Source organism: Bacillus sp. SIMBA_074 (assembly GCF_046534555.1).
Classification (GTDB): Bacteria; Bacillota; Bacilli; order Bacillales; family Bacillaceae_G; genus Bacillus_A; species Bacillus_A mycoides.
This window is the reverse complement of record NZ_JAWRYM010000001.1, coordinates 345,686-444,015: the sequence shown is the minus strand read 5'-3', so window position 1 is coordinate 444,015 and position 98,330 is coordinate 345,686. Positions and strand designations below refer to the sequence as shown.

Annotated in this window: 95 protein-coding genes, 3 other RNA genes and 2 riboswitches (1 of these 100 cut by a window edge); of the genes, 88 read left to right on the top strand and 10 right to left on the bottom strand. The window is 35.6% G+C overall.

Features of this window, described 5'->3' with window-relative positions; all coding sequences use genetic code 11:
* The first annotated feature begins 471 nt into the window (after positions 1 to 471).
* The 3 genes from rpsA to SB773_RS02250 all read left to right on the top strand — a co-directional run bounded on the left by rpsA (position 472) and on the right by SB773_RS02250 (position 3,652).
* On the top strand, positions 472 to 1,620 hold the full coding sequence (gene rpsA, locus SB773_RS02260; protein WP_002030757.1) for a 30S ribosomal protein S1: 1,149 nt from the start codon (positions 472 to 474) through the stop codon (positions 1,618 to 1,620).
* 12 nt (positions 1,621 to 1,632) lie between these two features.
* Positions 1,633 to 2,682, top strand: coding sequence for a type 2 isopentenyl-diphosphate Delta-isomerase (locus tag SB773_RS02255; RefSeq protein ID WP_002011801.1), 1,050 nt, complete (start codon positions 1,633 to 1,635; stop codon positions 2,680 to 2,682).
* 250 nt (positions 2,683 to 2,932) lie between these two features.
* Positions 2,933 to 3,652 (top strand): hypothetical protein, encoded by a 720-nt coding sequence (locus tag SB773_RS02250; protein WP_410588376.1) that lies wholly within the window; start codon positions 2,933 to 2,935, stop codon positions 3,650 to 3,652.
* Positions 3,653 to 3,863: 211 nt separating this feature from the next.
* Here the strand turns inward: SB773_RS02250 and SB773_RS02245 are convergent, their stop codons facing one another.
* The gene (locus SB773_RS02245) at positions 3,864 to 3,998 is read right to left on the bottom strand and encodes a YpzI family protein (protein WP_000513901.1); all 135 of its coding nucleotides are present in this window, start codon (positions 3,996 to 3,998) and stop codon (positions 3,864 to 3,866) included.
* A gap of 117 nt (positions 3,999 to 4,115) precedes the next feature.
* Between SB773_RS02245 and SB773_RS02240 the strand changes: the two genes are divergently transcribed.
* From SB773_RS02240 to SB773_RS02095, 30 genes are all read left to right on the top strand, one after another.
* Complete coding sequence (locus tag SB773_RS02240) at positions 4,116 to 4,727, top strand: YphA family membrane protein (RefSeq protein WP_002086626.1); 612 nt, start codon at positions 4,116 to 4,118, stop codon at positions 4,725 to 4,727.
* A complete protein-coding gene (locus tag SB773_RS02235) occupies positions 4,720 to 5,613 on the top strand; it encodes a YIEGIA family protein (RefSeq protein WP_002086625.1) in 894 nt (297 codons plus the stop codon). The genes SB773_RS02240 and SB773_RS02235 overlap by 8 nt, the downstream gene beginning before the upstream one ends.
* A complete protein-coding gene (locus tag SB773_RS02230) occupies positions 5,610 to 5,795 on the top strand; it encodes a capping complex subunit for YIEGIA (RefSeq protein WP_002086624.1) in 186 nt (61 codons plus the stop codon). Before SB773_RS02235 ends, SB773_RS02230 begins: the two co-directional genes overlap by 4 nt.
* A gap of 124 nt (positions 5,796 to 5,919) precedes the next feature.
* The gene (gene der / locus SB773_RS02225) at positions 5,920 to 7,230 is read left to right on the top strand and encodes a ribosome biogenesis GTPase Der (protein ID WP_002011811.1); all 1,311 of its coding nucleotides are present in this window, start codon (positions 5,920 to 5,922) and stop codon (positions 7,228 to 7,230) included.
* Between the two features lie 18 nt (positions 7,231 to 7,248).
* Positions 7,249 to 8,271 (top strand): NAD(P)H-dependent glycerol-3-phosphate dehydrogenase, encoded by a 1,023-nt coding sequence (locus tag SB773_RS02220; protein WP_002011813.1) that lies wholly within the window; start codon positions 7,249 to 7,251, stop codon positions 8,269 to 8,271.
* A 116-nt stretch (positions 8,272 to 8,387) separates the two neighbouring features.
* A complete protein-coding gene (locus SB773_RS02215) occupies positions 8,388 to 8,639 on the top strand; it encodes a stage VI sporulation protein F (RefSeq protein WP_000369753.1) in 252 nt (83 codons plus the stop codon).
* A gap of 227 nt (positions 8,640 to 8,866) precedes the next feature.
* Positions 8,867 to 9,070 (top strand): DUF2768 domain-containing protein, encoded by a 204-nt coding sequence (locus SB773_RS02210; protein WP_002011815.1) that lies wholly within the window; start codon positions 8,867 to 8,869, stop codon positions 9,068 to 9,070.
* A 65-nt stretch (positions 9,071 to 9,135) separates the two neighbouring features.
* On the top strand, positions 9,136 to 9,849 hold the full coding sequence (locus SB773_RS02205) for a hypothetical protein (RefSeq protein WP_002126422.1): 714 nt from the start codon (positions 9,136 to 9,138) through the stop codon (positions 9,847 to 9,849).
* A 242-nt stretch (positions 9,850 to 10,091) separates the two neighbouring features.
* A complete protein-coding gene (spoIVA, locus tag SB773_RS02200; protein WP_044438024.1) occupies positions 10,092 to 11,570 on the top strand; it encodes a stage IV sporulation protein A in 1,479 nt (492 codons plus the stop codon).
* Positions 11,571 to 11,868: 298 nt separating this feature from the next.
* Entirely contained in the window at positions 11,869 to 12,141 is a 273-nt protein-coding gene (locus SB773_RS02195; protein ID WP_001043860.1) for an HU family DNA-binding protein, read from the top strand.
* Between the two features lie 121 nt (positions 12,142 to 12,262).
* On the top strand, positions 12,263 to 12,832 hold the full coding sequence (gene folE / locus SB773_RS02190; protein ID WP_002011819.1) for a GTP cyclohydrolase I FolE: 570 nt from the start codon (positions 12,263 to 12,265) through the stop codon (positions 12,830 to 12,832).
* Positions 12,833 to 13,103: 271 nt separating this feature from the next.
* On the top strand, positions 13,104 to 13,856 hold the full coding sequence (locus SB773_RS02185; protein WP_060751482.1) for a heptaprenyl diphosphate synthase component 1: 753 nt from the start codon (positions 13,104 to 13,106) through the stop codon (positions 13,854 to 13,856).
* 29 nt (positions 13,857 to 13,885) lie between these two features.
* Complete coding sequence (menG, locus tag SB773_RS02180; RefSeq protein ID WP_002086620.1) at positions 13,886 to 14,599, top strand: 2-heptaprenyl-1,4-naphthoquinone methyltransferase; 714 nt, start codon at positions 13,886 to 13,888, stop codon at positions 14,597 to 14,599.
* Positions 14,600 to 14,637: 38 nt separating this feature from the next.
* On the top strand, positions 14,638 to 15,600 hold the full coding sequence (gene hepT / locus SB773_RS02175) for a heptaprenyl diphosphate synthase component II (protein WP_002011823.1): 963 nt from the start codon (positions 14,638 to 14,640) through the stop codon (positions 15,598 to 15,600).
* A gap of 124 nt (positions 15,601 to 15,724) precedes the next feature.
* A complete protein-coding gene (gene ndk / locus SB773_RS02170) occupies positions 15,725 to 16,171 on the top strand; it encodes a nucleoside-diphosphate kinase (protein ID WP_000415879.1) in 447 nt (148 codons plus the stop codon).
* A gap of 300 nt (positions 16,172 to 16,471) precedes the next feature.
* The gene (aroC, locus tag SB773_RS02165; RefSeq protein ID WP_341023878.1) at positions 16,472 to 17,644 is read left to right on the top strand and encodes a chorismate synthase; all 1,173 of its coding nucleotides are present in this window, start codon (positions 16,472 to 16,474) and stop codon (positions 17,642 to 17,644) included.
* Positions 17,644 to 18,729 (top strand): 3-dehydroquinate synthase, encoded by a 1,086-nt coding sequence (gene aroB, locus SB773_RS02160; RefSeq protein WP_002011826.1) that lies wholly within the window; start codon positions 17,644 to 17,646, stop codon positions 18,727 to 18,729. Before aroC ends, aroB begins: the two co-directional genes overlap by 1 nt.
* Before the next feature lie 117 nt (positions 18,730 to 18,846).
* Entirely contained in the window at positions 18,847 to 19,959 is a 1,113-nt protein-coding gene (gene hisC / locus SB773_RS02155; protein ID WP_131245993.1) for a histidinol-phosphate transaminase, read from the top strand.
* A 157-nt stretch (positions 19,960 to 20,116) separates the two neighbouring features.
* Positions 20,117 to 21,391, top strand: a complete 1,275-nt coding sequence (gene aroA / locus SB773_RS02150) for a 3-phosphoshikimate 1-carboxyvinyltransferase (protein ID WP_410588367.1) — start codon at positions 20,117 to 20,119, stop codon at positions 21,389 to 21,391.
* A 107-nt stretch (positions 21,392 to 21,498) separates the two neighbouring features.
* Positions 21,499 to 22,761, top strand: coding sequence for a tetratricopeptide repeat protein (locus SB773_RS02145; protein WP_410588365.1), 1,263 nt, complete (start codon positions 21,499 to 21,501; stop codon positions 22,759 to 22,761).
* 73 nt (positions 22,762 to 22,834) lie between these two features.
* The gene (locus SB773_RS02140; RefSeq protein ID WP_002086615.1) at positions 22,835 to 23,371 is read left to right on the top strand and encodes a ReoY family proteolytic degradation factor; all 537 of its coding nucleotides are present in this window, start codon (positions 22,835 to 22,837) and stop codon (positions 23,369 to 23,371) included.
* 153 nt (positions 23,372 to 23,524) lie between these two features.
* Positions 23,525 to 23,980, top strand: coding sequence for a YpiF family protein (locus tag SB773_RS02135; protein ID WP_410588363.1), 456 nt, complete (start codon positions 23,525 to 23,527; stop codon positions 23,978 to 23,980).
* 144 nt (positions 23,981 to 24,124) lie between these two features.
* Entirely contained in the window at positions 24,125 to 24,637 is a 513-nt protein-coding gene (gene qcrA, locus SB773_RS02130; protein WP_002011835.1) for a menaquinol-cytochrome c reductase iron-sulfur subunit, read from the top strand.
* The gene (gene qcrB / locus SB773_RS02125) at positions 24,638 to 25,312 is read left to right on the top strand and encodes a menaquinol-cytochrome c reductase cytochrome b subunit (protein ID WP_000932700.1); all 675 of its coding nucleotides are present in this window, start codon (positions 24,638 to 24,640) and stop codon (positions 25,310 to 25,312) included.
* 43 nt (positions 25,313 to 25,355) lie between these two features.
* Complete coding sequence (gene qcrC, locus SB773_RS02120) at positions 25,356 to 26,123, top strand: menaquinol-cytochrome c reductase cytochrome b/c subunit (protein WP_002011836.1); 768 nt, start codon at positions 25,356 to 25,358, stop codon at positions 26,121 to 26,123.
* A 512-nt stretch (positions 26,124 to 26,635) separates the two neighbouring features.
* Complete coding sequence (gene lhaT, locus SB773_RS02115; protein WP_131245991.1) at positions 26,636 to 27,226, top strand: lipoprotein heptaprenylglyceryl N-acetyltransferase LhaT; 591 nt, start codon at positions 26,636 to 26,638, stop codon at positions 27,224 to 27,226.
* Positions 27,227 to 27,251: 25 nt separating this feature from the next.
* Entirely contained in the window at positions 27,252 to 27,938 is a 687-nt protein-coding gene (gene lit / locus SB773_RS02110; RefSeq protein WP_002064533.1) for a lipoprotein intramolecular transacylase Lit, read from the top strand.
* A gap of 107 nt (positions 27,939 to 28,045) precedes the next feature.
* Positions 28,046 to 28,831 (top strand): sporulation protein YpjB, encoded by a 786-nt coding sequence (ypjB, locus tag SB773_RS02105; RefSeq protein WP_002141040.1) that lies wholly within the window; start codon positions 28,046 to 28,048, stop codon positions 28,829 to 28,831.
* Between the two features lie 105 nt (positions 28,832 to 28,936).
* Positions 28,937 to 29,617, top strand: coding sequence for a zinc metallopeptidase (locus tag SB773_RS02100; protein ID WP_002086606.1), 681 nt, complete (start codon positions 28,937 to 28,939; stop codon positions 29,615 to 29,617).
* Positions 29,618 to 29,749: 132 nt separating this feature from the next.
* Entirely contained in the window at positions 29,750 to 30,400 is a 651-nt protein-coding gene (locus SB773_RS02095) for a uracil-DNA glycosylase (RefSeq protein WP_410588359.1), read from the top strand.
* 28 nt (positions 30,401 to 30,428) lie between these two features.
* Here the strand turns inward: SB773_RS02095 and SB773_RS02090 are convergent, their stop codons facing one another.
* Complete coding sequence (locus SB773_RS02090; RefSeq protein ID WP_410588357.1) at positions 30,429 to 31,310, bottom strand: YitT family protein; 882 nt, start codon at positions 31,308 to 31,310, stop codon at positions 30,429 to 30,431.
* Between the two features lie 509 nt (positions 31,311 to 31,819).
* Between SB773_RS02090 and SB773_RS02085 the strand changes: the two genes are divergently transcribed.
* The 17 genes from SB773_RS02085 to SB773_RS02005 all read left to right on the top strand — a co-directional run bounded on the left by SB773_RS02085 (position 31,820) and on the right by SB773_RS02005 (position 46,885).
* Entirely contained in the window at positions 31,820 to 32,164 is a 345-nt protein-coding gene (locus tag SB773_RS02085) for a nucleotide pyrophosphohydrolase (RefSeq protein WP_002011846.1), read from the top strand.
* A complete protein-coding gene (gene dapB / locus SB773_RS02080) occupies positions 32,161 to 32,961 on the top strand; it encodes a dihydrodipicolinate reductase (protein WP_002126457.1) in 801 nt (266 codons plus the stop codon). Before SB773_RS02085 ends, dapB begins: the two co-directional genes overlap by 4 nt.
* 15 nt (positions 32,962 to 32,976) lie before the next feature.
* Entirely contained in the window at positions 32,977 to 33,372 is a 396-nt protein-coding gene (mgsA, locus tag SB773_RS02075; protein WP_000684753.1) for a methylglyoxal synthase, read from the top strand.
* Between the two features lie 11 nt (positions 33,373 to 33,383).
* On the top strand, positions 33,384 to 34,088 hold the full coding sequence (bshB1, locus tag SB773_RS02070) for a bacillithiol biosynthesis deacetylase BshB1 (protein WP_002011848.1): 705 nt from the start codon (positions 33,384 to 33,386) through the stop codon (positions 34,086 to 34,088).
* On the top strand, positions 34,085 to 35,230 hold the full coding sequence (gene bshA, locus SB773_RS02065; protein WP_002086596.1) for an N-acetyl-alpha-D-glucosaminyl L-malate synthase BshA: 1,146 nt from the start codon (positions 34,085 to 34,087) through the stop codon (positions 35,228 to 35,230). The genes bshB1 and bshA overlap by 4 nt, the downstream gene beginning before the upstream one ends.
* Positions 35,217 to 36,410 (top strand): CCA tRNA nucleotidyltransferase, encoded by a 1,194-nt coding sequence (locus SB773_RS02060; protein WP_002086595.1) that lies wholly within the window; start codon positions 35,217 to 35,219, stop codon positions 36,408 to 36,410. Before bshA ends, SB773_RS02060 begins: the two co-directional genes overlap by 14 nt.
* Positions 36,395 to 37,375 carry a biotin--[acetyl-CoA-carboxylase] ligase gene (locus SB773_RS02055; RefSeq protein ID WP_002086594.1) on the top strand — a complete coding sequence of 327 codons (981 nt, stop codon included), beginning with the start codon at positions 36,395 to 36,397 and terminating at the stop codon, positions 37,373 to 37,375. Before SB773_RS02060 ends, SB773_RS02055 begins: the two co-directional genes overlap by 16 nt.
* A 342-nt stretch (positions 37,376 to 37,717) precedes the next feature.
* Entirely contained in the window at positions 37,718 to 38,554 is an 837-nt protein-coding gene (gene panB, locus SB773_RS02050) for a 3-methyl-2-oxobutanoate hydroxymethyltransferase (protein ID WP_002011854.1), read from the top strand.
* Positions 38,554 to 39,402, top strand: coding sequence for a pantoate--beta-alanine ligase (gene panC, locus SB773_RS02045; RefSeq protein WP_410588352.1), 849 nt, complete (start codon positions 38,554 to 38,556; stop codon positions 39,400 to 39,402). The genes panB and panC overlap by 1 nt, the downstream gene beginning before the upstream one ends.
* 12 nt (positions 39,403 to 39,414) lie before the next feature.
* Positions 39,415 to 39,798, top strand: coding sequence for an aspartate 1-decarboxylase (gene panD / locus SB773_RS02040; RefSeq protein ID WP_140969089.1), 384 nt, complete (start codon positions 39,415 to 39,417; stop codon positions 39,796 to 39,798).
* A 130-nt stretch (positions 39,799 to 39,928) separates the two neighbouring features.
* Entirely contained in the window at positions 39,929 to 42,733 is a 2,805-nt protein-coding gene (gene dinG, locus SB773_RS02035) for an ATP-dependent DNA helicase DinG (RefSeq protein ID WP_410588349.1), read from the top strand.
* Between the two features lie 250 nt (positions 42,734 to 42,983).
* Positions 42,984 to 43,154: a YpmA family protein gene (locus SB773_RS02030; protein ID WP_002166065.1), complete on the top strand. Its 171-nt coding sequence runs from the start codon at positions 42,984 to 42,986 to the stop codon at positions 43,152 to 43,154.
* Between the two features lie 7 nt (positions 43,155 to 43,161).
* On the top strand, positions 43,162 to 43,665 hold the full coding sequence (locus tag SB773_RS02025; RefSeq protein ID WP_002030789.1) for a cell wall elongation regulator TseB-like domain-containing protein: 504 nt from the start codon (positions 43,162 to 43,164) through the stop codon (positions 43,663 to 43,665).
* Positions 43,666 to 43,683: 18 nt separating this feature from the next.
* Complete coding sequence (aspB, locus tag SB773_RS02020; protein ID WP_410588347.1) at positions 43,684 to 44,871, top strand: aspartate transaminase AspB; 1,188 nt, start codon at positions 43,684 to 43,686, stop codon at positions 44,869 to 44,871.
* Positions 44,872 to 44,992: 121 nt separating this feature from the next.
* Entirely contained in the window at positions 44,993 to 45,700 is a 708-nt protein-coding gene (gene dnaD / locus SB773_RS02015) for a DNA replication protein DnaD (RefSeq protein WP_000728546.1), read from the top strand.
* A gap of 15 nt (positions 45,701 to 45,715) precedes the next feature.
* Positions 45,716 to 46,363: an endonuclease III gene (nth, locus tag SB773_RS02010; protein ID WP_000933020.1), complete on the top strand. Its 648-nt coding sequence runs from the start codon at positions 45,716 to 45,718 to the stop codon at positions 46,361 to 46,363.
* Between the two features lie 3 nt (positions 46,364 to 46,366).
* Positions 46,367 to 46,885, top strand: coding sequence for a YpoC family protein (locus SB773_RS02005; RefSeq protein WP_002189007.1), 519 nt, complete (start codon positions 46,367 to 46,369; stop codon positions 46,883 to 46,885).
* Between the two features lie 26 nt (positions 46,886 to 46,911).
* Here SB773_RS02005 and SB773_RS02000 read toward each other — a convergent pair whose 3' ends face one another.
* Positions 46,912 to 49,647, bottom strand: coding sequence for a PBP1A family penicillin-binding protein (locus SB773_RS02000; protein ID WP_410588343.1), 2,736 nt, complete (start codon positions 49,645 to 49,647; stop codon positions 46,912 to 46,914).
* A 66-nt stretch (positions 49,648 to 49,713) separates the two neighbouring features.
* Positions 49,714 to 50,316, bottom strand: coding sequence for a Holliday junction resolvase RecU (recU, locus tag SB773_RS01995; protein WP_410588341.1), 603 nt, complete (start codon positions 50,314 to 50,316; stop codon positions 49,714 to 49,716).
* Positions 50,317 to 50,419: 103 nt separating this feature from the next.
* On the opposite strand from recU, the gene SB773_RS01990 reads away from it, so the two are divergent.
* The gene (locus SB773_RS01990) at positions 50,420 to 51,445 is read left to right on the top strand and encodes a DUF2515 domain-containing protein (RefSeq protein WP_410588339.1); all 1,026 of its coding nucleotides are present in this window, start codon (positions 50,420 to 50,422) and stop codon (positions 51,443 to 51,445) included.
* A gap of 343 nt (positions 51,446 to 51,788) precedes the next feature.
* Here SB773_RS01990 and SB773_RS01985 read toward each other — a convergent pair whose 3' ends face one another.
* Positions 51,789 to 51,935, bottom strand: a complete 147-nt coding sequence (locus SB773_RS01985; RefSeq protein WP_307838389.1) for a phage portal protein — start codon at positions 51,933 to 51,935, stop codon at positions 51,789 to 51,791.
* A gap of 118 nt (positions 51,936 to 52,053) precedes the next feature.
* Between SB773_RS01985 and SB773_RS01980 the strand changes: the two genes are divergently transcribed.
* Positions 52,054 to 52,296: a hypothetical protein gene (locus SB773_RS01980; RefSeq protein WP_002011865.1), complete on the top strand. Its 243-nt coding sequence runs from the start codon at positions 52,054 to 52,056 to the stop codon at positions 52,294 to 52,296.
* 15 nt (positions 52,297 to 52,311) lie between these two features.
* Positions 52,312 to 52,656 (top strand): YppE family protein, encoded by a 345-nt coding sequence (locus tag SB773_RS01975; RefSeq protein WP_410588337.1) that lies wholly within the window; start codon positions 52,312 to 52,314, stop codon positions 52,654 to 52,656.
* Positions 52,657 to 52,681: 25 nt separating this feature from the next.
* Here SB773_RS01975 and SB773_RS01970 read toward each other — a convergent pair whose 3' ends face one another.
* Positions 52,682 to 52,873: a YppF family protein gene (locus tag SB773_RS01970; RefSeq protein WP_012260642.1), complete on the bottom strand. Its 192-nt coding sequence runs from the start codon at positions 52,871 to 52,873 to the stop codon at positions 52,682 to 52,684.
* A 177-nt stretch (positions 52,874 to 53,050) separates the two neighbouring features.
* Between SB773_RS01970 and SB773_RS01965 the strand changes: the two genes are divergently transcribed.
* From SB773_RS01965 to pbuX, 13 genes are all read left to right on the top strand, one after another.
* Positions 53,051 to 53,713, top strand: coding sequence for a YppG family protein (locus tag SB773_RS01965; protein ID WP_410588335.1), 663 nt, complete (start codon positions 53,051 to 53,053; stop codon positions 53,711 to 53,713).
* Positions 53,714 to 53,869: 156 nt separating this feature from the next.
* Positions 53,870 to 54,307, top strand: coding sequence for a CotD family spore coat protein (locus SB773_RS01960; protein WP_199673392.1), 438 nt, complete (start codon positions 53,870 to 53,872; stop codon positions 54,305 to 54,307).
* Positions 54,308 to 54,363: 56 nt separating this feature from the next.
* Positions 54,364 to 54,918, top strand: coding sequence for an SLOG family protein (locus tag SB773_RS01955; RefSeq protein WP_002158553.1), 555 nt, complete (start codon positions 54,364 to 54,366; stop codon positions 54,916 to 54,918).
* A 97-nt stretch (positions 54,919 to 55,015) separates the two neighbouring features.
* Positions 55,016 to 55,351, top strand: a complete 336-nt coding sequence (gene gpsB, locus SB773_RS01950) for a cell division regulator GpsB (RefSeq protein WP_000622426.1) — start codon at positions 55,016 to 55,018, stop codon at positions 55,349 to 55,351.
* An 87-nt stretch (positions 55,352 to 55,438) separates the two neighbouring features.
* An RNA gene (rnpB, locus tag SB773_RS01945) (RNase P RNA component class B) lies at positions 55,439 to 55,830 on the top strand.
* 180 nt (positions 55,831 to 56,010) lie between these two features.
* The gene (locus SB773_RS01940; RefSeq protein ID WP_002011868.1) at positions 56,011 to 57,150 is read left to right on the top strand and encodes a THUMP domain-containing class I SAM-dependent RNA methyltransferase; all 1,140 of its coding nucleotides are present in this window, start codon (positions 56,011 to 56,013) and stop codon (positions 57,148 to 57,150) included.
* 61 nt (positions 57,151 to 57,211) lie between these two features.
* On the top strand, positions 57,212 to 57,394 hold the full coding sequence (locus SB773_RS01935) for a DUF3921 domain-containing protein (protein WP_002126488.1): 183 nt from the start codon (positions 57,212 to 57,214) through the stop codon (positions 57,392 to 57,394).
* Between the two features lie 138 nt (positions 57,395 to 57,532).
* Positions 57,533 to 59,470 (top strand): ATP-dependent DNA helicase, encoded by a 1,938-nt coding sequence (locus SB773_RS01930; protein ID WP_002011942.1) that lies wholly within the window; start codon positions 57,533 to 57,535, stop codon positions 59,468 to 59,470.
* A 118-nt stretch (positions 59,471 to 59,588) separates the two neighbouring features.
* A complete protein-coding gene (gene ypwA, locus SB773_RS01925; RefSeq protein ID WP_410588330.1) occupies positions 59,589 to 61,106 on the top strand; it encodes a carboxypeptidase in 1,518 nt (505 codons plus the stop codon).
* Between the two features lie 48 nt (positions 61,107 to 61,154).
* Positions 61,155 to 61,628 carry a GNAT family N-acetyltransferase gene (locus SB773_RS01920; protein ID WP_410588328.1) on the top strand — a complete coding sequence of 158 codons (474 nt, stop codon included), beginning with the start codon at positions 61,155 to 61,157 and terminating at the stop codon, positions 61,626 to 61,628.
* Between the two features lie 154 nt (positions 61,629 to 61,782).
* Positions 61,783 to 62,541, top strand: coding sequence for a type I methionyl aminopeptidase (locus SB773_RS01915; protein ID WP_410588326.1), 759 nt, complete (start codon positions 61,783 to 61,785; stop codon positions 62,539 to 62,541).
* A gap of 104 nt (positions 62,542 to 62,645) precedes the next feature.
* A riboswitch (purine riboswitch) is annotated at positions 62,646 to 62,747 on the top strand.
* Positions 62,748 to 62,854: 107 nt separating this feature from the next.
* On the top strand, positions 62,855 to 63,448 hold the full coding sequence (locus tag SB773_RS01910) for a xanthine phosphoribosyltransferase (RefSeq protein WP_002030831.1): 594 nt from the start codon (positions 62,855 to 62,857) through the stop codon (positions 63,446 to 63,448).
* 3 nt (positions 63,449 to 63,451) lie between these two features.
* A complete protein-coding gene (pbuX, locus tag SB773_RS01905; RefSeq protein WP_289403529.1) occupies positions 63,452 to 64,774 on the top strand; it encodes a xanthine permease PbuX in 1,323 nt (440 codons plus the stop codon).
* Between the two features lie 15 nt (positions 64,775 to 64,789).
* Here pbuX and SB773_RS01900 read toward each other — a convergent pair whose 3' ends face one another.
* Positions 64,790 to 65,953: a DUF418 domain-containing protein gene (locus SB773_RS01900; protein ID WP_410588325.1), complete on the bottom strand. Its 1,164-nt coding sequence runs from the start codon at positions 65,951 to 65,953 to the stop codon at positions 64,790 to 64,792.
* Positions 65,954 to 66,053: 100 nt separating this feature from the next.
* On the opposite strand from SB773_RS01900, the gene SB773_RS01895 reads away from it, so the two are divergent.
* Entirely contained in the window at positions 66,054 to 66,311 is a 258-nt protein-coding gene (locus SB773_RS01895) for a hypothetical protein (RefSeq protein WP_001270163.1), read from the top strand.
* A gap of 218 nt (positions 66,312 to 66,529) precedes the next feature.
* On the top strand, positions 66,530 to 70,189 hold the full coding sequence (locus SB773_RS01890; RefSeq protein WP_410588324.1) for a dynamin family protein: 3,660 nt from the start codon (positions 66,530 to 66,532) through the stop codon (positions 70,187 to 70,189).
* Between the two features lie 3 nt (positions 70,190 to 70,192).
* Here the strand turns inward: SB773_RS01890 and SB773_RS01885 are convergent, their stop codons facing one another.
* Positions 70,193 to 70,447 carry a DUF3931 domain-containing protein gene (locus SB773_RS01885; RefSeq protein WP_000369740.1) on the bottom strand — a complete coding sequence of 85 codons (255 nt, stop codon included), beginning with the start codon at positions 70,445 to 70,447 and terminating at the stop codon, positions 70,193 to 70,195.
* Positions 70,448 to 70,518: 71 nt separating this feature from the next.
* On the opposite strand from SB773_RS01885, the gene SB773_RS01880 reads away from it, so the two are divergent.
* The 5 genes from SB773_RS01880 (at position 70,519) to ssrS (SB773_RS01860) (ending at position 72,620) form a co-directional block, all read left to right on the top strand.
* Positions 70,519 to 70,986, top strand: a complete 468-nt coding sequence (locus tag SB773_RS01880) for a GNAT family N-acetyltransferase (RefSeq protein ID WP_289403531.1) — start codon at positions 70,519 to 70,521, stop codon at positions 70,984 to 70,986.
* 21 nt (positions 70,987 to 71,007) lie between these two features.
* Positions 71,008 to 71,280, top strand: coding sequence for a YpbS family protein (locus SB773_RS01875; protein ID WP_000451806.1), 273 nt, complete (start codon positions 71,008 to 71,010; stop codon positions 71,278 to 71,280).
* A 2-nt stretch (positions 71,281 to 71,282) separates the two neighbouring features.
* Positions 71,283 to 72,116, top strand: a complete 834-nt coding sequence (locus SB773_RS01870) for a sulfurtransferase (protein ID WP_113733889.1) — start codon at positions 71,283 to 71,285, stop codon at positions 72,114 to 72,116.
* Between the two features lie 116 nt (positions 72,117 to 72,232).
* Positions 72,233 to 72,415: non-coding RNA, 6S RNA (ssrS, locus tag SB773_RS01865), on the top strand.
* 21 nt (positions 72,416 to 72,436) lie between these two features.
* Positions 72,437 to 72,620: non-coding RNA, 6S RNA (gene ssrS, locus SB773_RS01860), on the top strand.
* Between the two features lie 55 nt (positions 72,621 to 72,675).
* Here the strand turns inward: ssrS (SB773_RS01860) and SB773_RS01855 are convergent.
* Entirely contained in the window at positions 72,676 to 73,125 is a 450-nt protein-coding gene (locus SB773_RS01855; RefSeq protein ID WP_002030848.1) for a hypothetical protein, read from the bottom strand.
* Between the two features lie 83 nt (positions 73,126 to 73,208).
* Here SB773_RS01855 and SB773_RS01850 point away from each other — a divergent pair, with 83 nt between their 5' ends.
* From SB773_RS01850 to SB773_RS01780, 15 genes are all read left to right on the top strand, one after another.
* The gene (locus tag SB773_RS01850; RefSeq protein WP_002126505.1) at positions 73,209 to 73,520 is read left to right on the top strand and encodes a hypothetical protein; all 312 of its coding nucleotides are present in this window, start codon (positions 73,209 to 73,211) and stop codon (positions 73,518 to 73,520) included.
* 3 nt (positions 73,521 to 73,523) lie between these two features.
* Positions 73,524 to 74,759 carry a glutathionylspermidine synthase family protein gene (locus SB773_RS01845; RefSeq protein WP_410588318.1) on the top strand — a complete coding sequence of 412 codons (1,236 nt, stop codon included), beginning with the start codon at positions 73,524 to 73,526 and terminating at the stop codon, positions 74,757 to 74,759.
* Positions 74,756 to 75,142, top strand: coding sequence for a DUF350 domain-containing protein (locus tag SB773_RS01840; protein WP_002086561.1), 387 nt, complete (start codon positions 74,756 to 74,758; stop codon positions 75,140 to 75,142). The genes SB773_RS01845 and SB773_RS01840 overlap by 4 nt, the downstream gene beginning before the upstream one ends.
* A 203-nt stretch (positions 75,143 to 75,345) precedes the next feature.
* Positions 75,346 to 75,511, top strand: a riboswitch (M-box (ykoK) riboswitch).
* Between the two features lie 354 nt (positions 75,512 to 75,865).
* Positions 75,866 to 76,591, top strand: a complete 726-nt coding sequence (locus SB773_RS01835; RefSeq protein ID WP_410588316.1) for a P-type ATPase actuator domain-containing protein — start codon at positions 75,866 to 75,868, stop codon at positions 76,589 to 76,591.
* A 132-nt stretch (positions 76,592 to 76,723) separates the two neighbouring features.
* The gene (locus tag SB773_RS01830; protein ID WP_002135339.1) at positions 76,724 to 77,590 is read left to right on the top strand and encodes a 5'-3' exonuclease; all 867 of its coding nucleotides are present in this window, start codon (positions 76,724 to 76,726) and stop codon (positions 77,588 to 77,590) included.
* A gap of 337 nt (positions 77,591 to 77,927) precedes the next feature.
* Complete coding sequence (locus tag SB773_RS01825) at positions 77,928 to 78,068, top strand: FbpB family small basic protein (RefSeq protein WP_001228050.1); 141 nt, start codon at positions 77,928 to 77,930, stop codon at positions 78,066 to 78,068.
* 332 nt (positions 78,069 to 78,400) lie between these two features.
* Positions 78,401 to 79,594, top strand: a complete 1,194-nt coding sequence (locus SB773_RS01820; RefSeq protein ID WP_410588313.1) for an acyltransferase family protein — start codon at positions 78,401 to 78,403, stop codon at positions 79,592 to 79,594.
* Positions 79,595 to 80,338: a YveK family protein gene (locus SB773_RS01815; protein ID WP_410588311.1), complete on the top strand. Its 744-nt coding sequence runs from the start codon at positions 79,595 to 79,597 to the stop codon at positions 80,336 to 80,338.
* Complete coding sequence (locus tag SB773_RS01810; RefSeq protein WP_410588309.1) at positions 80,325 to 80,945, top strand: CpsD/CapB family tyrosine-protein kinase; 621 nt, start codon at positions 80,325 to 80,327, stop codon at positions 80,943 to 80,945. The genes SB773_RS01815 and SB773_RS01810 overlap by 14 nt, the downstream gene beginning before the upstream one ends.
* 18 nt (positions 80,946 to 80,963) lie before the next feature.
* Complete coding sequence (locus tag SB773_RS01805; protein WP_410588307.1) at positions 80,964 to 81,602, top strand: sugar transferase; 639 nt, start codon at positions 80,964 to 80,966, stop codon at positions 81,600 to 81,602.
* 83 nt (positions 81,603 to 81,685) lie between these two features.
* On the top strand, positions 81,686 to 83,128 hold the full coding sequence (locus SB773_RS01800) for an oligosaccharide flippase family protein (protein ID WP_410588305.1): 1,443 nt from the start codon (positions 81,686 to 81,688) through the stop codon (positions 83,126 to 83,128).
* Positions 83,129 to 83,131: 3 nt separating this feature from the next.
* Positions 83,132 to 84,346, top strand: a complete 1,215-nt coding sequence (locus tag SB773_RS01795) for an O-antigen ligase family protein (protein ID WP_410588303.1) — start codon at positions 83,132 to 83,134, stop codon at positions 84,344 to 84,346.
* A complete protein-coding gene (locus SB773_RS01790; RefSeq protein ID WP_410588301.1) occupies positions 84,321 to 85,121 on the top strand; it encodes a glycosyltransferase family 2 protein in 801 nt (266 codons plus the stop codon). Before SB773_RS01795 ends, SB773_RS01790 begins: the two co-directional genes overlap by 26 nt.
* Positions 85,118 to 86,170, top strand: coding sequence for a glycosyltransferase family 4 protein (locus SB773_RS01785; protein ID WP_107886919.1), 1,053 nt, complete (start codon positions 85,118 to 85,120; stop codon positions 86,168 to 86,170). Before SB773_RS01790 ends, SB773_RS01785 begins: the two co-directional genes overlap by 4 nt.
* A gap of 92 nt (positions 86,171 to 86,262) precedes the next feature.
* Positions 86,263 to 87,810: a glycoside hydrolase family protein gene (locus tag SB773_RS01780; RefSeq protein WP_410588299.1), complete on the top strand. Its 1,548-nt coding sequence runs from the start codon at positions 86,263 to 86,265 to the stop codon at positions 87,808 to 87,810.
* 117 nt (positions 87,811 to 87,927) lie between these two features.
* On the opposite strand, the gene SB773_RS01775 is transcribed toward SB773_RS01780, so the two are convergent.
* Positions 87,928 to 98,330: the 3' portion of a DUF7507 domain-containing protein gene (locus SB773_RS01775; RefSeq protein WP_410588297.1), read on the bottom strand. Its footprint extends 4,630 nt past the window's final position; 10,403 of the gene's 15,033 nt are visible here — the last part of the coding sequence; its start codon lies off the right edge, out of view; its stop codon occupies positions 87,928 to 87,930.

Sequence of the window (98,330 nt, the reverse complement as noted above, 5' to 3'; positions counted from 1 at the left end):
CTATTGAATTTGGAACTAAGGCTGCTTAATGAAAAGACACCTAATCTATTACTGTCTACTTGACTGGGGTAAGACCAGGATACAGAAATCATCTCCTTGATGTTGCCTAACTTTTTTCAAAATGTCCTTTACAAAGGGTACAGATTACTCTTTCTTTATTTTTTTTTTTTTTTTTGAAATGTAAAGGATAAGTGAATTTTAAGTCTCTTTTCTTGACAAATGGGCTAATTTGTAAGAAGTTAGTTACAGAGGAAAAAAACTGTCAGAATATATTCGCTATTATATTTCAAATCATACTTTCTTCAAGATGATTTTGCTGTATACTATTTATATAGATTTAATATAGTTTCTTGTGAACTGTATTGAAACAGAATATGTGATGATAAATTCTTAAACATGCAAATGAAAACATTTGTTTTCATTTCGTATATACATAAAAATGCTTTGTCAATTCTGTAGGGAGGTATTTCCATGGTAGAGAAAATGAATGAAGAAGTTATGAATTCAAAAGAATTACAAGTTGGTGACGTTGTTACAGGTTCTGTAACGAAAGTTGAAGAGAAACAAGTTCTTGTAAATGTTGGATACAAAACAGATGGCGTAATTCCGATTAGTGAATTAGCTAACGTTCATATTGAAAAAGCAAGCGATGTTGTAGAATTAGATCAAACACTTGAATTGAAAATTATTAAATTAGAAGATGATGATCTTGTTTTATCTAAGAGAGCTGTTGACGCAGAAAAAGCGTGGGTAGAATTACAAGAAAAATTTAATTCTGGTCATGTATTTGATGTTACTGTAAAAGATATCGTGAATGGTGGGTTAGTTGTGGACCTTGGTGTTCGTGGTTTTATCCCAGCTTCACTTGTAGAAGTACATTATGTAGAAGACTTTGCTGACTATAAAGGAAAAACATTAGCGGTGAAAATTGTTGAATTAGACCGTGAAAAAAATCGTGTTATTCTTTCACATAAAGCGGTAGTAGAACTAGAACTAGATTCTAAGAAAAAAGAAGCAATCTCTTCGTTAAAAGAAGGGGACATTGTTGAAGGAACAGTACAACGATTAACGGATTTTGGTGCTTTCGTTAACGTTGGTGGTGTGGACGGTTTAGTTCACATTTCACAAATTTCACACGAACGTGTAGAGCAACCTTCTGAGGTATTAGAGCAAGGTCAAAAGGTAAAGGTAAAAGTGTTATCTGTTGATGCTGATACGCAACGTATTTCTTTATCAATTAAAGCAGCTCAGCCAGGACCTTGGGAAAATGTTGCTGGCGAAATAAAAGCTGGAGATATTCGTGAGGGAGTAGTAAAACGCCTTGTTACATTCGGTGCGTTTGTTGAAATTTTACCTGGTGTTGAAGGGCTTGTACATGTATCTCAAATTGCAAATCGTCACGTGAAAAATCCAAATGAAGTATTGGAAATGGGACAAGAAGTAAAAGTGAAAGTACTTGAAGTCCATGTAGCAGAAAAACGTATTTCTTTAAGCATAAAAGAAACGCTTGAAGAAAATAATGTAACAGAAGATTATAGCCAATATGAGCCAAATGCTGATTCGGCTACTTTCCAGTTAAGTGATATTATTGGTGAACAACTGAAAAAATTAAAGAAATAAAGAGGGGTACAAGTGGTAAGGGCAAAACGTAAATTAGATCATATTGAATATGCTCTTTCTACTGGTCAGTCTCGTACGCATGGCTTTCATGATATTGATTTTGTGCATCAAAGCTTGCCAAATTCAAGTTATGACACTATAACATGTGAAACAAAAATCGGCGAACTTTCACTAAGTTCGCCGATTTTTATCAATGCGATGACTGGTGGTGGAGGAGAGCAAACATTACATATTAATGAGCAATTAGCATATGTAGCGAAACATCATAACCTTGCTATGGCTGTAGGTTCGCAAATGGCAGCTTTAAAAGATGAAAGTGAAGCGGCTTCGTATAAAGTTGTTAGGAAAGTAAATCCGAATGGGATTTTTTTCGCAAACTTAGGAAGTGAGGCAACTGTCGAACAGGCAGAGCGTGCCGTTGATATGATTGAAGCGAATGCACTGCAAATTCATTTAAATGTCATACAGGAGTTAACGATGCCAGAAGGAGACCGTGATTTTACTGGTGTACTTCAGCGGATTGAGAAAATAGTTTTAAAAAGTAAAGTACCTGTCATCGTAAAAGAAGTCGGTTTTGGAATGAGTAAGGAAACAGTACAACAGTTAGCGAATATAGGTATAACAGCAATTGATATTGGCGGACAAGGTGGTACGAATTTTGCTGCTGTTGAAAATGAAAGAAGACAGCGAATGCTTTCTTATTTTAATAACTGGGGCATACAAACAGCTACCTCGATTATTGAAGCAACCTCTACAAATAATAACCTCTCTTTTATTGCATCTGGGGGTATACAAACAGCACTTGACGTGGCGAAGGCAATCGCATTAGGGGCGAATACAACTGCGTTTGCTGGATACTTTTTACGTATTTTAATGCAAGATGGTGTTGAGAATTTAGTGGATGAAATTGATCTTTTACATACAGATTTAAAGTTTATTATGACAGCTCTTGGCGTGAAGACGATAGAAGAGTTACAATCTGTACCTCTTGTTGTAAAAGGTGAAACGTACCATTGGTTAGCGCAGCGAGGGATTGACACTGCACATTATAGTAGGCGATAAAAAATCAACCATCCGGTTGATTTTTTTGCGTTTTATTTTCGTAAAATGAAGAGGGGAGGCGAGAAGTTATCATTCTATATAATTCTATAAATGGAAAAAAGAGAGAGTTTATATTATGATAAAAGTATATATAAATATCGTACAGAAAAGCTAAAATTGAAAAAAAGGGTTATAAAAATGAAGAAATGTAGAAAATATGCCGCTGAATTATTGGAGTATTCTTACTTTTTCCGTGTTTGTGGAGAGAAACATGGAAAAAGTAAGAAAGTATTCCTCTCTATATAGCTGGTTAGCGATAAAACAAGATAAGAGATTGCTATTTAAGAGTCAAAAGAAACAAGGAAAAATTTACGATAATTTAGGGGATGAGGATGTTAATAAAAAAGGAGATAATGTATCTTCAAATAGTAAAAATACAATAGGACGCATTACATATAATAGTGAAGATTTTAACATCCATGCACGAAATATAAGAGAAGATACAGCGGTTTCTGGATATAAGAAAAAGGTTGAAATTTCATTAACTTCAAATGTAAGAGAAGGAGATTCTAGTTCAACAACAGCACAATCAGCAATTAAAACGGCGAATATTGCAATCGCAGTCGGGAATAAATTGTATAGGAATCCAACGGTGAATGCAGGAAGTGGAATAGAAGCACTAATTTTGCCAAGGGAATTAGGAGAAGACAAAAATCCATCGGAAGATTCGTATGCAATTTATTATTTTAATATATCAAATGAAGTGAGTTTAAGTAATGCTGAAGTAGTATTGCTTTCTGATCAAGGAAATACCATTGTGAGTAGGGAAATTAAAGGAGAAAAAGAAGATATTGTAGGTGCGAAAAAAGAGGTTGAGCGAAAGTTAAATGAGATAGGAGAGACGGATTATGTACGTGTAGAGGTAAAGAGTAAAAATCCTTCTCTACATACGTATATGTTATTACATATTCTAAAAAACCAACAGGTGTAGTTACGATTGATGCCTCGTTGAGTGATAGGGTTTATAATGCGAAAACAAAAGAGTTATATTACGAGTAGAAATAAATAAAATAATTGTGTAAAAAGACGGTTTCGTACAATATCGAAACCGTCTTTTTGTATTGCCTATTTGAGGGCAGCTTAATTGGTGTGGGTTAATAATCAGTGGGGATGGATACCCCCCCACTGAGGTTTCACTTTATTTAATGCTGATTCTGCTTTCGAGCTTGCTCCGGTGTATCAAGACTTGTTGCACCGGGATATTGAAGTGATTGGTCGCGATCAGATTCAACGCGGCGTGATTCTCTTAGTTTTCGTTCTTGGCGATCTTTACCCATTGTGAGTTACACCTCCTTATTAAAAGTTTTGCTGTTATGAGAAAAACTATGCACAAAGAAAAGGAGGATTAACTTTCATAAAAAGTTCCCATAATGGAAATCATAGGAGGTGAAATGATGGATGGGAGTACTTTTTATTTTGTTGCTTGGATAGGGTGGATTGTCGTGACCTTTTTTATGAAAAAGGAATCTATTCGTTGGAAGATAAGTGCTTGTATATTAATTTTTATTATTTGTTCTCCGTTAAATGTGACGATTGCTTCTTTCACAATATCGGTAAATGCCCTTTTGCTTTGTATTATTTCTTTTGTAGGTATCGCGTTATATTCTATTTGGAAAAAATTATATACCTTACTTTCGGCACTTATTATTGCAATGTTATATACAAGCTTTCATTTGTTAGAAGTATATGATCCAATTTGGATTGTGGTTGATAGGTTGTTGCTGTTAAGTGGTGCACTTGTGTATGCATCGGTTTTATTGCACGGGGATCGCATATTACGATTATGCTCCTTATATATAGGGATGTTACAAGGAGAATTATTGGTGACGCTGATTTTTCGTAAATTACATTTTCCTTATGAATACGGCAGTTTAGCTTTTTTAGATGTTGCTGCTGTTTCCACTTTATTTATGGCGATTTTACTTTGGATTACAAAGGCATCGGTATATATGGAACAATTTAAGAGGAAAACACGTAAAAGAAAGGCGAGGGTAATACATGACTGAATATACACCAGCTATTTTATGTGGCGTAATTGCAGGTACAATAACTAGGTTGTTAATGCTTCGTACCGATACGAGGCAATATCCGACGAGGCTTCACGGGAAAATTATTCATATCGCGATGGGATTAATTGCGGCTGCCTTAGGAGCAATTGCGATTCCGTCTGTTTTGAAAAAAGATTTCTCTGCAATTACATTTCTTACGTTAGCAGCGACGCAATTTCGTGATGTGCGCAATATGGAAAGAAATACACTTCAACAATTAGATGGATATGAGCTCGTACCACGTGGTAATACATACATTGAAGGAATTGCATTAGTATTTGAAAGTCGTAACTACTTGGCGATGTTAACGTCGTTTGTAACAACGTTTGCGTATATAGGATTCGATTCATGGATTGCCGGGGTAATTACTGGTATAGTAAGTTTTTTCATTGCGAAAAAATTAATGTCAGGTAAAAGACTTCATGACCTTGTAGAAATAGAGCACGTTCCACTTCGTTTTGAAGGAGCGGGACTTTATATTGATAATATTTACATTATGAATATTGGATTGCCAGCAAGGCAAGAAGAAATTATGAAATATGGAATGGGATTTATTTTAAAACCGAAATCGATAGATGCGATGGTTACAATCTCAAACTTAGGACAACGGCAAGCTATTTTACATGATGTTTCGGTTGCTTTAGGAATATATAGAGATTCTGGAACGCCGGCACTTGTACCGTTAGCGAAGCGTGATTTAGAGGATGGGAGAGTTGGGATTTTTGTTCTGCCGCAAGATCAAGATGCAGAAAAAGCGATAGGGGTAATCGGAAATGTACCAACATTAGAGAGTGCTGTTCATATGTCATCAGAAGCTCCGAAAGGAAGGGGAGATAAGAGATGATGTTAGAAAGTGTTATTCTCGCAGTCATTACAACAACGCCAGAGAAATTTGCAGGTGGTGCCCCTTTATTTATTTGCGAGTCGACAGAGGAACTGGAATTTGTTGCAAATAATTTAGAGGCTATTTTAGATGGTATTGCACATCGCTTACAAGATAATGTATATATTATTGTGAAACATTAGTAAAGTGTGGTATAATGTGAGGTGTTTTGATACGTTGAGAAATATTCTGGAATGCAAATCCCTTCTTGCACAAAGAAGGGTTTTTTACATAATAAACAGAAGCAAGTTGAAAGGATGAAAGTATATGCCGAAACCAGTAATAGCGATAGTAGGCCGCCCGAACGTAGGGAAATCTACTATTTTCAATAGAATTGTTGGAGAAAGAGTTTCAATCGTAGAAGATATACCAGGTATAACGCGAGACCGTATTTATAGTGCGGGAGAATGGTTAAATCATGAGTTTAACATTATTGATACAGGTGGAATTGATATTGGAGACGAGCCGTTCTTGACACAAATTCGTCAACAGGCGGAAGTAGCGATTGATGAAGCGGATGTTATCATTTTTATGACGAATGGTCGCGATGGTGTAACTGCAGCAGATGAAGAAGTTGCTAAAATTTTATACCGTTCTAAAAAACCAATTGTACTTGCGGTAAATAAGGTTGATAATCCAGACATGCGTAGTGATATTTATGATTTTTATGCATTAGGATTTGGCGAGCCATTCCCGATTTCAGGTACACACGGTTTAGGACTTGGTGATTTGTTAGATGAAGCTGCAAATCATTTTCCAAAGATTGAAGAAGAAGCGTATGACGATGAAACAATCCGTTTCTCTTTAATTGGACGTCCAAACGTAGGGAAATCATCACTTGTAAATGCACTTCTTGGTCAAGAACGTGTAATTGTAAGTAATATAGCGGGAACGACACGTGATGCTGTTGATACACCATATAGTAAAGATGACCAAGATTATGTAATCATCGATACAGCTGGTATGCGTAAAAAAGGGAAAGTATACGAAAGTACAGAAAAGTATAGTGTACTTCGTGCACTTAGAGCGATTGAACGTTCTGACGTTGTTTTAGTCGTTTTAGACGGAGAAGAAGGAATTATTGAGCAAGATAAAAAAATCGCTGGATATGCTCATGATTCAGGACGAGCTGTTATTATCGTTGTAAACAAATGGGATGCAGTGAAAAAAGATGAAAAAACAATGAAAGCATTTGAAGAAAACATTCGTGCTCATTTCCAATTTTTAGAGTATGCACCGATTGTATTCTTATCTGCGAAAACGAAAAAGCGTACACAAACGTTATTACCGGTTATCAATGAGGTAAATGAAAGCCATAGCATCCGTGTACAAACGAATGTATTAAATGATGTAATTATGGATGCGGTAGCGATGAATCCAACGCCGACACATAATGGTAGCCGTCTGAAAATCTTCTATGCGACACAGGTTGCGGTAAAACCACCAACATTTGTTATATTTGTAAACGATACAGAATTAATGCACTTTTCATATGAGCGCTTCTTAAAGAACCGTTTACGTGAAGCGTTCGGTTTTGTAGGAACGCCGATTCACATTATCGCTAGAGCAAGAGACTAATGGAGAGGATGTGATTTTATGACAAAAATCACAGTAATAGGAGCAGGTAGCTGGGGAACAGCGTTAGCGATGGTATTAGCTGACAATGGGCATGATGTACGTATTTGGGGAAACCGTCCTGAACTCATGAATGAAATTAATACGAAGCGTGAGAACAGTAGATATCTTCCAGGGATTACATTGCCAAGCACAATCGTAGCCTACTCTTCTTTAGAAGAAGCATTAGTAGATGTAAATACAGTACTGCTAGTAGTACCGACGAAAGCGTACCGAGACGTATTGCAAGAGATGAAAGAAATTGTTACAGAGCCAATTACTTGGATTCATGCAAGTAAAGGAATCGAACCAGGTACGTCAAAACGTATTTCGGAAGTGATTGAGGAAGAAATTCCAGAGAGCTTGATTAAGGATGTTGTTGTACTATCTGGGCCGAGTCACGCTGAAGAAGTTGGATTGCGTCAAGCGACAACTGTTACGTCTGCAGCAAAGCGTATGGAAGCGGCTGAGGGAGTACAAGATTTGTTTATGAATAGCTATTTCCGTGTATATACAAACCCAGATATCGTTGGAGTTGAACTTGGTGGTGCTTTAAAAAATATTATTGCACTAGCTGCGGGGATATCTGACGGGCTTGGATTAGGTGATAATGCGAAAGCGGCATTAATGACACGTGGTTTAACAGAGATTGCTCGTTTAGGAAGAAAAATGGGCGGAAATCCGTTAACGTTTGCTGGTCTAACTGGTATGGGAGACTTAATTGTAACTTGTACAAGTGTGCATAGCCGAAATTGGCGCGCTGGAAATATGCTTGGAAAAGGGCACTCTTTAGAAGAAGTGCTAGAAAGTATGGGTATGGTTGTAGAAGGTGTAAGAACAACGAAAGCTGCTCATGAATTGGCGGAGAAAATGGAAGTTGAAATGCCGATTACAGCTGCTTTATATGACGTGCTGTTCAATGGGAATAATGTGAAAGATGCAGTAGGCTCATTGATGGGACGTGTTCGAAAACATGAAGTTGAAGCGATACCTGATTTGTTATAAAGAAAGCGGTAGAAGTACATTTCGTACTTCTACCGTTTTTTATTTTTTATGGGTCTTTTCACCAATTTTTCATCTCTGCATAGGATGAAGAGTAACTTGAGGAGAGGGTGAAAAGAATGGATAACAACATTTTTAATAACATTGAAAAAGAAGCGAAAGTGAACAAAGAAGATATTTTTAAATTAGCGTCGTCTGTTCAAAATGCGAACTTACGTGATGAGACAGTGCTTCGCCAATTGATTCATCAAGTTGCTCTAATGGCAGGACGCGAAGTGCCGAAAGAGCAAGAGGATCAAATTGTAAAAGCGATTATTAATAATAATATGCCGGCGGATTTTGGTTCGTTAAGTAAAATGTTTAAAAAATAAATTATGAGAAACAAAGAGTTTAGAGAATGCATATGATAGTTATGAAAGAATGGGAATAGAGCTGTTAAGGGCATATTTGGTCAACCGAAGCGCATCATTTCGTGCTTCGGTTTTATTATTTTAAATAAAAATCATCAATTCACGGAAAAATGATGATTTTTATTTGTTTAAAGATTTTAATTTGTTAAAATAGTATAAAAATAGATTGAAAGTAAAGGGGTGTATATATGTCGGAAGGGCTTATGAAAATGTGGTTTGCTTTAGGGGCAATTGGATTTATGTTTCTTGCAGTAAGTTTTATTTTATTGAGTAGGCATAAAATGAAGAATAAATTTTTGAAAGGGATTACAGCTTTAGTAGCGTACACCCTCATGATTGTATCGGGAATTGTTATTTTCCTTGTTGTATTTAGTGGCCCTATTGAGCAATAAAGGATGTGTAGTCGGTAAATGTTACAAAAGCAACAGTCCATACTAGCATGAAAAGGTGATTGTCAGTGAAAAAAATCCATATTATTTTAATATTTTGTTGCATGAGCATTTTAACAGGGTGTATGTATCCAAGAGAAAATATGAAACAAAGTGCTATTCCTTATGAAGACCAGTTGCAAGTTGTACAAAAAGCCATTAATACATATAAGGAGCAAACGGATGGTTTATTACCAATTAAGACGCGTGATATGAGTACGCCGATTTATCAGAAGTATCCAATTGATTTTCAAAAAATTGCTCCAAGGTACATACAAGAGGCACCAGGGAATGCGTATGAAAGTGGTGGAGTATATCAATATGTATTAATAGATGTTGAAAAAAATCCGACAGTAAAGTTAATTGATGTGAGAATGGCGGAACAAATTCAAGAAGTGGCATTGAAGCTAAGAATGTATCGTGATGAACATCAATATCCACCTTTTAAAAAAGTGATCACAGATGGTGTTTATGAATTAGACTTCAAAAAACTGGGATATAAAGATGTACCACAAGTGACAAGTCCGTACTCAGGAAAAGGTCTCCCTCTTGTAATTAATGAAAAAGGAGAATTGTTTGTTGATTATAGAATCGACTTATATGAAGCGTTGAAAAAAAATGAAGGACAATTTAAAGAAGGTGAAGATATCCGGAGTATACTATCGAAGGATTCCCCGTTTGTTCCTGCATACTCTTTGCCGTATACAGTAAAAAATGGAGAACCAATTTTTTTGAAATCATAAGTCATGAACCTTTCTTTTAGTGAATAAGTTCTAGAAGAAAGGTTTTTTATGTTATACAACTTGCGATGCAAACAAAAGGTATTTTTAAATAGTCATATGAAATTGGACAAAATTATATGATATATTGTCCGAACTTCTAGAATACCATTATATTATATCAGATATTATAGGCAACGTTAGAGAAGGTATTAGTTGACTATAAACGTGGAATTATTCCCAAAAATATTGAGGGAGGGAATCACTTGGAAAAGGTAGATATTTTTAAAGATATTGCGGAACGCACAGGCGGTGATATTTATTTTGGAGTTGTAGGAGCTGTTCGAACAGGGAAATCAACATTTATTAAAAAGTTTATGGAACTTGTTGTTATTCCCAATATTGAAAATGAGTCAGACCGTCAAAGAGCGCAGGATGAACTGCCTCAAAGTGCTGCTGGTCGTACAATAATGACGACGGAACCGAAGTTTGTTCCAAACCAAGCGGTTTCTATCGAAGTAGATGAAGGTCTTGAAGTGAATATTCGATTAGTAGATTGTGTTGGATATACGGTTCCAGGAGCAAAAGGCTATGAAGATGAGAATGGTCCGCGCATGATTAATACTCCTTGGTATGAAGAGCCTATTCCATTCCATGAAGCTGCAGAAATCGGAACACGTAAAGTAATTCAAGAGCATTCAACAATTGGTGTCGTTATTACAACGGATGGAACAATTGGTGAAATTCCAAGAAGAGATTATATAGAGGCAGAGGAACGCGTTGTAAATGAGTTAAAAGAAGTAGGAAAGCCTTTCATTATGATTATCAATACTGTACAGCCATATCATCCAGATACGGAGCAGTTACGTCAAAGTTTATCAGAAGAATATGATATCCCAGTAATTGCGATGAGTGTAGAGAGTTTAAGAGAAACAGATGTGTATAACGTACTGCGAGAAGCATTATTCGAGTTCCCGGTTTTAGAAGTGAATGTAAACCTCCCGAGCTGGGTAATGGTGTTAAATGAAGGGCATTGGTTACGCCGAAGTTATCAGGAAGCGGTTCAAGAGACTGTAAAGGATATAAAACGTCTTCGTGATGTGGACCGTGTCGTTTGGCAGTTTAGTCAATATGAATTTATTGATCGAGCAAGTCTAGCTGGCATCGATATGGGGCAAGGTGTGGCAGAGATTGATTTATATGCGCCAGATGAATTGTATGATCAAATTTTAAAAGAAGTAGTAGGAGTAGAGATTCGAGGGAAAGATCATTTATTAAAGCTTATGCTCGATTTATCTCATGCGAAAACAGAGTATGACCAAGTGGCGGATGCCCTGCGGATGGTAAAACAAACCGGATATGGAGTAGCAGCGCCTGCATTAGCTGATATGAGCTTAGATGAACCGGAAATTATTCGTCACGGCTCAAGGTTCGGTGTTAAATTAAAAGCGGTTGCGCCGTCTATTCATATGATTAAAGTGGATGTAGAATCAACATTTGAACCAATTATCGGTACTGAAAAACAAAGTGAAGAACTAGTTCGTTACTTGATGCAAGATTTTGAAGATGACCCGCTATCAATTTGGAATTCTGATATATTTGGGCGCTCTCTTAGCTCTATTGTTAGAGAAGGAATTCAAGCGAAGTTATCTCTAATGCCAGAAAACGCTCGTTATAAATTAAAAGAAACGCTAGAAAGAATTATTAATGAAGGATCTGGCGGATTAATTGCGATTATATTATAAGAAAAAAATCCCTCTAATTGTAGAGGGATTTTTTTCTTTTTGAGTACGTAATAGAAAAATAAACAGTCATTATCTAATATTTTGTTGTAAATTGTCAAGTTTCATCAGAATTTCACATTTTTAGAGTAACAATTTCTTTAAAAATATTGAATTATAAAGGAGAATCGTATAATATAGGCGTTGATAATGATTTATCTACATCTTTGTAGTATAGAATTTGTAAAAATTGCCTACAAATGAAAGTAAGACTCATTTTATGATCATTATACAGTCTTATCTTTGGGAGGAGGTGAATGGCATGAACAAGACAGATTTAATCAATGCTGTTGCAGAAGCAAGTTCCCTTTCTAAAAAGGACGCAACAAAAGCAGTGGACGCTGTTTTTGATTCTATCTTAGAAGCTTTAAAACAAGGTGATAAAGTACAACTAATCGGATTCGGTAACTTCGAAGTTCGTGAGCGTGCGGCTCGTAAAGGTCGTAACCCACAAACAGGTGAGGAGATTGAAATCGCTGCAAGTAAAGTACCTGCATTCAAACCTGGTAAAGCGTTAAAAGATGCGGTTAAATAATCCTTACATATTAACAGGGAAGAAGAGTTTCCTTTTTGGAAACTCTTCTTTTTGCTTTTAAAAACATAAATATGCTAGAATGTGTTCGTATCACTTTTAGGTTTTTCGGGAGGGCTAGCGGATGGCAAAAGTTAATTTAGAACAAATTGAACATGCAGTACGTCTTATTTTAGAGGCGATCGGAGATGACCCAAATCGCGAGGGAGTACTTGATACACCGAAACGTGTTGCGAAAATGTACGCAGAAGTATTCTCAGGAATGCATGAGGATCCGAAAGAGCATTTACACAAAGTATTCGGAGAAGACCACGAAGAGCTTGTGCTAGTAAAAGATATACCATTCTATTCGATGTGTGAGCATCATCTTGTTCCGTTTTATGGAGTTGCTCACGTTGCATATATTCCGCAAGGTGGAAAAGTAACGGGACTAAGTAAATTAGCTCGTACTGTAGACACAATTGCGCGTCGTCCGCAACTACAAGAACGTATTACATCAACAGTAGCTAACTCTATTATGGAAGTACTAGAGCCGCATGGTGTAATGGTAGTAGTAGAAGCAGAGCATATGTGTATGACGATGCGTGGTGTGAAAAAGCCTGGTGCGAAAACAGTAACGACTGCAGTGCGCGGCGTGTTAGAAAATGATGCAGCAGCACGTAGTGAAATTTTATCGTTTATTAAGACGAATTAAAGAAGAGCGGGAAACTGCTTTTCTTTTTTTTATATACAAAAAAATGATATAGTTTTAATGTTAAAGAGCAAGAATATAAAGGTTGAAAATTACTTCTGCCTTTTGTGTAAATGAATGTTTGTAGTTGTTAGAGACGAAGATAACTTGTATGAATAAAAGTTGAGGCTTTATTCGGTGGCAGTTTGGCAGAAGTAGCCAAGTTTTGATTATAGAAAATAGAATGTATGTGTTATAATAAATTTTATGAATTAGAAAACAAGGGTGATTTTTTGTGTGTGACATCTACGGAGGGTATGCGGGTATTAAAGAGAAATTGATGGAGAAATTACGCCATCCTTATTTTATAAACTATATTGAAGAACCATTTATTGATGAAGAAAAAATAGCGCTGTTATACGGTGCATTAAAAAGTGCAAATATACATAAAGAACAAATTGATCATTATGTCGTAACGATTATGCTTGTACAAATTGCTCTTGATACACATGAAAAAGTATCAAATAAAGCAAACGAAGAGACGAGTGGATTCCATAAGCGTCGTCAATTGACAGTTCTTGCAGGGGATTATTATAGTGGTCTATACTATTACTTATTGTCAATGAATTGTGATATTATCTTAATTCGTGCACTTGCTGAAGGAATTAAGGAGATTAATGAACATAAAATTATGCTGTATCAAAAAGCACATGTGACGATTCAAGACATAATGGAAAGTGTAGTAATAATTGAATCTGCGCTTTTGCAAAAAACATGTGATCATTTTCAGTTATCTAATTGGAAACCATATATAACTTATGTGTTAGGAAAAAATCGTCTTCAAAAAGAGTGTCAATTGTATGCTGATAAACAAAATTCACCTGTTTTTCAAGCAGTCCAAAAAATCTCATTGGATGATGATAAAAATTTGGAAACAGTTATTAATGAATGGCTTATGGAAATGAGAAAGCAAGAAGAAAAAATTTTAGAGAATCATACAGAAGTTAATGAGATAATTTCTATGTTAAGAGATAAATCAAGGACATAAGCAACTTTACATTGGAAGAAGGTACGAGCATGCAACAATCAAAAGAAGAAAGAGTACATGACGTATTTGAGAAAATTTCTGATAAATACGATGTGATGAATTCTGTAATTAGTTTTCAAAGGCATAAGGCATGGCGCAAAGAAACGATGCGAATTATGGATGTGAAACCCGGGAGTAAGGCACTTGATGTATGCTGCGGGACGGCAGATTGGACAATTGCACTAGCGGGAGCTGTAGGTGAAGATGGGAAGGTTTACGGTTTAGACTTTAGCGAAAATATGCTAGCTGTCGGTAAACAAAAGGTAGAAGCTTTAGAATTAAAGCAAGTAGAACTTATGCATGGAAATGCAATGGAACTTCCTTATGAAGATAATACGTTTGATTATGTAACGATTGGTTTTGGGTTACGTAACGTTCCGGATTACATGCAAGTATTAAAAGAAATGACGCGTGTAGTAAAGCCTGGTGGAAAAGTAATTTGCCTGGAAACATCTCAACCAACGATGATAGGTTTTCGTCAAGGATATGTCTTATACTTTAAATATATCATGCCGTTATTTGGAAAGATGTTTGCGAAAAGTTATAAAGAATATTCATGGCTTCAGGAATCTGCTAGTACATTCCCAGGGATGAAAGAGTTAGCACGTATGTTTGAAGAAGCTGGGCTTAAGAATGTGCAAGTGAAACCATTTACTTTTGGTGTAGCAGCTATGCATTTAGGTATTAAACCAGAATCAAAATAGAAAATAGAAAAAAGACGTTTTAGGTTAAGGTGAACAATATGAAGTTACAACTTATGTACTCTTTTTTACGATCGGATATTAATGTTATAGAAAAAGAATTGAAGAAGACAGTTGCTTCTGAGCAGCCGTTAGTAGAAGAAGCGGCATTACAGCTTATTGAAGCAGGTGGGAAGCGGATTCGCCCTGTTTTTGTTTTGCTTGCAGGGAAATTTGGGGATTATAAGTTAGATGCAATTAAGCATGTTGCGGTTGCATTAGAACTAATTCATATGGCTTCGCTTGTTCACGATGATGTCATTGATGCTGCGTTTTTACGACGCGGTAGCGCAACAGTGAATGCGAAATGGGGAGATCGTATTGCAATGTATACAGGAGACTACTTGTTTGCGAAGTCTCTTGAATGTATAACAAATATAGAAATTCCAGATGCACATCAAGCGTTGTCTCATACAATTTTAGAAGTTTGTAAAGGTGAAATCGAACAAATTAAAGATAAGTATAACTATGATCAAAATTTAAGAACGTATTTAAGAAGGATCAAACGAAAAACAGCATTGTTAATCGCCGCAAGTTGTCAGTTGGGAGCGATTGCTGCTGGTGCTAATCGTGATACTGTAAATCGTCTATTTTGGTACGGATATTTTGTTGGTATGTCTTATCAAATTATTGATGATATTTTAGATTTCGTATCGACAGAAGAGAAGCTTGGAAAGCCTGCTGGTGGTGATTTATTACAAGGTAACATTACATTACCTGTTTTGTATGCCATGGAAGATCCAGTTCTTCGTCAAAAAATTACATCTGTGCATGAAAATACAACAGCAAGTGAAATGAAAGAAATTATTGATGATATTAAAGCGAGCGAAGCTATTGATAAAGCATTTTCGTTTAGTGAACGTTATTTACATAAAGCATTAGAAATAATAAAACCACTCCCTCGTGGACAGGCGAAGTATGCGTTGCAAAATGTCGCAAAGTATATTGGAAAACGAAAATTTTAGTGTTTTGTCTAAAAAATAAAATAATCTCTCTATTTCAAAACTATTGCGCAATTGTGATAAGGGTGTTAATATGTGTGTGGGGATATACAATTACATACATAATTCAGAAGTGGAGAGATTTTTTATGGAAAAAACATTTCTAATGGTAAAACCAGACGGTGTACAACGTGCCTTCATTGGGGAAATTGTAGCTCGTTTTGAGAAAAAGGGCTTTCAATTAGTTGGTGCAAAATTAATGCAAGTTACTCCGGAAATTGCTGAACAACACTACGGTGAGCATAAAGAAAGACCTTTCTTTGGTGAATTAGTAGACTTTATTACATCTGGTCCTGTATTCGCAATGGTATGGCAAGGTGAAGGTGTAGTAGATACAGCACGCAATATGATGGGTAAAACACGACCACATGAAGCTGCTCCTGGAACAATTCGTGGAGATTTCGGTGTAACTGTTGCGAAAAACATTATCCACGGTTCGGATTCTTTAGAAAGTGCAGAACGCGAGATTGCTATTTTCTTTAAGGAAGAAGAATTAGTAGACTACTCAAAATTAATGAATCAATGGATTTACTAATTATTTTGAAATAATTTGTAAACGCTTTAATAACTGTGATAATAGTAAAAAGTGCGAGAAGAATAGGGGTATTCTTCTTGCACTTTTTTTATTTCAATCAGTTACGAAGTTAGGACTGTTATGATATATTGGTATGTAAAGTAAAAGGTCTAATATTATGAAAATAATCGAACAATTACAAGTAGGGAAAGCAAACATTCGATTTACTATATAATTTCTTTGTATTTTAAAGAGTGATGGAAGGTAATATAGCTGCTTTATGTAGCGGGATAAATACATATGCGAAAAGAGGAATAACGTATGCGATATATTACAGCTGGTGAATCCCACGGTCCGCAACTTACGACAATTTTAGAAGGTGTTCCGGCAGGGTTATCTTTAGTAGCGAATGATATAAATGAAGAATTAGCTAGAAGACAAAAAGGATATGGACGCGGTAGACGCATGCAAATTGAGAAAGACCAAGTACAAATTGTAAGTGGTGTTAGGCATGGGAAGACGATGGGGTCACCGATTGCACTTGTTGTTGAAAATCGTGATTTTACACATTGGACAAAGGTTATGGGTGCAGAGCCGTTAACTGAGCAGGAAGAGAAAGAAATGAAAAGGCAAGTTACGAAACCTAGACCTGGACACGCAGATTTAAATGGTGCGATTAAATATGGTCATAGAGATATGAGGAATGTATTAGAGCGTTCTTCAGCACGTGAAACGACAGTTCGTGTTGCAGCTGGTGCAGTTGCAAAAAAAATATTAGCGGAATTAGGTATACAAGTAGCGGGACATGTTATCGAGATTGGTGGTGTACAGGCAGCAAATATTAAATATAACTCTATTGTGGAATTACAAAGTACTACAGAAGCATCTCCTGTACGTTGCTTAGATGAAGAGGCCGGTAAAAAGATGATGCAAGCAATTGATGATGCGAAGGCAAATGGTGATTCTATCGGTGGTATTGTTGAAGTAGTTGTAGAAGGAATGCCAATTGGAGTAGGTAGCTATGTACATTATGATAGAAAATTAGATGCAAAATTAGCAGCGGCAATTATGAGTATTAACGCTTTTAAAGGTGTTGAAATTGGAATTGGTTTTGAAGCAGCACATAGACCTGGAAGTGAAGTGCATGATGAAATCCTTTGGGATGAAGTGCAAGGGTACAGAAGAAAAACGAACAATGCAGGTGGATTAGAAGGTGGCATGACAACTGGTATGCCGGTTGTTGTGCGCGGTGTTATGAAACCGATACCGACATTATATAAACCGCTTCAAAGTGTTGATATTGATACGAAAGAACCTTTTACAGCGAGTATTGAACGTTCAGATAGTTGTGCAGTGCCAGCAGCTAGCGTTGTGGCTGAAGCTGTTGTGGCTTGGGAGCTCGCAACAGCTTTAATTGAACAATTTGGATTAGATCGTATCGATCTTATACGTGAAAATATTAAGAAACATAATGAATATGCGAGGGGATTTTAATGGAGAACATACATATTCAAACGAAATCAAAAGAATATGATGTACATGTTGGAAGGGAGGCGTTGTCACACTTAACAACGCTTATTCAAAAAATGAATCCTGCAGTATCTAACATAATGATCATTTCTGATGAAGCTGTTGCATCACTGCATTTACAGACAGTTGTTGATGCATTGCAAGTAGAGCAAAAAGTATTTTCGTTTGTTGTACCGAGTGGCGAAAAAGAGAAGTCTTTTGAAAATTTCTATGAGGCTCACACTTCGGCTCTTGAAAATAAATTAGATAGAAATTCTTTAATCATCGCACTTGGAGGCGGAATGATTGGAGATTTGGCTGGATTTGTTGCCGCGTCGTTTATGCGTGGTATTCGCTTTGTCCAAGTTCCAACGACTTTATTAGCTCACGATAGCGCAGTAGGCGGGAAAGTAGCAATTAACCATCCACTAGGAAAAAATATGATTGGAGCGTTTCATCAGCCAGAAGCTGTTGTATATCATACGCCATTTTTACATTCACTTCCTGAAAAAGAGTGGCGATCAGGTTATGCAGAAGTGATAAAGCATGCTCTTATTGGTGATGTAGAGCTATATCATTGGTTAAAAGAAGAAGTGCAAACGTTAACGGATCTTCGTGATGAAAAGTTAATTCATATATTAACGAAGGCGATTCCTGTGAAAGCGAATATTGTGTCGCAAGACGAAACAGAAAAAGGTGTACGTGCCCATTTGAATTTTGGGCATACGTTAGGACATGCTCTTGAAAAAGAGTTAGGATATGGGAATATTACTCACGGTGATGGAGTAGCGGTTGGCATGCTATTTGCTATGTTTTTAAGTGAGCAAGTGTACAAAGTTGATCTTTCTTATGAAGAAATGAAGCAGTGGTTCTTGAAATACGGTTATCCAAAAATGCCAAGTGACTTGAATGTAGAACGTCTCGTTCAGTTGATGAAACAAGATAAAAAAGCAAATGCTGGAACAATTCATATGGTGCTTATGCAGGAATATGGGGGAGTGAATGTCGTATCTATTTCAGATGAGACTGTTCATATTGCGTTAGAAGCATTTCAAAAGGATATGGTGTAAAAAAGTCATAGAACAGGTATGAAATGCATATTTAAAGGTATTCTCGTAATGGTGACGGTTATGATTAAAGATGACAGTAAGACATTATAAATCATATCAATGACTGGGGGAAGAAAAGTGAGAGTAAAAGAGCAATTGTTAACTTTGAGAGCATATGTACCTGGGAAAAATATTGAGGAAGTAAAAAGAGAATATGGATTGTCAAAAATTGTAAAACTAGCATCGAATGAAAATCCGTTTGGCTGCTCTGCGCGTGTGACAGAAGCATTAACTTCGTTAGATAATCAATATGCACTCTATCCGGACGGGGCGGCATTTGAGCTTCGTGAGAAAGTAGCAGAGCATTTAGGTGTAAAAGCGGAACAACTTTTATTTGGTAGTGGGCTAGATGAAGTCATTCAAATGATTAGTCGTGCTTTGCTACATAATGGAACAAATGTTGTAATGGCGAACCCTACGTTCTCGCAATACCATCACCATGCTGTTATTGAAGGAGCAGAAGTTCGTGAAGTACCACTTAAAGATGGCATTCACGATTTAGATGCAATGTTACAACAAGTAGATGAGAAAACGAAGATTGTATGGATTTGTAATCCGAATAATCCGACAGGTACATATGTAGAAAAACAAAAATTACTTTCATTTTTAGAATCAGTTCCAAAGTCAGCGCTCGTTATTATGGACGAAGCATATTATGAATATGCTGGGGCAGAAGATTATCCGCAAACATTACCTCTTCTTGAAAAGTACGAAAATCTTATGGTGCTACGCACATTCTCAAAAGCATATGGATTAGCTGCTTTTCGTATTGGATATGCGATTGGTGATGCAAAGCTTATTGGGCAGCTAGAGGTAGCAAGACTACCATTTAACACATCAACTATCGCCCAAGCGGTAGCATTAGCGGCAATAGAGGATCAACAGTTTTTACAAGAGTGTGTGAAGAAAAATGCCGGAGGATTAAATCAATATTATGCATTTTGTAAGGAATATAACGTATTCTACTATCCATCTCAAACGAATTTCATTTTCTTGAAACTTGGTATACCTGGTAATGAAGCTTTCGAACGATTAATGAAAAAAGGATATATCGTTCGTTCTGGTGCAGCATTTGGTATGCATGATGGTATTCGTATTACTGTTGGATTAAAAGAAGAAAATGATGAGATTATTGAATTACTTACGGAACTTGTAAAAGAACAAGTGAAGAAAGAAGAAACGTATTCTTAAGAAATGGTGGAGGCTCCTGTTACAGGAGCCTTTTTCATTTGAACTGCAATAAGGGGAGTTGTTTGCACGTTCAAGAAAGAAAACGTTACAATAGAAGTAGACGTATAAGAAGAACTATTGTACATATAACTTATTTAAAATGTGAGGAGGATACAGTTTGAAACTAGTAGGACGAAAAAATAGTTTGAATGGGAAAATTGTTGTTCCAGGTGATAAATCTATTTCGCATCGCTCTGTTATGTTTGGAGCGATAGCGGAAGGGACGACGAAAGTATCAAATTTTTTATTAGGAGAAGATTGTTTAAGTACAATTGCATGTTTTCAAAAACTAGGTGTCCAGATTGAACAGTTTGGTAACGATGTCACGATTTACGGTAAAGGATTACATAATTTACAAGAACCGAAAGAAGTATTAGATGTGGGGAATTCAGGGACGACTATTCGTCTTATGCTTGGGATTTTAGCAAATACGCCGTTCCATAGTACGATAATTGGTGATGCATCAATTGGAAAACGTCCTATGAAACGTGTTACAGACCCGCTTAGTAAGATGAATGCTCAAATTGATGGTAGAGAAAACGGACAATATACACCTTTATCTATTCGCGGTGGTAAGGTAAAAGGTATGCATTACCATACACCAGTAGCAAGCGCACAAGTGAAGTCAGCAGTTTTACTTGCGGGTTTGCAAGGGGAAGGGATTACTACGGTAACAGAGCCTATGCAATCTCGTGATCATACGGAAAGAATGTTGCGTGCATTCGGTTGTACCGTAGATGTTAATGGACGGACTGTTTCATTACAAGGTGGACAACAACTTAAAGGTGCAGACATAGAAGTTCCAGGAGATATTTCTTCGGCGGCATTTTTCTTAGTAGCTGGTGCAATTGTCCAAAATAGTAAGCTTGTATTGGAAAACGTTGGTTTAAATCCGACGAGAACAGGGGTTTTAGATGTATTAACAAAGATGGGTGCACTTATTTCTATCGATCATATTAGAAATGAAGAGTTTGAACCGTGCGGGGATATTACGATTGAAACATCTAAACTAAAAGGAATAGAAATTGGTGGAACTCTTATTCCAAGATTAATTGATGAAATTCCTGTAATTGCTTTATTAGCAACGCAGGCAGAAGGAATTACTGTTATTAAAAACGCTGAGGAGTTAAAAGTAAAAGAAACAAATCGTATCGATACGGTTGTAGATGAATTAGGCAAATTAGGTGCGAAGATTGAAGCTACACCAGATGGTATGATTATATATGGTAAACAAAGTTTAAAAGGAAATACTGTTAATAGTCACGGCGATCATCGTATTGGGATGATGCTTGCAATCGCATCGTGTATTATAGATGGAGAAGTGAAAATAGAGAATAGTGATGCGGTCGCTGTATCGTATCCGGAATTTTTCGAACAATTAGCTGCGCTATGAGAGAAAGTATAGGAAGAGGTAGCTCACTCAAAAGGTTGCGTTCTTACACCTAGTTGCTTATGATAAATGAACAGAAGAGAATATTTTTTGAATTAAAGGAGACGTTTATGCAAAAGTTTGAACAGGCTGTTTCTTATATTGAAAACGGTGAAGCAGAAAAAGGATTACAATTATTAAAAGAACAACTACGAGTTGCTAATGATGAAGAGAAGTATGATATCGCTCGTTACTATCATACACTTGGGTTTATGGATGAGGCGTTAGCAATTACTGAAGACTTACGCTTGCTATATCCGGAAGAAAGTGAATTTACGGTATTTTTAGCAGAATTATATATTGATTTAGATAAAGAAGATGAAGCGATTGAAGTGCTTCATGATATTCCAGAAAACGATGATTTATATGTTCAATCGTTATTACTTGTAGCGGATTTATTCCAAATGCAAGGTTTTGATGATGTAGCAGAACAAAAACTATTAAAGGCGAAAGAAATGATGCCAGACGAACCTGTTATTACGTTTGGGTTAGCAGAATTATATAGTAGTAAAGGTGAAGAGCAAAAGGCGATCACTTATTATGAATCGTTACTAGCAGAACATAAAGTTATGGGTGGTGTTGTCATTGCGCTTCGTCTAGCAGAAACTTTAAGTGCTATTGGAAACTGGGAAGAGGCAATCTCTTACTATGAAGCGGGGTTAGAAGAGCAAAAAGATATTCACTCATTATTTGGATATGCCTTCACATTATACCAAGGAGAAGAATATCAAAGAGCAATTGGTGCTTGGCAAGAATTAAAAGAATTAGATCCTGAATACGCATCGTTATACATGTATTTAGCGAAAAGCTATGAAAAAGAAGGCATGCTTCAAGAAAGCTATGAAACACTTCAAGAAGGAATTAAAGTAGATGAGCTGTCTGTTCCTTTCTATGTAGAATTAGCGAATATTGCGACGAAATTAGGTAAAATAGCGGAGGCAGAAGAAGTGCTTCAAAAAGCGCTGGAGCTAGATCCGGGACATTTAGGTGCGATATTAAAATATGCGTATATTTTAAAAGAACAAGAGAAATACGAAGAGCTAATTGCAGTTGTAGAGCGTGCAATTGACAGTGGAGAACCAGATACACAACTACTTTGGGATCTTGCATTTGCAAAAAAACAATTAGAAATGTATTCGGATGCATTAAAACACTATGAAAGTGCATATACTTCTTTTAAGAATCATCCAGATTTCTTGGAAGAGTACGGTTATTTCTTATTAGAAGAAGGAATGCGAAAAGAGGCGAAAGAAGTATTTACGCAGTTAATACAACTAGACCCGACACAAATTCATATTGAAGAATTGTTATATAATTTAGAGGATTTTTCATAAGTTGGAAGGAAACTGAATGCCGCTTCTTGAATCTAAAAAGAAAAGAGAAAGACAGAGGAGGGACTTAATCGCTATGAATACCCCTGTTTCTGTAAACGAGAAGAAGGATTTTGTAAAATGGTTTTTGAATAATTACCAACTGAAACAGCGTGAATGTGTATGGATTTTGAATTATTTAATGAGTCACGATCAATTAATGCATAAAGTCCACTTCGTAGAACATGCAAAATATTGTCCGCGTGGCTTAGTAATGTCAGCAAATTGTGTGAAAGACACACCGTTTCACTTTTTCAAACAAAATGTAATGACAACAGATGCAGAAAAATCGTTTCATGATATTCGTTTGAATCGAGATGAGGATATTTATATTCAGCTTAATTTTAAATCATCGTTCCAAAATGCAAACTATGTAGCTGTATTAGAAGAAAACCCATATTTGCCAAAGCATATTGAAGTGAATGAAAAAGATCGATTGCTTGCAGAACGATTTTTAGAAGAAAGTGTATTCTCATTTAGAAGAGAACGTCTTTTGAAACAAATTGATGAAGCTTTGGATAAGCAAGATAAGGAAGCATTTCATAGGTTAACAGCAGAGTTAAAAATTTTATAGAATTCATTTTGATTATGTAATCTTTACGAAATTCAGACTTTTTAAGAAAAACTACTTAATAATAGGTAGTTTTTCTTTTTTTACCTCTTTTAGTATGGTTTAATATATATAAAGTGAAAGTTCTGTTATTTCGAATGGAGGAGGGGAGAAAAGGTGAAATGGATTGTAAAAGATGTAGAACAGTTTGAGCAAGCGAGGGAGTATGTAGATACAGGGATTATACCCCTTTTGTCTATTTCGGCAGCAAAAGAAATGAAAATGGTTGTAGAGCAAGGTGAATTTATTGAGGCTTTGAGTATGGAGTTGGAAAGGGAGTATAAAGGAAGAGTGCTTTTACTGCCCGCATTTACGTATTTGGTAGAGAGCCAAAAGAATGAAAAAGACCGTTTGCAAGAATGGACAGATCATTTGCAAAGGCAAGGTTTTAAGCATATCGCCTATGTGACAAGTGACTTTTCATGGAAAGAAGATATGAGAGATGTGCGGGGTGATTTATTTTGGTTTCCATCGTTATCATTAGAGCAATTTAGTGACCAAGCGAAAAGGGAAGTTATTCGTGCACACATAAAAAATATTATGGAAATGTTGGAAGAAAGATGGATAAAATAATAATAAACAGAAAGTTCTTATTATTATGAGTAGTATGATATTGACCTATACAAGAGGGTATTATATCATGATAGTGTCCTAGTTTTTATTTTTTATATAATTTTTTCACGAGGGGACAATTTCTGATAGAGGGGGGAAATTTTCGTGAGCGAGAAAGAACATCGTGTGTCAAGAAGACAGTTTTTAAATTACACACTTACAGGGGTAGGAGGCTTTATGGCGGCGGGTATTTTAATGCCGATGACGAGGTTTGCGCTTGATCCGGTGTTAAGAAAAGAAGCGGGAACAGATATGGTTGCTGTTGGACAAGTAAAGGATATTACAACAGAGCCGAAGCGCTTCGATTTTAAGGTGAAGCAGGTTGACGGGTGGTACAAGTCTGAAGAGCCAAAATCTGCTTGGGTGCATAAAGATGAAAGTGGAGAAATTGTTGCGTTTTCGCCAGTATGTAAACATTTAGGTTGCACAGTGAACTGGAATTCGGACAAAGCACATCCTAATCAATTCTTTTGCCCGTGTCACGGGGGACGTTACACAAAAGATGGGATGAACATTAAAGGCACACCGCCTCTTGCTCCGCTTGATGTGTACGAGTCTAAAGTGAAAGATGGAACGCTGTATTTAGGAAAAGCGAAGCCAAGAGGGGGTGCAAAGTAGATGCTAAATAAAATTTATGATTGGGTGGACGAACGTTTAGATATTACACCGATATGGCGTGATATCGCTGATCATGAAGTACCTGAGCATGTTAACCCGGCACATCACTTTTCTGCATTCGTCTATTGCTTTGGAGGACTTACCTTTTTCGTTACAGTAATTCAAATTTTGTCCGGAATGTTTTTGACGATGTATTATGTGCCGGATATTAAAAATGCTTGGGAGTCGGTTTATTATTTACAAAATGAAGTAGCTTACGGGCAAATTGTTCGTGGTATGCATCACTGGGGTGCTAGTCTCGTAATTGTAATGATGTTTTTACATACACTCAGAGTTTTCTTCCAAGGTGCGTATAAAAAGCCTCGTGAGTTAAACTGGATTGTTGGTGTTCTTATTTTCTTTGTTATGTTAGGTCTTGGTTTTACCGGATATTTATTACCGTGGGATATGAAAGCGTTATTTGCTACGAAAGTAGGGATTCAAATTGCAGAGCAAACGCCGCTCATTGGTCCTTATATTAAAACATTACTCGCTGGTCATTCCGAAATCGTTGGAGCTCAAACATTAACTCGCTTCTTTGCTATTCACGTCTTCTTCTTACCAGCAGCACTTCTAGGTTTAATGGCCTTCCACTTCATCATGATTCGCAAACAAGGTATTTCCGGTCCGCTATAAGAGATTGCTAAATTAAAGGGGAAAGAACAAAAGGAGGGAGATTATGCATCGCGGCAAAGGGATGAAGTTTGTAGGAGATTCTCGGGTACCAGTAGCCCGGAAACCAAATATTCCAAAAGATTATTCTGAATATCCAGGGAAAACAGAAGCGTTTTGGCCGAATTTCTTGTTAAAAGAATGGATGGTTGGTGCAGTTTTTTTAGTCGGTTATTTATGTTTAACAGTGGCGCATCCGTCACCGCTTGAGAGAATGGCGGATCCTACAGATGCAGGATATATACCACTTCCAGATTGGTATTTCTTATTCTTGTATCAGTTATTAAAGTATTCGTATGCTTCAGGCTCATTTACTGTAATTGGTGCGTTTATTATGCCGGGGATTGCGTTTGGAGCGTTACTATTAGCTCCGTTTCTAGATCGAGGCCCAGAAAGAGCACCATTGAAGCGTCCTGTAGCAACGGGGTTTATGCTTTTAGCAATTGCATCGATTATTTTTTTAACTTGGGAATCTGTAGCACACCACGATTGGGAAGCTGCAAAAAAACAAGGAGCAATTGTAAAAACAGCACCAGTTGATAAAAATGATGACGGCTACAAGTTGATGCAAAAAAATACTTGTTTAACATGTCATGGTGACAATTTACAGGGCGGAGCGGCAGCACCGGCTTTGCAAAACTTAACTTTAAAACCAGAAGAAATCGCTAAAATTGCGAAAGATGGAAAAGGTTCAATGCCTAAAGGTGTATTTAAAGGTACAGATGAGGAACTGAAAAAGCTTTCGGAATTCGTTGCAAAGTATAATAAAAAATAATAGAAAAGCTGACTACAAAATCTGTGGTCAGCTTTTTATTTTGCGTGCCCAGCTAAGCTGGGCACTGTTTGATGGTGAAAGGTTTAAATAGAATTCTACAAGGATTCAAAAATTATTATAGCCTATCTTCAATTGGACAGGAGTGGCTCGGTAAAATAGATTGGTACTTCTTAGAAAGGCTTAACCTTTTCTGGAATAAGAAAAGAAATGTTCGAAAGAAACATGGCCGTATCAAGGGCTTGATGAAGAAAATAACATACACACTCGTGAAAGTAGGAAGCTAGAACAAACTGAAAGCTAAAGAAGGAAGAGCATCGGAGAGCCGTATGAGGGAAAACCTCACGTACGGTTTGATGTGGGGAAGCTGAAACAGAAAAGGGATAGCAAAGCCATCCCTAAAGAAAATTTAATCTGTTTCAGTTTTCTACTCTACGATGACGGAAAGTTTGCTATATAATAGAGTAGAGTTCGATGAAAGAATTACTTTGTTTGAAAGGTGTTGGACATACAGATTGGCTTACTTGTATGCAATGTTAAGGCAACGTTCGGTACTATTATTTTTATTGGTTGTTAACATATTAGGTACAATTTACGGATTCATATGGTATGGAAATCAATTAAAAGAAACCTCACCTATATTTTGGCCGTTTGTACCAGATAGCCCTATGGCGACTCTCTTTTTTGTCTTTGTTTTAATTGCTTTTTTGATGAAGAAGAACTGGGGGTTAATAGAAGCGCTAGCGATAGTTACTTTAATAAAATATGGTGTTTGGGCTGTTGTTGTAAATGCAATTATGATTTATGTAAAAGGCCCTATTGGCCTTATGGGATATATGTTAATGTTATCTCATTTTGCGATGGCAGTGCAGGGAATGTTATATGCTCCGTTTTATCGGATAAAAAAATGGCACTTCACTGTAGCTGGCATATGGACATTACATAATGATGCAATTGATTATTTATTTTGGCAAATGCCGAGATATGGGATTATGCATTTATTTGTAGAGAAAATTGGTTATTTTACGTTTTGGTTAAGTATTGCTGTACTGTGTATTACATATTATTATTGCATACGTGAGAACCGAAAACAGTTTTCTTTATGATGGTGAGGACATTTAGGGGGAGAAAATGAAGAAAAATAAGAGCGGTATAAACATATTGGATCGATTGATCACTTTAGTAGTTTCCTATAGCATAGCATTTTCTGTTTTCGCTCTCGCGACAACGGTAGTTGTATATGGAAAATGGTTGTATTATTTTGAAATTGATTTTTTAAATATTCCAGATTTAGCGGATATGACGAAAGATGAAATTAAGAGAAACTATGATGTGCTTATTACATATTTATCGCCGTTTTATGAAGGTGCATTACAATTGCCGACATTAGATATGTCCACAAATGGACGCATTCATTTTGTAGATGTTAAAAATATTTTAGTAAAGATTCAATATATAATGTATGGAACGATTGTAATTGCTGTATTAGGAGGAGCGTATTTATTAAAAAAGAAAAAAGAAAAGTTTTTACTTCACGGAGCGATTCTTACAATTATTTTTCCAATAGCTCTTACGTTACCAATTGCTATTAATTTTGAAAAGAGTTTCGTATTATTTCATAAGCTTTTATTTAGCAATGATTATTGGATGTTTGATATTGAAACAGATCCGGTTATTTTAATGTTACCGGAAGAATTCTTTATGCATGCTGCATGTATTATTTTATTATTGATTTTAGGTGGTAGCATGCTTTGTTACGGTGTGTATAAATATTTAGTGAAAAAGAAAAGGGTTTCAAAGAAAAAATTCTCTGTTTAAAGAGAATTTTTTTGTTTTCATAGAGATAATATATTTTTTGGTTTTGTTCTGTTCTATTCTTGTCCAATTCCACATATTTTGTACTAGTAGTTATAGGGGGGACCGGGATGAAGAGAACATTAATTGGACTGATAGCATTTCTAATTATAATGTTTCCAGTACGTATATATGCTGAAGAGTGGAGTGAACTAACTGGATTGCTAGATGACTCTTTGCAGTTAGTGAAGAAAAAAGAAGATGAAAAGGCAATACAAGTACTGTACCATTTCTCAGAGCAATTTCTATCAAAGGAGAATGAAAATAATTCAAAAGTAACTCCGGGACAAATTAGAGTCGTTTCTTTAGCATACGATAAGGCGAAACAATCTCTCGCGGAAGATTCAGATAGGCAAGTTAAAGTGGATAATATGTTAGCGTTACAACTTGCTGTTGATGCACAAGTATCTAAATATCAGCCACTTTGGATGGAAAGAGAAAGAAAGATAATGAATGCTTTTTCTCAAGTAGAAAAGGCGATGGAAAAAGAAGATGATGGACAGTTCCAACAGACGCTAAATACATTTTTAAATGAATTTAATATTATTTATCCTAGTTTAATGATTGCTCTGCCAGAAAACGAAGCGCAGCGTGTAAATGCACATTTATCTTATTTGGATGAATTTCGTAACGTTATGTTAAAAACGAAAGGTGGACAAATGCAACTAGGGATTATTAAAGGTGATTTGCAAAAAATATTTCATACAGTAAAAAAAGATGAGATTGCTCCCTCTCTCATTTGGTTTATGACAATTACTGGAGGACTTATTTTGTTCACTTTAACGTATGTTGGATGGAGAAAGTATAAAGGGGAGAGAGAGAAGCGGAGAAGCAACTTGCATTCTAAAGATAGATAATACGCATAAATAAAGATACGGATTGTAAGGTTTATTTATTGACAACGGTGGAAGAAAAAAATAGAATGAGAAGTACTATAATTAAAACTTCAATGGAGGTTTATGATGTTTTATTTAATTTACTTCGCGATCATTTTGATCATACCGTTGTATGCACAGTCAAAAGTACGTAGTGCCTATAGCAAGTATTCACAAGTTTATTCAACATCAGGTATGACAGGAGCGGAAGTGGCTCGAAAAATTTTAGATGAAAATGGATTGTACAATGTAGCCGTAGAAGAAACGCCAGGTCATTTGTCAGATCATTATGACCCGCGTGTAAAGACGGTTAGATTATCGACAGATAACTATTATGGTCATTCAGTTGCTGGTACAGCTGTAGCAGCACATGAAGTAGGACACGCAATTCAAGATGCGAAAGATTATAACTTTATGCGTGTACGCCATTCGTTAGTGCCAGTTGCTAATTTTGGTTCAAACATGTCATGGGTTTTTGTCCTAATTGGTGTATTTGCACAAATGTCTGGTTTGTTGTTACTAGGAATTATTTTAATGGCAGCAGGTGTTATTTTCCAACTTGTTACATTACCAGTTGAGTTTGATGCATCAAAACGCGCAATGCAACAAATTGAAGCACTTGGTATCGTATCAACAGATGAGTACGGTCAAGCTCGTAAAGTATTAAATGCGGCAGCATTAACATATGTAGCAGCAGCTGCTGTAGCAGTATTTGAATTATTACGTCTCGTATTAATTTATACTGGTATGCAGCGTAGCGACGATTAAAGACTATCAATTTTGATAGTCTTTTTTGTTTTGTGGATTGAATCTTATAATATGTTACAAATGGAAATAATAGAGAGAATATGGGGTATAGAACTAGTTAAAATAAAGATAAGTATGGAATGATGAAAGAAGGTGACGGACATAGAATATCCATATTATTTAGTTAAACAAGTGAAGGAGCGTAGTGCTACATACCAATTAGAAGGTTTTTTAAGTGGACAGGGCCCTAAAAACCCGAAATTAATGCTTGTTGGAGAAGCACCTGGTGAAACAGAAATTCATAATGGGATTCCATTTAGTGGGAGAGCGGGAAAACATTTAATGGAATTTTTAGAACGTATTCACGTTGCAAGGGAAGAAGTATATATTACGAGTGCGGTCCGGAGTAGACCTTATAAATGGAGAGAGAAAAGGGAACGAAATGGCGAAATAATACAGAAGAAGTACAATAGAACACCGAATCAAGGTGAGATACTTGCCCATGCACCTTTGCTAGATTATGAACTGGAATTTATACAGCAGCCGGTTATTGTCACACTTGGTAATATTGCATTACAGCGTTTAGTTGGTAAAAATAATAAAATTACGGATGTTCATGGAGAATTGTTAAAGCAACCTGTGCAGCGATTGAAAGATAGCAGCAGTACAGAATTTATTTGGTCAGAAAAAGAATATCATATTTTTCCGACCTTTCATCCAGCTTCTATTTTCTATAATCGGAGTTTGTTGGAGTTTATTTATGAGGATTTGGAGAAACTTAAAAGATTTATAATAAAAAACTAGAAAAGCTACAGAGCTTTTCTAGCTGAATTTAATTATGTAACGGTTTTTTATTTTCATCTAATGTAAATCCTTCACCAACAACATCGTGTACATCACTTACAGCGACAAAGGCATGTGGATCTACTGAAATAATGATATTTTTTAATTTTACGATTTCATTTTTAGCAACAACACAATATAGTACATTACGTTCTATTTTTGTATAGGATCCAACTGCTTTTAAAAAGGTTGCTCCGCGCTCCATTTCTGATAAAATTTTTGAAGCAATTTCATCGTTTTTATCAGAAATAATAGTTGCTCCTTTTGCTGCATAAGCACCTTCTTGTATGAAATCAATAACCTTAGCCCCGATAAAAACAGCAACTAACGTATACATGCCCTCGCGATATGATAAATATGTAAGAATAGAGATAATGATAACGACCGCATCAAACATAAACATCGTTTTTCCCATACTCCAGCCAACATATTTGTGAGCTAGCCTTGCGATAATATCAACACCGCCAGTAGTCCCGCCGTATTTGAATATAATTCCAAGTCCTATGCCGATAAATGCCCCAGCGAATAAAGCAGCCAGTGTCATATCATTTTGCAAGTTTAAATGTAAGTTGAGAACCTCGTAGCGCTGAAACACCCAAAGGAATAAAGAGACGCTAAATGTACCGATTAATGTGTATAAAAATGTTGTTCGGCCGAGTAATTTCCAGCCAATGAAAAATAGAGGGACGTTTAAAATTAAGTTTGTATAGGAAGGATCAAGTGAAAATTTAAAATATAATAATAGCGTAATGCCGGTAAATCCACCCTCTGCAAGATGGTTTTCAATATTGATATTCACAATACCGAAAGAAAAAATAGCGGAACCGATTAAAATAAAAATGATATTTCGAATCTTCAAATTTGATGTCATTTAGAAATCCCCCTAATTATGTAATGATTGCATTGCTCCTCTTGAACGATAGAACATAATAATAAGTTATTTCTAGTTGATAGTAAAAATAGAGAATGGTATAAGAGCTTAATTAGTTCAGCCTGATATTGTGCGGAAAAACTGCAAAAAAAAGTTTTACTTTACCCCGTCCCAACGGCTGGTAGAGGGAAAAGCGAAGAAGAAAAGGTCGAACCAGCTGCAGGGACCCGATTGGTTCAGGCTGATCTTTTGCAAAAATCACGCAAAAGAAGTTTCACTTTACCCCGCTCTAACGGCTGGTAGAGGGTAAAACAGTGAAGAAAGGTCGAACCAGCCGTAAGAGCCCGATTGGTTCAGGCTGATTTTTTTGTAAAAATCACGCAAAAGAAGTTTCACTTTATTATAGTCTATCCTAAAAAGAGTCGTAAATAGTGATATGAGGGAATAATATTTGTCAAATCGCGATGAATTGGCTAACATGAAAGAGGAAGGAATAAGAGGTGACTAGTATGGAAGCAAAAACGATGAAAGATATGCAGAAAGAAGTAGATGCATATATCGGTCAATTTAAAGAAGGTTATTTTAGTCCGCTTGCAATGATGGCTCGTTTAACTGAAGAAATGGGAGAGCTTGCAAGAGAGGTTAATCATTATTATGGTGAGAAACCAAAGAAAACGACTGAGAAAGAACGAAGTGTTGAGGAAGAGCTTGGAGATGTTTTATTTGTTATGATTTGTATGGCAAATAGTTTAAATATTGATTTAGAAACAGCGCATAACATTGTAATGAATAAATTTAATACACGTGATAAAGATCGTTGGACACGTATTGATGAGGGAGAGAAAGACGCATGAAAGAAATTAAAGTAATTATCGCTGGACCACGAGGACGCATGGGATATGAAGCAGTCCTTCTTATGGAAAGAACAGCGCATTTCAATTTAGTAGCAGCAATTGATTATAAGCATGGCGGAGAAAAAATTTCTGATTTACCGGGAATGCCAGCGCTAGATGCACCTATTTACGCGGATTTACATACTTGTTTAGATGAAGTAGAAGCAGATGTATTGTTAGATTTAACAACACCAGAAATTGGAAAGAAACATGTGACACTTGCAGTTGAACGTGGACTTCGATCAGTTATTGGTACAACTGGATTTACTGAAGAAGAACTAAAGCAATTAACAGAAAATGCAAAAGAAAAAGAAGTAGGAACAATCATTGCTCCAAACTTTGCGATTGGTGCAGTACTTATGATGAAGTTCTCTCAAATGGCAGCGAAGTACTTCCAAGATGTTGAAGTAATTGAATTACACCATGATCAAAAATTAGACGCACCATCTGGTACAGCTGTAAAAACAGTAGAATTAATCCGTCAAAATCGTGTGCCAAAAGAGCAAGGGCACCCTAATGAAACGGAACAATTAGAAGGGGCACGTGGTGCAAATGTAGACGGTATTCACATTCATAGCGTACGTCTACCAGGGCTTATTGCACACCAAGAAGTAATGTTCGGCGGAGATGGACAAATGTTAACAGTTCGTCATGATTCATTCAACCGTGCATCATTTATGTCAGGTGTAAAACTATCAATTGAAACAGTAATGAACCTTGATCATCTTGTGTACGGTTTAGAAAATATTATCGACTAAAGGGGGAGACAACGGATGAAAATTGCCTTAATCGCACATGACAAAAAGAAAGATGATATGGTTTCGTTCGCATACGCATATAAACCAATTTTTGAAAAACATGAACTTTTTGCAACAGGAACGACAGGACTTCGTATTATGGAGGCAACTGGTTTAGTTGTAACAAGATATCAATCCGGTCCTCTTGGTGGAGATCAAGAAATTGGTGCAATGATTGCAAAAAATGAGATGGATATGGTGATTTTTTTCCGGGATCCACTAACAGCCCAGCCGCATGAACCAGATGTTAATGCGTTACTTCGTTTATGTGATGTATACGCCATCCCATTAGCAACAAATATGGCAAGTGCTGAAATGCTAATGCATGCATTAGAGCGGGGAGATTTAGATTACCGAAAGTTAAGAAAATGAGGGGAACAATTATGAGTGGATTACATATATTAGCGTTTGGTGCTCATGCCGATGATGTTGAAATCGGCATGGCAGGTACCATTGCAAAGTATACGAAGCAAGGATATGAAGTAGGCATTTGCGATTTAACAGAAGCTGATCTTTCTTCAAATGGAACGGTAGAACTAAGAAAAGAAGAAGCAAAGGCTGCAGCTCGTATTATGGGAGTAAAAACGAGAATTAATTTAGCAATGCCAGACCGTGGTTTGTATATGAAAGAAGAATATATACGTGAAATTGTAAAGATTATTCGTACATATAAACCAACACTAATTTTCGCACCGTATTACGAAGATCGTCATCCAGACCATGCTAATTGCGCGAAACTTGTGGAAGAAGCTATCTTTTCAGCGGGAATTCGTAAATATATGCCTGAACTTCCGCCGCACCGTGTAGAGTCTTTTTATAATTATATGATTAATGGTTTTCATAAACCGAATTTTTGTATAGATATTAGTGAATACCTTTCTAAAAAGGTGGAAGCGTTAGAAGCGTATGAAAGTCAGTTTTCAACAGGGAGTGATGGTGTTAAGACGCCATTAACCGAAGGATACGTTGAAACTGTAATCGCTCGGGAGAAGATGTTTGGGAAAGAAGTTGGAGTGCTGTATGCCGAAGGATTTATGAGTAAGAAACCGGTTTTATTACATGCTGATTTAATAGGGGGATGTAAATGAAATTGAAAATAGGTATTACATGTTATCCTTCTGTAGGTGGTTCTGGGGTTGTTGGGACAGAGTTAGGAAAGCAATTGGCGGAACGCGGGCATGAAATTCATTTTATTACATCGGGTGTACCATTTCGGTTGAATAAAGTGTACCCGAACATTTATTTTCACGAAGTAACAGTAAATCAATATTCTGTTTTTCAATATCCACCTTACGATTTAGCATTAGCGAGTAAAATGGCAGAGGTTGCTCAAAGAGAAAACCTTGATATTTTACATGTGCATTATGCAATCCCTCATGCTATTTGTGCATATTTAGCAAAACAAATGATTGGGGAGCGTATTAAAATTGTTACGACCTTACATGGAACGGATATTACTGTGTTAGGTTCCGACCCTTCGTTAAATAATTTAATTCGCTTTGGTATTGAACAATCTGATGTTGTTACAGCTGTGTCACATTCGTTAATTGAAGAAACAAATGAACTTGTAAAACCAGATAAAGAAATTGAGACGGTATACAATTTTGTAGATGAACGTGTTTATTTCAAACGTGATATGTCTCAATTAAAAAAAGAATATGGTATACGAGAAAATGAAAAAGTGTTGATTCATATTTCAAATTTCCGAAAGGTTAAGCGTGTACAGGATGTTGTGCAGTCATTTGCCAAAATTGTAAAGGAAGTAGATGCGAAATTGCTTCTTGTTGGTGATGGACCAGAGTTCTGTACTATTTTACAATTGGTGAAAAGTTTACATATTGAGGAACGTGTCTTATTCCTAGGAAAGCAAGATAATGTTGCAGAGCTTCTTGCGATGAGTGATTTAATGCTACTTTTATCAGAAAAGGAAAGTTTTGGTCTTGTTATATTAGAAGCGATGGCGTGTGGTGTGCCTAGTATCGGAACGAGGGTTGGGGGCATTCCAGAGGTCATTCAACATGGTGAAACAGGATATATATGTGAAGTTGGAGATACAGACGGAATAGCTAAGCAAGCAATTCAGCTACTAGAAAATGAAGAACTTCACCGTAATATGGGAGAGCGAGCGATGAAATCTGTATATGAGCAGTTTCGTTCGGAAAAAATCGTTTCACAGTATGAGGCGATTTATTATGACATACTAAGGGATGACAAGAATGGAAAGATTTAAAAAAGCTAGTTCAATTATTGAGATGTTAAAACAGCACGGACATGAGGCTTACTTCGTTGGTGGAAGTGTACGCGATCTTATTATCGATAGACCGATTGGAGATATCGATATCGCAACATCTGCTTTACCAGAAGAAGTAATGGCTATTTTCCCAAGACATGTTCCGGTTGGTCTTGAGCATGGAACTGTAATTGTTGTAGAAAATGGTGAACCGTATGAGGTAACTACTTTTCGAACAGAAAGCGAATATGAAGATTTTCGAAGACCTAGTAGTGTTCAATTTGTCCGTTCATTAGAAGAGGATTTAAAACGACGTGATTTCACGATGAATGCAATTGCAATGACAGAGGAAGGCGAAATGGTTGATTTATTTGCGGGGAAAGAAGCGATTCGTCTGAAGGAAATTACAACGGTTGGAGATGCTGCAGACCGTTTTCAAGAAGATGCACTGCGAATGATGCGTGGTATTCGGTTCGTAAGTACGTTAGGTTTCTCTTTGGAAATAAAGACGAAACAAGCAATTGAAACGTATGGGCATTTGCTCGAACATATAGCGATTGAAAGAATTACAGTTGAATTTGAAAAATTGTTGACCGGTACATATTGTGTGAATGGTCTTCAAGAGTTAGTAGAAACTAAGCTATTTTCTCATCTGCCATATTTGCAAATGTCAGAAGAAAGACTCTTGAAAGCTACGCAGTATAAATGGGATTCTTTCGAAACAGACGTTGAGGCGTGGGCATTTTTCTTATATTGTATCGGAGAAGAGCATCCATCTGTCTTTTTGCGTCAATGGAAGTTCTCGAATAAAAAGATTAAAGATATCGTAGCGGTTTTATTAGCAATTCGTTCTAGAAAGGAGAAGGAGTGGGATACAATCCTTCTTTATAAAACTGGGATTCGCATCGCTGAGATGGCGGAAAGAGTATATGAAGCGATAATAGAAAGTTATAATAGTGCGTCTGTTAAGCAAGTACAATCATTATTTCATGCATTGCCGATAAAAAATCGTCAAGAAATGAATGTGACTGGTAATGATTTATTAAGCTGGACAGATAAAAAGCCAGGTCCGTGGGTTGCCGAAATGCTTCAAAATATTGAAGAAGCAATCGTACAAGGAGATTTAGTTAATAAGAAAGAGGATATAAGGGAGTGGCTACAAAGATGCAATCTACTATAAGAAAGCAGTTATTACAAGTTTTTTCTGAAGCAGATGGTGCATTTGTATCTGGTCAAATACTTAGTGACAAACTTGGTTGTTCGAGAACCGCTGTATGGAAGCATATGGAGGACCTTCGTAATGAAGGGTATGAACTAGAAGCTGTACGCCGCTTAGGGTACCGAATTGCTAGTAAACCAGATAAAGTAACTGCGAATGAGATTCAATTAGGATTACAAACAGAGCGTATCGGTAGAACGGTTTATTTTGAAGAATCGGTTGAGTCTACTCAGCATATTGCAGCGAGACTTGCTTATGAAGGCGCAGAAGAGGGAACAATTGTCGTTGCTGAAGAACAAACAGCAGGTAGAGGACGTTTAAGTAGAAAATGGTATTCCCCAAAAGGAACAGGAATTTGGATGAGTATTATTTTGCGTCCCTCGATTCCAGTTCATCATGCACCACAGCTTACTTTATTAGCAGCTGTTAGCGTAGCGCAAGCAATTGAAAAATGTACCGGTGTAAACGTAGGGATTAAATGGCCGAATGATATTTTAATTCAAGGTAAAAAAGCTGTCGGTATATTAACGGAGATGCAAGCTGATCCAGATAAAATTAATGCTGTTATTATGGGAATTGGCATTAATGCAAATCAGAAACAAGAACATTTTGATGAGGAAATTCAGCAAATTGCAACTTCATTAGCAATTGAATCGGGTAAGCCGATTGTTCGTGCGGAACTTATGCAACAAATTTTCTTGCAACTAGAGAAATTGTATGAAGAGTATTTAAAAAATGGCTTCTCTGTTATTAAAATTCTTTGGGAAAGTTACGCAGTAAGTATCGGAAAAGAAATTACAGCTCGAACGATGAAGGAAACTATTAATGGGCTAGCAAAAGGAATTACGGAGGATGGTGTATTGTTACTTGAGGATCATCAAGGACAAGTGCACCACATTCATTCTGCTGATATAGAAATTAAGTAAAAGAAGTTCCTATTTTGGAGCTTCTTTTTGTCATTTAGATACTAAAAAATTTCACATACCGTAATAGGGATAAAAAATTATTTTTTCGAAAAAATGTAGCAATTCCTTTTCAGAGTTTGCTATAATTAGTTCGAATATGGGCAGTATCAAAGCGAACTGCACCATTATTTTACGCAGTATGAAAAAATAATAATTTGGATTCTGCCTTGATCCAATAATGGACTGGGACAGAGGGATGAATAATGCCGACTAACACACAACCCTTCTGCCCTTTTATGGCCAGAGGGGTTTTTTATATGATTTCGGCCATCTCCTCTCTCCTGCATAAAGGAGGAGTAGTTTTTGAAAACAAAAACAGATTTTTTGAAAATGAAAGAGCAAGGTGAGCCGATTACAATGCTAACGGCGTATGATTATCCATCTGCTAAATTAGCAGAAGAAGCTAAAGTCGATATGATTTTAGTGGGTGATTCTCTAGGAATGGTTGTACTTGGGTATGATTCAACAGTTCCAGTAACAGTAGAGGATATGATTCATCATACGAAAGCTGTACGCCGCGGAGCGAAAGAGACGTTTATTGTAACTGATATGCCATTTATGTCTTATCATGTCTCATTGCAAGATACGATGATTAATGCACGTCGCATTGTTCAAGAGAGCGGGGCACATGCATTAAAGGTAGAAGGTGCTGGAGAAGTTATATCAACTATTCACTACTTAACGAATGCGGGAATTCCCGTTGTGGCGCATTTAGGTTTAACTCCTCAATCTGTAGGAGTGCTAGGTGGGTATAAAGTACAAGGGAAAGATGCTGAAAGTGCAAAAAAATTAATAGAAGATGCAAAGAAATGTGAGGAAGCTGGTGCGATAGCACTTGTGCTAGAATGTGTGCCAATGCAATTAGCAGAACTTATTTCAGAGCAGTTAACAATTCCTACAATTGGAATTGGAGCAGGACAAAAAGTAGATGGGCAAGTTCTTGTATACCACGATCTTATCTCGTACGGCGTAAATCGTGTTCCGAAATTTGTGAAGCAATATACGTCTGTTCAAGAGGAGATTGTGCGAGGAATTTCGCAATACGTTACTGAAGTAAAGACAGGGCAATTTCCTGAAGAAAAACATTCATTTACAATGAAAGAGGAAGAGTGCTTAGCGTTATACGGAGGAAAACAATAATGAAAATCATAACTACAGTGCAAGAGATGCAGCAAATTACAAACGAACTGCATGCAAGTGGAAAAAGTATCGGCTTTGTTCCAACGATGGGGTATTTACACGAAGGGCATGCTACGTTACTACGTAAGGCAAGGAAAGAAAATGAAATTGTAGTTTTAAGTGTATTTGTAAATCCACTACAATTTGGACCAAATGAAGATTTAGATCGATACCCACGTGATATTGATAGAGATGAAAATGTAGCAAAAGAAAATGGTGTTGATTATTTATTTTATCCGAGTGTAGAAGAGATGTATCCAGCAGAACAAACGACAACAGTAGAAGTTGTGAAGCGTACCGACGTATTATGTGGCAAACAAAGACCTGGTCATTTCGCTGGTGTTGCGACTGTACTAATGAAACTATTTAATATTACATTGCCAACGCGTGCTTATTTCGGTATGAAAGATGCACAGCAAGTAGCTGTAATTGAAGGATTCGTAACTGATTTTAATATTCCAGTTACGATCGTACCAGTTGATATTGTAAGGGAAGAAGATGGATTAGCGAAAAGTTCTCGTAATGTGTATTTATCACTAGAAGAACGTGAAGAGGCTCCTCATTTATACGGCAGTCTATGTATAGCGAAAGAACGAATTGAGGCAGGCGAACGTAATCCGGAAATCATTATGAATCTTGTGAAAGAGCATATTGAGAAGTATACGAAAGGCACTGTAGATTATGCTGATTTATATGCATATCCTTCATTAAAAGCAATAAATAAAATTGAAGGAAGAATCATTTTAGCGATTGCGGTTAAGTTTGAAAATGTACGATTAATTGACAATATAACATTAATGGGGAAATAAGGGGGAGCATCTATGTTTCGCACAATGATGAGAGCGAAGTTACATCGTGCAACTGTAACAGAAGCAAATTTAAATTATGTAGGTAGTATTACAATTGATGAAGATTTAATGGATGCGGTAAATATTGTAGAAAATGAAAAAGTACAAATTGTAAATAACAACAATGGAGCTCGCTTAGAGACATATGTTATTAAAGGAGAGCGCGGTAGCGGTGTTGTGTGTTTAAATGGTGCAGCTGCAAGGCTTGTACAACCGGGTGATAAAGTTATTATTATTTGCTATGGTTTAGTGGCAGAAGAAAATATTCATAAACAAGAGCCGAAAATTGCAGTATTAGACGATGATAATCAAATTATTGAAATGTTAGGTGCTGAAAGAGCTGGCACGATATTATAAGTAGAAAGGCTATCTCTAATTAAGGAGATAGCTTTTTTGTGCATCTTTTCATTAAGATGAGGTAAAACGTGGTATAGTAACATTATATAATTTTTATGTTTGATAGGTAAGAAATTGAGGTGTTACATATATGAGTAAGCGTTATGTCGTTGTTGATTTAGAGACGACAGGGAACTCCTGGAAGGATGGGAAGGATAAAATCACCCAAATTGCAGCTGTTGTAGTGGAAGATGGAGAGATATTAGAGATTTTTTCATCTTTTATTAATCCGAAGAGAGAGATTCCCCTATTTATTACAGAATTAACTGGGATTGATGAAGATCTTGTAAAACAAGCCCCGTTATTTCGAGATGTAGCCCCGATGATTGTTGAGCTATTACAAGGTGCGGCTTTTGTTGCACATAACGTTCACTTTGATTGGAATTTTTTAAATGAAGAATTAAGGCAAGCTGGATATACAGAAGTACATTGTCCTAAAATTGATACAGTTGAATTGGCGCAAATTCTTTTGCCGACAGCTGATAGTTATAAATTACGTGATTTAGCTAAGCAGCATGAACTAGAGCACGATCAACCACATCGTGCGGATAGTGATGCTCTTGCAACAGCGGAGTTGTTTTTACAATTTTTAAGTGAAATTGAAAAGTTACCACTTGTCACATTACAATCGCTTTATGAATTAAGTGATGTTTTCCAAAGTGATATAGCTGATGTACTTTCTGAAAATATTTTAAAGAAAATGATGCATGGTAAAGAAGAGGCAGAGGAGTGTGAGGTGTATCGAAATATTGCGCTTCGAAAGCGGAATTATTCTTTAAGCCTCAGTGAAACATACTCATCTAAATTTGATGCTTTCTTACATAAGACAATCGATAAACTTGAATTGAATATGCCAAAGTTTGAAAAAAGAGAAAGCCAACAGATTATGATGAAGGAAATATATACAGCGCTAAGAGATTCTAGGTTTTCACTGATTGAAGCAGGAACAGGTACGGGGAAGACGCTTGCATATTTACTTCCAAGTATTTATTTCGCAAAGAAAAAAGAAGAACCTGTCATTATAAGTACACAAACTGTACAATTGCAACAACAAATACTAGAAAAAGAAATTCCTTTATTAAAGAAAATAATGCCATTTTCATTTGAAGTAGCTCTTCTGAAAGGAAGAAAGCATTACCTTTGTCTACACAAATTTGAATATGCTTTGCAAGAGGAAGAGAAAAATTATGATATGGCGCTCACAAAGGCAAAAATTTTAGTGTGGTTATTGCAAACGGAAACTGGCGATCGTGATGAATTGAATATTCCTGAGGGCGGCAAGTTACTTTGGAACCGTATTTGTAGTGATGTACATAGTCCAGGCGGGATGCAAAGCAACTGGTATAGTCGTTGTTTTTATCAAAGAGCAAAGAATAAAGCATTATTTGCAGATATCGTTATTACAAATCATGCGTTATTATTTCAAGATTTTTCAAGTGAAGAACCACTATTTGCTTCATGTGAACATATTATTTTTGATGAAGCTCATCATATCGAGGAAGCGGCGAGTAGAACATTAGGTGAACAGTTCTCATGCATGTATTTTCAATTAGCTTTATCTCGTCTTGGTACGCTAGAAACAGATGATGTACTTTCTAAAGTATATAAAATGATGAAAAAATCAGAGCAAGCATCGCGTTCGACTTTCCGTATGGTGAGTCATAGTTTGAAGGAATTGAAATTTGATGCGGATGAACTATTTCAAATGTTACGGACTTTCGTATTTAAACAAACAAAGCAGGAACAAGGGATGAGCAATATGCCACTCATTTATCGATATAACACGGAAGTAGAGAAAGGTAAGTTATGGGATAGCATTACCGAGTTAACAAATCGATTTGTGTATGATGTAAGAAAGTTATTGACTACACTTGAGAAGCAAGCTGAAATATTGCAAAGTAAATTAGAATGGGAGATGCATGTCGTTACAGGTGAATTTATGCATTTAATTGAGTTGTTGAGAAAGATGGCACAATCTTTACAATTACTCATTTTAGAAAAAAATTCATACGTGACATGGATGGAGACTGAAACGAAGGGAACGATTCATTCAACAGTTCTATATGCGCAGCCTGTTCATATTGGTGAAAGATTTGCTGATGAATTTTTAACCCAGAAAAAGAGTGTTATTTTCACATCAGCGACGTTAACAGTTAATGATTCATTCGCCTATATAAAAGAGGAGCTAGGTTTACATGATTTTGCTCCCAATACATTAAAGGTTCCATCACCATTCCGTTTTGAAGAGCAAATGAAATTAATGGTTTCAACGGATGTACCTTTTATTAAGAAAGCAAGTAATGAAGAATATATTGAGTCTATATCGGCACATATTGCGAAAATAGCGAAAGCTACAAAAGGTAGAATGCTCGTTTTATTCACTTCGTATGAAATGTTGAAAGAAGCGTATACGAATTTGAAAAATGATGAGACATTAGAAGGATATTTATTATTAACGCAAAGTGTGAATAATAAGAGCCGAAGTCGTCTAATCCGCAAATTCCAGGAGTTCGACAAATCGATTTTGTTAGGAACAAGTAGTTTTTGGGAAGGGATAGATATACCTGGAGATGCTCTGAGTTGTCTTGTCATTGTCCGTCTGCCTTTTACCCCTCCTCATCAGCCGATGATGGAAGCAAAAGGAGAGTGGTTAAAAAATCAAGGAGAAGACGTATTCGATAAGTTGGCGCTCCCGCAAGCAATCTTGCGTTTCAAACAAGGTTTTGGTCGTCTTATTAGAACAAATACAGATACGGGAACTGTATTTGTATTAGATCGTCGTTTGACAAGTTCTTCCTATGGAAAACGATTTTTACAATCAATCCCAACTGTACCGCTCTATGAAGGACCGTTAGAAGAATTGTTAGTACAGTTAGAAGAATCGTCAAATGAATAAAATTGGAAGAAAAATACGCCTGAAGTACATTTAAACTTCAGGCGTAAAAAATGTGGGTAGGAGGAATTTTATTTTTCTTACTTCTTGTATACAAAATATATTGCTTTTCGATTTGAAACCTTTTTTTGCTGTACATGTCCTGCTATAATAGATGGGTGATGAAGCAGGGGTTGTAAAGAATGTACTCTTATTGTAACCGCATTGCGTTCTTCTATAATTAGAAATTTTTGTGTAACGGAGGAGTTTTTTCATGGATAAGAAAATCGAAGTCCTATCAACGACGCGTATTAAATATTCGTCTGACTTGTATAAAATTGTTGATGGTTTGAATCGTACGTTAAAAGAGCAGGACCTCATGTTCGGATTAGCATTAGACGAAAAAGATAAAGAAATAGCTGTATTTACGATTTACAGAACGTAGTGATACAATGAAAAAGTGGATCTTTACAATCATTATCGTTATCGTTGCTAGCGGAATATATGGGGCATATGTTTATAATAAAGCGATGGAAAAGAAAATTCCAAAAGAGTCAAAGTCTGTAGAAATTGCGAAAGAAAAGGCAAAGCTTACAAAGGTAAATACCGTTGATTATTATAACGGAAAATCTTCATATACAGTCGTACAAGGTACAGATGAAAAAGGAGAACAACTTATCGTTTGGGTGCCTGAGAAAAAAGGGGAAACTATAGTAAGGAAAAAGAGCGAAGGTATTTCTGAAAAAGATGCTTTACAAAGAACGATTGAACAAGTCGGAGATGAAAGTAAAGAACCCAAAAGTAAGCCGAAAGAAATTTTAAAAGCAAAATTAGGCTTTGAAAATAATATACCATTATGGGAAGTTACATATATTGATGATGACAATCGTTATAGTTACTACTATCTTGAATTTAAAGATGGGAACTTTTTAAGACGATATAGCATTGAAAAATAGATGTAGGGGGAACTACAAATGAAATTAGCAAAGCGAGTAGCTGCTTTAACACCGTCTTCAACTTTAGAAATTACAGCAAAGGCACAAGCATTAAAAGCAGAAGGTCATGATGTAATTGCATTAGGGGCAGGGGAACCTGATTTTAATACACCAGAACATATTATGGATGCTGCGCATAAAGCGATGTTAGAAGGACATACGAAATATACACCAACAGGTGGATTACAAGCGTTAAAACTAGAAATTGTGAAGAAGTTTACTCGTGATCAAGGAATTGCGTATGATCCATCTGAAATTATTGTATGTAATGGTGCCAAGCATGCATTATATACATTATTCCAAGTGTTACTTGATGAAGGAGATGAAGTTATCATCCCAACTCCTTATTGGGTAAGTTATCCTGAGCAAGTAAAGCTTGCTGGTGGTAAGCCAGTTTATGTAGAAGGTCTAGAAGGCAATGAGTACAAAATTACAGCAAAGCAGCTGCGTGAGGCAATTACAGAGAAAACGAAAGCTGTTATTATTAATTCACCGAGCAATCCAACAGGGATGATTTACAGCAAAGAAGAATTACAACAGCTTGGAGAAGTATGTTTAGAGCATGATATCTTAATCGTTTCAGATGAGATTTATGAAAAATTAATTTATGGTGACGCGGAATATACTTCAATTGCCCAGCTTTCTAATGTATTAAAAGAACAAACACTTATTATTAATGGTGTATCTAAATCACATTCTATGACAGGTTGGCGTATTGGATATGCAGCAGGAAATAAGCAGCTTATTAAAGCGATGACGAACTTAGCGAGTCATAGTACGTCAAACCCTACTTCAATTGCTCAATACGGTGCAATTGCTGCGTATGCAGGCTCACAAGAACCTGTAGAAACAATGCGTCAAGCGTTTGAAGAAAGATTGAACATTATTTATGATAAATTAATTCAAATTCCTGGTTTCACTTGCATTAAGCCACAAGGTGCTTTTTACTTATTCCCAAATGTAAAAGAAGCCGTAGCGTTAGCTGGGTATGATACAGTTGATGAGTGGGCAAAAGCATTATTAGAAGAAGAAAAGGTGGCTCTAGTTCCAGGTACAGGATTTGGTGCACCAAATAACGTTCGATTATCGTATGCGACATCTCTTGAGCAAGTTGAGAAAGCATTAGAACGAATTCATACGTTCATGAAAAGTAAAGTACAGGCTTAATCGTCTGTTTCTTGTAGTAAATGGCAAAAAACCTCCCTATATATAGGGAGGTTTTTTTGACGAATTGTGGCAAAAAGAAATGGCTAAAGGTGTGTTATACTAGAGAACGAGGTGTTTGGTGATGAAAAAGAAAATGATGTTACAATGGTTTGAACAGGGAAGCATAGCGATTCCTAAATTGCTTATGATGCATTATAAAAAGCTAGGTTTAAATGAGACGGAATTTATGGTAGTACTTCATGTACACACATTTTTAGAATCAGGTAATTCGTTCCCGACTCCTTCAGAGATTTCAGAACGGATGACGATAACAGAAATGAAATGCATGGAAGTGATTCAGACTTTAATCCAAAAAGGTTTTTTAGCACTAGAAGGTGGACGAAGATCTGAAGCGATGATGTGTGAAAGTTATTCTTTACAACCACTGTGGGAAAAAATATTGCACTTTTTAATGAATGAATCTATAGAGGAAGAGCAAAAAGAACAAAAACAAATTCAAGTAAATTTATATACAGTATTTGAAAAAGAATTCGGAAGACCACTTTCGCCATTTGAATGTGAAACATTAGGGATGTGGGAAGATCAAGATCAACACCATCCGAATTTAATTCAAGCGGCTCTTCGTGAAGCTGTTATGAGTGGTAAACTTAATTTCCGGTATATTGATCGTATTTTGTTTGAGTGGAAAAAGAACGGAATTAAAACGGTAGATCAAGCGCAAAATCAAGGCCAGAAATTTAGAGCGAATCAACAACGCACACAACAAACGACAAAACAAGAGACGAAATTTACTGGGAAAGTGCCTTTTTATAATTGGTTGGAGCAGTAGTGTAGGAGGAAAGATATGTTGAACAAAACGCAAATTCGTTATTGTTTAGATACAATGGCGGATATGTATCCAGAAGCGCATTGTGAATTAATTCATGATAATCCATTTGAACTTGTAATCGCAGTGGCATTATCTGCGCAATGTACAGATGCACTTGTGAATAAAGTGACGAAAAACTTATTTCAAAAATATAAAACACCAGAAGATTATTTAAGTGTGTCTTTAGAAGAATTACAACAAGATATACGTTCCATTGGATTGTTTAGAAATAAGGCGAAAAATATTCAAAAATTGTGCCGGATGTTACTAGATGATTATAACGGGAAAGTTCCAGAAGACCGTGATGAGCTGACGAAATTACCAGGAGTAGGGAGAAAGACAGCGAATGTAGTTGTTTCGGTAGCGTTTGGGATTCCAGCGATTGCTGTTGATACGCATGTAGAGAGAGTGAGTAAACGGTTAGCAATTTGTAGATGGAAAGATTCTGTGTTAGAAGTGGAAAAGACATTGATGAAGAAAATTCCAATGGATGAGTGGGGAGTTACACACCACCGTATGATTTTCTTCGGACGTTATTACTGTAAGGCGCAGCGACCACAATGTGAAGAGTGTCGATTACTAGAAATATGTCGCGAAGGAAAGAAACGAATGAAGGGGAAATAAAGGATGGAGCGAGTTATAGAAATACCGAAAGAGTTTCGGTGCGTACCATTTTTTAAAGAGAGTGCAAATTCGATTACGTATCACACAGACCAATCTTTTGAAGAGATAATACAAAATACTTACTTTATATTTGATATTGAAAGAAAATATGAGCCATGGAATGAAATTGAAACAAGTATTCCAGCGGTGTTAAATATATGGAAAAGCAAGCATGAAGAAATTGCTATACTATTTCGGAACAGAAAAAAACAAGAAGCTGAGGGTCCGATGATTCTTTTTGCAGCGCACTTTCTATCGGTTATATATTGGTTAAATGAGCAGCCTGTTCATAGTTTGAATGAGATGCAAGTAAATACGAATAAATTGGAAGTACAACCTGTTAATTTTATGGAGCGATATTCATTTATTATAAAGAAACCGAGTAATTACCATTCGTATATTCAATTAGTACAGTTGTATATCGAAATAGAAAAGCTATATGTAAAGAAAATGATAACAAAAAAGAAGTCGGTTTCTCATTAAGAGAAACCGACTTCTTTTTTTGTTTATTAAGACTCTGTTGTAACAACATTTCCGTCCGCGTGAGGTGTATCTTCTCCGGTATTTTGTTGGTGCTGCTCTTCTTCAGCTTTTTTTCTAGCTTCTTCGTCAGCTTTTCTCTTAGCTTCTTCGTCAGCTTTTTTCTTAGCTTCTTCGTCAGCTTTTTTCTTAGCTTCTTCGTCAGCTTTCTTCTTAGCCTCTTCGTCAGCGGCTTTCTTTTGAGCTTCTTCTTGCTGTTTACGTTGTTGTTCTTGTTGCTGCTGTTGTTCTTGTTGTTTACGTTGTTGTTCTTGTTGTTGCTGTTGCTGTTCTTGCTGTTTACGCTGATCTTCATCAGCTTTTTTCTTAGCTTCTTCTTGTTTTAGTTTATCTTCATTGGTCTTTTTCAGGGCTTCTTCGTCAGCTTTTTTCTTAGCTTCTTCGTCAGCTTTTTTCGCATCTGGAGTTCCGCCAGGGGCAGTGAAGGATGCACCAACTGCAGGGCTTGTTCCAGTACCCTTTTTCGCTACTACAGAGAAACTGTAAGTAACACCTGGTTTAATACCACCAAGAGTAGCTGTCGTACCGCTTACTGATAAGCTACCACTAGAACCGTCAGTAGCTTTATAGCTTGCTGCGTATGCATCAACATTTGATGATGGTCCAGACCAGTTCAGTGTCACTGTGCTAGCACCATCGAAAGCGACATTAAGGCCACTAGGTGGATCTACTTTAATTTGTTTAACTGCATCTTTTTTCGCACCTTTAATGTACAGTTCTCCATTTAATTCTTGTACAGAAGAAGGGCGCTCGAAACGAGATTTATCCGTAGCAAATTTGCTCATCATTGCTTGGAACATTTGTTGAGCAATTCTAGTAGAACGATCGCTAATGTAATTTTCTGGGCTATCTTTTTCATAACCAGTCCATACAGCCATTGTATATTGTGGTGTATATCCTGCGAACCAACTATCTCTGTTGGCATCTGCTGGAATACCGTATTTTTTAATAACAGATTTATCAAAGTTTTGTGTTCCTGTTTTACCAGCAACGTCGAATCCAGAAACATATGCTGTTGACCCTGTACCGCCAGAACCAGGTTTTACTACGTCACGAAGAACGTCAGTAACCATGTAAGCTGTATAGTCGTGCATTGCACGCTGTTCTTTCGGTTTAAAGCTTTTCTTTTTTCCATCTGGGAAAATAACTTCTTTAACGAAATGAGGTTTATTGTATACACCGTCATTTCCAAATGTTGCATAAGCTCCAGCGACATCTAACGGAGAGCCTTCATTACTACCGATTGCAGTAGATTCATATGCTTTCCCATCTTTAAACGTCATTCCTAAACCTTCAGCAAACTCTTGTGCCTTAGGAATACCGACTGCTTGAGCTGTTTTTAAAGCCGGGATGTTTAATGACTTCTTCAATGCTTCACGAAGTGAAACGTCACCTTTAAAATTACCTGTAGCATTTTTAATCTTTGTGCCATCAGAGTAAGTATATTCAGAGTCATTTAATTGATGATAAGTAGACCATTGAAGATTCTCAATTGCTGGACCATAGTCGAAAATTGGTTTCATTGTTGAACCAACTTGGCGTTTTAAATCAACTGCCATATTATGACCTTTGAAAGTAGACTTACTTTCTTTACGCCCAGCACCAATTGCTCGAACTTCTCCAGACTGTGTATCCATAAATACAAATGATCCTTGGAACTGATCGTTTGGATATTTAATGAGATTGCCATCCATAATTTTCTCAGCGTAATCTTGAGCATCTTGATCAAGTGTTGTATGAATCGTTAAACCATCTGAACCGATATTTACATCAGGGTATTCTTTTTCAACTTCCTTTACAGCAGCATCTATAAATGCTTGATACTTCATTTCAGTCACTTCTGAAGATGGAAGAAGTCCTTGTGTTACAGAGATTTGCATTGCGTCATTCATTTCTTGTTTCGTTATATACCCGTGTCGGTTCATTAATGTTAATACGATATTACGACGTTTCGTTGCTCTATCAACGTTATCTGGTTTTGTTGGATCATAAATGTTAGGACCTTGGGGTAAACCAGCGAGCATTGCAGCTTCGTGTAGTTGTATGTCTTTTAAATCTTTGCCGTAATATTTTTTTGCTGCTGTTGAAATACCGTAAGAGCGATTACCGAGGTTAATCTTATTTAAGTACATTTCTAAAATTTCATGTTTTGAGTACTGTTGCTCTAACTTATAAGATAAGTACCATTCCTGCACTTTTCTTTTTGCAGTTTTGTCCATCGTTAGAAAATAGTTTTTAACTACTTGCTGTGTAATCGTACTACCACCTTGTGATCCAAAACCACCAGTGACATTTTCCATGACTGCCATTCCAGTACGTCTAAAATCAATTCCATTATGATCGTAGAAACGAGCATCCTCAGTCGCAAGGAATGCACTTTCAATTACTTTTGGAATTTGATCGTATGTAACATGGGTTCGTTTTTCAGCACCGTATTCATAGAAGAAATTCCCGTTTTTATCAAGGAATTTTGTTGATAAAGGATTGACTAGCTTTGATTTGTCTAGTTTTGGAGCGTCCTTTACCATAACAAAGAAGGCCGAAACGCCAGCTACGAGACCGACGATACCAAGAAGTAGACAACCTATAAGAAATCTCTTGAAAAAGGAACCTTTTTTCTTTGGTTTTTCTTCTTTATTATTTGTTTCTTTCGTTTGATTTTTTACATGATTTCGTTCTGTACGAGAACGATAATTATCTGACATTATACTTTCTCCTACCTTTCATTCTCTCCCCCAAAAGTCGAAAAAAGAGCCTTAGTGATGACTCTATCACGAAAAATAAATCGTGTCTAGTACGCGGATATAATCAATTCGAGGGTGATAACCGCATGATAATAAAGACCCATGCTCTTCTATTTCTTGTTTTGTAATCGATTTACGTCCACCAGTATTTTGACGATTCCAAAATGCAATAATATGTTTTGCATCTAATAAATAAAATTCATCAAAAAGTGTAAATTTAATAATAACAAATGCAATTCCATTATGAGCGACTACTTGCTTCATATGTTCAATTTGATGAAGGTGGAAGTTTTGAAGTGGAAAACTGGTTTTATTTTTAGTTTCTTTCGCTTCAAAATCGATGTATTTCCCTTTGTATACACCGTTGTAATCTGTTGTAGAAGGTTGTTTGAAATACGCTTCTTTTACCACTGCAGCACTTCGAGCGGGGTAATCTACTTTTACAATTTGAAGAGGTGTAGGTTTTTTATGTACGCATGCAATATTATGGGTTAAGTAATATTGATTGGTGTCATTCAATTCCTCTTCAAGGGACATACCTCTATTACTGTAAGTATGTTTTTTTATTGGTGTTTTATGAGGTTGTGAAGCTTGATCGTACCTTTTTCCATTTGGGTAACGAATGGTCATATTTTGTCCACTCCCAACTTGATAAGATTTACTTACAAAGGTGATTATATCAAAAAATGAAAAAAGATGTGACCTTTTTCAAGAAAGGTATGGTGACTTACTCATGTTTCGATGGAATGATTACGAAAAAATTAAACAGACCCGTAATGATATTTTTTGTACAGAAGAGGAAAAAGCTATAGTTCTTAATATTAAGGAGAGCACGGATGTAGCTAACGTAGATAATATTTCACGTACACAATCTTACCAAGAATATTATTTGAGAAATAGAGAAATTAGATGGTCTTTTTTAGCAAGCATGGTTTCAAGGAATGGGGGATGGAACATGACAGATTTAGAAGGAGAATATTATTCTAATCTTTTATCTCAAACAGTTAAGAGACGATTATTTCATTTGTATGAGAAAGCCAATTGGCTCATTTTTTTAGATGCATTTCCTCAACTATTACTGTATGAGGAAAGTAAAAAGAGATGTGCGCCGCTCTTTCATTTGTTACAATTTTTCAACATATCAATTTTTATGGAAAAAGAATGGGGCGCGTTTTGGGAGAAAAAAGATATAAATAGGCTTATGACGGCACTTATTATTAATGAACAAAATAAAATTCAAAAACCAGTAATTGAGAATGCATACTTTCAAAAACATGTATTTGATACTGCACTATTCAAATTTCAAGAAATATTTCACGTTAGTGCAGTTATTTTTCCAATGGTGGAAGGGGGAATGTATGGATTTTCAGTTTATCAATTTGAAACGTTGCAAAAACGTATAGAACTGGGGAAGCAATTAGCTTGGTTATTATTTCATTCAAAGTATAAGGCTTCTTTTTATAAATTTGCAGTGCAAACTAGGCATACAGGATCAAGGATGGATTATGAATGTAATATAAGGGGAATTAGAAAATCATGTACGCCGGCTCTTCGGGATGTGTATTCTATTGTCACTCATGAAAAATTAATTGAAAAAGATTGGTTTAGTGAAGGGTTGGAAATAGATTCATTATTTTTACTTGAAAAACCTAAGGGGGAAATTAATATAACAGAATGGTATAGAAAGAAGAGGGAGCAAATACATACTCTTTCTATATTAAGTAGTTTTGTTAAAAGAATAGATGAGTTCATGATATAATAAAGAAGTCCCGCCTTCTTAAATGAAGGCGGGACTTCTTTATTAAAAGTAATATGCTCTACAACAAGTTACTTTCTAATCGGCTATTTGCCAGCAGTACGACTTTAACTTCAACACTTATCGAAAGCGAAGAGGTAAGGTAGACTAGAAAATAGTTGTTTGTAAAAGCCACTTTGGTTAAAGTGTCATTTTATCCCGCTATTTGCGGACAGTAAAACTCCCACCTCAAAATTTGGCTGGAGCAAAGAAGGTAGGTGGAAGCCCTGCTGTCCGTAAACACCCGATTGGTGCGGGCTAATAATCAGTGGGGGATGAACAAAACCCCACTGATTAAAGTTTCACTTTATGTAGCGGGGAAATTTGGACCATCAAGCTTTGGATTACCAGTCTCAGGTTTGTTTTGTTGTTTGTTTTGCTTTTTCTTTTTTTCGTTTTTATTTTTTGTCATCGTAATACACCTCCTTTTTGTATTGTTACCATTTCTAAAAATGGCATACTAAATGATTTCTTTGACGAATATCAACTAGTTTTGTCATGTGAGAAGGAGTAATTAATCAATCGGCGAAATTACATGACAAAGGAAAGGCAAAGAAGGGGGCGTTTTAAATATGGCGATGGTTCAGAAGGAAGATGTTATGAAAAAAATGGATCAAATGTTAAGTTCTCTCGATTTGCTGGAAATGAAGATTGGGATTAGAATGAATCATGCATTGAAGGATAAAGGTGAAAAAATATGCAATAAGATAGAAATAACAGAAATGCATATAGAACATATGGAAAATAAATTAGTGCATCACGAAGAAAAAGGGAGCTGGGTAAAGACATTTCAAAACGTCGTAGTGAGTGCATAATAAGGTGGGAACAAAATGGGACATGAAGCATTAATCCAGTCTTCGGAGAAGTTAATGCAGTATAATGATGAAGCGAATGTGAAAAAAAGAGAGATGGCTGAATATGATTTTTATAAGGATATGAAGACATTTGTTGATATTGTAGATGCGGAGTTAGAGATGTGGAAAGAATTAGCTTATAGGTGGATAAAGGAAGAGCGACCTAAGTATATACATGTACAACAAATTGATCAAGTGTATGATAATTTACAAACTAATGTGCTACAATGTTTTGTTAATAAGGGAAAAGGCAAACGTTTCTTTGAAACTCATCAAGCTATTTCGTATACTTTGCAAAATATCGTAGATCAATGTAAATAACAAGAGGGAAAACCCTCTTGTTTTTTTATGCCTCTGTCACTGTTGTAGGTTTTGTTGCACCGTTTATTTCTAATTCACGTATTAATGTTCGGTAATCTGAAATGCATATTTTTCCTTCAAGATAACAATGTCTTGCAAAGTCTAACAGTTCATTCGAATTTTCTGTGTAATACCCCTTTTTTTGAGAAAACGCTTGTTTTAAATCCCCTAATACCATGTTGATTCCTCCCCAATGAGAATCTTCTTCCTTATTATCATAGCATGGAAGGGTTTACTTTCTAATTTTTTTAAAAATTTAAACTTCCGACAAAAACAGACAGATACTCCTTTACACATTTTATTTTATAGGTACATATTCTATATGTAGAAACTTATGTGAAGGAGGAGAGTATGCATGTTTCAACAACCTAATGTATATCAGCAAACAGATCCATATGCACAGCAAAATATGTACCAGTATAATCCGGATACATATTTACGGTATAATATGTATCCTTTCGAACCTCATTATGGAAACCAAAATTATTATCAACCATTTGAAGTGTCATTTGGGAATCAACCGCAGCAAGCGCATATGAATCAACTGCAGGAAGCGCATATGAATCAACCGCAACAACCGCATATGAATCAACCGCAACAAGCGTATACGAATCAACCGCAGCAAGCGCATATGAATCAACCGCAACAACCGCACATGGATCAGTCGCAACAACCACATATGAATCAGTCGCAACAACCACATATGAATCAACCGCAGCAAATGTATATGAATCAACCACAGCAAGCGTATATGAATTCACAAAACTACATGTCGCCAGCTCAATATGTAAATCAACAAGCTATGTTTTATCCACCAAAACAACCATATCCAAAGATGAATAAACAAAAGCAACAGCAACAGCAACCAAGTCAGTTTTCTAGTTTTGTTTCACAATTTAAATCATCAGATGGTAACTACGATGTAAATAAAATGATGAACACGGCTGGACAAATGATGAACGCGATGAATCAAGTAACAGGGATTGTTAAGCAAGTCGGGGGCTTTTTTGGTAAATAATAGTAGGGGGTTGTCTATAATAGGTATTACGTATGAAATTGGATACTAGACAAATTTCCATGAAATAAATGGGTATATATAACAAGCGGCTTTACCCCCTCGCTCATATTGTAAAGTGTAGTCAGATTTTTTTAATGAGAGAGGAGAGAAAAAACTATGCATCATTGTCATCCTTGCTTTGGAGGGCATAAGCCTGTAGGACCTATTTGTACAACTGCTCCTGTCATTCATCCGGCAAAACAGTGCGTAACACATTCTTTTTCAACAACGGTGGTGCCACACATTTTCCCAACGCATACAACACATGTACATCATCAACAAATTAAAAATCAAAACTTCTTCCCACAAACAAACTCGAACGTAAATGTTGTAGACCCTGGTGATCCAGGATCTGTTGGTGGATTTGGCGGGGGATGTGGACCATGCGGTCATGGCCATCATCACCATGGGCATCAAATATCACCATTTGGACCAGGACCGAATGTATCACCATTTGGACCAGGACCGAACGTTTCACCATTTGGACCAGGACCGAATGTATCACCATTTGGACCAAATATCGGACCAAACGTTGGTGGAATGTTTAAAAAGTAAATGATATGTTAGAACTAGCGAAATGCTAGTTCTTTTTTTGTAATTGGAGTGTTTATATGAAAGTCGTTGCTGTAACAGGATATAAGCCGTTTGAGCTTGGAATATTTAAAAATGATCATCCAGGAGTAGAATGTATAAAAAAGGCGCTGCGTCGTAAATTAACTGCTTTTGTAGAAGATGGTTTGGAATGGGTTATTATAAGCGGTCAGTTAGGAGTAGAGCTATGGGCCGCTGAAGTTGTTTTTGAAATTCAAGTAGAATATCCAGATTTAAAATTAGCGGTATTTACTCCTTTTTTAGAACAAGAAGAAAATTGGAAGGAAGATAACCGTGAATATTACGAATTTATTCTTTCACAAGCAGATCATATTGATAGTATTACGAAACGGAAGTACGAAAGCCCAGAGCAATTTAAATTAAAGAATCAATTTTTTATTGAAAAAAGCGATGCACTTTTAGCTGTATATGATGAAGAAAAGTCTGGGAGCCCTAAATATATTGTAGAAGCAGCTAAGAAAAAAGGAGAAATAGAAAATTATCACAGTTATTTCATTCTTTTTTCTGATTTACAAGATATAATGGAAGAGGAACAGTGGAATAATGCAGAGTAATATGTAATATAGTACTCGTATATTTGATTGACAAAAGGCGTTGTTTCTGAAAAAATTTAGTTAATGAAAGCTTTGGCAAAAATTTGAGGTGAAGAAAATGATTTCGGATAAAATTAAATTAACAGCGAAAGATATTTTAGAAAAAGAATTTAAAACAGGTATGAGAGGTTATCAACAAGAAGAAGTAGATAAGTTTCTTGATATGATTATTAAAGATTATGAAGCTTTTCATAAGGAATTTGATCAATTAAAACAACAAAATGCTCGTTTGAAACGTGAATTAGAAGAACAAAAAGTAGCGGCAACACAAGTTCCGCAACAACCGGTACAAACACCAGTTGCACAACCAGTGTATAACAATACGAATACGGATATTTTAAAACGTCTATCTAATTTAGAAAAAGCTGTGTTTGGAAGTAAGTTATACGAATAAATTAAGGTAACAAAAAGGTTAAAGCATTTTACATAGAAAAAAACATTGCAAAATCTTTTTGTTTCCACTATACTAATGTTTGTCATAACGTTTGGGTAATCGCTGCAACGCCAACGTTGTAGAGGAAAGTCCATGCTCGCACGGCCTGAGATGGCTGTAGTGTTCGTGCCTAGCCAAGTCATAAGCTAGGGTATTCTGGCTGCAAGGCTGGTTTAACGGCAGGGAAAAAACCTAAGTCCTTTCGGATATGGTTTGACTACCTTTAAAGTGCCACAGTGACGAAGTCCTTGAAGAAATGATAGGAGTGGAACGAGGTAAACCCCACGAGCGAGAAACCCAAATAATGGTAGGGGAATCTTTTCCAAGGAAATGAACGACGGAAAAGGACAGGTTTTCGTAACCTGTAGATAGATGATTACCACCGGAGTACGAGGCGTGGGCCGTTTGCAGTACAAAGGAACAGAACATGGCTTACAGAACGTTATGAACCAACTATGAAATAACTCAGCTCTCCTTTGTTAGAGGAGGGCTTTTTATTTGTATGAAGTTATAAGTTGTGAGTTAAAATGGTAAGTGAGAATATTCTTCGTAATATGTGATAATTAATAGGACAACATGTTATTAATTATTGTTTGATTATACATAAGAGGTGAATGCAAATGGGAAAAGTTACTTTAATTGCAACAGCGGCAATGGGTATTGAAGCGTTAGTTGCCCGAGAAGTTCGCGATCTTGGTTATGAATGTGAAGTGGAAAACGGAAAGGTAACGTTTGAAGCGGATGAAAAAGCGATTTGTCGTACGAATTTATGGTTACGTACTGCAGACCGTGTGAAAATTAAAGTCGGCGAATTTAAAGCAACAACATTCGATGAGTTATTTGAAAAAACAAAAGCGTTAAACTGGGGAGATTATATTCCAGAGAACGGAGAATTTCCTGTTATTGGGAAATCTTTGAAATCAACATTATTTAGCGTTTCAGACTGCCAACGTATCGTTAAAAAGGCTGTTGTTGAGAAATTAAAAACAACGTATAGACGCACAACTTGGTTTGAAGAAGATGGACCGTTATTCCGTATTGAAATTGCAATGCTCAAGGATATTGCGACGTTAACAATCGATGCGAGTGGTGTAGGTCTTCATAAACGTGGATACCGTCTTGAGCAAGGTGAAGCGCCTTTAAAAGAAACATTAGCTGCGTCTTTAATTAAGTTAACAAACTGGAAGGCGGATCGTCCTTTCGTTGATCCTTTCTGTGGATCTGGTACAATTCCAATTGAAGCTGCATTAATTGGACAAAATATCGCACCAGGATTTAACCGAGGCTTTGCATCGGATGAATGGGGCTGGGTTGGTAAACAAAATTGGCGCGAAGCTCGTCAAGAAGCTGAAGATTTAGCTAATTATAATCAACCATTGCAAATCATTGGATCAGATATCGATCACCGTATGATAAGAGTTGCCCAAGATAACGCAGAAGAAGTTGGATTAGGGGATCTTATATCATTTAAACAAATGCAAGTAAAAGATTTCACGACAAAAGAGGAATATGGCTATGTTGTAACGAATCCTCCATACGGAGAACGTTTAAGTGAAAGAGCGCTTGTTGAAAAATTATATAAAGAAATGGGAGAGGTATTCCGCCCATTAGATACGTGGTCAATGTATTTATTAACAAGTTATGAAGCATTTGAGAAATGTTATGGGAAAGATGCATCGAAAAAGCGTAAACTGTTTAACGGATTTATCCGTACAGATTACTATCAATACTTCGGAAAGCGTCCACCGCGTAATTCATAGTATAAAACTCCTCCAGCACGCATATACTGGCTATTATGTAATGCGTAAAGGAGGAAGTGATATGGATAGTTTCCAATTATCGATGATTCAAAAAGCTATTCACCGTACGTATGATGAGCTCGGAAAAGAAGTGGATAGTCAAGGTGCAATTGTAGATGGAATACAAAAAGCGCAGGAAGAATATTTGTCAGCTCTTTCACATGAAACAGCGATTGATAAACGTTATTTAAGGTCATTAATATAGAAAAAAATTTTCCTTTTTCGAAAGGAAAATTTTTTTTCGTGTATTTCTATGTATTGTAACAGGGGAAAGTGGCTGCACACATGTGAGTAGCAGTTGCTATATCTTTTTATAGAAAAACTGTTTGGTTGGAGGCTAAGGATGTTTACTGAGAATAGGTTACCATTTGAAGTAGGAAAACAAGATAATTTTTATGATAAGTTGAATGAATGGATTGGAGATGTGTTTTACGACATTCTTCCGGAAAAAGGCTTTGAAGAGCGTGATGAACAGATTTTTATGGCGTTTCAGTTAGAGCGCGCTTTCCAAGAGAAGAAAGTTATGTTTGCAGAAGCAGGTGTAGGAACAGGGAAAACAATTGTATATCTTTTATATGCAATTTGTTATGCACGTTATACAGGGAAGCCGGCTATTATCGCTTGTGCAGATGAAACGTTAATTGAGCAGCTTGTGAAAGAAGAAGGAGACATTGCTAAGTTATCTGAAGCATTAGGGCTATCTGTTGATGTTAGACTTGCGAAGTCAATGGATAATTATTTATGTTTACGTAAACTTGAAGATGTTATGAGTGGACGAGCTCCAGAAGTAATTGAAGATGTATATTACGAATTGCCTCAGTTCGTATTCGATCATGGTACGATGCAGAACTTTACTCACTATGGTGATCGAAAAGAATTTCCACTGTTAAATGACGAGGAATGGTCAAAGGTAAACTGGGATTACTTCCAAGATTGCTTCACTTGTGATTCTCGTCATCGTTGTGGTCAAACTCTTTCGCGCGAGCATTATCGTAAAGCGGCAGATTTAATCATTTGTTCTCAAGATTTCTATATGGATCATATTTGGACGTACGAAGCTCGCAAACGTGAAGGACAAATTCCGTTATTACCAGAAAGTAGTTGCGTTGTATTCGATGAAGGGCATCTTGTAGAATATGCAGCTCAAAAAGCTTTAACGTACCGTTTAAAACAAACGATGATGGAGCAACTTTTAACGAGATTATTACAAAATGATATTCGTGAAGAGTTCGCACATTTAGTAGAAGAAACAATTTGGCAAACTGAACAATTCTTTGGGGTACTACAAGAGAATAAAAAGGAAATTGAAGGTTCTGATCGTTTAGAAATTACTGTGACAGAAAAGGTAACTGCAGAAGCGAAAAGACTTTATGCGAAAATCGGTGAAGTCGGTGATGCATTAGTATTTGAAAGTGAAATGCATACAGTAAACACATACGATTTAAATATTGTTGATGAGCATTTAGATGTGTTAGAGCATTCACTTCGTCTTTTCATGCACGAGAAAAATGTAATTACGTGGGGTGAAGAAGGCGATGGTGCTTTCACATTAGTTATTATGCCGCGTGCAGTTGAAGAAGTGTTACAAGAAAAAGTATTCTCGAAGAAGATTCCATATATTTTCTCTTCTGCGACATTATCTGACAATGATTCGTTCGCATTTACTGCAAATAGTCTAGGGGTAAAAGATTACTTATCATTCTCAGTTGCTTCGCCGTTTGATTATGAAGAGCAAATGACAGTAAACTTACTTCCGTATACGAAAGAAAATGAATGGGAAAGAAAGTGTCAATATACACTTGAAAATATACAAAAAACAAATGGACGTACACTCGTATTATTCCGTACAACGCAAGAACTTGCAGCGTTTAAAGAATATGTAAGTAAAGAGCAAATGTCAGTTCCGTTCCTATATGAAGGAGATCAAGAAATTAGTCAGCTCGTTTCTCGTTTCCAAAATGAAGAAGAGACTGTACTTTGTGCCGTTCATTTATGGGAAGGTTTAGACATTCCAGGTTCATCATTATCACATGTTATTATTTGGTCATTACCATTCCCTCCAAACGATCCTGTGTTTGAGGCGAAGCGTAAACATGTGAATGATCCATTCTGGGACGTAGATGTGCCTTATATGATTTTACGTCTTCGCCAAGGAATTGGACGTTTAATTCGTACAAGTGAAGATAAAGGTGCTATATCATTATTCTTATCAGATAATGAAGATGAAAAAGTGATAGAAGCAGTGAAGAAAGTACTTCCGGTAGAAGGAAAAGTACTTTAAGCGAAAAAATGTTGTAGGGAAAAGTTTGGCATTTGCCAAGCTTTTTTTCTATTAGAAAAGGAATTTATGTTTCAGTGTCGAAATAAGTTTGAGGTAGAAAAAGGAGGTTTTTTATACTATGACAGTTGCTACATATGAAGTAGAAAAACAATTTTTAACATATGTGAAGAAGATACAGAATTACGGGGAAGCATTAAGCTTAATGTTTTGGGACTTAAGAACAGGTGCGCCTAAAAAAGGTGTAGACCAGCGTTCAGAAGTAATTGGAATGCTTTCATCCGAAGTGTTTGCGATGTCGACTTCAGATGAGATGGGGAACTATTTAACTGAACTAGAATCTTTAATTGTTGAAAATAAACTTTCTGAAACGACAAAGAAAATGGTTGAAGAGTGTCGTAAAGAATATGATAGAAATAAGAAAATTCCACAAGAGGAATATGAAGCGTATGTGAAATTAGAAGCGAAAGCGGAAAGTGTATGGGAAGAAGCTCGCGAAAAATCTGACTTCGAAATGTTCCGTCCGTATTTAGAAAAAATTGTTGAATTCAAAAAGAAGTTTATTACATATTGGGGTTACGAAACGTACAAATATAACACGCTATTAGACATGTATGAGCCGGGAATCACAGTAGAAGTGTTAGATCATGTATTTAGTCAACTACGTGAACGTATCGTTCCGCTTGTGAAAGAAATTTCTGAGTCTAAAAAAGAATTAAAAACAAATGCTTTAGCTGAACATTTTTCAAAAGAAAAACAAAAGAATTTTACTTTAGAGTTATTAAAACAATTGAACTATAACTTTGAAGCGGGTCGTCTTGATGAAACGGTACATCCTTTTGAAATTAAATTAAATAGAGGTGATGTTCGTATTACGACTCGTTACGATGAGAAAGACTTCCGTATGGCTGTTTTCGGCACGATTCATGAATGTGGTCATGCTGTATATGAACAAAATATTGCAGAGGAATTTGAAGGTACACCGCTATGTAGTGGAACTTCTATGGGTATTCATGAGTCACAATCATTATTCTTTGAGAACTTTATCGGTCGTAATAAATCATTCTGGAAGAAAAATTATGATTTATTAAAAGAGTATAGCGATGGTCAATTCAATGATATATCAGTAGACGAGTTTTATGATGCGATTAACGAATCGAAGCCATCGTTTATTCGTATAGAAGCAGATGAGCTTACATATCCGCTTCACGTCATGGTTCGTTATGAACTTGAGAAAGAATTATTTGATGGTACATTACAAGTGAAGGATTTGCCAGCGGCTTGGAATGATAAGATGGAAGCATATTTAGGAATTCGTCCGGAAAACGATGCACAAGGTGTATTGCAAGATGTTCACTGGGCTGGTGGTTCATTTGGATACTTCCCATCTTATGCGCTTGGTTATATGTATGCAGCGCAATTTAAACATAGGATGCTAAAGGATATTCCAAACTTTGATGCATTATTAGAAGAAGGAAACGTGACACCAATTCGTGAATGGTTAACAGAGAATATTCACCAATATGGCAAAACGAAAAAACCACTTGAAATTTTAAAAGATGTGACAGGTGAAGGTTTAAATGCAAACTACTTAGCTGATTATTTAGAAGCTAAATATAAAGAGATTTATGAGTTATAAAACAGGAGCTGCTTAATTGCAGCTTTTTTTTATGAGGGAGTGAGAGAAATGGGCTATATGTTTACAGTAATGTCGCAAGCGGAAGCAGAAGAAATTGCATATAACTGGCATTATGAAGGGGAGTATTCCTTTTATGATATAGAGGTAGATGAAGAAGATTTAGCTGAGTTTTTAGAGGATGAGAGTAGAGGGAATCATACATTTTCTGTGAAGAAAAATGGTACTCTCATTGGTTTCTTTAGTTTTAGTAACATAAATAATCAAACGGTTGATATAGGTCTTGGAATGAGACCTGATATAACTGGGAATGGATTTGGTCTACAGTTCGTAAAAGCTGGACTAGCTTTTAGTAAAGAAAAATACGGATGCAATTATATAACACTATCAGTAGCGACATTTAATGAAAGAGCGATTAAAGTGTATAAAAGAGCAGGATTTGAAGCTGTTGGAACGTTTATACAGAAAACAAATGGTAGTTGTTTTGAGTTTTTGAAAATGAATTATATATGTAAAAATGATTAAAAAACAGAGGAGAGCTTCTGTTTTTTTATTTTGATGTAGAAATAAATGATGTTTGTTTTTGTACTTGTTGTAATTAGAAGTTTTGAAATTTTGGAAGAGGATGTGTATGATTGAAGTTTAGTAGCAAATAGCAAGTTTAGTAAGGAGAGGTAGTATGATTACAATTAAAACGAAAAATGAAATAGATTTGATGCATGAATCTGGGAAATTACTTGCTTCATGTCATAGGGAAATTGCCAAAATGATGAAACCAGGTATTACGACAAAAGAAATTGATATGTTTGTTGAAGCATATTTAGAAAAGCATGGTGCAACATCTGAACAGAAAGGTTACAACGGGTATCCATATGCGATATGTGCATCTGTAAACGATGAAATGTGTCATGGGTTTCCCGCGGATGTTCCTTTAACTGAGGGCGATATTGTAACAATTGACATGGTAGTAAACTTAAATGGTGGTCTTTCAGATTCTGCTTGGACGTATAGAATTGGAAACGTTTCTGATGAAGCAGAAATGTTATTGTTAGTAGCTGAGAATGCTTTGTATAAAGGGATTGATCAGGCGGTAATCGGTAATCATGTAGGAGACATTGGCTATGCAATTGAAAGTTATGTAGCAAATAAAGGTTTTTCTGTCGCAAGAGACTTTACGGGACACGGGATCGGTAAAGAGATTCATGAGGAACCAGCAATTTTTCATTTTGGTAAGCCAAGGCAAGGACCAGAATTACAAGAAGGAATGGTAATTACAATTGAACCTATTGTAAATGCCGGTATGCGATATTCTAAAGTAGATTTAAACGGGTGGACTGCAAGAACGATGGACGGTAAATTATCAGCTCAATATGAGCATACAATTGCGATTACAAAAGATGGTCCAATCATTTTAACGACGCTTAAATATGAAATGTAAGAGTTTGCAAAACTCGAACGAAAATAGTATTTTCATAAAATTCGTACGTGTTTTTTTAATAAATGCTTTCCAAAATTTAAAAAGTGCGTTATAATCCTTCTATAAAATAAATAGTTAGCTACACTCATATAATCGCGGGGATATGGCCTGCAAGTTTCTACCGAAGTACCGTAAATACTTTGACTATGAGTGAGGACGAATATATTTGCTTGTTTAGCATTCTTTTTTGCGAAACTCCAAAAGCGCGTCTCTCACTTGTAACGAGTGGTGGCGGCTTTTGGAGTTTTTTTATTGCATAAGAGGGGGAACAAACATGAAAGTATTACAAGAAAAGATTTTGAACGAAGGAAAGGTTTTATCTGGTGACGTATTAAAGGTAGATGCATTTTTAAATCATCAAATTGACCCAGTACTTATGCAAGAGATCGGAAAAGAATTTGCTAAACGTTTTAAAGAAGAGAACATTACAAAAATCGTGACGATTGAATCTTCAGGCATTGCACCAGCAGTTATGGCTGCATTAGAGCTTGGTGTAAAAGTAATCTTTGCAAGAAAACGTAAATCGTTAACGTTACAAGATAATATGTACGTTGCAAACGTATACTCATTTACGAAACAAGAAACGAATGAAATTTCATTATCTCGAAATCATATCGATGAAAATGATCGCGTTTTAATTATCGATGACTTTTTAGCAAACGGTCAGGCTGCTTTAGGTTTAATGAGTTTAGTAGAGCAATCTGGAGCAAGTATTGCAGGAATTGGTATTGTTATTGAAAAAGCATTTCAAGATGGAGGAAAGAAGCTTCGCGAACAAGGAGTTCGTGTTGAGTCACTAGCAGAAATTGCATCACTTGATAACGGCACAGTTACATTTGTACAGCAAGAAACTGCGGAGGTGAAATAAACGATGAAGCAGCACCCATTTAAAATCGCATCGCTTGGTATGCAGCACATGCTTGCCATGTACGCTGGCGCAATTATTGTTCCTCTTATTGTCGGCGGGGGACTTGGTTTAAATCAACAAGAGTTAACATATTTAGTCTCAATTGATTTATTAATGTGCGGCGTTGCGACAATTTTACAAGCATTATCAAATCGCTTTTTCGGTATTGGACTTCCAGTTGTACTTGGTTGTACATTTACAGCGGTTGGACCGATGATTGCAATCGGAAAACAATACGGGGTGTCTTCTATTTATGGAGCGATTATTGCTGCCGGGTTATTCGTTGTTATTTTTGCGAAATTATTTGGAAAGCTTGTAAAACTGTTTCCACCTGTTGTAACAGGATCTGTCGTTACCGTAATTGGAGTTACACTTGTTCCAGCAGCAATTAATGATATGGCTGGAGGAGTAGGAAGTAAAGATTTCGGTAGTCTTGAAAATTTAGCGTTAGCATTTGGTGTATTATTATTTATCATCATTATGTATCGTTTCTTTGACGGATTTATTCGTTCAATCTCTATATTACTTGGTCTATTGTTCGGTACAATCGTTGCAGCATTTATGGGGAAAGTAAGTTTGCAAGCGGTTGGAGAAGCGGATTGGTTCCACGGTATTCAGCCATTTTACTTCGGTACACCAACATTTGAATTAACGCCAATTATTACGATGATTCTCGTTGCTTGCGTAGGAATTGTGGAAGCAACAGGGGTATATTTTGCATTATCTGATATTTGTAATAAAAAGATCGGTGAAAAAGAATTAACAAAAGGTTATCGCGCAGAAGGATTAGCAATGGTTCTAGGTGGTATTTTTAACGCATTTCCATACACAACATATTCTCAAAACGTAGGACTTGTTCAATTAACTGGAGTAAGAAATCGCGTCATTATCTATACTTGTGGTGGTATGTTAATTGCTCTTGGGTTTATTCCTAAAATCGCAGCCATTACAACAATTATTCCGAAATCAGTACTTGGCGGTGCAATGCTAGCAATGTTCGGCATGGTTATGGCATATGGTATTAAAATGTTAAGCAGTGTTGATTTTGGAAAACAAGAAAATTTATTAATTGTTGCATGTTCTGTCGGAATCGGACTTGGAGTTACAGTCGTTCCAACGTTATTCTCACAGCTTCCGGAAAACATCCGTATTTTAACTGATAACGGAATTGTACTTGGAAGTGCATCAGCAGTACTTTTAAATATTGTATTTAATATGGTGCCGCAGCGTAAAGTGAAAGTAAAAGAAGAGCCAGTTCCGATGCAAAGTGCAGTAAGAGAAGCGTAAAAAAGCAAGGTCTCATTATGAGACCTTGCTTTTCTTTTTAAGTGGCATTATCTTACCGTATGTACCAAGGCGCCAAATGTATTCAAGTGGCCCATATTGGTAACGTGAAAGCCACCAGCGGCTAATAAAGATTTGTAACGTATAGAAACCGATGCAAAATAGAGGTCCTACCCATAATGGAGCAAGATAATTATTTTTGAACAATAGCCCGAATACAAGTAATGTAACAATTGTATGAGAGATGTAATTCGTTAACGCCATTCGTCCAACGTATTGGAATGGACGTAATAATTTTTGCCATTTTTCTTTTTGTAATAAACGCATCAGCGTGAAAATGTAGAATATGAATAACGTTTTTCCACTTATCGTCGTGATTCCGATAAGTGATAATGGTGTGTATGGTTGATTATTCATAAAGAAGTACACCATAATAAACCACATCGGCAATGTTAAAATGAACATAATGATTTGCCATTTCTTAAGCTTTGGATCTAATTCTTTTGCACGGCGGAAAATATCTTTTTTACCAGCATATAACCCGAGTAAAAATAATCCAAGTGTTTCAGGAAGCATAATAAGACTGTTATTTATTGCTTCAGAATAGAAAGAATGGAATCTGTCTGTGATTTGTAAGCCCCAGTTGTCTAACGGCATAATTGCTGTGGAAAGGCCTAATTCATCTACTGGCACTAGTAACATGAGAAGAGAACCTAATAACGTGAACAATTGCATGAAACTTAATAGAACGATTGCCCATATTAAAGTAGTTCGAGGTTCTCTCTTATAAAATAGAAATAAGAAAAACCCAGTGATTGCATAAGTATGTAAGATGTCCCCGTCCCATAAAAGAACATAATGCAAGAACCCAAATAATAATAAAATGAGCAAGCGGCGAACAAATAAAGTTTTCGGATGATCTGTTTTCGCCTCAGCACGACTCATAAAGATATAAAAACCTAATCCGAATAAAAATGAAAAAATAGTATAAAATTTTGTTTGAATAAACATGTCATAAAACAAGCGAATATAGCTGTCTAATCCATCATAAACGCCGGAAATGTCTCGAGAATCAACACCAGCGATAACTGGCCAGTTAACAAGAAAAATACCTAGTACAGCTATTCCTCTAATAATATCGATGGAATGTATCCTCTCGCCTTGTGAAATATTTTGTGTCATTATTTTCCTCCTTGTTAAGTAATTCCCTTTTATTATACAAAATGTAAAGAGGAGGGTATATAGGTAATTTCCAATTTTTAAAACTGCTAAGATGTGTATTATGAGATATAATAAGAGTGCACAGCAAGTTTTAAACTTCTTTAAAACAGGCAGTAAAGCTCCTTTTCCCGAAGGAGCTTTCTTTTTTAGAAATTTGTTGATAATGATTCTCTTTAATGATAAAATGTATTCAAAAGTGATAATCATTATCAAAAAAGGTTGGTGTGTTAATATGGTGTATGCACTTGTTGCAGGAACGATTGCTATATATGTTGGTGTTACAAAGTATGTTTTAAATGGAGTAGGAACAACAAAATGAATACTATTACATAAAATCCCTTTCATTTGTAAAAAGAATGAAAGGGATTTTTTATTTTTGATGTGAATATGCTGAAAATTTAGTATGATAATAAAGTGAAACTTTAATCAGCGGGGAGGTCTATCCCTCACTGATTACTAGCCCGCACGAAACGGGTTTTTACTGCCCACAAATAGCGGGATAAAGTATATACATCTTGGATAAAGGGGAACAAGGGGATGACAAACATAGTACAGACAAACGGTATGAAAAAACTTGTTTGTTTTTATGAAGAGTGGCAAAAAAACGGCGATGTAGAGAATAGTTTGAAGTTGTTTGAAGTGATTCAAAAATATAAACAAGAGCAGCTTATGCTAGCTTTTTGTGGTCATTTTTCTGCGGGGAAATCGACAATGATGAATCACCTATATAAAGCGCAATTATTACCGACAAGTCCGATTCCAACGAGTGCTAACGTTGTTAAAATTGAAAGAGGATCTGATCGTGTTGTTGTAACGATTAAGTCAGGAGAACAGTATGAATATGACGGCGCATATTCAGCAGAAGAATTAAAACAAATATGTAAAGACGGTGATGAAGTAATTGGTGTTCATATTTATCGAAATGATGCGCCAATTCCTGATGGGGTTATGTTAGTTGATACGCCCGGAATTGATTCTACGGATGATGCCCACCAATTAGCGACGGAATCAACACTGCATCTAGCAGATGTTATTTTCTATATGATGGATTATAACCATGTCCAATCAGAGGTTAACTTACAGTTTGTTAAAGAATTGAAACAACGTAATAAAACGGTTTATCTCGTTGTAAACCAAATAGATAAACATAAAGCAAATGAGTTATCGTTTGAAGAGTATAGAGATAGTGTAAAACAGTCTTTTTCTAACTGGGATATTGAAGTAGATGGTATTTTCTATACATCATTGCGAATGATGAATCATCCATACAATGAAATTCAAAGTTTAGAAGCATTAATCTTTTCTATCATGAAAGAAAAAGAGCAGTATGTAAGAAAGGGAATGGAGCGAGAAACAGAATATTTACTGCAAGAACATTGTTCGTTTATTCTTTCTGAAAATGAAAAACATCTCATGAAATATGAAGAAGAATTAACATCACCACTGTCACTTTCAGAGATAGTTGAAAAAAAGGAAGAGTTAACTGAAAATAAAAATCGGGTGGCTAGTAAAGAATCTGATGTGAGAAATGAATTTATAAAAGGTTTACAAGCCATATTAGATAACGCGTATTTAATGCCATTTGAAATGAGAGAATTGGCAAATAAATATTTAGAAACGAAATTAACGAAGTTTAAAGTTGGCTTGTTATTTGCGAAAGGAAAGACGGAGCAAGAAAAACAGAGACGTGTAGATGCTTTTTATTCTGCTCTTCAAAAGACTGTTGAAACGCAACTTGATTTTCATGTGAAAGAATTTATTGTAGCCTTCTTAAAAGAAGAAGGGTTATTTACAGAGGAAATAGGGAAAGACATATATGCGTTAGAAATTGCTTTCGGACCGGAAGTGTTGGCTGAAACAATTAAACAGGGGGCTGGATTTACCGGTGATTACTTACTTCTTTATACTGCTGACGTTGCAAATGAGTTAAAGAAAAGATACTTTATGAAATCTCAGCAAATCTTTGGAAAAAGTACGGGTATATTGCAGAAGAAAGTGAAGATAGAGATTGCTCGTATTGAAGAAGAAATTGAAAAATACACGATGTTACAAACAGCAAAAGAAACAAAATTACAATACATTAAGACGTATGAGGAATATGAGAGCTATTTAGGAGATATTTGGAATGAAAATGTTTCTATACCAGATGGATTGCAAATAGACGAAATATTACAAAGTAAAAAACAAGTTGTTAGTGAGAAGTTTAAACTACAAGAGCAAGAAATTGTAAATGATAACGTAGCGGCTAGTGAAGAAGAGATTAAAGGAACGAAAGCTTTAAATATTCAGCGTATATTAGAAAAAGTGAAGAAAGCTGAAACGATATTAGATCCATTGCCTACACTGAAACATCTACAGCAAGAAGTAGTTGGAAAAAGACAGCGTGTAGAAACGAAGCAATTTACAGTAGCGTTATTTGGAGCTTTTAGTGCTGGGAAATCATCATTTGCTAACGCATTGCTCGGTGAAAAGGTACTTCCTGTATCGCCAAACCCAACGACAGCAACAATAAATCAAATTTTGCCAGTGACAGAAGATAAACCACATGGAACGGTAATTGTCCAGTTTAAGTCAGAGCAAGCGCTGTTAGAAGATATGAAAGCTGTTTATAAAATGTTTCACTATGAAATTGCTACATTGGAAGAAGCGTTAACGAAAATTGATCAAATTATGAAATACCCTTCACCAAGCGGGAAGCAAAAAACAACATTTAGCTTTTTGCGAGCGGTACAAAAAGGATATGAGGCAGTTGCTAATCATTTAGGGGAACAATTACAAGTTACGTTAGAGGAGTTCTCTGATTATGTAGCTAATGAAGAAAAATCATGCTTTGTTGAGTACATGGAGCTTTATTATGATTGTGCTTTAACAAGGCAAGGAGTAGCTCTTGTAGATACACCAGGGGCGGATTCTATTAACGCGCGCCATACGGATGTTGCATTCCAGTATATTAAAAACGCAGATGCTATTTTATTCGTAACATACTATAATCATGTTTTCTCTCGTGCGGATCGTGAATTTTTAATTCAGCTCGGTCGTGTAAAGGATACATTTGCACTTGATAAAATGTTCTTCTTAATAAATGCTGCCGATTTAGCACAATCTGAAGAAGAACTTGAAATGGTAAAAGGTTATATTGCGGATCAGCTCCTGCAATACGGTATTAGAAATCCACGTTTATTTGCAATTTCAAGTTTATGTGCGCTTGAAGAAAAGCAAGGGAAAAGTATTGATAAAGAAAAGTATGGTATTTTACAAAACTCCGGGATTACTAAGTTTGAAGAATCATTTACGTCCTTTATGATGAGGGATTTAATGCTTGTATCTGTGCATGCTTTATATGGTGCATTGCAAGGAGCGAATCAGCTTCTTGTAAATATGATAAATGGCGCAAAGCAGGGAAATGATGAGAAAGAGAAGCAAACAAAAAAATATGAAGCAGAGCGTAATCAGCTACTTCATATTATTTCATCATATAGTGTACTTGCTGAAGAGCAAGCAATGCAAAATGAAGTGAAAGAATTGCTTTATTATGTACACCAACGTCTATTTTTACGCTATAACGATGTGTTTACTGAATTTATTAATCCGGCGTCGTTACGAACAGATGGGAATGTGAAAATGCAGTTGCAGCAATGTGTAATGGAATTAGTTTCATTTATTCAACATGATTTATTACAAGAAATGCGTGCGACATCATTACGTCTTGAAAAATGGATAGATGAAGCGATGAAGCGTGCAAAGGATGAAATTGTTGTGAATTGCAAAGTGGAAAATGAATCGATTTCTATGGGTGGAACAGTGGATTATGAATATAAAATTATTACACATAAAGAGCCGTTTCCTTCAATAGAAATAAAAGATTTTAAAAAGGCACTAGCACATTTTAAAAATGAGAAAAGCTTTTTTGAAAAAAATGATAAAGCTTTTATGCAAGAAGACGCTAAAGGAGTGTTAGAACCTTTCGTATCAAACTATGTAGTTGATGAAGAAGATTTATTCGTTCATCATTATAAGCAAGAGTGGGATGCAAAATGGAACCTATTCCAAAAAGTGATGCAGCAAGATGTTGAGAATTATTATGAAAGTATATTATTCGCTTTAGCTGAAACAATTGATGTATCACTATACGAACAAAGTAAAGAAGAGCTACAAAGGCAGTTAGTAGAAATTGAAAAAGAAATTTATATTAAATAGCTGTTATGAAAAAAAGATTCGTTCAATTTTCTTTTGTAGTACAGTATCTAAAGATTTTACAAACCCTGCAAACTCATCAGTAGAAATCATATGGGTAAGAACTAAGCGTCTGCCGTCTGGTGTTTCACCGCATAAGACGAATGAAGAAAACTCATACGTTTTGTTTTCTACTACTAATTTTGGATAGGAATATGTGTCGCTCTTCTTTTTCTTTCCATCAATAGAGATGACGTTGCATTTTTTCTCATTGTTGTCCATGGTGAATCCCTCCTTTCTATTATCTATGGTAGACAAGGGGGGTTTAGAACAATAGAGGAGGGGGAATTTTTATGTCTGTTGTCATAGAGCGTATTTCGAAAGAAGCTATACCGAAATCTTTATTACTTCTTGCTGATCCAAGTGAAAGCCAAATTGATGCATATGTACAGAGAGGGTTTACGTATATAGCTAAACAAGAAGAAAGAATCATCGGTATATATGTGCTTTTGGAAACAAGACCAAGGACAATGGAAATTATGAATATTGCGGTTGTAGAGCATTTGCAAGGAAAAGGGATTGGAAAGCAGCTATTAAGTCATGCCGTAGAAACTGCTAAAGGATATGGTATGTCAAAACTTGAAGTTGGTACAGGCAATTCTAGTGTTTCACAACTTGCTTTATATCAAAAATGTGGATTTCGTATTTTTTCTATTGATTTTGATTACTTTTCAAAGCATTATGAAGAAGAGATTATTGAAAATGGGATTGTATGTCGCGATATGATTCGGCTTGCAATGGAATTGAATAAGAACGTATAACTTATTTAGGGGGAAGAGAAGATGGAAGTACATAAAGCAATTACAGCACATTCTCGTAAACAAAATGAAAGTGTAAAAGCATGTTTACAATTAGATGCGCAGCGTGAAGCAGCTATTGAAGCAGCCGTATCTCTTGCGTCAAAGGGGAAAGAATTTTCGGTTGATATCATTAATGTTGTAACAAAGCAAATTAATGATCTTGCAAAAAATGGTGTTACACTGCAGCGTAAATTTGTTACAGAAGAAATGGTTATGGAGTATGTAAGTCGTTTGCAAGAGAAAGAAGGTCGTTAAAGATGATAGTTACAGTCGAATGGTTACGTGAGCATATAGAAGATGAGAATGTCCGTATAATCGATTGTCGTTTTGATTTAGCGAATCCTAATTGGGGTAGAGAAAAGTATGAGGAAGAACATATTCTTCATGCGTTATATTTTGATTTGAATTTAGATTTATCAAGTCCTGTAACAGAACATGGTGGTCGCCATCCATTGCCGAATATTGAGGAGTTTGCAGACAAGCTTTCACAAGCTGGTATTGGTGAACATACGACAGTAATTGCATATGACAGTCAAGCGGGTGCAAATGCTTCTCGTCTCTGGTGGTTATTAAACTATGTAGGACATGAGAAAGTATATATATTAGATGGCGGATTTCCAGCTTGGAAAGAGAATGGACTACCGATAACAACGGAAATTCCTGTTGCTATACGAAAAACATTCAAAGTAAATGTACAAGATCATATGCTTGTAACGATGGAAACGGTGAGAGAGAATATTCGTGCAGGTGCAAATATGACATTAATTGATTCTAGGGAACCAAAACGTTATGCTGGTGCGGAAGAGCTCGTTGATTCGAAGGCAGGGCATATTCCGACGGCAGTAAACTATTTTTGGAAAGATGGGATTTTAGAATCGGGACACTTTAAAAACGAAGAGGAACAGCAAGGGCGTTTCCAAAATCTTGATAAAGAGAAGGAAACAATCGTATATTGTGGTTCTGGTGTTACAGCGTGTCCGAACATAGTTGCATTAAAATTAGCTGGTTTTCAAAATGTTAAATTGTATACAGGTAGCTGGAGTGATTGGATTTCTTATCCAGAAAATCAAATTGCAAAAGAAGAAGATTAATCACTTGCATGCAAAAATAATTTGTATTAAAATAAGGTCACAAGCAAGAGATTGCTTCAAAAAAATTATATTTTACACATTGGAAACAATGTGATAATATAACGACAAGTAAATAATACATCCTGCGGTGTGCGTAACTTATTTATGTCTAAAACCGATGTTAGTTTTACGGAAGCTCAATATTTAGTGACCATTATCAAGCCTTCCTTGTGGAGGAAGATATACGGTAACTGTGAGGGCATCCACCTGCGAGTAGCGGGTTTTTGGACATTTACGAGAGACGGCACTTGCGGGGGTCTTATTTCAACTAATAGTATATAAAATTCCTACGGTGTACGTAGCTTGTGTATGTCTTAAACCAATAAGTATAATGCGGAAGTTCAATATTTAAATGTAGATAGCAGGCCATCTTTTTAAGAAGGAAGTTACAAACATTTGTGAGAACATCCACCTGTGAGAGCAGGTTTATGGACATCTATAGATAACGGCATATGTGGGACTATATAAAAAACCTTACGTTTTATACGTAAGGTTTTTTTGTTGAATAAATATACTCATGTTATCTAGATTTACCTGTAAAGTTCCCATAATAAATATAGCACTTGCGGTCTTCATCAATTTCTCTTGAATCGAGGGTGAATTCCAAATGTATTCCATCCCGTTGAATATATATAATATCTGAATGGAGAGAGGGTAAGATATCCTCGTAATTCCAAATATCTTTACTTTCTATCATAATTGAGCAGGTTTCCTTTAGTTCTCTAATTTCAAAACCTATGTGCGAGTATGTAGGATCTGAAGGGTCGTTGGAAAAAACTTCTTTTTGTATATATAACACTGCTGTCCCGTCTGGATCTACTGAAGTTGCAGTAACGATATATGTATTTCCATCTTTTATAAAATATTCACAAGTCATGCGCGCGACAATTTCAGAATTAGAAATATTTGCGTAGTTCCATAAAGCTGGATACCCGTTTGTTTCATCATTGAGCCGATATTCCAATCGCATTTTATCCCTCTTCTTCCTTTTTCTTCTACTTTATCATGACATCTTATATAATAGAAATATAATTTAAAAAGGGGAGTGCAAAGGTGACAAAAACGAAATGGCTAGTAGGTGGTGTCCTAACATCTTTAATGACGGGCACTTTATTTGGCTGCGCGCAAGATATTCCCCCCGAACCGAATGATAATAGTTGTTCTGATTGGGATTGGGATGATGAGCTTGGTGTTTGGCAGTGTGATGATAGTAGTTCAGGTTATCGTGGACATTACTTTTATGGTGGTACATACTATCAAAATAAATCCACCTTCAAAAATTCATCAGAGTTTAAAACTTATCAATCTTCGGCCGAATTTAAAGGTGGAATTGGAAGCGGTTCAAAAGGTGGATTTGGAGGTTAAAATATGTCGCAATACATAAAGAAAAGAAAAGAATTTTATTCGAATTATCCTCATTTCTGGTCGGATTTATATGAATGTGAGTATAGTTTGTTTCATGTTTTCCCGATAACAGAGCAAACAATGAAACAATTACAAGTAGCAACTGAACGAATGGGAAAAATATTTTTTAAGACTGCTAGAGTTCTTCGGAATTTATCTAATGAACAGCTTCTTGAACTCGGTTTTCCAACTGCAAGCTTGCCTTTTATTAGACTGAAAGGGATGTATCCTGAATCTGTTATTTCACGATTTGATTTTGCTTTAACAGAGGATAATCGTATTAAAATGCTTGAGTTTAATAGTGATACTCCAACTTTTATTGTGGAATGCTTTCAAATGAATGGAAAAGTTTGTGAAGAACTTGACTATGATGATCCAAATGCAAATCAAGAGCGCTTACTTTCTTCTGGTATTACAAAAGCCGTAATGGATTTTACAAAAGGAATGGAAGATCCAAATGTTGTTTTCACAGCTCATCTTGAACATATAGAAGATTGGAATACGACTATGTATTTGAGTGGGCTATGTCATGTTGAAAATAAAGTGATGCCAATGACAGAACTTAGAATTACAGATGATGCTTTAGTAGATAGAGATGGTTTACCAATTGATGTTTTGTATCGCCAAACATATCCAATTGAAGACTTGATTGAAGATCAAGATCCCGAAACGGGGGATTTGGTGGGAGTAGAACTTTTGCAACTTGTAAAAGAAGGAAAGCTTTTTATTATAAATCCTTTGTCGGCCTTTTTACTTCAGCCGAAATCAATTCAATGTCTTATTTGGGGATTAGCAGAAGAAGGTGCTTTTTACACAAGTGAGGAACAAAAGTGGATTAAAGAATATATGCTTCCTACATATTTAGAGCCAGATTTATTTTTTGGGAAAAGTCCTTTCGTTCAAAAACCTTCGTTCGGTAGGGAAGGTGACACGATTACGATTCGTGATAAGGATACAAATATTATGATTCGAAATGCACATGAAACGTATAAATCGTCACTGCCTATATTTCAGAAATATACAGAGCTTCCAGTTGTATTTTTGGAAACTGAAAAAGGAATTGAGAAGCTGTCGTACGTGTTTGGGGCTTTTTTAATTGCTGGAAAAGCGAGCAGCATCGGTATACGTGCCGGAGAAAAAATTACGGGAAATGAATCGTATTATTTACCGGTAGGTATTAAGAAGGAGGAAAATAAATGATTAATTTTTTACTATATTTAGCAGTATCACTTGTACTTTTATGTATCGGTCTTTTTCTTATGGAAGTGACAACGAAAGTTAAGGAATTTAAGTTAATGGCTCAAGGGAATAAAGCGGTAAGCTATGTACTTGGAGGAAGACTACTTGGTCTTGCTATCGTTTTATATTCAACGGCTGCTAATTCTATTTCAATTCTTGATATGGTTTCATGGGGAGCTGTTGGGATCTTAGCTCAAATTATTGTCTTTTATTTAGCGGAATGGCTTACACCACGTTTTAATATTAATAAAAGTCTTGAAGAAGATAATCAAGCAGTTGGTCTTTTCCTTATGTTTTTATCACTTTCCATCGGAATTGTAATTGCTGGTTGTGTAACGTATTAAAACCCTTACATTTTAACGTAAGGGTTTTATTTTTCATTTGCTAATTTTTTGCAATATGTGTTCAATTAATTTATGTAGCCGAACGCTGAGCAGGATGAGTATTAGTGTACTAAACTCGAGATAGTTATTGTAATAAGGAAAAGTTTCCATACAAAGTGTTGACATCTATTTTAAATAAGAGTAACATTTTCTATGTAATTATAATAAGTCTCTGTTAGGTGAGGCTCCTGTATAGAGAAATGCTACTGCCCAAAAATGTCGAGAGACGCCAATGGGTCAACAGGAATGATCGAATTAAGGTTTTTCTTAACGTAGCTGGTAATGAACCTATGCTATACAGTGCTAAAACTCGGCGAGGGAGAGGTCCGTAGATTTCTAATTGTATTATATTAGGAATCGCTTATTTGTGTATGCAATGACCTTTGCTCTCTTATGAGTAAGGGTCTTTTTTGTTAGCAAGCTATGAGTAATTTCATAGTATAGATTATAACTAAAAAATTAAAGAGGAGGTGAGGAGCATGTCAAATTCTGACTCGGTTCCGTTACCCATATACTTCAAATCAAAAATATATGATGTAGGCAGGAAACGACTTGTTCCTCCCTCTATATTTATCATAATGTAGCGTTTATTCGAGTATTTAAGCGCTAGACACTTTCACAGTAAAGTGGATAAATTGAGAAACAAAGCGTTTCTTCCTATGTTGTAAAGGAGGAGACGATAATATGTTATATGTAAATAAAAGTGTGGGTAACACTTCGTATAAATTAAGTAAAAAAGCAATGAAAGAACAAACAATGCTTCAAAAAAATAAAGATTTATTAATTGAAATCGCAACAAGAGATGTAAAATCTGTATTTGCGTATTTTAAAACAACAAGAGACGGACTATCTATGAAAGAGGCACAAAAGCGTATTCAAGTATACGGTCGAAATGAATTAACTTCAAAAAGAGCGCGTATTGCGGAAGTAATGATGAAGCTAAGTGGAATGATCCCAGGTCTTTCAAAACAAAATATGGGTGATGAATTACAATGTGAAACAGTTACTGTTTCTAGAGTAGCTGGCTGTAGCGTAACAGGGCTAAACAGTGAACTGAAAATGATGAAATTACCAATACAAGAGCTTGTACCTGGAGATATGATTTTTCTTTCAAAGGGCGATACAGTGCCAGCAGATGTACGTATTATTTATGCAAATGATTTATTAGTAAATGAATCTATGCTGACAGGAAATGATGCTAGTATTGAGAAATTTGAAAGTTGCTATCATCTTGAACGTAAACGATTTATTCCATTAAAACGGATGAAAGACTATAATCCACTTGAACTTGAAAATGTATGTTTCAAAGGTACGTATATTGTTGACGGAAATGCAAAGGCTGTAGTTGTTTCGACAGGTAAAAATACGTATTCAGGAATACTTCATACGTGCTGCGGTAGAATGTCTTAATGTGTTAATGATGCTAAATATACAAAAACAATGTATAATAGACAAAGTTGAACAGAAACGTAGAATGGTAATCTATATATAACCTTACGTGATAACGTGAGGTTATTATTTTTTGTTAGTAGGAGAGGAATTATGAAAAAAGTATTATTAGTTGATGGTATGGCACTATTATTTCGTGCTTTTTACGCAACAAGTGTATATGGACAATTTATGAAACGACAAGATGGTACCCCGACGAATGGGATTCATGGTTATATGAAGCATTTATTAACAGCAACACAAGCAATCGAACCAACGCACATTGTAACGTGCTGGGATATGGGAAGTACGACATTTAGAACGGAATCTTTCTCGAATTATAAAGCAAATCGTGCAGCACCGCCGGAAGAATTAATTCCGCAATTTGATTTAGTGCAAGAAATGACTGCGAAATTATCTATGCCTGTAATCGGTATGAAAGGTTATGAAGCGGATGATTGTATCGGTACGCTTGCAAAACAATATTGCAATGAAGCGGAAGTTTATATTTTGACAGGTGATACAGATTTACTTCAACTTGTTGATACGAATGTTACAGTTATGCTTCTTCGTAAAGGAATTGGAAATTACGAGTATTACACACCGGAAAAAATCATGGAAGAGAAAGGTGTAGAACCTTGGCAAATTGTTCATGCGAAAGCTTTCATGGGAGATACAAGTGATAATTATCCGGGTGTAAAAGGTATTGGTGAAAAAACAGCGTATAAGCTGATTCAAGAATACGGGACAGTATCGGCAGTGCTAGAAAATATAGCATCATTAACGAAAGCGCAGCGCACAAAAATTGAAAGTGATTTAGAGAATTTAAATATCTCTTTACAATTAGCGCAAATTCATTGTGAAGTTCCAATTTCATGCTTATTAGAAGAAGGGTTACACACAATGGACGAAGAAAAACTACGCTTTGTTTGTAACGAAATGAATTGGGGAAGACCTGAAATATTAATTAATATGCTTTAAAGAGTATGGAAAGGTTGATCAAATATATTTTTGATTAACCTTTCTTTTTTTTGTTCACAAAGTTGTCAGAAAATAAACGGAATTTTCATATGAAGTTCAAATGGAATTCACAACAATCAATTATTATAAGGACACACAGATAAATCCTTATCCCGCATTAACGGGAGATAGGATTTCTATCTCAGTATTATAGCTGAATAAAGAGTGATGATGGAAGAGTAACTCCCTGTAAAAGCCCGATTGATGTAGGCTAATAATTAGTGAGGGTAAATCCTCTCATTGATTAAAGTTTCAAGTTATCTTTTATATAAACCATCCCCCAAGGAGGAAAATAAACATGCGAAAAAAAGTGAGAAAATCCTTTAAACAATTATTAATAGAAAATAAACAATCCCTACTAACTAATAAAGAGAATATGAAAGAAATTGAAGAACGGATTGAGAAACGACATGTAGCATATAATGGTGCTAATAATTAAATAAAATAAAAAAGATAGCCTATAAATAAAGGCTATCTTTTTTATTTTATATTGAAAAAACACTAGTCCTCTCTTTAATTTTGTAAGTATGCAACATATTTTTATAGTGTTTTTCTAACAATATTACCCATTTTTTGAGGTTGAAATTGGTATATACCAATTTTTAAGATTCACTATTCATAATATTACAAAAAATGTTACAATACACTCAAATTTATACTATAAAATCATTTTAATATGAAAAATTGGAATGAAAAGAAAGGAGAGGAATATGAATAAAGATGTCGCTTTGAAATGATTATTATCATTTCATTAGGAGTTGATGTAAAACGATGGAGAGGCATGAAGAACTGGATTCTATAAGAGGAATTTCTTCATTGGTAGTAATGATTGGTCATCATTTGATGATTTTCTCAGCATTTCAAAATTACAGTTATGAAGATAATAAACCATTTGTTGTATATCTATTAAAAGAAACGCCTGCACGCCTTATTTTTAGTAGTGGTAACGAATCTGTTATTATCTTTTTTGTTTTGAGTGGATTTGTTTTGTATGAATCTATTCAAAAAACATATAGTAGCTATGGATCATACCTTTTAAAACGTATATGCAGAATATATATTCCGTATATTGTGGCAATAGTCATAGCTATTATATGCCAGACTACAATAAGTAAATATGGTATTTCTTATTTAAGCGAATGGTTTAATCGCTCATGGACGATTGAAAGTTCTTCAAGTCTAATAGCACAGCATGTTTTATTGATTGGGAAATATAATACAGATACATATAACAGTGTGATTTGGTCACTTGTACATGAAATGCGAATATCTATAATTTTTCCGTTAGTTTTGATGGTTTGTTTACGAAAAACAGTAAGGGGTTCATTACTATCATTGTTTAGTTTTAGTATATGTTCTGTCGTGATATTATTCTTATTTCGCTCGAGTTTAACATTAACAAGCTATGTATTAACGTTGCATTATACAGTGCTATTTTTACTAGGAGCACTAGTTGCGAAGTATAAAAATAATTTAATGGCTTTTTATAGTAATTGTACTAAAAACACGAAAATTACATGGTTTTTATTTGCGATTTTACTTTATATGTATGAAGGGCTTATTGGAGAAATTAAAGTGCTCAATAATTTTATATTTCGAGACTACGTAGTAGCGATAAGTGCATGTCTATTTGTCATATTAAGCTTGTCAGTATCAACTTTGTCGTTCTTGCTGCATAATAAATACTTGTTATATTTGGGGAAGATTTCTTACAGTCTTTATTTATACCATATCATATCTTTATTTTCTCTTATATACGTGCTCCATGAAATATTACCGTTACCTATTGTTTTAATTTTGTCGCTTATTCTTTCGCTTATACTAGCAACGATTTCGTATGTATTTGTAGAAAAATTTGCATGTAGAGTCGGAAAGTATGTAACAAAACGAGCGGATAGAGAGAAGAAGGAGTTATTTGTAGAAAATGACGTGCAGGATGTTATTCAGACAAAGGCGGTGAAATAATTGAAGCAAGAAATGAGTATAAAAGATTTTCAACAGTTATTGAAAAGAAGATTCGTAACGATCATTTTGACGATGTGTTGTTTAACCGTTTCTCTAGTTCTTATTTCTATGTATGTGCTAAAGCCTTCGTATCAATATTCAGCGCAAATTCTTGTTGGAAATTTAGATGAGTTTAATAAGGAAAATACAGCGAATAAAACACAAGAAAATAAGCAACTTGTAACATCGTTTGTTGACATTTTAAAAAGTCCACTTATTATTTCGACAGTAAAAAACACTTTGAAATTAGAACAATCAAGTTATGAATTAGCACAAAAAATTTCGGTGTTGAATACGGACAACTCACAAATTGTTACTGTTACAGTAAAAGATTCGGATCCTAAAATCGTGAAAGAAATTGTAAAGTCATTGGCAGAACAATCTCAAAAAAGCTTTCAACAGTATACGAATGTACAAGGGGTAAAAATATTAACTGACCGAGAGTTACAGGAAGAAGCTGAAAAACTGTTTCCGAAATTTCAACTTATCATTCCTATCTCTTTAATTGTTAGTTTTTTTGTTGGTGTAGGTTTAGCTGTATTTCGAGATTATTTTGATGAACGTATATACGTGGAACAGGATTTAGAGAAAATAACGACAGTCTCTGTTATTGGTCATATAAATATGAAACCGAAAAGAAAAAAGAAACCTAAAGAGGTTGATAAGCAATCATCTATATATCGAGGTGAACATGTCGATGTTTAAGACAAAGAAAAAGCTGCCATTCGATCCGCATGATGCTCTGATGAAAGAGCAGTTTTATACTGTATATCACGAGTTGAAAAAATCTGGAAAACAACTATTCTCAGTTATTTCAACGAAGGACAGAGGCGTTGTTGCCTCGCTTATAGTAAATATGGGGCTAGTTTTTGCGGAAATGAAAAAAAAGGTGTTACTTATCGATGTGAATTTTTCGGACCCTAAACTACACCTACTATTACAAAGCGATCATATGACAACAGTAAACGATATAATAAGCTCCCATCCATGTAATTATGAAACGTTTTCAAGTGATTTGTCTAAATACTTGTATTGTATTCCTGCAAAAAAAACAGTACACAGCGGAACGCCGTTAGTTGCTATGGATGAATTTGATAATGTAATTGATAAGTGGAAAGAAGATTTTGATTACATTTTCTTTTATTCATCTGAAGTATTTGAGCTTCCTGCGACGCACATTATTGTGGGAAAATGCGATGGAGTAATCTTGGCAGTCAAAAAACGGAAAGATTCGCTGCGCACAGTGCAAAAAGTAATAGCGGACATAAAGCGGAAAGAATGTGAATTGCTAGGTATAGTTTTATATTCTTGAATTTGGAGGTAACGATCCATGATTCGTGAAACAAATCAAGCTAAGTTGTATGCTATTCCAGCTCAAGAAAAGGATAAGATTTTGAGTCGAAGTGTAAAACGCTTGTTTGATATTATATTTTCACTCATATTGTTACTTTTAACGATACCAATTATATTGTTCTTTTGTATGATGATTGCTTTAGAAACATCAGGGGCTCCAATCTACTTTCAAGAGCGATTAGGGATTAATGGAAACAAGTTTAATTTATTTAAATTAAGATCGATGGTTAGTGATGCTGAAAAGAACGGACCACAATGGGCAAATGAAAATGATCCGAGAATTACAAAGGTTGGATTGTTTATAAGAAAAACGAGAATTGATGAATTACCACAACTTATAAATATTTTAAAAGGTGATATGTCTTTTGTTGGTCCTAGACCAGAGAGAGAGTATTTTTATGAACAATTCGAAGTTAATATTCCAGAATTCAAGCACCGTTTATTGGTGAAGCCGGGGTTAACAGGATGGGCACAAATAAATGGAGGATATAATCTTGATCCGAAAGAAAAGTTAAAATTGGATATGGAATATATGGAATTGAAAACAATTAGAATGGATATTCATATTTTATGTAAAACTGTTTTAATTGTATTGAATGGGAATGGTGCAAGATAAAAAACATAGTAAATATGTTTTTATACAAATAATAGATGAATATACAACGAATCTAAGTAGGTTACATGCAAAGGAGAACTGGTATGGGTAGATCCATTCTAAACAATATTGTACATTTATTTTATAGTACGATTTTAGCTAATCTTCTTCAAGCCATTAGCTTAATTGCTTTAGCCAACTTTTTTAATGCACAAAATTACGGGATGTTTAGTGTTGCAATCGCATTAACGTTTGTTATGTTATTTTTTACAGATTTAGGACTTAGTAATACATTTCTTCGAGAAGGAGCAAAGGAAGGAGTAGATTTAGAGGCAATTTTATCTTCGTATATAAAGATAAGGATGATTCTTCTAATTGTCATTTCGGTAATTGGTTATATAGCTATTCATTTTGTGTATGAGGATAAGGATTTAATTTATATGATGTTGAACGTAATGTTCTTAATGTTAATAGGACTAACGTGGCAAAATATAGGGATTGCTTATTTTCAGTTGATGGAACGTATGAAATATATAGCCCTTATTAAAGTTGTATCAGCATCTATTGTCATCATAATTACATTTATCTGTATTTTCGGAGAACTACCAGTGTATATAACGGCTCGTTTATATGGTTTTGGTTATATGATCGGTGGTTTATTTAGTTTTTACGTAATGAGAAGAAAAATGAATATAAATATGAATATGAAAGTAATAGTTCATAAAGGATTATTTTGGCAATTAACACCTTTTATTGTAAGTGGACTTTTAATAATGAGTACGCCACAATTAGCACCTATTTTACTCAACTATACATTGTCATTAAGTATGGTAGGTGTTTTCGCGGTTGCTTATCGGATGCCAGCAGCTTTATACCAAGTGCCGGGGGTAATTGCAGGAGCGTTTTTCCCGGTGCTCTTTAAACATTATAACCAAAATAATTTAGAAGAGCATATGAAATTAAATATGCTTCAAATGAAATCAATGGCAGTTGTGGGTATATGTATGACGATAGGCTTATATAATTTAGCGCCATATTTTATTTCTATATTTTTTCATGAGGAATGGAGTAATGCAGTAGAGCCACTTCAAATATTATCTTTTCTTATTGTGTTACAAAGTATAAATATTGCTATCGCTGATGGTTTAACAACGAGTGGGGGGCAAAAGAAAAGAACTGTCGTGCAGTGTGTTGCTTTAGTGATTGGTGGAATTATGCTATACAGCTTCAGTAGTATCTGGGGAGTTATAGGGGCAGCTTATGCTATGGTTTTATTTGAGATAGTGGCCTTAGTAGGATATATAACAGTAAGTGCAGTGAAGAAAAAAATTGTATTTCAAATTGTAATCCCTTATACAATTTACTTTGGCATAACTTTTATAGGAGTGCAATATATGTTGCATACTTACAATTTGATTGCACTTGTACTTCATACGTTTATCGTAGTAGTTGGTATATTCCTATATGATCATGAGTTGAAAAAACTTATTCTTTCGTTTATACGAAAGACACGAGAAAAGGATTATATTACGAAACAGGGGATATAGTCTATGGAAAATAATATGCAAATTTCGATGAAATGGATTTTTCTTTTAATCTTGTTTGTTATGTTAAGTAAATACAATATATATATAGGATTTTCCTTGAAAATATATATGATTTTCTTAGTCATTTATTTTTGTTTAACAATTAAAGACTTTCATATTCAAAAGCTATATTTTCATGAAGTGGTATTTTTACTGTTCTATTTCATTTATTGTTTAAGTGGTATTCTTTCCATATATTTAAGTGCTAGTATTCGTATGATTTTTGGTGTGCTTCTTGTTTTAGGTTGTTATTTTATAATGAGAAATTTATTGGGGAATACCGAAATAGTAGTGCTCGAATTATCCATTGTCTATGCAGGGTTAGTATTTAATATTGTGAGTCTTATACTCTATATAATCGGATTACAATATTTTGGATTATATGGTGGGGAAGAGAGAGAGGTTTATGCTGGATTATTAGTTGATAGAGGATATCCAAGGTTAATTGGGTTATTAGATGATCCTAACATTTTTATTTTTTATAATACGATATTTTTTATGTATTATATGACAAATTTATATAACATGACCAACGTCATCGGATTGGTTTTATGTGTTACGACGAGTTTATTAACATTTTCAAGAGGTGGGATTTTAGCAATTGTGCTTGTTCTTGTTGTATATATATGTATGTCCAGCTTTGCTAAAAAAGTGAAAATAGTAATAGGTTTAGTAATATTTAGTATTGCTATTTTTAGTTTATCGAATGCAGTAATGGGTGGACAGTTGGATGATCTATTGAATAAGCGGATTTCTGATTTTTCACATGATAATGGAAGTGGTAGATTTACATTATGGGAAGCTGCTTTCAAATATTATTTATCTAATCCATATATCGGTATAGGTGCATTTAATTTTTCGAATTATTATGAGTACCAGTTCAATGAGAAATTATATGTGCACAATACATTTTTAGAAATTTTATCTGAATCGGGTACAATCGGTTTTCTTTTATATAGTGCGTTTTTATTAATATTAATGTTCAAGTTAACTCAGTATAACTTGTTTCGTGAAAAACCATATCTTTTATTGACTATGATTGCATTTTTATTTCAGATGATTTCATTGTCACTTATTATTAACGAAGCGTTCTTTCTGTTTTTAGCAGTTGTTGTGAAGTACATTTCAATATATGAAAGAAGGGGAACGATAGATGGTAAAGTGTCTATCAGTACATAATGAGTTGCCGTATGTTTCCATAATAACACCTTCTTATAATAGTTTACGTTTTATAGGTGAGACAATCGCATCTGTGAGGAGTCAATCTTATGAAAATTGGGAAATGCTTATAGTTGATGACGCTTCAACAGATAACTCAGTTGTAATAATTAAAGAGATGATAGAAGAAGATTCGCGCATTCGATTAGTATCATTAAAAGAAAATGTAGGTGCTGCTAAAGCGCGTAATATAGCGATTAAAAAGGCGAGAGGAAGGTATATTGCCTTTTTAGATAGTGATGATATTTGGCTATCTAATAAACTGCAGACGCAATTGTTATTTATGGAAGAAATGAAAGCTGCATTTTCGTATACGTCTTATAGTTTAATAGATGAAAATGGAAATGGCCTGAATAGAAATGTAAATGTACCGGAATCTGTTGATTATCATTATTTGGCAGGAAATACAATTATCGGGTGTTTAACAGTGATGATTGATCGTGAGAAGATTCCTTGTATTGAAATGCCAAGTGTACAACCAGAAGATACAGCGTTGTGGCTGAACTTATTAAATGAAGGATATGAGGCGAAAGGGATACAACAAGTGTTAGCGAAATATAGAATCGTTACAAATTCTGTTTCGAGAAATAAAATAAGAGCGGCCTTCCGATATTGGAAGTTATTAAGAGCACAAAAATCGCTTAATCCATTGCAAACCTTTTTTTATTTTAGTAAATATGCTTACCATGCATATAGAAAAAATAAAATCAATGTAGTTGGGAAGACGCAAGTATGAATATATTGTTGATGACAGATAAATTGATAACTGGGGGAGCCGAGAGTTACTTCTGTAAATTGGAAAACAATTTGCAATATGAAAACATTACGGTTTATACAGCTGCAGGTGAGGGAGAATTATATCAATCTCTTACTAGAAAAGAAAATTTCATGTTACTTAGTCGATGGAATCATTTGAGAAATATTCATTACTTACGAAAAGAGATTTATAAACGAAAGATAGAACTTATTCATGCAAATAGTTTGCGAATGGTATTATATGCTTTTCTACTTCAAAAGTTTATTAAAAGAAAGATAAAAATCGTGTATACGAAACATAATGTAACGATACTAGAAAAGAAAATGCCAATTCTTTTTCGTTATGTCATGAATAAATATGTGAACAATATTATTACAGTAAGTGAATTTGAAAAGAATAACTTAATTTCAATTCATGTAGCTGAAGAGAAAGTAAAGACAATTTACAACGGTGTGGATATTGAAAAATTTTTATTCCAGCAGAAAAAGAAAGAATCTACTTATAAAGTAGGTATATTAGCTAGATTATCCAAGGAGAAAAATCATCAACTATTTGTTAAAATTGCAAATGTGTTGAAAAAGAGAAATGATTTTATGTTTTATATTGCTGGTGATGGACCAGAGAAAGAATCTATTATGAAAGAAATAGAAAAATATGACTTGCAACAAAGTGTAAAGATGTTAGGAAATATTTCAGAGCCACATAAGTTTATAGGAAATATGGATGTATTACTTTTATTATCTTTTCGTGAAGTGTTTCCAATGGTAGTAATCGAAGCAATGGCTACAGGAACACCAATTGTTTCAATAGATGTCGGCGGAATAAATGAAGCGGTAATAGATGGAGAATCAGGTGTTTTAATATCTGAATATTGCGAATCTGAATTCGCAGACGTGCTGGAGGAATTACAAGGAAATGAAGAAAAGGTGAATGATATTAGAGTGAAAGCGCGAGAAAAAGCGGAAAGAAATTTCTCGTTAACTAAAATGGTAGAAGAAACGAAGGATATATATGAATTAAACAAATGACCGTGGAGGTCGTTTGTTTTTTTTATGATACAAACTTTTAAGAGAGAACTCACATATTATATGAAAAAGGCAATATGAGGAGTGAATTTATTTTGTCAGAATATATTTCTTCACAAGAGGAGTGTGCGCCAGAAAATAGTGTTCATATTGATTGCTTTGGTGCAGTTCCGAATTCAGGAAGTGATAGTTCGTTAGCGATTCAACAAGCGATTAATTATTGTGTAGCGAACCGAATTTCGACGGTAAGAATTACAGGGGTTAATACGTATAAAATATTGAAGCCGATTGTTATTAAATCCAACGTAAGATTAGAGTTAGATCCTACCGTAACGCTGCAAATTGATGGAGATTTTAATGCGTTTGAGTTACAAAGTAATGCTTCTATAACTGGCGGTACTATTCAAGTTATTAATCAAGTATTTCAGTCATCTGTTATTTATGTTTCCGGTTCACAACAAATAGAAGTGCCTAATCAATCTGTCATATCAAATATAAATATAATAAATACCACACCATCATATAAAGGAAAAGCTATACATTTTTATTGTCAAAAAGCGTGGGATTATATTAGTTTCTTTCAAGTTAACTATGTTCAAGTTAAAAATTTTCAAACTGCAATATATTTAAAAACGGAATATGTAGACAATATAAATACACCTTGCTGGATTAACGCAAATGTATTTCAATCTATATTTATTGATGGATGTCAGTATGGAATAGAAGTAGATGGGAATAGTGATTTACCAAATGAAAGTTCAGGAAATACGTTTCATGATATTCAAGTGCAATGTAGACAACAAACGAAAAAAGCAATTCGTTGTTCAGGTGCTTATAATACATTCAACTGTATGATTTGGGATACGTACAGGATGAGTAGTGAACAAATAGCAATTGAATTTTCTTCCAATTCCCATCGTAACTACCTTTTTTCAAATTTACTTTCAACAACTATTGTAGATAACGGACAATACAATGTTTGTAAGTCTACTTATGAAGAATCACTTCGGATTCAGTTACCTTTGACGCTGAATAAACCACATTTAATAGGAAATCAAGATGATATTTTAGTAAATGCTCAGCTGAAGTATAGTGTCAAGCAAGTAAGTGGGAAATTACCTTACGGAGGAAATATCGCTAATTGTTTTAATTTAATAGATGAACAAAGTGTGAATTATATTGATGTTCCAGATAGTAATCCAGTTGTTATTGAATTGGACTTTACGAAAAATCCGATCAAAATGTTGAATTGTATTGGGATGTACTTTGGATGGGGAGAGAGCCCAAAGAAAATTAAAATTGAATATGCATTAAGTGCAACTGGGAGTTGGATTATCGCGGCAGATGTTCCATTAAATGTTGGAGATACAGTTATATCGAATATGAAAGCTAATCAGTTATATAAAGTAAGAATTACATTGAGTGGTTACTCTCAAGACCATAAGCGTTTTCGAATTAATCGTATTTTTGCAAGGTCTTCTATGGAAAATGGAAATGCTTGGTTAGCGACAACTGGCGGAAGAATGTTTGGAGATATTGAGCTGGAAGCGAGTCAAGGTGTAATTATGAAGACTGCTAGTGGAGCGAAATGGAAAGTTACTATTAATGAAGTTGGTCAGCTTATTACGACTAAAATAACGTGAGATGTTCTTCTCTTTGCATAAGTTGTACAAGTATTAGGTGGTGTGATGAATTCGTTTTAAATGAAAAAAGCTTGTAGTTTGAATGAAATCAAACTACAAGCTTTTTATTATTTTCGTTTACTGCCACCAAATCCAAGTCCAAAAGTAATTTCGTATATTTCGAGGAGTAATGCGTATGAAACGTTCACCGTCAAAGAAACAATTTAAATTTGGAAGTGTTTCATCTGGATTTTCTGGAATAAAGGTGACGATGTTTTCGTTACTTGTAATGGTTACTGTGATTGGTGGATCGGTAGGAGAGACTTGAAGTTGTAAAGAAACGTTTGCCTTGTTTTTAAATTCATTATTAATAGGTGGACTTATCACTTGTACTGTGAATAACACGATAATTGTTTCGTTCGGTTCCAAATTAGTAGCGACTAGGAAACCGATATTCGGATTCGCTAGTGGAGAGCGTTCCCCATTAATGAAGACCGTACCGTTCATAAATTGTAAACCTGCTGGAATGGTGTCTTGTAATGAAATATTTGAAAGTGAAATCTCGGAAGTATTCGTAATACGCACTGTATAATCAAAATATTGGTTTAAATAAGCAGAGCTGACGGAAGCATTTTTTATCACTGCTGCCGTTATAAATTGAACTGGTATACGAACAATATTCGAATTAACGATGAAAGTAATAATCGGATCCTGTGGTGTCAATTGGAAAGCAGCTGTAACTGTTGCGGAATTGATAATTGTACTGTTTGAAGGGATAGAAGTTACGAGAACTTTAAATGTTATAGTTGCTACTCCATCTGCCGATAAGGAACCAATGTTAATACCAGTGTCTGGTCGAATATTTGGAACCGGAGTACCGTTAATTGTTACACTGTTTTCTATAAATGTTGTACCAGCTGGAATCATATCTAAAACGGAAGTACTTACTGTAGGAATTGGGGAATGATTAAATACCTCTAATGTGAATGTAATAATATCTCCTATAACGACAGAAGATTTGTCAGCGTTTTTCTCAATGCGCACCATTGGATCAACGATCGTTGTTGTAACGGTATTTGTTTGCTTTGTAATTGTAATAGGTGGTTCATTCGGATCAATGGTAACAGTATAGGAAACAGAAGCGTCGTTATTGATAGCAGTTTGAAGAGTCGAAGAAGATATTGTTAATTGGAACGTAATGACAACAGATTCATTAGGAGCAAGGTTTCCTAATGGAATACCATTTTCAGGATTCGCATTAGGCTGATTGATCCCGTTAATCGTAACACTGCCAGTAATGAAAATTGTATCTACTGGTACGGTGTCTATGGCAAGAAGGTCTTCAATCGTTACATTACCGCTATTAGTAATTGTAATTGTATACGTTAAAGTTTGACTAGGTAATGCATTCGTGGCATTAACAGATTTTATGGCAACAACATTATCATTTTGGACAGTTGTTGTGACAGTATTTGTTGTAGTCGTATTTGTAACAGGTAAGTTATTCGGGTTGACTATATAGTTAAAGGTAGTAATTGCTTTGTTGTTGAGTTCATTTGGTGTTGGAATAGAAGTTACAGTTACTTGGAATGAAGCGATGGCATCTCCACCTACAATTATAGTACCAATTGGTATGCCGCTTACTGGATTAACTCCCGGAACAGTTTCTCCGTTTACAATGACACTATTTTCTATAAACGTAGTACCTTGAGGAATAATATCTTGAATGACTACATCATCTGCTGAAACATTACCAGTTTGATTTAGTGTAATCGTATACGTTAACGTATCACCGACCGTTGCAAATGCAAGGTCAACAGTTTTATTGCTATTTAAATTCACGTGATGAATTTCTGTTACGGCAGCTGATGAAATAATAGTTTCGGTAATAGGTGGCCTATCTGGTACCGTGTATTCATATTCAATTGTACTCGTGTTAGAGATTGGATTTGTTTGCGGAATGGAAGTAACCCGGACTTGGAATAGAATAGTTGCTGTCGTATTAGGCGGAATGTTATCAATTTGTATACCGCTAAGTGGATTGTCATTTGGACGAGCGGTGCCATTCACAATAACACTGTTCTCTATAAAGCTCGTATTTGCTGGGATGATATCAGTAACGATAATGTTTTCTACTTGTATATTCCCATTGTTTGTGATGGAAATTGTGTAAGGGATGATAGTTTGTAGGTCAGCATATTGGATAGGCGTTGTTTTTGTTGCAATTACATTAGCAGAAATAACTTCAGTGAAGGTAATATTACTAGTCGATATTTGTTCTTCACCATTAATTGTATAACGAGAAGTGGATTGATTTTGAATACGACCGCTAGCTGGAAGAGCTAACACAGTAACGGAAAACGTGACTGGGATAGAAACGTTAGGTGCAATCGTTCCTACAAGTATACCAGTACTTGGATTCGCGTTAAGCTGAGGAATATTATTTACTAAAACGCTACCGTCTATAAAGGTTGTTCCATCAGGTATGTTGTCTGTAAATACAACAGCAGTAGCATCTGTATTTCCTATATTCGTTAAAGTTGTTGTATAAGTTAAAATGTCGCCAATCGTTACAGAAGTCGAATTAACAGTTTTCAGTGAAACGATATCGGCATCATTAATTTGGACGAAAGTAGTATTGGAAGTAGTAGATTTTTGAATTGGTGCAAAGTCAGGATTGAAAATAAAGTCGTAGACGATGTTTGCAGTATTAGGCGTTGGATTTAAAGTTGGTAAATTCGTAACGGAAACTTGGAACGTTATTGTAGTCGCTTGCCCTGACGCAATATTAGGAATGAAAAAGCCGATATTCGGATCTGCTGCAGGAAGTACAGTGTTGTTAACTGTTACACTTCCCGGAATAAATACTGTTCCATCTTCTATAGTATCTGTAAAAAAGATGGAGTTAGTTGTAGTAGATCCGTTATTTTGAATGAATACTGTATATTCAATGGTGTCATCAATATTAGCTAATACTTTATTAGCGGATTTTGTAGCGATAAGAATAGCATCAATAAATTGTATATTTGTAGTATTGGAAGAGGTCGTTTCTGAAATTGGTGGTGCGCTTTGTTCCGGTTGATATTCATAGTGTATAACAGCGATATTATTAATAGTATTTTGTGCAGGTATAGAGACTACATTTACTTGGAACGTAACAATAATCGTATTATTTGGAAGGATAATACCAAGATTGATACCGGTAATTGGATTTTCGTTAGGTCTTGGTATGCCATCTACAAGGATGCTATTTGGAACGAATGTGGTGCCAGCAGCAATTGCGTCAATTAGGAGAGTATTTGTAATAGGTACTGTACCAGCGTTTGTAACGGCGACTGTATATGTGATGATTTGACCGATACGTGTAATGGATCTATTGGCGGATTTAATTGCACTAACATTTGCCGTCCGCACTTCCGTGTTTACTGCATTTGATAACGATCTACGCTGAATAATCGGAGAGCTAGGGTCAATTTGGTATTCGTACGAAGTGTCTGAAATATTAATGACTGTATTGCCGGACGGTATATTTGTAAGTTGTACTTGGAATGAAATAGTGACTGTTTCATTTGGTTGTATCGTGCTGAGAGTTACTCCGTTTTCAGGATTCGTGCCAGGCTGAATCACATTATTTATTGATAAGCTATCTTCAATGAATATAGTACCTTCTGGAATGTTATCAATAAACACGGTATTGTTAGCTGGAATGGTTCCTATATTTTGTAGTGTATTTGTGTAGGTAATAATTTTCCCAATTGATACGAAAGTTACATCCGCGCTTTTAACAGAAATAATATTTGCATTTTGAAGTGATGTTGTAACAATGTTAGAATTTGCAGAGCGATTCACCGGTGGAGCTGTAGGAATACTTACATATTGGTAATTTGCAGAAGATTGATTTACAATTTCGGTTTCAGTAGGTGGATTGTTTGTTTGCACTTGAAATAGTATCGTTTTGGAACTGTTTGCTGGAATTGTTCCAAGTGGTATTCCGTTTTCTGGATTTACACCTGGCTGCAGGACACCGTTAATTGTGACACTATCGGAAACGAATGTAGTCCCAGCTGGAATAGAATCTGTAAAAATAATATTTATTGCGTCAACATTGCCGATATTTTTCACTTCAGAAATATAAAGTATAGTTCCGCCAATATCCACAGTTATTGGATTGGACGTTTTTGTAACTGTCAATTGTGCTTGCACGAAATTTGTAATGACAATATTACTTGTAGATGTTTCAGTAATAGGCGGTTGTCCTGGGTCTAGTTGAATTGTATATGTTGTATTAGATTGATTTGTAATCGATTCTTGCGAGAATGAATCGTTAATAAGAATTTGGAACGAAATAAGGTGAGTAGCGTTTGCTACTAGGTTAGGCAAAGCAACCCCTACATTTGGATTTGCACCAAGTATAGCTGTTCCATTAAGTGTAAAACTATTTTCTAAGAATGTAGTCCCTTCTGGAAGCGTATCTGAAAATATGAGATTAGTAGCTGGAATATTTCCGGTATTTTCTAGCTTTATCGTATAAGTCAAAATATCACCTGTTGTTGCTTGTTGTGCATTAACTGCTTTTAAAGAAAGAACATTCGCATCCGAAATTTGTGTGAAAGCTGGATTAGACGTAATTGTTCGAGAGATGATAGGGGAGGTTGGATCGGCGATAAAAGTATAGTCAATACGGGCTATATTAGAAATTGGATTCACGCTTGGAATGGATTGAACGATAACTTGGAATGTGACGGTGACAATTTCTGACGGCGCAACGGAGTTTAATGGTATTCCTACGTTTGGATCGGCACCTGGAACTGAAACGCCATTAATGGTCACGCTATTCGGAATAAATGCAGTTCCTTCTGGGGCCAAATCTGTTAAATTAACTGTATTTGCAGTTGTATTGCCGTTATTTTGAACGACTACTGTATAAGTGATTGTACCGTCAGTAGATTGTACGAGAGAATCTGTATTTTTAATTGCGGATAACGATGCATCAACGACAGCTGTATTAACCGTATTAGATGAGGATGTTGCTGTAACTGGAGGTTGACTTGGATCGACAATATACGTGTAACTTGTAATTGCTTGATTTATAATCGCTCCTTGCGGTGGAATAGAACTTGCAAGAAATTGGAACGTAATAGTAGCAGAATCACCTGGTGCGATAATACCAACTGGAATACCGAGAGTTGGACTTGTATTTGGAAGCGAAATTCCATTTAACGTAACGCTATTTGGAACGAATACTGCACCTACAGGAACTCCGTTTATGAGCAATACAGAATTTGCAGGGAAGTTTCCGGTATTTGTTAATGTTGCTGTATACGTAATTATATCTCCGATGGATACGATTGATCGATTTGCTTCTAAAACAGTAGTAACGGTAGCGTTATTAATTTGTGTTGAAGCGCCATTAGAATTTATTGTGCTTGTAACAGGAGGAGCTGTCGGGTCAACAATGAATGTGAATTGAATAGATGCAACGTTTTTAATTGGGTTTGAAGGTGGAGTAGATGTAACTATGACTTGAAAAGTAACAGTTAAGGTACTACCCGCGCTAACGGTTCCGATATTAACTCCGTTATTTGGATTTGCCCCTGGAATGATACTTCCATTTACAGCAAAACTATTTTCAACAAAGGTCGTTCCAGCTGGAATAAGATCTGAGAAATTTACATTCGTAGCGTTTGTATTTCCACTATTTTGAATCAAAACTGTATAAGTGATTGTGTCTCCGATATTTGCAAAGGCTGTATTAGTAGTTTTTACAGCTGAAAGTATTGCTGAATTAATAGAAGTAACGAAGACGTTCGTTTCCGCATTGCCAGGCTGAGCTTGTAATGAATTGCCTACGTTATATTGGAAGTTAACAAATCCTAAGTTTTGGAGTTCAGGTGTGAAAGTTGTTGGATTGCTTACGATTTGCACTTGGAACATAATTGTTACGATTTGATTTGGAGTTATTGTATTTATGCCAACACCGTCAATGATAGAAGCGGATGGTAATGAAGTGCCATCAACAATGACTGATCCTGCAACAAATTGTGTCCATGTCGGTATAGGGTCTGAGAAAACAACGTTGTTAGCAGAGATATTTCCTGTATTCGTAATAGTGGTTGTATACGTAATCGTATCACCGATCGTTGCAAAAGCTTTATCTCCTATTTTAATAGTGTTTAAAATTGCACTTTCAATTTTTGTTGTAACGCTATTAGAAGTAATATTTTTTGAAACAGGTGGATTAGCCGGATTAACGATATGCTGGAAGCTAACGCTAGCTTGATTGGTAATTGGATTTATAGGCGGGATTTCATCGGCACTAATATGAAATGTTACGATGACAGACTGGTTTGGCGCGATATCACCAATTGGAACGCCTGTAATTAGGTCTGCATTTGGGATGGTAGTTCCGTTAAGTGTAAAACTATTCGGTTCAAAGGAAGTTCCGTCTGGAATTAGGTCGGTAAAAATAACACTCGTCGCACTAACATTTCCGCTATTTGTAATCGTAACTGAGTAGACAATATCTTGCCCAATATCTACTGTTTCCACATTTGAATTTTTTTGTGCAGTAAGGATAGCGCTATTAACTTGTGTTGTCGTTGTATTAGATTGATTAGAGGTTGAAATGAACGGCTGATCTGGATCAACAATATAACGGTAAGTGGTAAGAGCCGAATTAGAAATAGGATTGTTGATTGGGAGGGTTGAAACGATGGCTTGGAATGTGACGATTGATGTGTTTCCACCATTAATTGAACCGATATTTACACCAGTAGATAAATCAGCGTTTGGAATGGTTTGCCCATTAACTGTGAAACTGTTTTGAACGAAACTTAAATTGCTATCAAGTATATCGATAACGGTAACATCAGTAGCAGCCACATTCCCGGTATTAGGAAGGTTAAGTGTAAATGTTATTGTATTATCAACATCCGCAAAAGTAAGATTTGCTGTTTTTGTGCTAATAATATTTGCGTTGTTTATTTTAAGAAGTGTAGTGTTGGAGCTAGCTGTATTCGATACCGGCGGATTACCTGGATCAACAGTAAACTCATATGTCGTTGATGCTGTATTCGGTGCTGGATTAATAGGTGGAATGCTGTTCACTGTAACTTGAAAGACGATACTATATATTTCATTTGGTGGAAGTGCTGCAAGTAATACACCTGTATTTGGATCCGCATTAGGTTGTAAAATGCCATCGACAGTTAATGTGTTAGGAACAAATGTGAGTCCACTTGGTAATACATCTGTGAATACAATATTAGTTGCATCCGTATTGCCTACATTGGCAATAGAAGTAGTGTAAAAAGCAGTTTGCCCGACATCTGCAAAGGATAGACTTTCATTTTTCGTCATAGATAATATAGCTTCTCTAATTTGTGTTGAAACAGGATTACTAATTGAAGTTTCTGCATCAGGCGGTGAGACTAATTGATACGATGTTGATGAGAAATTTACAATTGGGTTTTCGGTTGGTAATGACGCCACGTTTACTTGGAATGAAACAGTTACTGTAGACCCAGCTGTTATAGGCCCAATATTTACACCGTTCGATGGGTCCGCACCACTTTGAGAAACCCCGTTAATAGAAAATGAGTTTGCAATAAAAGTAGTTCCGCTCGGCACGGTATCTGTGAATATAACATTTTGTGCGGAGGAATTTCCATTGTTTGTTAAAGTGACAGTATAAGTGAGTGTGTCTCCGATATGGCTAAATGCTTTATCAACTTGCTTTGATGAAAGAATGGTAGCTGTATTAATTGTAGTAAACGTTGTGTTTGAAGTAACATTTCTTGAAACAATTGGTGCATTTGGATCAGCGATAAATGTGTAAGAAGCAGTAGCGGAGTTGGCAATGGGATTTTGAACAGGGGTGGAAGTAGCGGTAACTTGAAATGCTATTGCTATTGAGCTGTTAGGAGCAATTGATCCAATTGTAATACCTGTATTAGGATTAAGACCAAGTTGTGTGATGCCATTTATTGTGACACTATCCGAAACGAACGTTGTACCGTCTGGAATAAGGTCAGTGAACGTAATATTCGTAGCATTTGTATTCCCACTATTCGTTAAAAGTGTCGTATAGGTAATAGTATCACCTAGTGTTACAAGTGTTTGATCAACTGATTTAATCATCGTTATCATAGCATCTAGTACAGGGTTTGTAACGATGTTCGTTGAAGTAGAAGTAGTAACAGGAGCTGCTCTTGGATCAACGGTATAAGAGTATAAAATTGTATCGTTATCCATAATTGAACTTGAAGGGGGAACAGAAATAACAGTTACTTGGAAAGTAACGGTTACTGTTGCGCCAGGAGCGATATTGGGTATATTGACTCCAAGTGCTGGCCGTGCACCAAGTTGCTGCATACCATTGATTATGACCGAATTTGGTATAAATGTAGTGTTGGCTGGAATAGCGCTTGTGAAAGTAATATTCGTTGCTGGTGTATTTCCTATATTTGTAATAGTAGTTGTATACGTAATTGTATCACCGACAGAAATAATGGATTTATCAGCACTTTTTGAGGTAGCTAATATTGCGCTATTTATTGTCGTAGTAACGGTATTAGATGAAGCGGTTTGAGTTATAACTGGTTGACTTGGATCGACAATATGCTGAAATTGTACAGAACTAGAATTAGAGATTGGATTTATACTTGGAATGTTTGTAACAAGTGCGTTAATAGTAATAACGGCCATTCCGCTTGGGTTTATATTTCCAATCTGTATTCCGTTCCCAGGATTTCCAATTTGCTGAGCACCAGAATCATTTACAAGAGTACCAGATATAAATGTCGTTCCATCAGGCAAAATATCCGTGAAAATTATATTTTGTGAAGTGACATTTCCAGGGTTGCTTAATGAAATTGTATAGGAAAGTGTATCCCCGATCTTTGCAAAAGTTTTATCTACAGATTTAACTGCCAAAATTTCTCCGGAATTTATTTGTGTTGAAACCGGATTAGATGTTGTACTTCGTGAAACAAGTGGTAAATTAGGTCCTGTCATAAATTGATAATTGATAGAAGCTCCGTTTACAACAGGTGAGTTTGGTCCTCCAGGTCCGATTGTGAAAATTGGATTTGGGATGCTAACTACTTGCACACGGAAGGTGACGTTTATAAAATCTCCTGCAATAATATCCCCAATTGGTATCCCATTCGCCGGATTTACTCCAGGTAATAAAACCCCACCTACTCGAACGCTATCTTCTATAAATACTGTATTATTTGGAATCGGATCTGTAAAAGTGATATTAGTAGCAGTTGTGTTTCCTATATTTTCCAATAAAACTGTATAAGTTAAAAATGAATTTCCGGGTGCGATGTCAGAAAATAGTCGATCGACACTTTTTGTTGCTTGAATAATTGCTTCGTTAATTTGCACTAAAGTTGGATTACTTGTAGCTGTTTCTGTCACTGGCGGCTGGGTAGGATCCACAATGATAGAATATGTCGTACTGGATTGATTCAACGTAGGATTTGTAGCTGGTATTGAGCCAACGATCGCTTGAAAACTAATTGTTGTCGTTCCTCCAACTGGAATTGGGTCTAAAGGAATCCCGTTATCTGGCCTAAATCCGAGTTGTGGTGTGGTATTAATTTGTACGCTATCAGGAACGAATGAAAGTTCAGGTGGTAATATATCAATAAAAACAGGTGTGTTTGCAGTTGTATTTCCGTTATTAGTGAGAGTAGTTGTATACGTAATTGTATCGCCAACAGCAGCAAATGCACTGCTCGCAGTTTTTGTTGCGATAACGGAAGCAGTATTTACTTGTGTAAAAGTTTTATTGGATTTAACTGTTCGTGAAACAGGTGGTTCATTAATATCTACAATAAAACTATATTGAAGCGATGATTTGTTAGGAATTGGATTCGGATTTGGGATCGTTGTAATGTTTACTTGAAAGCTGAGTATAACTGATGCATTTGAATTTATGTTACCGATATTGATACCATTTTGTGGATTTGCATTAGGAATGGTTGTTCCATTTACTGTAAAACTATTTGGAATAAACGTTGTACCATCTGGAATTAAATCTGTAAAAATAACATTGTTTGCGGTAGTATTACCGGAATTAGTAATGATAGAAGTGAAAGTAAGTGTATCTCCAATAGTAGCGAATGTTGAATTGACAGTTTTATTTATAGATAGAGTAGCATCAATAATTGGAGTAACCGTTGTGTTTGTAATTGTACTACCAACAGCAGGTGATTGGTTTGGGTTCACTGTATATTCATAATTTACAAGGGCATTATTTGTTAATGTGCCACTAGGTGGTATCGCTAAAATTTGTGCTTGAAAAGTAATGAATACAGTATCTCCTGGCGGAATATCTGTTAAGTGAACACCAAGTGATGGATCTAATCCTGGTTGTGGAACATTATTGATAGTTACGGAGTTTTGGATAAATGAAGCTCCTGCGCCAAGCCCATCCGTTAAAACATTTGCACTAGCAGGGATATTACCTGTGTTTGTAACTGCAATCGTATAGGTAACGATATCTCCAATTGCAGCTGTCGGTGTATTCA

Coding starts and splice junctions, on each gene's coding strand:
- rpsA (WP_002030757.1), top strand. CDS start 472: ATGGTAGAGAAAATGAATGAAGAAGTTATGAATTCAAAAGAATTACAA.
- SB773_RS02250 (WP_410588376.1), top strand. CDS start 2,933: ATGGAAAAAGTAAGAAAGTATTCCTCTCTATATAGCTGGTTAGCGATA.
- SB773_RS02245 (WP_000513901.1), bottom strand. CDS start 3,998: ATGGGTAAAGATCGCCAAGAACGAAAACTAAGAGAATCACGCCGCGTT.
- SB773_RS02240 (WP_002086626.1), top strand. CDS start 4,116: ATGGATGGGAGTACTTTTTATTTTGTTGCTTGGATAGGGTGGATTGTC.
- SB773_RS02235 (WP_002086625.1), top strand. CDS start 4,720: ATGACTGAATATACACCAGCTATTTTATGTGGCGTAATTGCAGGTACA.
- SB773_RS02230 (WP_002086624.1), top strand. CDS start 5,610: ATGATGTTAGAAAGTGTTATTCTCGCAGTCATTACAACAACGCCAGAG.
- der (WP_002011811.1), top strand. CDS start 5,920: ATGCCGAAACCAGTAATAGCGATAGTAGGCCGCCCGAACGTAGGGAAA.
- SB773_RS02220 (WP_002011813.1), top strand. CDS start 7,249: ATGACAAAAATCACAGTAATAGGAGCAGGTAGCTGGGGAACAGCGTTA.
- SB773_RS02215 (WP_000369753.1), top strand. CDS start 8,388: ATGGATAACAACATTTTTAATAACATTGAAAAAGAAGCGAAAGTGAAC.
- SB773_RS02210 (WP_002011815.1), top strand. CDS start 8,867: ATGTCGGAAGGGCTTATGAAAATGTGGTTTGCTTTAGGGGCAATTGGA.
- SB773_RS02195 (WP_001043860.1), top strand. CDS start 11,869: ATGAACAAGACAGATTTAATCAATGCTGTTGCAGAAGCAAGTTCCCTT.
- folE (WP_002011819.1), top strand. CDS start 12,263: ATGGCAAAAGTTAATTTAGAACAAATTGAACATGCAGTACGTCTTATT.
- menG (WP_002086620.1), top strand. CDS start 13,886: ATGCAACAATCAAAAGAAGAAAGAGTACATGACGTATTTGAGAAAATT.
- hepT (WP_002011823.1), top strand. CDS start 14,638: ATGAAGTTACAACTTATGTACTCTTTTTTACGATCGGATATTAATGTT.
- ndk (WP_000415879.1), top strand. CDS start 15,725: ATGGAAAAAACATTTCTAATGGTAAAACCAGACGGTGTACAACGTGCC.
- aroC (WP_341023878.1), top strand. CDS start 16,472: ATGCGATATATTACAGCTGGTGAATCCCACGGTCCGCAACTTACGACA.
- aroB (WP_002011826.1), top strand. CDS start 17,644: ATGGAGAACATACATATTCAAACGAAATCAAAAGAATATGATGTACAT.
- SB773_RS02145 (WP_410588365.1), top strand. CDS start 21,499: ATGCAAAAGTTTGAACAGGCTGTTTCTTATATTGAAAACGGTGAAGCA.
- SB773_RS02140 (WP_002086615.1), top strand. CDS start 22,835: ATGAATACCCCTGTTTCTGTAAACGAGAAGAAGGATTTTGTAAAATGG.
- qcrB (WP_000932700.1), top strand. CDS start 24,638: ATGCTAAATAAAATTTATGATTGGGTGGACGAACGTTTAGATATTACA.
- qcrC (WP_002011836.1), top strand. CDS start 25,356: ATGCATCGCGGCAAAGGGATGAAGTTTGTAGGAGATTCTCGGGTACCA.
- lit (WP_002064533.1), top strand. CDS start 27,252: ATGAAGAAAAATAAGAGCGGTATAAACATATTGGATCGATTGATCACT.
- ypjB (WP_002141040.1), top strand. CDS start 28,046: ATGAAGAGAACATTAATTGGACTGATAGCATTTCTAATTATAATGTTT.
- SB773_RS02100 (WP_002086606.1), top strand. CDS start 28,937: ATGTTTTATTTAATTTACTTCGCGATCATTTTGATCATACCGTTGTAT.
- SB773_RS02090 (WP_410588357.1), bottom strand. CDS start 31,310: ATGACATCAAATTTGAAGATTCGAAATATCATTTTTATTTTAATCGGT.
- SB773_RS02085 (WP_002011846.1), top strand. CDS start 31,820: ATGGAAGCAAAAACGATGAAAGATATGCAGAAAGAAGTAGATGCATAT.
- dapB (WP_002126457.1), top strand. CDS start 32,161: ATGAAAGAAATTAAAGTAATTATCGCTGGACCACGAGGACGCATGGGA.
- mgsA (WP_000684753.1), top strand. CDS start 32,977: ATGAAAATTGCCTTAATCGCACATGACAAAAAGAAAGATGATATGGTT.
- bshB1 (WP_002011848.1), top strand. CDS start 33,384: ATGAGTGGATTACATATATTAGCGTTTGGTGCTCATGCCGATGATGTT.
- bshA (WP_002086596.1), top strand. CDS start 34,085: ATGAAATTGAAAATAGGTATTACATGTTATCCTTCTGTAGGTGGTTCT.
- SB773_RS02060 (WP_002086595.1), top strand. CDS start 35,217: ATGGAAAGATTTAAAAAAGCTAGTTCAATTATTGAGATGTTAAAACAG.
- SB773_RS02055 (WP_002086594.1), top strand. CDS start 36,395: ATGCAATCTACTATAAGAAAGCAGTTATTACAAGTTTTTTCTGAAGCA.
- panC (WP_410588352.1), top strand. CDS start 38,554: ATGAAAATCATAACTACAGTGCAAGAGATGCAGCAAATTACAAACGAA.
- panD (WP_140969089.1), top strand. CDS start 39,415: ATGTTTCGCACAATGATGAGAGCGAAGTTACATCGTGCAACTGTAACA.
- dinG (WP_410588349.1), top strand. CDS start 39,929: ATGAGTAAGCGTTATGTCGTTGTTGATTTAGAGACGACAGGGAACTCC.
- SB773_RS02030 (WP_002166065.1), top strand. CDS start 42,984: ATGGATAAGAAAATCGAAGTCCTATCAACGACGCGTATTAAATATTCG.
- SB773_RS02025 (WP_002030789.1), top strand. CDS start 43,162: ATGAAAAAGTGGATCTTTACAATCATTATCGTTATCGTTGCTAGCGGA.
- aspB (WP_410588347.1), top strand. CDS start 43,684: ATGAAATTAGCAAAGCGAGTAGCTGCTTTAACACCGTCTTCAACTTTA.
- dnaD (WP_000728546.1), top strand. CDS start 44,993: ATGAAAAAGAAAATGATGTTACAATGGTTTGAACAGGGAAGCATAGCG.
- nth (WP_000933020.1), top strand. CDS start 45,716: ATGTTGAACAAAACGCAAATTCGTTATTGTTTAGATACAATGGCGGAT.
- SB773_RS02005 (WP_002189007.1), top strand. CDS start 46,367: ATGGAGCGAGTTATAGAAATACCGAAAGAGTTTCGGTGCGTACCATTT.
- SB773_RS02000 (WP_410588343.1), bottom strand. CDS start 49,647: ATGTCAGATAATTATCGTTCTCGTACAGAACGAAATCATGTAAAAAAT.
- recU (WP_410588341.1), bottom strand. CDS start 50,316: ATGACCATTCGTTACCCAAATGGAAAAAGGTACGATCAAGCTTCACAA.
- SB773_RS01990 (WP_410588339.1), top strand. CDS start 50,420: ATGTTTCGATGGAATGATTACGAAAAAATTAAACAGACCCGTAATGAT.
- SB773_RS01980 (WP_002011865.1), top strand. CDS start 52,054: ATGGCGATGGTTCAGAAGGAAGATGTTATGAAAAAAATGGATCAAATG.
- SB773_RS01975 (WP_410588337.1), top strand. CDS start 52,312: ATGGGACATGAAGCATTAATCCAGTCTTCGGAGAAGTTAATGCAGTAT.
- SB773_RS01970 (WP_012260642.1), bottom strand. CDS start 52,873: ATGGTATTAGGGGATTTAAAACAAGCGTTTTCTCAAAAAAAGGGGTAT.
- SB773_RS01965 (WP_410588335.1), top strand. CDS start 53,051: ATGTTTCAACAACCTAATGTATATCAGCAAACAGATCCATATGCACAG.
- SB773_RS01960 (WP_199673392.1), top strand. CDS start 53,870: ATGCATCATTGTCATCCTTGCTTTGGAGGGCATAAGCCTGTAGGACCT.
- SB773_RS01955 (WP_002158553.1), top strand. CDS start 54,364: ATGAAAGTCGTTGCTGTAACAGGATATAAGCCGTTTGAGCTTGGAATA.
- gpsB (WP_000622426.1), top strand. CDS start 55,016: ATGATTTCGGATAAAATTAAATTAACAGCGAAAGATATTTTAGAAAAA.
- SB773_RS01940 (WP_002011868.1), top strand. CDS start 56,011: ATGGGAAAAGTTACTTTAATTGCAACAGCGGCAATGGGTATTGAAGCG.
- SB773_RS01935 (WP_002126488.1), top strand. CDS start 57,212: ATGGATAGTTTCCAATTATCGATGATTCAAAAAGCTATTCACCGTACG.
- SB773_RS01930 (WP_002011942.1), top strand. CDS start 57,533: ATGTTTACTGAGAATAGGTTACCATTTGAAGTAGGAAAACAAGATAAT.
- ypwA (WP_410588330.1), top strand. CDS start 59,589: ATGACAGTTGCTACATATGAAGTAGAAAAACAATTTTTAACATATGTG.
- SB773_RS01920 (WP_410588328.1), top strand. CDS start 61,155: ATGGGCTATATGTTTACAGTAATGTCGCAAGCGGAAGCAGAAGAAATT.
- SB773_RS01915 (WP_410588326.1), top strand. CDS start 61,783: ATGATTACAATTAAAACGAAAAATGAAATAGATTTGATGCATGAATCT.
- SB773_RS01910 (WP_002030831.1), top strand. CDS start 62,855: ATGAAAGTATTACAAGAAAAGATTTTGAACGAAGGAAAGGTTTTATCT.
- pbuX (WP_289403529.1), top strand. CDS start 63,452: ATGAAGCAGCACCCATTTAAAATCGCATCGCTTGGTATGCAGCACATG.
- SB773_RS01900 (WP_410588325.1), bottom strand. CDS start 65,953: ATGACACAAAATATTTCACAAGGCGAGAGGATACATTCCATCGATATT.
- SB773_RS01895 (WP_001270163.1), top strand. CDS start 66,054: ATGAGATATAATAAGAGTGCACAGCAAGTTTTAAACTTCTTTAAAACA.
- SB773_RS01890 (WP_410588324.1), top strand. CDS start 66,530: ATGACAAACATAGTACAGACAAACGGTATGAAAAAACTTGTTTGTTTT.
- SB773_RS01885 (WP_000369740.1), bottom strand. CDS start 70,447: ATGGACAACAATGAGAAAAAATGCAACGTCATCTCTATTGATGGAAAG.
- SB773_RS01880 (WP_289403531.1), top strand. CDS start 70,519: ATGTCTGTTGTCATAGAGCGTATTTCGAAAGAAGCTATACCGAAATCT.
- SB773_RS01875 (WP_000451806.1), top strand. CDS start 71,008: ATGGAAGTACATAAAGCAATTACAGCACATTCTCGTAAACAAAATGAA.
- SB773_RS01870 (WP_113733889.1), top strand. CDS start 71,283: ATGATAGTTACAGTCGAATGGTTACGTGAGCATATAGAAGATGAGAAT.
- SB773_RS01855 (WP_002030848.1), bottom strand. CDS start 73,125: ATGCGATTGGAATATCGGCTCAATGATGAAACAAACGGGTATCCAGCT.
- SB773_RS01845 (WP_410588318.1), top strand. CDS start 73,524: ATGTCGCAATACATAAAGAAAAGAAAAGAATTTTATTCGAATTATCCT.
- SB773_RS01840 (WP_002086561.1), top strand. CDS start 74,756: ATGATTAATTTTTTACTATATTTAGCAGTATCACTTGTACTTTTATGT.
- SB773_RS01835 (WP_410588316.1), top strand. CDS start 75,866: ATGTTATATGTAAATAAAAGTGTGGGTAACACTTCGTATAAATTAAGT.
- SB773_RS01830 (WP_002135339.1), top strand. CDS start 76,724: ATGAAAAAAGTATTATTAGTTGATGGTATGGCACTATTATTTCGTGCT.
- SB773_RS01825 (WP_001228050.1), top strand. CDS start 77,928: ATGCGAAAAAAAGTGAGAAAATCCTTTAAACAATTATTAATAGAAAAT.
- SB773_RS01820 (WP_410588313.1), top strand. CDS start 78,401: ATGGAGAGGCATGAAGAACTGGATTCTATAAGAGGAATTTCTTCATTG.
- SB773_RS01810 (WP_410588309.1), top strand. CDS start 80,325: ATGTCGATGTTTAAGACAAAGAAAAAGCTGCCATTCGATCCGCATGAT.
- SB773_RS01805 (WP_410588307.1), top strand. CDS start 80,964: ATGATTCGTGAAACAAATCAAGCTAAGTTGTATGCTATTCCAGCTCAA.
- SB773_RS01800 (WP_410588305.1), top strand. CDS start 81,686: ATGGGTAGATCCATTCTAAACAATATTGTACATTTATTTTATAGTACG.
- SB773_RS01795 (WP_410588303.1), top strand. CDS start 83,132: ATGGAAAATAATATGCAAATTTCGATGAAATGGATTTTTCTTTTAATC.
- SB773_RS01790 (WP_410588301.1), top strand. CDS start 84,321: ATGGTAAAGTGTCTATCAGTACATAATGAGTTGCCGTATGTTTCCATA.
- SB773_RS01785 (WP_107886919.1), top strand. CDS start 85,118: ATGAATATATTGTTGATGACAGATAAATTGATAACTGGGGGAGCCGAG.